At 37.9% G+C, this 115,343-nt stretch carries 109 protein-coding genes, 1 other RNA gene and 1 pseudogene (2 of these 111 cut by a window edge); 34 read left to right on the forward strand and 77 right to left on the reverse strand.

The window, feature by feature from the left end; genetic code table 11:
* Nucleotides 1-101 carry the start of a F0F1 ATP synthase subunit beta gene (gene atpD / locus HNP38_RS04135; RefSeq protein ID WP_184184872.1) on the reverse strand. Its footprint begins 1,408 nt before the window's first position, so the window shows 101 of its 1,509 coding nt (coding positions 1-101); the start codon lies at nt 99-101; its stop codon lies beyond the left edge, outside the window.
* Nucleotides 102-303: 202 nt separating this feature from the next.
* Between atpD and HNP38_RS04140 the strand changes: the two genes are divergently transcribed.
* Complete coding sequence (locus HNP38_RS04140; protein ID WP_184184875.1) at nt 304-1,224, forward strand: bifunctional riboflavin kinase/FAD synthetase; 921 nt, start codon at nt 304-306, stop codon at nt 1,222-1,224.
* 40 nt (nt 1,225-1,264) lie between these two features.
* On the opposite strand, the gene HNP38_RS04145 is transcribed toward HNP38_RS04140, so the two are convergent.
* Together HNP38_RS04145 and HNP38_RS04150 are read right to left on the reverse strand one after the other, a co-directional pair.
* Nucleotides 1,265-5,017, reverse strand: a complete 3,753-nt coding sequence (locus HNP38_RS04145) for a transglutaminase domain-containing protein (protein ID WP_184184878.1) — start codon at nt 5,015-5,017, stop codon at nt 1,265-1,267.
* Nucleotides 5,018-5,031: 14 nt separating this feature from the next.
* Entirely contained in the window at nt 5,032-5,385 is a 354-nt protein-coding gene (locus HNP38_RS04150) for an MmcQ/YjbR family DNA-binding protein (protein WP_184184881.1), read from the reverse strand.
* A gap of 101 nt (nt 5,386-5,486) precedes the next feature.
* Here HNP38_RS04150 and HNP38_RS04155 point away from each other — a divergent pair, with 101 nt between their 5' ends.
* Nucleotides 5,487-6,143, forward strand: coding sequence for an NAD(P)H-binding protein (locus tag HNP38_RS04155; protein ID WP_184184884.1), 657 nt, complete (start codon nt 5,487-5,489; stop codon nt 6,141-6,143).
* A 3-nt stretch (nt 6,144-6,146) separates the two neighbouring features.
* On the opposite strand, the gene HNP38_RS04160 is transcribed toward HNP38_RS04155, so the two are convergent.
* The 12 genes and pseudogenes from HNP38_RS04160 to HNP38_RS04215 all read right to left on the reverse strand — a co-directional run bounded on the left by HNP38_RS04160 (nt 6,147) and on the right by HNP38_RS04215 (nt 16,318).
* Nucleotides 6,147-7,049: an ADP-ribosylglycohydrolase family protein gene (locus HNP38_RS04160; protein WP_184184887.1), complete on the reverse strand. Its 903-nt coding sequence runs from the start codon at nt 7,047-7,049 to the stop codon at nt 6,147-6,149.
* A 74-nt stretch (nt 7,050-7,123) separates the two neighbouring features.
* Nucleotides 7,124-7,699: a glutathione peroxidase gene (locus HNP38_RS04165; protein ID WP_184184890.1), complete on the reverse strand. Its 576-nt coding sequence runs from the start codon at nt 7,697-7,699 to the stop codon at nt 7,124-7,126.
* Between the two features lie 36 nt (nt 7,700-7,735).
* A complete protein-coding gene (locus HNP38_RS04170; protein WP_184184893.1) occupies nt 7,736-8,398 on the reverse strand; it encodes a histidine kinase in 663 nt (220 codons plus the stop codon).
* 184 nt (nt 8,399-8,582) lie between these two features.
* Nucleotides 8,583-9,305: a 3-deoxy-manno-octulosonate cytidylyltransferase gene (gene kdsB, locus HNP38_RS04175; RefSeq protein ID WP_184184896.1), complete on the reverse strand. Its 723-nt coding sequence runs from the start codon at nt 9,303-9,305 to the stop codon at nt 8,583-8,585.
* A gap of 53 nt (nt 9,306-9,358) precedes the next feature.
* Complete coding sequence (locus tag HNP38_RS04180) at nt 9,359-9,961, reverse strand: hypothetical protein (protein WP_184184899.1); 603 nt, start codon at nt 9,959-9,961, stop codon at nt 9,359-9,361.
* 15 nt (nt 9,962-9,976) lie between these two features.
* A pseudogene (locus HNP38_RS18170) lies at nt 9,977-10,327 on the reverse strand (four helix bundle protein).
* Nucleotides 10,328-10,356: 29 nt separating this feature from the next.
* Nucleotides 10,357-11,610: a pyridoxal phosphate-dependent aminotransferase gene (locus HNP38_RS04190; protein ID WP_184184902.1), complete on the reverse strand. Its 1,254-nt coding sequence runs from the start codon at nt 11,608-11,610 to the stop codon at nt 10,357-10,359.
* Between the two features lie 52 nt (nt 11,611-11,662).
* A complete protein-coding gene (locus HNP38_RS04195) occupies nt 11,663-12,019 on the reverse strand; it encodes a four helix bundle protein (RefSeq protein ID WP_184184905.1) in 357 nt (118 codons plus the stop codon).
* A gap of 29 nt (nt 12,020-12,048) precedes the next feature.
* Nucleotides 12,049-13,764 carry a phospho-sugar mutase gene (locus HNP38_RS04200; protein ID WP_184184908.1) on the reverse strand — a complete coding sequence of 572 codons (1,716 nt, stop codon included), beginning with the start codon at nt 13,762-13,764 and terminating at the stop codon, nt 12,049-12,051.
* A gap of 131 nt (nt 13,765-13,895) precedes the next feature.
* On the reverse strand, nt 13,896-14,600 hold the full coding sequence (locus HNP38_RS04205; RefSeq protein WP_184184911.1) for a GIN domain-containing protein: 705 nt from the start codon (nt 14,598-14,600) through the stop codon (nt 13,896-13,898).
* Between the two features lie 170 nt (nt 14,601-14,770).
* Nucleotides 14,771-15,721: a glycosyltransferase family 2 protein gene (locus tag HNP38_RS04210; protein ID WP_184184914.1), complete on the reverse strand. Its 951-nt coding sequence runs from the start codon at nt 15,719-15,721 to the stop codon at nt 14,771-14,773.
* A gap of 15 nt (nt 15,722-15,736) precedes the next feature.
* Complete coding sequence (locus tag HNP38_RS04215) at nt 15,737-16,318, reverse strand: DUF4199 domain-containing protein (protein WP_184184917.1); 582 nt, start codon at nt 16,316-16,318, stop codon at nt 15,737-15,739.
* 256 nt (nt 16,319-16,574) lie between these two features.
* Between HNP38_RS04215 and ffs the strand changes: the two genes are divergently transcribed.
* Nucleotides 16,575-16,672, forward strand: an RNA gene (gene ffs, locus HNP38_RS04220) — signal recognition particle sRNA small type.
* A gap of 15 nt (nt 16,673-16,687) precedes the next feature.
* Here the strand turns inward: ffs and HNP38_RS04225 are convergent.
* The 8 genes from HNP38_RS04225 to gyrA form a co-directional block, all read right to left on the reverse strand.
* Nucleotides 16,688-17,374, reverse strand: a complete 687-nt coding sequence (locus HNP38_RS04225; protein ID WP_184184920.1) for a metal-dependent hydrolase — start codon at nt 17,372-17,374, stop codon at nt 16,688-16,690.
* 290 nt (nt 17,375-17,664) lie between these two features.
* Nucleotides 17,665-18,111 carry an SRPBCC family protein gene (locus HNP38_RS04230; protein WP_184184923.1) on the reverse strand — a complete coding sequence of 149 codons (447 nt, stop codon included), beginning with the start codon at nt 18,109-18,111 and terminating at the stop codon, nt 17,665-17,667.
* Between the two features lie 12 nt (nt 18,112-18,123).
* Entirely contained in the window at nt 18,124-19,053 is a 930-nt protein-coding gene (gene menA, locus HNP38_RS04235) for a 1,4-dihydroxy-2-naphthoate octaprenyltransferase (protein ID WP_184184926.1), read from the reverse strand.
* Nucleotides 19,054-19,059: 6 nt separating this feature from the next.
* Nucleotides 19,060-20,562 carry a PH domain-containing protein gene (locus tag HNP38_RS04240; RefSeq protein ID WP_184184929.1) on the reverse strand — a complete coding sequence of 501 codons (1,503 nt, stop codon included), beginning with the start codon at nt 20,560-20,562 and terminating at the stop codon, nt 19,060-19,062.
* On the reverse strand, nt 20,537-21,082 hold the full coding sequence (locus tag HNP38_RS04245; protein WP_184184932.1) for a PH domain-containing protein: 546 nt from the start codon (nt 21,080-21,082) through the stop codon (nt 20,537-20,539). The genes HNP38_RS04240 and HNP38_RS04245 overlap by 26 nt, the downstream gene beginning before the upstream one ends.
* 45 nt (nt 21,083-21,127) lie before the next feature.
* Nucleotides 21,128-21,964 carry a 1,4-dihydroxy-2-naphthoyl-CoA synthase gene (locus HNP38_RS04250; protein ID WP_184184935.1) on the reverse strand — a complete coding sequence of 279 codons (837 nt, stop codon included), beginning with the start codon at nt 21,962-21,964 and terminating at the stop codon, nt 21,128-21,130.
* Nucleotides 21,965-22,128: 164 nt separating this feature from the next.
* On the reverse strand, nt 22,129-23,160 hold the full coding sequence (locus tag HNP38_RS04255; RefSeq protein WP_184184938.1) for a tetratricopeptide repeat protein: 1,032 nt from the start codon (nt 23,158-23,160) through the stop codon (nt 22,129-22,131).
* 29 nt (nt 23,161-23,189) lie between these two features.
* Nucleotides 23,190-25,772 carry a DNA gyrase subunit A gene (gene gyrA / locus HNP38_RS04260; RefSeq protein ID WP_184184941.1) on the reverse strand — a complete coding sequence of 861 codons (2,583 nt, stop codon included), beginning with the start codon at nt 25,770-25,772 and terminating at the stop codon, nt 23,190-23,192.
* A gap of 148 nt (nt 25,773-25,920) precedes the next feature.
* Here gyrA and HNP38_RS04265 point away from each other — a divergent pair, with 148 nt between their 5' ends.
* Entirely contained in the window at nt 25,921-26,235 is a 315-nt protein-coding gene (locus HNP38_RS04265; RefSeq protein WP_184184944.1) for a DUF4286 family protein, read from the forward strand.
* 186 nt (nt 26,236-26,421) lie between these two features.
* On the opposite strand, the gene HNP38_RS04270 is transcribed toward HNP38_RS04265, so the two are convergent.
* The 5 genes from HNP38_RS04270 to HNP38_RS04290 form a co-directional block, all read right to left on the reverse strand.
* Entirely contained in the window at nt 26,422-26,916 is a 495-nt protein-coding gene (locus HNP38_RS04270) for a GNAT family N-acetyltransferase (protein WP_184184947.1), read from the reverse strand.
* A gap of 4 nt (nt 26,917-26,920) precedes the next feature.
* Nucleotides 26,921-27,433, reverse strand: coding sequence for a DUF421 domain-containing protein (locus HNP38_RS04275; protein ID WP_184184950.1), 513 nt, complete (start codon nt 27,431-27,433; stop codon nt 26,921-26,923).
* 105 nt (nt 27,434-27,538) lie between these two features.
* On the reverse strand, nt 27,539-27,673 hold the full coding sequence (locus HNP38_RS04280; protein ID WP_184184953.1) for a bacteriocin-like protein: 135 nt from the start codon (nt 27,671-27,673) through the stop codon (nt 27,539-27,541).
* A 95-nt stretch (nt 27,674-27,768) separates the two neighbouring features.
* Nucleotides 27,769-30,597 carry an excinuclease ABC subunit UvrA gene (gene uvrA, locus HNP38_RS04285; RefSeq protein WP_184184956.1) on the reverse strand — a complete coding sequence of 943 codons (2,829 nt, stop codon included), beginning with the start codon at nt 30,595-30,597 and terminating at the stop codon, nt 27,769-27,771.
* A 269-nt stretch (nt 30,598-30,866) separates the two neighbouring features.
* Entirely contained in the window at nt 30,867-32,282 is a 1,416-nt protein-coding gene (locus HNP38_RS04290; RefSeq protein ID WP_184184959.1) for an APC family permease, read from the reverse strand.
* Between the two features lie 302 nt (nt 32,283-32,584).
* Here HNP38_RS04290 and HNP38_RS04295 point away from each other — a divergent pair, with 302 nt between their 5' ends.
* The gene (locus HNP38_RS04295) at nt 32,585-33,100 is read left to right on the forward strand and encodes a DUF4920 domain-containing protein (RefSeq protein ID WP_184184962.1); all 516 of its coding nucleotides are present in this window, start codon (nt 32,585-32,587) and stop codon (nt 33,098-33,100) included.
* A 59-nt stretch (nt 33,101-33,159) separates the two neighbouring features.
* Here HNP38_RS04295 and HNP38_RS04300 read toward each other — a convergent pair whose 3' ends face one another.
* Nucleotides 33,160-34,269: a M14 family zinc carboxypeptidase gene (locus HNP38_RS04300; protein ID WP_184184965.1), complete on the reverse strand. Its 1,110-nt coding sequence runs from the start codon at nt 34,267-34,269 to the stop codon at nt 33,160-33,162.
* 834 nt (nt 34,270-35,103) lie between these two features.
* On the opposite strand from HNP38_RS04300, the gene HNP38_RS04305 reads away from it, so the two are divergent.
* Nucleotides 35,104-35,631 carry a helix-turn-helix domain-containing protein gene (locus HNP38_RS04305; protein WP_184184968.1) on the forward strand — a complete coding sequence of 176 codons (528 nt, stop codon included), beginning with the start codon at nt 35,104-35,106 and terminating at the stop codon, nt 35,629-35,631.
* 436 nt (nt 35,632-36,067) lie between these two features.
* Here the strand turns inward: HNP38_RS04305 and HNP38_RS04310 are convergent, their stop codons facing one another.
* The 36 genes from HNP38_RS04310 to atpB all read right to left on the reverse strand — a co-directional run bounded on the left by HNP38_RS04310 (nt 36,068) and on the right by atpB (nt 70,793).
* A complete protein-coding gene (locus HNP38_RS04310) occupies nt 36,068-37,237 on the reverse strand; it encodes a proline dehydrogenase family protein (protein WP_184184971.1) in 1,170 nt (389 codons plus the stop codon).
* A 64-nt stretch (nt 37,238-37,301) separates the two neighbouring features.
* Nucleotides 37,302-38,231 (reverse strand): UbiA family prenyltransferase, encoded by a 930-nt coding sequence (locus HNP38_RS04315; RefSeq protein WP_184184974.1) that lies wholly within the window; start codon nt 38,229-38,231, stop codon nt 37,302-37,304.
* Between the two features lie 11 nt (nt 38,232-38,242).
* A complete protein-coding gene (locus tag HNP38_RS04320; RefSeq protein ID WP_184184977.1) occupies nt 38,243-39,169 on the reverse strand; it encodes a mevalonate kinase in 927 nt (308 codons plus the stop codon).
* A 163-nt stretch (nt 39,170-39,332) separates the two neighbouring features.
* Nucleotides 39,333-41,504, reverse strand: a complete 2,172-nt coding sequence (locus tag HNP38_RS04325) for a T9SS type A sorting domain-containing protein (protein WP_184185010.1) — start codon at nt 41,502-41,504, stop codon at nt 39,333-39,335.
* Nucleotides 41,505-41,687: 183 nt separating this feature from the next.
* Entirely contained in the window at nt 41,688-43,178 is a 1,491-nt protein-coding gene (locus HNP38_RS04330) for an MFS transporter (RefSeq protein WP_184185014.1), read from the reverse strand.
* A gap of 313 nt (nt 43,179-43,491) precedes the next feature.
* Nucleotides 43,492-44,670, reverse strand: a complete 1,179-nt coding sequence (locus HNP38_RS04335; protein ID WP_184185017.1) for an acetyl-CoA C-acyltransferase — start codon at nt 44,668-44,670, stop codon at nt 43,492-43,494.
* 61 nt (nt 44,671-44,731) lie between these two features.
* Nucleotides 44,732-45,142, reverse strand: coding sequence for a hypothetical protein (locus HNP38_RS04340; RefSeq protein ID WP_184185020.1), 411 nt, complete (start codon nt 45,140-45,142; stop codon nt 44,732-44,734).
* Nucleotides 45,139-45,534 (reverse strand): hypothetical protein, encoded by a 396-nt coding sequence (locus HNP38_RS04345; protein WP_184185023.1) that lies wholly within the window; start codon nt 45,532-45,534, stop codon nt 45,139-45,141. Before HNP38_RS04345 ends, HNP38_RS04340 begins: the two co-directional genes overlap by 4 nt.
* Before the next feature lie 75 nt (nt 45,535-45,609).
* Nucleotides 45,610-46,665 carry a hypothetical protein gene (locus tag HNP38_RS04350; RefSeq protein WP_184185026.1) on the reverse strand — a complete coding sequence of 352 codons (1,056 nt, stop codon included), beginning with the start codon at nt 46,663-46,665 and terminating at the stop codon, nt 45,610-45,612.
* A gap of 84 nt (nt 46,666-46,749) precedes the next feature.
* Nucleotides 46,750-47,496 carry a hypothetical protein gene (locus tag HNP38_RS04355; protein ID WP_184185029.1) on the reverse strand — a complete coding sequence of 249 codons (747 nt, stop codon included), beginning with the start codon at nt 47,494-47,496 and terminating at the stop codon, nt 46,750-46,752.
* Nucleotides 47,462-48,016 carry an RNA polymerase sigma factor gene (locus tag HNP38_RS04360; protein WP_184185032.1) on the reverse strand — a complete coding sequence of 185 codons (555 nt, stop codon included), beginning with the start codon at nt 48,014-48,016 and terminating at the stop codon, nt 47,462-47,464. Before HNP38_RS04360 ends, HNP38_RS04355 begins: the two co-directional genes overlap by 35 nt.
* A 115-nt stretch (nt 48,017-48,131) precedes the next feature.
* Nucleotides 48,132-49,391 carry a nucleoside permease gene (locus HNP38_RS04365; protein WP_184185035.1) on the reverse strand — a complete coding sequence of 420 codons (1,260 nt, stop codon included), beginning with the start codon at nt 49,389-49,391 and terminating at the stop codon, nt 48,132-48,134.
* A 23-nt stretch (nt 49,392-49,414) separates the two neighbouring features.
* Nucleotides 49,415-50,014: a bifunctional nuclease family protein gene (locus HNP38_RS04370; protein WP_184185038.1), complete on the reverse strand. Its 600-nt coding sequence runs from the start codon at nt 50,012-50,014 to the stop codon at nt 49,415-49,417.
* A gap of 171 nt (nt 50,015-50,185) precedes the next feature.
* Nucleotides 50,186-51,133 (reverse strand): electron transfer flavoprotein subunit alpha/FixB family protein, encoded by a 948-nt coding sequence (locus HNP38_RS04375; RefSeq protein WP_184185041.1) that lies wholly within the window; start codon nt 51,131-51,133, stop codon nt 50,186-50,188.
* A gap of 43 nt (nt 51,134-51,176) precedes the next feature.
* The gene (locus HNP38_RS04380; RefSeq protein ID WP_184185044.1) at nt 51,177-51,923 is read right to left on the reverse strand and encodes an electron transfer flavoprotein subunit beta/FixA family protein; all 747 of its coding nucleotides are present in this window, start codon (nt 51,921-51,923) and stop codon (nt 51,177-51,179) included.
* A gap of 196 nt (nt 51,924-52,119) precedes the next feature.
* Nucleotides 52,120-52,824 (reverse strand): SDR family oxidoreductase, encoded by a 705-nt coding sequence (locus HNP38_RS04385; protein ID WP_184185047.1) that lies wholly within the window; start codon nt 52,822-52,824, stop codon nt 52,120-52,122.
* A gap of 77 nt (nt 52,825-52,901) precedes the next feature.
* Nucleotides 52,902-53,144, reverse strand: a complete 243-nt coding sequence (locus HNP38_RS04390; protein WP_184185051.1) for a T9SS type A sorting domain-containing protein — start codon at nt 53,142-53,144, stop codon at nt 52,902-52,904.
* Nucleotides 53,141-54,433 (reverse strand): choice-of-anchor J domain-containing protein, encoded by a 1,293-nt coding sequence (locus HNP38_RS04395; RefSeq protein WP_184185054.1) that lies wholly within the window; start codon nt 54,431-54,433, stop codon nt 53,141-53,143. The genes HNP38_RS04390 and HNP38_RS04395 overlap by 4 nt, the downstream gene beginning before the upstream one ends.
* Before the next feature lie 112 nt (nt 54,434-54,545).
* Nucleotides 54,546-55,925, reverse strand: coding sequence for a dipeptidase (locus HNP38_RS04400; RefSeq protein ID WP_184185057.1), 1,380 nt, complete (start codon nt 55,923-55,925; stop codon nt 54,546-54,548).
* Between the two features lie 77 nt (nt 55,926-56,002).
* Complete coding sequence (locus tag HNP38_RS04405; RefSeq protein ID WP_184185060.1) at nt 56,003-56,665, reverse strand: OmpA family protein; 663 nt, start codon at nt 56,663-56,665, stop codon at nt 56,003-56,005.
* A gap of 55 nt (nt 56,666-56,720) precedes the next feature.
* Complete coding sequence (locus HNP38_RS04410) at nt 56,721-57,761, reverse strand: RsmD family RNA methyltransferase (RefSeq protein ID WP_228460932.1); 1,041 nt, start codon at nt 57,759-57,761, stop codon at nt 56,721-56,723.
* Between the two features lie 146 nt (nt 57,762-57,907).
* Nucleotides 57,908-58,204 (reverse strand): GxxExxY protein, encoded by a 297-nt coding sequence (locus tag HNP38_RS04415; protein ID WP_317166700.1) that lies wholly within the window; start codon nt 58,202-58,204, stop codon nt 57,908-57,910.
* Between the two features lie 203 nt (nt 58,205-58,407).
* Nucleotides 58,408-58,848, reverse strand: a complete 441-nt coding sequence (locus HNP38_RS04420; RefSeq protein ID WP_184185067.1) for a DinB family protein — start codon at nt 58,846-58,848, stop codon at nt 58,408-58,410.
* A 1-nt stretch (nt 58,849) separates the two neighbouring features.
* Nucleotides 58,850-60,013 carry a methylmalonyl-CoA mutase family protein gene (locus tag HNP38_RS04425; protein ID WP_184185071.1) on the reverse strand — a complete coding sequence of 388 codons (1,164 nt, stop codon included), beginning with the start codon at nt 60,011-60,013 and terminating at the stop codon, nt 58,850-58,852.
* 92 nt (nt 60,014-60,105) lie between these two features.
* Nucleotides 60,106-60,462 (reverse strand): FtsB family cell division protein, encoded by a 357-nt coding sequence (locus tag HNP38_RS04430; RefSeq protein ID WP_184185074.1) that lies wholly within the window; start codon nt 60,460-60,462, stop codon nt 60,106-60,108.
* A gap of 7 nt (nt 60,463-60,469) precedes the next feature.
* Nucleotides 60,470-61,084, reverse strand: coding sequence for a uridine kinase (udk, locus tag HNP38_RS04435; RefSeq protein WP_184185077.1), 615 nt, complete (start codon nt 61,082-61,084; stop codon nt 60,470-60,472).
* 121 nt (nt 61,085-61,205) lie between these two features.
* Nucleotides 61,206-63,068, reverse strand: coding sequence for a T9SS type A sorting domain-containing protein (locus tag HNP38_RS04440; RefSeq protein WP_184185079.1), 1,863 nt, complete (start codon nt 63,066-63,068; stop codon nt 61,206-61,208).
* A gap of 375 nt (nt 63,069-63,443) precedes the next feature.
* Nucleotides 63,444-63,749 carry an ATP-dependent Clp protease adaptor ClpS gene (locus tag HNP38_RS04445; RefSeq protein WP_184185081.1) on the reverse strand — a complete coding sequence of 102 codons (306 nt, stop codon included), beginning with the start codon at nt 63,747-63,749 and terminating at the stop codon, nt 63,444-63,446.
* 10 nt (nt 63,750-63,759) lie between these two features.
* Nucleotides 63,760-65,118, reverse strand: coding sequence for a hemolysin family protein (locus HNP38_RS04450; protein WP_184185083.1), 1,359 nt, complete (start codon nt 65,116-65,118; stop codon nt 63,760-63,762).
* A 104-nt stretch (nt 65,119-65,222) separates the two neighbouring features.
* On the reverse strand, nt 65,223-66,089 hold the full coding sequence (gene atpG / locus HNP38_RS04455) for an ATP synthase F1 subunit gamma (protein WP_184185085.1): 867 nt from the start codon (nt 66,087-66,089) through the stop codon (nt 65,223-65,225).
* A gap of 85 nt (nt 66,090-66,174) precedes the next feature.
* A complete protein-coding gene (gene atpA / locus HNP38_RS04460; RefSeq protein ID WP_184185088.1) occupies nt 66,175-67,752 on the reverse strand; it encodes a F0F1 ATP synthase subunit alpha in 1,578 nt (525 codons plus the stop codon).
* 29 nt (nt 67,753-67,781) lie between these two features.
* On the reverse strand, nt 67,782-68,255 hold the full coding sequence (locus HNP38_RS04465; protein WP_184185090.1) for a hypothetical protein: 474 nt from the start codon (nt 68,253-68,255) through the stop codon (nt 67,782-67,784).
* A gap of 2 nt (nt 68,256-68,257) precedes the next feature.
* Nucleotides 68,258-68,797: an ATP synthase F1 subunit delta gene (atpH, locus tag HNP38_RS04470; RefSeq protein ID WP_184185092.1), complete on the reverse strand. Its 540-nt coding sequence runs from the start codon at nt 68,795-68,797 to the stop codon at nt 68,258-68,260.
* Between the two features lie 2 nt (nt 68,798-68,799).
* On the reverse strand, nt 68,800-69,294 hold the full coding sequence (locus tag HNP38_RS04475) for a F0F1 ATP synthase subunit B (RefSeq protein WP_184185094.1): 495 nt from the start codon (nt 69,292-69,294) through the stop codon (nt 68,800-68,802).
* 100 nt (nt 69,295-69,394) lie between these two features.
* On the reverse strand, nt 69,395-69,613 hold the full coding sequence (locus tag HNP38_RS04480) for an ATP synthase F0 subunit C (RefSeq protein WP_184185096.1): 219 nt from the start codon (nt 69,611-69,613) through the stop codon (nt 69,395-69,397).
* 37 nt (nt 69,614-69,650) lie between these two features.
* Nucleotides 69,651-70,793, reverse strand: coding sequence for a F0F1 ATP synthase subunit A (gene atpB, locus HNP38_RS04485; protein ID WP_184185098.1), 1,143 nt, complete (start codon nt 70,791-70,793; stop codon nt 69,651-69,653).
* A gap of 457 nt (nt 70,794-71,250) precedes the next feature.
* On the opposite strand from atpB, the gene ffh reads away from it, so the two are divergent.
* Nucleotides 71,251-72,612, forward strand: a complete 1,362-nt coding sequence (ffh, locus tag HNP38_RS04490) for a signal recognition particle protein (protein ID WP_184185100.1) — start codon at nt 71,251-71,253, stop codon at nt 72,610-72,612.
* 229 nt (nt 72,613-72,841) lie between these two features.
* Here ffh and HNP38_RS04495 read toward each other — a convergent pair whose 3' ends face one another.
* From HNP38_RS04495 to HNP38_RS04505, 3 genes are all read right to left on the reverse strand, one after another.
* Complete coding sequence (locus tag HNP38_RS04495) at nt 72,842-73,492, reverse strand: outer membrane beta-barrel protein (RefSeq protein WP_184185102.1); 651 nt, start codon at nt 73,490-73,492, stop codon at nt 72,842-72,844.
* A 399-nt stretch (nt 73,493-73,891) separates the two neighbouring features.
* The gene (locus HNP38_RS04500) at nt 73,892-74,413 is read right to left on the reverse strand and encodes an outer membrane beta-barrel protein (RefSeq protein WP_184185104.1); all 522 of its coding nucleotides are present in this window, start codon (nt 74,411-74,413) and stop codon (nt 73,892-73,894) included.
* A 102-nt stretch (nt 74,414-74,515) separates the two neighbouring features.
* On the reverse strand, nt 74,516-75,475 hold the full coding sequence (locus tag HNP38_RS04505) for a PhoH family protein (RefSeq protein WP_184185106.1): 960 nt from the start codon (nt 75,473-75,475) through the stop codon (nt 74,516-74,518).
* Between the two features lie 123 nt (nt 75,476-75,598).
* On the opposite strand from HNP38_RS04505, the gene HNP38_RS04510 reads away from it, so the two are divergent.
* From HNP38_RS04510 to HNP38_RS04540, 7 genes are all read left to right on the forward strand, one after another.
* Nucleotides 75,599-76,426 (forward strand): S-adenosyl-l-methionine hydroxide adenosyltransferase family protein, encoded by an 828-nt coding sequence (locus tag HNP38_RS04510; RefSeq protein WP_184185109.1) that lies wholly within the window; start codon nt 75,599-75,601, stop codon nt 76,424-76,426.
* A gap of 62 nt (nt 76,427-76,488) precedes the next feature.
* Entirely contained in the window at nt 76,489-77,814 is a 1,326-nt protein-coding gene (locus HNP38_RS04515) for a dihydrolipoamide acetyltransferase family protein (RefSeq protein ID WP_184185113.1), read from the forward strand.
* 708 nt (nt 77,815-78,522) lie between these two features.
* Nucleotides 78,523-79,878, forward strand: a complete 1,356-nt coding sequence (locus HNP38_RS04520) for a chloride channel protein (RefSeq protein WP_184185116.1) — start codon at nt 78,523-78,525, stop codon at nt 79,876-79,878.
* Nucleotides 79,879-80,086: 208 nt separating this feature from the next.
* Nucleotides 80,087-80,428, forward strand: a complete 342-nt coding sequence (gene rpsF / locus HNP38_RS04525) for a 30S ribosomal protein S6 (protein ID WP_184185119.1) — start codon at nt 80,087-80,089, stop codon at nt 80,426-80,428.
* Nucleotides 80,429-80,457: 29 nt separating this feature from the next.
* Nucleotides 80,458-80,760: a 30S ribosomal protein S18 gene (gene rpsR, locus HNP38_RS04530; RefSeq protein WP_002979091.1), complete on the forward strand. Its 303-nt coding sequence runs from the start codon at nt 80,458-80,460 to the stop codon at nt 80,758-80,760.
* A gap of 172 nt (nt 80,761-80,932) precedes the next feature.
* Nucleotides 80,933-81,433 carry a 50S ribosomal protein L9 gene (rplI, locus tag HNP38_RS04535; protein WP_184185121.1) on the forward strand — a complete coding sequence of 167 codons (501 nt, stop codon included), beginning with the start codon at nt 80,933-80,935 and terminating at the stop codon, nt 81,431-81,433.
* A gap of 146 nt (nt 81,434-81,579) precedes the next feature.
* Nucleotides 81,580-82,941, forward strand: a complete 1,362-nt coding sequence (locus HNP38_RS04540; RefSeq protein ID WP_184185124.1) for an aldehyde dehydrogenase — start codon at nt 81,580-81,582, stop codon at nt 82,939-82,941.
* Nucleotides 82,942-82,977: 36 nt separating this feature from the next.
* Here the strand turns inward: HNP38_RS04540 and HNP38_RS04545 are convergent, their stop codons facing one another.
* The gene (locus HNP38_RS04545; protein ID WP_184185127.1) at nt 82,978-83,547 is read right to left on the reverse strand and encodes a thioredoxin family protein; all 570 of its coding nucleotides are present in this window, start codon (nt 83,545-83,547) and stop codon (nt 82,978-82,980) included.
* A 79-nt stretch (nt 83,548-83,626) separates the two neighbouring features.
* Between HNP38_RS04545 and HNP38_RS04550 the strand changes: the two genes are divergently transcribed.
* Genes HNP38_RS04550 through HNP38_RS04570 form a run of 5 tightly spaced genes read left to right on the forward strand, consistent with a single transcriptional unit; the run spans nt 83,627 to nt 87,777 of the window.
* Nucleotides 83,627-84,511, forward strand: coding sequence for a lysophospholipid acyltransferase family protein (locus HNP38_RS04550; protein WP_184185130.1), 885 nt, complete (start codon nt 83,627-83,629; stop codon nt 84,509-84,511).
* A gap of 5 nt (nt 84,512-84,516) precedes the next feature.
* Complete coding sequence (locus HNP38_RS04555; protein WP_184185133.1) at nt 84,517-85,488, forward strand: glycosyltransferase family 2 protein; 972 nt, start codon at nt 84,517-84,519, stop codon at nt 85,486-85,488.
* A 28-nt stretch (nt 85,489-85,516) separates the two neighbouring features.
* A complete protein-coding gene (locus HNP38_RS04560) occupies nt 85,517-86,383 on the forward strand; it encodes an alpha/beta hydrolase (RefSeq protein WP_184185136.1) in 867 nt (288 codons plus the stop codon).
* A gap of 52 nt (nt 86,384-86,435) precedes the next feature.
* Nucleotides 86,436-87,227, forward strand: coding sequence for an alpha/beta hydrolase (locus tag HNP38_RS04565; protein WP_184185139.1), 792 nt, complete (start codon nt 86,436-86,438; stop codon nt 87,225-87,227).
* A complete protein-coding gene (locus tag HNP38_RS04570; RefSeq protein WP_194299327.1) occupies nt 87,220-87,777 on the forward strand; it encodes a 3'-5' exonuclease in 558 nt (185 codons plus the stop codon). Before HNP38_RS04565 ends, HNP38_RS04570 begins: the two co-directional genes overlap by 8 nt.
* Nucleotides 87,778-87,883: 106 nt before the next feature.
* Here the strand turns inward: HNP38_RS04570 and apaG are convergent, their stop codons facing one another.
* From apaG to HNP38_RS04590, 4 genes are all read right to left on the reverse strand, one after another.
* Nucleotides 87,884-88,273, reverse strand: coding sequence for a Co2+/Mg2+ efflux protein ApaG (gene apaG, locus HNP38_RS04575; protein WP_184185142.1), 390 nt, complete (start codon nt 88,271-88,273; stop codon nt 87,884-87,886).
* 81 nt (nt 88,274-88,354) lie between these two features.
* Nucleotides 88,355-89,614, reverse strand: coding sequence for a 2-oxoglutarate dehydrogenase complex dihydrolipoyllysine-residue succinyltransferase (odhB, locus tag HNP38_RS04580; RefSeq protein ID WP_184185146.1), 1,260 nt, complete (start codon nt 89,612-89,614; stop codon nt 88,355-88,357).
* Nucleotides 89,615-89,659: 45 nt separating this feature from the next.
* Nucleotides 89,660-92,476, reverse strand: coding sequence for a 2-oxoglutarate dehydrogenase E1 component (locus HNP38_RS04585; RefSeq protein ID WP_184185149.1), 2,817 nt, complete (start codon nt 92,474-92,476; stop codon nt 89,660-89,662).
* Nucleotides 92,477-92,700: 224 nt separating this feature from the next.
* Nucleotides 92,701-93,741 carry an SRPBCC domain-containing protein gene (locus tag HNP38_RS04590; RefSeq protein ID WP_184185152.1) on the reverse strand — a complete coding sequence of 347 codons (1,041 nt, stop codon included), beginning with the start codon at nt 93,739-93,741 and terminating at the stop codon, nt 92,701-92,703.
* Between the two features lie 229 nt (nt 93,742-93,970).
* Here HNP38_RS04590 and HNP38_RS04595 point away from each other — a divergent pair, with 229 nt between their 5' ends.
* Both HNP38_RS04595 and HNP38_RS04600 read left to right on the forward strand, forming a co-directional pair.
* Nucleotides 93,971-94,330 (forward strand): hypothetical protein, encoded by a 360-nt coding sequence (locus HNP38_RS04595; RefSeq protein WP_184185155.1) that lies wholly within the window; start codon nt 93,971-93,973, stop codon nt 94,328-94,330.
* Between the two features lie 20 nt (nt 94,331-94,350).
* Nucleotides 94,351-95,148 (forward strand): GLPGLI family protein, encoded by a 798-nt coding sequence (locus HNP38_RS04600; RefSeq protein ID WP_184185157.1) that lies wholly within the window; start codon nt 94,351-94,353, stop codon nt 95,146-95,148.
* A gap of 89 nt (nt 95,149-95,237) precedes the next feature.
* Here the strand turns inward: HNP38_RS04600 and HNP38_RS04605 are convergent, their stop codons facing one another.
* The 3 genes from HNP38_RS04605 to glgB are packed head-to-tail and all read right to left on the reverse strand — an operon-like array spanning nt 95,238 to nt 99,878.
* Entirely contained in the window at nt 95,238-96,506 is a 1,269-nt protein-coding gene (locus HNP38_RS04605; protein ID WP_184185159.1) for a glucose-1-phosphate adenylyltransferase, read from the reverse strand.
* Between the two features lie 14 nt (nt 96,507-96,520).
* Nucleotides 96,521-97,927, reverse strand: coding sequence for a glycogen synthase (locus HNP38_RS04610; protein WP_184185161.1), 1,407 nt, complete (start codon nt 97,925-97,927; stop codon nt 96,521-96,523).
* Between the two features lies 1 nt (nt 97,928).
* Complete coding sequence (glgB, locus tag HNP38_RS04615) at nt 97,929-99,878, reverse strand: 1,4-alpha-glucan branching protein GlgB (protein ID WP_184185163.1); 1,950 nt, start codon at nt 99,876-99,878, stop codon at nt 97,929-97,931.
* A 211-nt stretch (nt 99,879-100,089) separates the two neighbouring features.
* Between glgB and HNP38_RS04620 the strand changes: the two genes are divergently transcribed.
* The 9 genes from HNP38_RS04620 to HNP38_RS04660 all read left to right on the forward strand — a co-directional run bounded on the left by HNP38_RS04620 (nt 100,090) and on the right by HNP38_RS04660 (nt 109,762).
* On the forward strand, nt 100,090-101,211 hold the full coding sequence (locus tag HNP38_RS04620; protein WP_184187574.1) for an alpha/beta hydrolase: 1,122 nt from the start codon (nt 100,090-100,092) through the stop codon (nt 101,209-101,211).
* A 5-nt stretch (nt 101,212-101,216) separates the two neighbouring features.
* Entirely contained in the window at nt 101,217-102,632 is a 1,416-nt protein-coding gene (locus tag HNP38_RS04625) for a leucyl aminopeptidase family protein (RefSeq protein ID WP_184185165.1), read from the forward strand.
* 141 nt (nt 102,633-102,773) lie between these two features.
* A complete protein-coding gene (locus tag HNP38_RS04630) occupies nt 102,774-103,985 on the forward strand; it encodes an acetyl-CoA carboxylase biotin carboxylase subunit family protein (protein WP_184185167.1) in 1,212 nt (403 codons plus the stop codon).
* A gap of 104 nt (nt 103,986-104,089) precedes the next feature.
* Nucleotides 104,090-104,803: an alpha/beta hydrolase-fold protein gene (locus HNP38_RS04635; RefSeq protein WP_184185170.1), complete on the forward strand. Its 714-nt coding sequence runs from the start codon at nt 104,090-104,092 to the stop codon at nt 104,801-104,803.
* Between the two features lie 58 nt (nt 104,804-104,861).
* Nucleotides 104,862-105,815, forward strand: coding sequence for a RimK family alpha-L-glutamate ligase (locus HNP38_RS04640; RefSeq protein ID WP_184185173.1), 954 nt, complete (start codon nt 104,862-104,864; stop codon nt 105,813-105,815).
* A 25-nt stretch (nt 105,816-105,840) separates the two neighbouring features.
* Nucleotides 105,841-106,959: a carboxylate-amine ligase gene (locus HNP38_RS04645; protein ID WP_184185176.1), complete on the forward strand. Its 1,119-nt coding sequence runs from the start codon at nt 105,841-105,843 to the stop codon at nt 106,957-106,959.
* A 36-nt stretch (nt 106,960-106,995) separates the two neighbouring features.
* A complete protein-coding gene (locus HNP38_RS04650) occupies nt 106,996-107,829 on the forward strand; it encodes a type 1 glutamine amidotransferase (protein WP_184185179.1) in 834 nt (277 codons plus the stop codon).
* 117 nt (nt 107,830-107,946) lie between these two features.
* The gene (locus HNP38_RS04655; protein WP_184185182.1) at nt 107,947-109,131 is read left to right on the forward strand and encodes a hypothetical protein; all 1,185 of its coding nucleotides are present in this window, start codon (nt 107,947-107,949) and stop codon (nt 109,129-109,131) included.
* A gap of 172 nt (nt 109,132-109,303) precedes the next feature.
* The gene (locus HNP38_RS04660) at nt 109,304-109,762 is read left to right on the forward strand and encodes a hypothetical protein (RefSeq protein WP_184185185.1); all 459 of its coding nucleotides are present in this window, start codon (nt 109,304-109,306) and stop codon (nt 109,760-109,762) included.
* A 52-nt stretch (nt 109,763-109,814) separates the two neighbouring features.
* Here HNP38_RS04660 and cphA read toward each other — a convergent pair whose 3' ends face one another.
* Entirely contained in the window at nt 109,815-112,442 is a 2,628-nt protein-coding gene (cphA, locus tag HNP38_RS04665) for a cyanophycin synthetase (protein WP_184185188.1), read from the reverse strand.
* 204 nt (nt 112,443-112,646) lie between these two features.
* Between cphA and HNP38_RS04670 the strand changes: the two genes are divergently transcribed.
* From HNP38_RS04670 to HNP38_RS04685, 4 genes are all read left to right on the forward strand, one after another.
* Nucleotides 112,647-113,534, forward strand: a complete 888-nt coding sequence (locus tag HNP38_RS04670; RefSeq protein WP_184187577.1) for a cyanophycinase — start codon at nt 112,647-112,649, stop codon at nt 113,532-113,534.
* Nucleotides 113,535-113,542: 8 nt separating this feature from the next.
* A complete protein-coding gene (locus tag HNP38_RS04675) occupies nt 113,543-114,259 on the forward strand; it encodes a YoaK family protein (protein ID WP_184185191.1) in 717 nt (238 codons plus the stop codon).
* Nucleotides 114,259-115,101, forward strand: a complete 843-nt coding sequence (locus HNP38_RS04680; protein ID WP_184185194.1) for an isoaspartyl peptidase/L-asparaginase — start codon at nt 114,259-114,261, stop codon at nt 115,099-115,101. The genes HNP38_RS04675 and HNP38_RS04680 overlap by 1 nt, the downstream gene beginning before the upstream one ends.
* A gap of 101 nt (nt 115,102-115,202) precedes the next feature.
* Nucleotides 115,203-115,343, forward strand: the 5' portion of a protein-coding gene (locus HNP38_RS04685) for a YtxH domain-containing protein (RefSeq protein WP_184185197.1). Its footprint extends 96 nt past the window's final position; 141 of the gene's 237 nt are visible here — the first part of the coding sequence; its start codon is at nt 115,203-115,205; its stop codon lies off the right edge, out of view.

The following is a 115,343-nucleotide window of genomic DNA, read 5'->3' on the forward strand; positions in this document are numbered from 1 at the left end:
AACGCGTCATAAATGTTTGGAAGTGCTTCCACTTCTGTAAAGACTACGTCGATTACCGGACCAATAATTTGAGAAATTTTTCCTTTAATTTGGTTTGCCATTGCTAAATTTTTTCTTGGTGCAAATATAATGAAACTTCACAAACCCACAATTGATAAAAAAAAGATTTTTGTCATGCTTTTTATTAATTTACCAATGTACCGATTTAGCAATATAACAATGCTATCAGTTAAAAATATTGGTAAATTGTCATATTGATACATTGTTACATTATCTCTATATTTGCAGTCAAATTTTTCCGTTTTGAAAGTTTTCAAGAATTTTAACGATTATTCCTCTCAAAAACCATTGGCCCTGTCCCTTGGAATGTTTGACGGAGTACATCTGGGGCATAAATGTATTATTGATGAATTGATAAAGATAGGCACAGAAAATAATCTAGAGACTGCCATTCTTACTTTCTGGCCACATCCGAGATTTGTTTTTAATCCCAATGAAGACCTGAAACTTCTGAATACCCTGGATGAAAAAACCTTACTGATGGAAAAATACGGCATCAGTAACTTATTTCTGAAAGAATTTGATGAAGAGTTCAGAAATCTTACCGGTGAAGAGTTTGTACGTCAGGTCCTTATTGATAAACTGAATGTGAAATACCTGATCATAGGATACGATCATTCTTTCGGAAAAAACAAAAGCGGAAATTTTGAACTTCTTCAAAGACTGTCAAAAGAACTGGATTTTGAGGTAGAACAAATGGAAGCCATCAATATTCATGAAAATAATATAAGCTCTACGAAGATCAGGAATGCTCTTTTAGCAGGAAATATTAAGGAGGCCAACGAAATGCTGGGCTACTCCTACTCTGTTTCCGGAAAAGTGATGCACGGAAAAAAAATAGGAAGAACCATCGGGTACCCTACGGCCAATATCGGAACAGATCCTGTTAAGCTTTTACCCAAAAAAGGGGCTTATGTTGTGGAAGTTTATGTAAAAAATCAGCAATATAAAGGGATGATGAGCATCGGGACCAATCCGACCGTCAATGGAGAATCTCTTACTGTTGAAGTCTATATCCTAAATTTCAATGATGATATTTACGATGAGAAAATTACCGTCAAGTTCAGGGATTTCCTTCATGAAGAGATCAAATTTGAAAGCCTTGAAAAACTGATCGAAAGGCTGGATGAAGATAAAAGACTTACTGAGGAATTCAATTTTTAGAAATAAAAAATGCTTACAGGTTTGTAAGCATTTTTCTTTGTTATTTATATCCTAAAATCTGATTTTCAGAATTGATGGCTTCTTCAACAAATTTTTTGAATTCGGGATACTGTTCTTTTTTGATGTTATCCCAAGGGGTATCTGCCTTTCTTGTTACCTTCAGCCTGTTATTCTGCTGAAGCTCATAGCTGATCGAATATTTTAAATTATTGTAAGATAACGACTTATTCTCAGGGATCTCAATGAATTTCATTCCTTCGGGAATATTCAGGTATACTTCTTCAAAATATTCATTTTGCTTTTCATATTTTGTGTACTGGATATCCGTATTCCTGTTTTCCGTGGCAATGATCTCTTTCGTGAAGGGTTTGGTCACAAATGGGATTTTCATAATTTTCAGGCTTCCCACGGACTGCGGCTTATCATTGATATTAAACTGGAGCTCATAAGCCAGAGGTTTTGCCGTCAGATCTTTTCCTTCAAGCAGTTTCACAGATTTTACATTGATCACTTTATCCAGCACGGAGCCATACTGCTCCTCCATTTCTTTCTTCCGGTACTCATCTGTCTGCTCTTCCTGGAAGAAATCATTAAAATAGCTTTTGGTCTCCCCCATCACATATTGCCTGGTCAGGAAATTATGGTTGTCACCATTCACATTTACTTCACTGATCGTTTTGTAAACCGTTTTGGTATTATTATCCATGGAAATATCAATCAGGCCTGCATTTCCGTTTGTTTTGTCCGTATTGATCACAAGGCCTTTCGCTTTATAATTAAGCTTAACTGCAGAATTAAAAGGCAGATATTTGTCTGTCATTTCCAGAAACGTATCCTTTCCGTTCAGGTTTACCTTTACGATGCAGTGATTAAAGCTTAAATTAGGCAATAAAAGCTGCTGTGGTGAATTATTATTGGTCTGAACCAAAACCAGATTCGATTTCAGCCCTGCCTGGTTCCCTAAAATGACAAACAGTGTCGAAAGGTCCTTACAGTCTCCCAGTTTGGTTACCAGTGTTTTGGACGGTTTTTGCGGGATATAACCGCTCTGACGGAAATCTACATAGCTATAGGTTACATTTTTTTCAATATAGTTATAGATTTTCTCCGCTTTTTCGGTGTCGCCCATTCCTGAAACACCATTAGGGAATATGTCTTTGAAAGCTTTATCCACTACTTTATCCGATACAAGGCTTTTTCTCGTTAAATCGGCGTACCAGTTTGAGATATCCTGCCATGTTTTGATAGAGTTGGCCGTAACAGAGATGGTGGCATCGTAATAGCTGGGGCCATAATATTCATCAAGGTTTAGTTCTGCGAGGTCATTCAATTTCCAGGTCTGGAAAAGCTTGTTCCCTACTTTCTTCTTTGCGGAAGGAAATTCCCTGTTATTATTTTTCACCTGATAGTTCAGGCTTTCAGGGGTTATTATGGTAAATATGGACTCTATAACTGGATATTCTGAATTGAAGTAGGAACTGAGGTTAAAGTCCTTATAAAACCTGCCACTGCTTCTTTCCAGATTTTCTTTTTGGATAAGCACTACATCTCCAATGGCCAGATTGGTAAATACAATCTGATTGTCGGATTTTTCCCCGGGAACTATGCTTCCGTTAGGTTTTATGATCTCCGATTTAAGGACATGGTCATAATAGTTGATGTAATATTCCTTCATTTCCTCGATCCCTTTATCGGAAGTGATCTCATAAGCATAGGTGCTTCTTTTCTTGATACCTCCTTCAGGATATACATTGGCAATATATTCATCCAAAAGGACGGTGACTCCTTTTTTACCTTTCAAACCTTTGTTTCTTCTTTCCGCAACAAGTTTGTGAAGATCTTTTATGGCAATCTGATCGATCTCGTCCTCTGTCTGGTCCAGATCTTTTACAAGCTTATGCATCGCTTCATTTTCCGCATTGTGGGAAAGGGACTGCTTGGCCAGTTTTACGGCCTCACTTTTATTGTTTTGCAAGGCCAGCATCTCGGCTTTTAAGGCCATTAAAGAATAAGAGTATGGAAAGTTGGCCAGAGCTTCGTCAAGCTGTTCTTTGATTTCCGGGTTTTTCGGGTCTTCCTGAAGAAGGGAGATGTATTTTGCTCTCAGCATATTGACGGATGGATACAAACCTATGTATTTTTTAAGGAGTTTTTTCTGATCCTCTACTCTGTTGGCGTTTTCATAATAGTCAAACAAAGAGGACATGATATCCAGGTTGTTTTTACTTGTAAGAAAGTCTTCCAGCTTTTTAATAATTCCGCTTTGGTCGTTTTTCTCCGCATCTTCAAGATAACTTAATAAAACAAAGAACTTATCATTGTTTGCAAAAGTAGTCTTTACACTACTTATATGTGTTTTCATTTTTTCCAGATCATGATTCCTGGCGGATATTACAATATCAAAAAGCTCGGCCATAGATGCAGCTTTTGTTTTGCTAAGGATGTTCTTATATTTTTCAAGCTCCTGAATGCTCATATTTTTTACGAGATCATCATCTGCCATTTTCATCACCGGAACCACATAATATTCGGGATCATTCACTTCTATATTCTTAAGAACCTCCGATACTTTTTCTTTATCCTCAACATTTGTATAATAACGGGATAATAAGGTTTGAACCAACGAAGATTTAGGATATTTATGAACAAATACATCTATTTTTTCTTTTGCTTTCTCATACTGCTGGTTATTGAGGTACCCCAATGTCAGAAGGTAATCATATACGAAATCACCCGGATGCTGTGCTATTTTTTCTTTTAGGCCTTTTTCGAATTTTAATTCCAGTTCTTTGGGTTGCAGCTGTGCGAGGGTACTTTTCTGGTAATCCTTGTAAGTATCAAAATATTTCAGGTCTGTAATTCTCTGATAATTGGTATCGTAAGGAACAACCATGAAGCCCGCCAGTTTTGCAGCCTGGGAATCATTTTTCAGAAGCAGCCTGTTCATTCCCTTTGGCAGTACTACTTCCACAAGGTGAGATCCTGTAGAAGTATACCCGTCTTTGGTACTTGAAAGAATTTCGACATCATTTAAAAACACTTTAATTTCATGATTGGCATCTACTTCGAGCCATATTTTTCTTTCCGTTGGATTTTCTATAAAGGTCTGTGCATAGATGATTCCTCTTCCGTATTCCAGCTCATTAAGGAAAAAGCTAAAGCCATCATTTTCCTTATACTTTCTGTTGTACCATCCTACATTTCCAAAGCTGTTGGCATTGAACAGTTTATCGTTCTTAGCATAGGTTTCGGGTTCATACTCATTATCCAGCCCGCTGCCGTTCAGGTTTTCAAATACGCCGGCATACTGCCACTTATCTATTTTACCAAGCCTTGAGATAGCATCTGCGGAGCCTGTAAAATTATTTCTTATGTTATCAAAATGGGCTTTAAGCTCAATGACCGCATTCAGGTTGTTAAACGTTTTACTGGCATATAAAGCATCTATTTTCTTGTAGGTATAATCATCAACTCCTTCTTCATCAATATCCCCGATCATGAATTTCTCACGGACCGCAGGATAAAGGTAAGCTTCATCATTGGTAACGCTGACAAAGTTTTTTACAAAAGTTTCATCAAAAATAATCTCACCCATTTCCTGATCTATAACAGCATCCAAGAACAGCGATTCAAAGTTCTTTAATTTTTGGTCTTTTAATGTTTTATCATAAAAGTTTCTCGCTTCCGTCCTTTTGTTATTTAATAAAAGTTCCCATGCAGCAGCATGTTCTTTTGTCTGCGCCCATGCTCCTACAGATAAAAAATAGATTGCGGAAATCAATATTTTCTTCATATTTAATTGTGTTTTTATGAATTAATAATTTCGTTTTGAATTTTCTTCGTTAATGATTTAAACACCAGATCATAGGAATGATCGATCAGCTGTAAGACAAGCTCTCTTTTCAGGCCGTCTACCAATACTGAGTTCCAGTGCGTTTTATTCATATGAAAAGCTCCCGTGATCTGGGGATATCTTTCCCTGAGCTCGGCACTCCATTCCGGATCTGTTTTTACATTGATGGACAATGGTTGCTTTTCTAAGGGTAACAATAAAAACATCTTGGTACCCACCTTCATCACAAGGGTTTCATTGTCAAAAGGAAATGTTTCGGTAACGCCTTTTTTGGCAAGACAATAATCCAGAATATCATTGGTGTCCATGCTTGTTAATTAGTTTTGAAATTGAATGACCAATATTATTAAATTTTTGTAAATTTAAAAGAGAAATTATCGAATTATTTAATCCAAAACCTAAGTTTATTATGAAAGCCTTGGTAATCGGCGCAACAGGTGCCACAGGAAAAGATCTGGTCAATCAGTTACTCAACGATAAAGATTTTGAGGAAGTGGATGTTTTTGTAAGAAAACCTCTGGATATTCAGAATGAAAAACTGAAAACCCATGTCATCAATTTTGAGAATCCGGAAAACTGGAAGGATCTTGTGAAAGGCGATGTTGCCTTTTCCTGTCTGGGAACCACACTAAAAAGTGCGGGAAGCAAGGAAGCACAACGAAAAGTAGATTTCGACTATCAGTATGAGTTTGCCAAAGCAGCCAAAGAAAATAATGTGGATGATTATATCCTTGTCTCTGCTTATGGAGCCAATCCGAAATCCAAAATTTTTTATTCCCGGATGAAGGGTGAGCTGGAAGAAGCCGTAAAGGAGCTGCATTTCAATAAGATCACCATTTTCAAACCTGGCATGCTGGAAAGAAAAGATTCTGAACGAACAGGGGAAGTTCTGGGCAGCAGGATCATAAAATTTGCCAATACACTGGGACTTTTGGAAAGCCAGAAACCTCTTCCTACGGATGTTCTGGCTAAGGCCATGATCAATTCCTCTAAAATAAAAAGCTACGGCTATTCTAGTATCAAGCTGGGAAATATTTTCTGTTTTGCGGAAAAGTGTAATGAGTAAATATTAGATACATCTTTTTGTTGTATCAATGATTTGTTTCATCCAGGAGTATTCTTCCAGATTTTTAAGTTTTATAAGCAGCTCATGAGGTATCTTTTTTAAACCGATTAATGTTCCGGCAATTTGCCCGGCTATAGAAGCGTTGGTATCCGTATCACCACCTGAGTTTATTATTTCCTGAAACATTTTTTCTATTCCCAGATCAATAATTCGAGTAGAACAATAAATAGCAAAAGGAACAGAATTTACAACATATCCATTGTTTCCCAGCTTTGCTATATCTGCAATAGCTGTTGTTGAATGATATCTGCTAATATCAATTAATCTGTCCCTTACACTGGTATCAGGAATTTCGGGAATAATGATATCAAAAAGATTATTATTACCATCCCATTTGCCGTTTAAAACTGCTTTTATTGACAAATATACCGCCAAAGCGCCGGCAAAAGCTTCATCATTTCTATGGGTAATTTTACATGCATCAAAGATATTTTCTCTGGTTATTCCCGGAAAAAAAGCAAATGGAGCTATTCTCATAGCGGGACCGTTACCTGCCGCAAATTCCCCTGCCCTCCCTGTCTGGGTCCAGTGAAAACCGGCATCATTATCTAAAATAGCTTTAAGCGTAGCTGCTCCAACTCCAATTAGTTTATGATTTCTATAATACTCGCTGAATTTTTTCAGAAGCTTTTGAGGGTCAAAACTTTCTGCAGATAAAATTTCACAAGTTGCGAGTGTTAGCTGAGTATCATCTGTGATCTGCCATTTTCGTAATTTGGTTTTCTTTTTACCCCAGTAGTATATTTGTGAATCATCAGTTGATACTTCATTTTCATAACTGCTTCCCCAAGCATCTCCAATAGCCCCGCCAATTATACAAGCTTCAAATTTATCATCATTCTTCATCCATAGAAAGCTATATTAAAAATGCTTAAAAAGATTCTCTATTTACAGGCATAGAATTTTCAACCCTGCAACATTTATTTCAAATACTTAGTAATAGCCTCATCCGTTGGGTTTGTAGTGCTTACAAAAGAGTCTATAAGCTTTCCGTTTTCATCGATCAAAAATTTCGTAAAATTCCAAAGGACAGTCGAGTTTTTTACTCCGTTTAGTTCTTTTTCTGTCAGATATTTAAAGATTGGAGCCGTATCATCCCCTTTTACGGAAACTTTTGCTGCCATAGGGAATGTCACGCCATAATTCTTTTGACAGAATGCACCGATCTCCGAATTAGTTCCCGGTTCCTGCCCTCCGAAATTATTAGCAGGAAAACCGACGATCACCAGTTTATCTTTGTGGTCTTCATACAGTTTTTCAAGATCCGCATATTGTGGCGTAAATCCACATTCGGAGGCTGTATTGACAATGAGGATCTTTTTTCCTTTAAAATCGGCAAAATTAATTTCCTTACCATCAAGGCTTTCTACCTTGAAATCATATATTGTTTTTCCCATAAGTTCGTTGGTTTTAGCTTTGGATATTTCACTTTTCTGATTGGTGCAATTCTGCAGGAAGGCTACAAAAGAAAGCAGTACTAAGAAGATCTTTTTCATTCGTATAATTTTAGTTGGCAGTGTTGCCGTATTCATTTAAAACTTGAAAATATTGGCAGGAAATGCTTTATTGATGTCTATTTTATTGATCAGCATTACATAGTCTCCGTCTTTTTTAAGGCTGATGGATTCTATTCTGAAAGGCATTGCCAAATTTCCCACTTTTTTATAATCGGAATAATTCAGTGTTTCGTCTTTTTTTATTTCCCTTAAAAGCATGTAAGTTTTTGTATCAAAGTAGTAGATATTCTTATTCACATTTTTTGTAAGCTCCACCTTGTGGCAGTAAATACTTCCTATTTTTTCTTTTCCTAAGTATTTTGCTTCGAAACCTTTATTCTCCCAGTCTATAAAATCGTTATCAAAATTTTCCGGCACATATTCCTTGTATTCCTGGAGTTTATTAGCAGCATAGTTCATGGCATATCCTTTATTACCATCATATCCTTCAATGGCAGTTTCTTTGTTATTGATGGTAATTACTGTTTTGGTAAGATTGGGGCGCTGCTGATAAATTTTAATGGCATATTCATCTTTGATACCCAGAATTACCTTTCCCTGAAGCAGTACTGAATTCAAAAGCTTCCAATTCGTTAATCCCCCGGATAATTCAATGTTTTTATCTATAATCTCCTTTGCTGTCTGGGCAAAAGTAAATTGTGAAAATATCAGGACGAAAACAAAAAATAATTTCTTCATTAATTCAATTTATAATTCAAATATAAGGCTTTTGTGGGAAGGCGAAAAGGTGAATTTGCAAAATCGTAAAGTGGTGAAATCGCAAAACTGCTAAATTGCTAAATTGTTAAATTGTTTATGGAATTAAAGCTTTTTTGCAACTTTACGATTTTACGGTTTTGCGGTTCAACAGTTTTACCTTTATTTAAATTAGCTTTCTCGCTTTTTCCAGATCTTCAGGGGTATCTATTCCTACTCCAATGAAATTGGTCTCTATCATTCTGATCTTCATTCCATATTCCAGATAGCGGATGCATTCGATCTTTTCGGATATTTCCAGCGGTTTCATTTCCAGTTTTGAGAACTGTAATAAGGCGTGCTTTCTGAAAGCATATACCCCGATATGCTTAAAATAGCTTACATTATAAGAAGCTTCCCTATGATAAGGAATAACAGAACGGCTGAAATACAATGCAAAACCATTATTATCTGTAATAACCTTTACATTATTAGGATTTTCAATCTCTTCTTTTTCCATAAGCTCTATTTTTAAAGAAGCCAGAGAGATCTCCTGATGATGGTCTTCTTTAAAGACTTCTATGAGTTGCTTCAACGGTTCGGTCTTAAGGAAAGGCTCATCCCCCTGAACATTGATCACAATGTCACATTCTATATTCTGAACCGCTTCCGCAATACGGTCACTTCCCGTTTCATGCTGTCCTGTCATTACGGCTTTTCCGCCATTTTTAACGATCTCATCAAAGATAATTTCAGAGTCCGTGGCCACAAAAACTTCATCGAACAGATCTGTTTCCACAACATTCTGATAAGTAGTGGTAATGACGGTTTTTTCTCCTAATACCTGCATCAGCTTTCCCGGAAACCGGCTTGCTTCGTAACGGGCGGGGATCACAGCTATAATCTTCATTTTAATTATGAGTTATAAGTTATTAATTATGAGTTATGCTTTTTATGGTGTATTTAACCTATATAATTTGCCAGAAAAATAACTCCGTATATCCATGAAACATACAGAAACGAATAAAAAAGACCGAATCCTATGCTTTTTAACAAATTTCCTTTACACTGTCTTGAATTTTTAAACACCAAACGTAAGGCACGGAAGAATATCCAATAGAGCATTGCCGCCAGAAATAAAACCGCAACCCAAAATATAAATCCTAAAAAATACAAGGCAAAAGCAATAATAATGGCAGCCAGAAACCAAAGTATAATGGCTACTATAACTCCAAGACATCCTTCATCACCACCTCCTACATCCGGAAGGTCAAAATCTCCTCCCTCAAACGATGGCATCTTGTCCGGATATGCTTTCTTTATTCTTTCCTTATGGAAAATACTTCCCACATTATCTTTTAATTTCAGTCCATAATACAATCCAAAACTGATAAACAGGAAAAATGCACCCGCTATAATTGAGGTTGACAAAATTGAATTCTGAAATAAAGAACGGTGAGAATCTTTTCCGGAAAGCCAGACACTTACAATAACCAGGACAATGATCACTAATGTTGAGTAACATACAATTTTGGTTTCGAGAAAAGATTTCCTAGGGAAGTTCATATCAAAAGTTATAAGTTATTTATTATGAGTTTTACTTTTTGTTGTAATTATTATACTTCGGATTATTTTCAAAATTTCCAATGCTGGATTTTTTAATCTCTCAAATTCTTCTTTAGAAATATAATCTGTTGCAAATAAAAGCTCAAGCCAATAAATTGTTTCATCACATTCTTTTTGAGAAATAGAGAGTTTATGAATAAAATCCATTCTACTTTTGAGCATTTAAAGCTTCTCTAACATTTGCTCCCGAACGTAATAATTGTTTGGATAAAGTAAATTCTCTTTTTTCAGCAGTGAATTTTTTATGAAAATTCACAATATCTACTGCAAACTCGAAACTCTTTTTCCCACAACGCTTTCACTCATAACTCATAATAAATAACTTATAACTCTACTCATTTTAACTTATTTAATGCATTCTCCAGTTTCGGCATCATCACTTCAATTTCATGGATGTCTAATCCTCCTACCGAAGCCCGGAACCAGGGATCAGACTTCTCTTCCCCGAAGGCTGAAAACGGAACCAATGCCACACCCGCTTCATTGATCAGGTAAAATACCAGATCGGAAGAATTCCCGATCACCGTTCCGTCCGGTTTTGTTTTTCCGATATAATCCAGTTTGATGGTAAGGTAAAGAGCTCCCATCGGCTGAATGCTTTCTACGGCCAGTCCTTTTCCTTTCAAATCCTGAATTCCATTATGAAGGACTTTTAAACTGGCTTCAAGCTTTGCTTTAAAATCGTCTACGAAAGTAGTCACATTTTCAGAATCTTCGTAGAACTTTGCTGTAGCTTCCTGCTCTGGTTTTGGTGCCCAAGCTCCCACATGGGTAAGAAGGGCTTTCATTTTATCAATGATATGAGCCGGACCAAATCCCCATCCTACGCGCACTCCTGTTGCTGCAAGGCATTTAGAGATCCCATCAATGTAGATGGTATATTCTTTCATTTCCGGGAACAAAGAAACAGGATCGAAATGCTGTGCCCCGAAAGTAAGGTTAGAATAGATCTGGTCATACATCAGGTACAACGGCTTCTCGTTCTCTCCTCTTTTCTTGTTTTCTGCCAGGATCAGCTCGCAAATTTCAGAAAGCTGTTCTTTGGTAAACATGGTCCCTGTAGGGTTTAATGGTGAACAAAGTGCCAACAAAACAGCACCGCTCAAATGTGGTTTCAGATCATCTGCTGTTGGAAGGAAATTATTTTCAGGGGTTGTTTTTACCTCCACTTCTTTAGCGGACGTAAGATAAGCATAATGGTCGTTATTCCATGATGGAATAGGATATACGACTTTGTCCCCTTCATCCACGATTGTTTTGTATACCGCATAGATCAAGGGCCTTGATCCTGCCGTGATCAGGATATCATTCGGGTCATAATCAAGGTTCCATCTGTTTTTTAAATCCCTGGAAACTTCTTTTCTTAAAGATAAAAGTCCATTGGCAGGCGGATAATTGGTGAGATTATTCTGATAGGCTTTCTGAATCTCTTCCTTCAGCTTTGTCGGTATCGGGTAGATATTGGAATTCAGATCGCCAATAGTAAGATTGGCTATTTCTGCTCCTTTTGCCTTTAACTCATTTACTTCATTACCAATTTTTACAATTTCAGAACCGATCAGGTTCGCCGCTAATTTTGAAACTTTCACTTTATTTTTATTATTACGTTATTTATTATTGTTATAAGTTATTAATTATGAGTTATGAGTTTTTGCTTTTTGTAGTAATTATTATGCTTCTTATCATTTTTAAAATTTCCAATGCCGGATTTTTTAAACTATTAAACTCATCTTGTGAAATATAATCTGTGGCGAATAAAAGTTCGAGCCAATAGATCGTTTCATCACTTTCTTTCTGAGAAATAGAGAGTTTATGGATAAAATCCATTCTGCTTTGAGCATTCAATGCTTCTCTAACATTAGCTCCAACAGATGTTCCTGAACGTAAAATTTGCTTAGACAATATGAACTCTTTCTTTTCCAAACTAAACTTCTTGTAAAAATTTACAATACTTATGGCAAATTCAAAGCTCTTCTTCGCAATAATACTTTCACTCATAATTCATCACTCAAAACTTATAACTTATCTTATACTAATTGCAGATCTCTTTTCACTTCTTCTATTTTTTCTTCCAGCGTTATCAGTTTTTCTTTGAAATCCGCTTCTGAAGTGATGGAATCTTTTACTGAGATATAAAATTTAATTTTAGGTTCTGTTCCTGAAGGTCTTACACAAACTTTAGTCCCGTCTTGTGTGTAATAGATCAACACGTTGGATTTTGGGATGTCGTTCATTACCTTTTTTTCATTCTGGGAAACAACAAAGTTAGTCTGCTCCTTGAAATCTTTTACTTCTTCTACTAATGATCCTGCCAATTGTTTAGGCGGGTTTTCACGGAAGTTCTTCATCATATTCTGGATTTCTTCGGCGCCGTCTCTTCCTTTTCTCACCAGATTTACCAGCCCTTCATAGTACATGCCTGTTTCCTGATAGATCTCGATCATGTACTGGTACATGGTTTTACCATTGGCTTTACACCATGCGGCTATTTCGCATGCCAGAACAATACTTCCACAAGAGTCTTTGTCCCGAACGAAATCTCCGGTCATAAACCCAAAGCTTTCTTCACCACCGCAGACAAATTTTTCTCTTCCCTCCGCTTCACGGATCATCTTACCGATCCATTTGAACCCTGTAAGCCCCACTTTACAATCTACTCCAAATTTCTGGGCTATATCAAAGAAAATATCTGAAGTTACGATCGTAGAGCCTATGAACTCTTTTCCAGTGATCCTTTCCTGCTTTCTCCATTCATTCAAAATATAATAGGTAAGGATGGTATTGGTCTGGTTACCGTTCAGCAACTGCATTTCCCCGTCAAGGTTTCTTACGGCAATTCCTAATCGGTCACCATCCGGGTCTGTTCCGATAACGATATCAGCATTCGTAATTCTTGCCAAATCCATTGCCATTTCCAAAGCAGCAGGTTCTTCAGGGTTTGGAGAATCCACCGTCGGGAAATTCCCGCTTGGGATCATTTGTTCCCTTACTAAATCTATTTTTTTGAAGCCTGCCTTTTCCAATGCTTTCGGAACGGTAGTATAGGTTGTTCCGTGGATCGAAGTGAAAACAATATTCAAATTTTCTTTTCCTACATTCTGATATGTAGAATGTTCGATACAGGCATCAATATAAACATCATCCTGCTCTTCGCCTATCCACTCGATCAGGTCATCATTTCCATCGAATTTAATTTCTTCAAATTTTACGGAATATACTTCATTGATAATGGCTTCATCATGTGGAGGAACAATTTGTGCCCCGTCATTCCAGTACACTTTATAACCATTATATTCAGGCGGATTGTGAGACGCCGTCAATACGATTCCGCCGTTACAGTTTTTATCACGAACCGTAAAAGACAATTCGGGAGTGGGTCTGTGATCTTTAAAAAGCAGGACTTTAATCCCGTTGGCCGTTAAAACGTCAGCAACCAGTTTTCCGAATTCCTTAGAGTTATTACGCACGTCATATGCAATAGCCACCTTGATCTCTTCATTGGGAAACTGCTTCAGCATATAGTTCGCAAGTCCCTGTGTAGCCTGTCCTAACGTATATTTATTTAAACGATTGGTCCCAACACCCATAATGCCCCGCATCCCTCCTGTTCCAAACTCCAGCTCTCTGTAAAAAGAGTCTTCCAGGTCCGGAGAATTACTGTCGATCAAAAGCTGAACAGCTTCTCTTGTTTCCTGATCGAATGTATCACTTAACCAAAGTTTTGCTTTTTCTAATGTTGTCATATTTGTATTTTGTCCGTTTTTTAGTTTGCTATATTTAATTTTTGTCATTTTAAGGAATGAAAAATCTCTTACTATTATTTAATTAGATTCTTTACTGCACTTCGTTCCGTTCTGAATGACAAAAGAGAATATTAATTCAGTTTTTTATTCTCAACCTTCGTCGTCTTATCAATTTTAAATGCACGGATCGGGTCGTTATAATACAAAAATTTTGCAGTATTCTGAACATGCCCTTTCAGGGAATCCTTGACATTGACTTCTGCATAATTCCCGTTTTTTGAATCAATATCCAGATTTCCTATTTTCCAATAAGGCGCAATTAAACTCGCCGTATCAGAAATCTTTATCACGGCATCTTTGGTTCTTCCCAGAAAATTAGCCCTGCTTCTGTTCAGCATTTCCACTTCTGCTCTTCTCGTATTCACTGAACCCATAAATGTAGCATTATTTTTCAAATTCAGCCTAAAATTATCGGTTTTTATTTCACTGGAAATATTCATTTCTGCGGAATCTGAAATACTTATTTTTTCCGGGCTGTATCTGGAATAAATGGTAATATTATAAAAATCAACACCTTTTGTTTCCCTAAGCTCGGTAATGAACAAACCTTCGTCTTTTACTTCAATATGAAGGTTATCATAAATATTGGGATACGTTTCCACATTGACCATACTTTTATTTCCCCGAACAAGAAACGTTCTGAATTTTCCTTTCAGAAAGATATTTTTAAAATTTTCCACAGGAATTTCCTTGCTTTCAATGGTTCCTTTCGGAGCTATCTTTCCACAGGAAACAACAAGGATAAGTATGAATAAAAGGCTGATATATTTTTTCATGCTGTTTTAAAAGATTTCATTGAAATTGGAGAATGACTAAGTATAGTTAATTAGTTTTTATATTGAGTATGAAAACACTTTCAAATTAAACTAAAAGAGTGGTTAAGTCTTAACTTGTATAAACTTCAAGAAACAGTAAAAGAGGTTTCAATCTTTATTTATTATTATTTTTAGATCACTTCATCAATATTATAATTCTTATGCTCTCTATGGGTCCTGATGATCATTTCCCCTAAAAACCCAGCTACAAAAAGTAAAGTTCCCAGGATCATCATAGTCAGGGCAATAAAAAACCAGGGATTATTTGTAATAAGATGTCCGTAAATTCCTCTGGAAACATCAATCAGCTTTGAAATTCCCAGCCAAAGTGCAGAAAGGAAACCGACAATAAACATCAGGGTTCCCACAGCACCAAAGAAATGCATCGGTCTCCCTCCAAACCGGCTTACAAACCAAAGGGTAATCAGATCCAGAAACCCACGGACAAATCGTTCTGTTCCGAATTTTGAAGTTCCGTAGGGTCTTGCCTGATGCTGCACTTCTTTTTCCGTAATTCTTCTGAATCCTGCATTAGCAGCCAATACGGGAATATAGCGATGCATATCTCCATATACGTCTATAGATTTCACCACCTGCTTCTTATAAGCTTTCAGCCCGCAGTTGAAATCATGAAGATGGACCCCGGATACTTTTCTCGCAGCCGCATTGAAGAGCTTAGACGGAATATTTTTGGTCATTACATTATCAAAGCGTTTCTTTTTCCAGCCGGAAACAATATCATAATTATCCTCGATCACCATGTTATACAATTCCGGGATCTCTTCCGGAAAGTCCTGAAGATCGGCATCCATAGTAATCACCACCTCTCCGTTAACTCTTTCAAAAGCCGCATGCAAAGCCTGTGATTTTCCGTAGTTTCTGGAAAATTTAATAGCATGGATCTGAGGGTGCTGTATTTTAAGGTTCTCAATGATACTCCATGACAAATCCGTACTCCCGTCATCTACAAACCAGATCTCATAAGACAGATTATTGGTTTTACAAACGTTATCAATCCTTGAAAAAAGCTCTTCCAAGGAGGCCTTTTCATTAAGTAACGGAATAACTATAGATAAATTCATTTAAAATATTGTAAATTATTGCTGACTGGTTCTTGTTCTGAAAAATGCTCCGAAAAACAGTGACAAAACTACATAAAATATAAGAATTGCTGCAAAATATCCGGAAAAATGACTTACCGTAAGCATATCTTTTCCTTTAACTGCTTCGGGAGTGAAACTCTGAAGCCTTTCTTTATATTTCTGGTCTAATTCATCAATATCTTTCTGATGTTTCAAGATCTTTCTGGCCGAAGTATATTCCTTATTCAGCTCTGTTTTTTGTCTTTGTACATATTGATAATTCAGTAGCCTTTTGGCATCCGTATCTACGAAGTTCAAAAATGCATAGATGCTGAAAATGGAAAGAATACCACCCATAAACATGGGTAGAAATGCTCTTTTAAAAGCTGCCCTGAAAGTGACAACCCTGTTGCTGTTCCAATAGGATTTTACTGACCAGAACGCTGCACCGGCATAGAGAACAGGCAAGAGGAACGCATTGATCTTGAGCGATGTATCAAAATAATTGATTCCTGAATAGAAGTAATACACTATGAAAAAAATGATCATAGTGGCTATAAAAAGTATAATTCCTAGTGTTGATGGACTTTTCGTCATAATTTTATCATTTAATAATGTAACAGTTTATCAATATAGCTGTGCAACAATTATTTATATGCTAATATATTTTATATAATTATTTGACCCTACTAAACTGTTTTATTATTGTTACATTATTACATTGCTATATTGTTATATTTTTTTAAAAATTTATTTCTCTAAATTTCAATCTTTTATCTGTGGTCATGTGTTTTCCAGACTATTTTTTCTTTAATTCTGTTTTCTCATTCATAATAATTTGCTATCTTTGCACCGGCAAGTCCTACACAACCAGCTCCTGAGAATCCTCCAGGGTGGGAACGCAGCAAAGGTAATTGGTCGTAGCGGTGTGATGTAGATAGCTTGCCATTTTTTATTTCCTTTAGTTTAAAATTCAAACTCCTCTCCCAGTTTCGGTAAAACAAGTTCTACATTTTTATCACTGAAATGCTGTAATGCACTTTCATGATTGATTTTTATTGGCGGGAAGGTATCAAAATGACATCCGATCACCTTTGGTGTTTTCAATAACTCAGCTGCTGCAAAAGCTGCTTTTCTCGGGCACATGGTATAATGGCTGCCAATAGGTAGAATGGACAGATCTATATGTCCGAATAATCTCGGGAACAGTTCCATATCTGCCATTACACCGGTATCTCCTGCCAGATAGATGTTTTTACCTTCAGGAAGCCTGAAAATATATCCTACAGGCACGCCTCCGTAGCTTCCGTCCGGAAATGAGCTTGTATGATGGGCCGGAACCATGGAAATTTTAAGATCATCAATTTTTGCGGATCCTCCTAAGTTCACATCGTCCGTATTCTTGGCATTTTTAAAATAACCGCAAATCTCAGGAACCGCAATGATGGTTGCTTCCGGATGATGCTGCAAGACTTCTTCCACATCGGCAATATGATCTCCGTGTGCATGGGTCAACAGGATATAATCTATCTTTTGAGCGGCGATATCAAAACCCGACTGGGCTTTCTGATAGTTGTAAAAAGGGTCGCTCAAAATGGTTTTGTCTTTATAAGTAAACAAAAAACAGTTTTGTCCCAGATATTGTATTTTCATTTTTTAATTTTTTATTAACAATAGTAAAAGTAATACTGAATATATGCAGCCTGCAGTATTTATAAAGAGGAAAGATCTATTATATTTTTTTCCTTTAAATAATGTAAATAAAGCAGGTATAATAAATAGGTTACAAATAATAAAAAAAGGTAATATTAAATATCCAAATCCCATCGCTCCTCCGTCTGTCATAAGGATTTTTGATGTACCATACAGAAAATAAGGGCTTAAAATCAATACCAATATTGATAATATTATATTAATTCTTTTTATGGTCCGGATATTCACCTTTATTTCTGCGGGAATTTATCTTCAATCAGGTTGAGTCTGATCCTGTGTTCCAGATAAGCCTTGCAACCATCTAAAACCGTTGTAAAACCTCCAGTGTTATCATTAATAATTTTTGCCAGATCTTCTCCGGTTTGGATAAATCCGTAGCTTGTAATAACAACAAGAGTTCCTTTTTCCATCTGTTTGAATTCATAATCTACATTGGTTACAGGATCTCCCCATATTGTTCTGATCAGCTGGTCTGAGATAATCTCCTCTACTTTTACATCAGATTTCACGCCATACATTTCCCATTCCCATGTAACCGTTTTGCCTTCTTCCAATCTTCCGGTAGATTTTGTAAACCAAAAATTAGTAGTAATTTCAGGATTGATGAATGCTTCAAAGACCTCTTCAACCGGTCTTCTGATCAGCATCTGAGCTTCAACATATACAGTAGAACTCATAATAATAGTATTTTAATTAAAATAATTAAGACCGAAAGCCGTAAGAACCGCCATCATCAATGTCATGATGCCCACCTGCTTCAGGAAAGGATCAAGTTCTTTCGGTTCTTTTACAGACATTATTTTTCTTCTTAGTTTCATCAGAGGAAGCAACAAAATCATGACAATGAAAACATAGTAGTTCTGCATCTGTATAAAACCGTTTACTCCTAAAAATATAAGGATCAGGATCAGGGGAAGCTGAAGCAGGATCATTTCATAGATCATGGCATTTCTGAAGCCTAATCTTAAAGCTAAGCTGTTCTTTCCGGATAACCTGTCGCTTTCAATATCCCTCATATTGTTAAGGTTAAGGACCGCCATGCTCATCATCCCGATGGCCGTGCCCGGAAGCAAAACGTCCCAGCTGAAAGTTTTTGTAAACAGAAAATAGCTTCCGCAAACGGAAACCAATCCGAAAAATATGAATACAAAAAGATCTCCCAATCCCATATATCCATAAGGTTTTTTACCCACGGTATAACCGATCGCAGCCAAAATGCTTGCTATTCCCAGCCCTATAAAAATATAAAACTCATTCATATGCTCCGGAATAAAAGCAACATACAACAGAGCAACCGTAGCAGCCAGAGATAATATGGAAAAAAGGATCACCGCATTCTTCATCTGCTTTGCCGTGATCTTTCCTGAGGCTACAGCCCTGGATTCCGCTTCGTTAATCCTTTTGGCATCAGTTCCTTTCACCCCGTCACCATAATCATTGGCATAGTTTGATAAAACCTGATACAGCAGGGTCACCAGAAGAGCCAGTGCAAATATTTTCCAGTCCCAGGTTCCGCCTTCACCATACAGTCTCCATTTTGCAATGAAGGCTCCCATGATAATCCCGCTTAGAGACAGCGGTAATGTTCTCAGCCTTGCGGCTTTTATCCATTCTGACATTATTATTTATTTTGAATGATTTTTAGACTTTTCTATTGTATAGATCATATAATTGAAAAGTCTCTTTGCTTTTAAAAAATCTACTGCAGAAAAGCTAAATCTGCCTGCAGACGTATATAAGATAATACTTCCTATGTTCGCTTTTCTTTGCCAAAAATACTGAGAAATTTTCACAGTCTGAAGTTTTTCTATTTCAAAAGTACGGTAATGGATGTCCCAAAATCCGGATCTCAGCCTGATAAATCTGTCACTGTAATATAACCTGAGATTAAGGAAAGAAACCACTAAGAAGAGCTCCACAATAATGAAATAGGCTAAAACTATCAGCCAATAATCCATCAGCAGGTTCTTATTAAAAATACAAATTAAAACCAGCGGAAAAATAATCCATTTCATGTTATTCACGACAAGCCATCTGAAATTGGGTTTAAGAGCATGTTTAAACTCTGGTTCCTGTTTCCAGATCGAAAAAATTAATTTTTCTTTTTCGCTTTGATGGATACCCGGAACAGAGGAAACATTTTTCTCATCTTCCCCTTTACCCATTTGAAGGAATCTGATGAACGAAACATTCAGTTTTCTCTGGATCCAGTTTTGGGTTTCTGTAATTACCTGCACTTTAGTTTTGGTAACTATAGCATTCTTTGTATTGAATAAACCGTATTCTAATGATAAACGCTGATCATTCTCAGCGATCCTGAAGTTATAATAGCGGATCAATGTACGTATCACATTGATGAGAACACCCAGAATGACCACAAAAAAGATCAGCCCAGCAATAACGGGAACCGAGAACGTCATGAGCTGTGAAGTAAGCTCTTCATAATTGAGCCTGGTTTCAAAATCAGCTTTATCCAGCAGGTCATTGACCTGAAAGATCCCGTAAATACCTAAACTTATTAAGGCAAAGAAACTCTGGACATAGTTTGCTGTGAATCCGTATTTTAATAAACTGAGGGTTGAGATCCTGATGCTTTGCGGAGCTGTTTTTTCTTCAACAGGTTCGTTCGTATTTTCTATCTTCAGATCATTTTCTGAAAGAAGGTATTTTTTCAGATCCACGGCATTCTGACGGGAAAGCGCAGAAACAGAAACTTCTTTCTCTGAACTTCCCGGTGTATCGATCTCCAGTTTATAGATATTAAATATGCGGTGGATAAACGGTTGGGAAATATTAACTTCCTGGATCTTATCTTTTTTGATCTTTATGGTTGATTTATTGATAATGCCTTTATGGATCACAAATTCCTCATTTTCCGGATCTATATAATATTTGAAATTATAATACTGTAAAACCGCTGAAACAATTAAAAGAATTAAAACCGCAATTATAAAAAGAACAATGAATACCGGGCTTATATCCTTTTTTTTGAAAAAAAATATGAAGATCAGCGCCCAGGAATTCTTGATCACCTGCCCTATGGAATACAAAAAAAGCAGTACAATCCCCGTCCTCGATTGTCTCTGAGGCTGGAAAAAAGAGTTATGCTCCTGTTCCATCTTCTGCATATTCAGCTTTGATATTTTTCAGGATCAGATCATTAATTCCTTCTGCAGTTTCTTCCGGCAAACCGTTAACGGATATATCACCGGCGTCGGTTCCTGCTGTGTATACGGAAATGGATTTCAGTTTCAGTATTTTTGAAAACCAACCCTGTTCTACTTTAACGTGCTGTATCCTGTTAAAAGGTACAATGATCAATGTTCTTTTCAGCCAGCCGTGCTGGTAAACGAGGTCATTTTCCCGAACTGCATATTTTCTGTACTTAAAGCCTATAGCCGCACTCAGGAATAAAAAGGCAATCAATAATACAACGACTGTAAATACCATTCCTATCTGAAGTGATGAAAAATCTTCGCGAAAGAAAAGATAAGCCGCTAAAAATCCTGAAAGCAAAAACAGTGAAAATAAAATAGTATTCAGGATGATTATTTTAAAATACTGCGGAGAAACCGGAGTGAGTTCCAAATCCTCAAAATTTGGAATTTCAAGATCAAAAAGCTGCTTATTTTCAAATTTTTGTTCCATTAACTGATCAGAAACCCAGTTTTTGAGTTTCCCGGTTGTATTGGTTTATGATATCCACTGATTTTCTCCAAAGTTTGGCTTTCTTTTTTCCAGGAATGCATTTCTTCCTTCTTTTGCCTCTTCGGTCATATACGCTAAACGGGTGGCTTCTCCTGCAAAAACCTGCTGCCCTACCATTCCGTCATCTGTAAGGTTCATAGCGAATTTCAGCATCCTGATAGAGGTAGGGGATTTTGCCAGTATTTCCTGTGCCCATTCGTAAGCCGTATCTTCCAGTTCATCGTGAGGGATCACTGCATTCACCATTCCCATATCGAATGCTTCCTGGGCGGAATAATTTCTTCCTAAAAAGAAGATCTCACGGGCTTTTTTCTGGCCCACCATTTTCGCTAAATAAGCAGAACCGTAGCCACCGTCAAAGCTTGTAACATCCGCATCGGTCTGTTTGAAAATAGCATGTTCCTTACTCGCTAAAGTAAGGTCGCAAACCACATGAAGTGAATGCCCACCGCCTACTGCCCAACCCGGAACTACTGCAATCACAGCTTTCGGCATGAAACGGATGAGACGCTGAACTTCTAAGATATTTAACCGGTGCCTTCCGTCTTCACCTACATATCCCTGATGCCCCCTCGCTTTCTGATCGCCGCCACTGCAAAATGCCCAGCCTCCGTCTTTAGGGCTCGGCCCTTCTCCCGAAAGCAATACAACCCCTATTGAAGGATCTTCTGAAGCATCATAAAAGGCATCATATAATTCCGAAGTCGTTTTGGGCCTGAAAGCATTACGGATCTCCGGTCTGTTGAAAGCAATCCTTGCTACTCCGTTACATTTTTTATAGGTAATATCCTCGTATTCTTTGGCGGTTTTCCACTCGATCATTTTGTAAAAATTTTTCTCAAATATACGGAATTACAGAGAATTTTAACATTCAAATTTGATGATAATCACCCGAAAAATATTAAAATAAACTATATTCTGCCCAGAGTAAAAAACAAAAAACCGGAACAATATCTGTTCCGGTTCCGGTTATTCTTTAAAAGAAATTATTGTTTAGGCTGTTGTGCCTGAAGTTCAGCTTCTTTAGCTTTCATTTCAGCCATTTTTGGCTGATTTTTAGTTATTCCGTAGATGTTTTTTAGTGTGGTAACCGCTTCTAAATTGGTCGGATTGGTCTGATACCATTTTTCAGCATAGGGTAAAGCCTTATCGAATCTTGCTTTTCTGGCTTCGATAAGTTCCGTTGCTTTATCTGGATCCGATTTTCTTACTGCATTGATATCGTTGACTGCTTTTTCATCATCTCCGATAACTGTCAACACCAGGTTCTGATGTGCATTGGACATAGCCGGCTGAAGCTCAAGTGCTTTTTTGAATGAAGTTTCTGCATCCGCTACCGTGGCCGGATTTTTAGACTGTAATACTCCCAGGTTATACCAATTGGTAGCATCGTTAGGATTTTTAGCCAGCTGCTCTTTCAGGTTGACCATGAATTTATCGGTATCTCCGGCCTGATAAAGAGCGGTTCCCTGAAATTCTTTTAACTTGGTGCTATTAGGGAATTTTGCCAATCCTTTTTCAATAATAGCTAAGGCTTCATTATTTTTCTTTGCATTCAAAAGCAGTGTAGCCTGTGTTTCATACAGGTCGGCTTCTACGCTTTTAGTCTGCTCTGTTTTAAAATCAGTATAATCTTTGCTGGTTTTTTTAAGGATCTCCCAGGTATTCTTGTCATAAGTTGAAACCTGACCGTTTTTATCTTTGGCAGTATAAGTAGTCTGAACTCCTGTATACCCGGAATTGATCAAATCTGTATATATTTTAATAGCTTCATCCACATTATTAGCCAATGCATAGCTAACTCCTGCATAATACATATATAATTTGTCTTCCTGACCATTCGTCTTTAATAAGTTATATACTTCTAAAAACTTGGGAGCAGCAGCAGCATAGTTTTTTACATTATACGCATCCATAGCTGCTTTATTAGCACTCTGAAGCTTTGCGTTAATATCTTCCTTTTGCCCAAAAGCAAAGGCAGACGCCACAATAGCCATACCTAAAATTAGCTTTCTCATAATCACTATTTTATATTAATTGTACAAATTTATTCTTCAGAATCAGCATTCTCATTTCCTTCAGCCGGGTTTTCATTTTCGGCCTGAGGTGTTGCGTTGCTTTCCTGATTATCAGCTGCATCTGCCCCTTCTTCAATTTCTTCAGAATCATCTTCTACATCTTTATCCATCGCTACTTTTGCAATGGCTGCAATTTCATCATTTTTCTTAAGGTTGATCATTCTTACCCCTTGCGTATTTCTTCCCATCACCCTCATTTCATCCATTCCCATTCTGATGGCCACTCCTGATTTATTGATGATCATTAACCCGTCTTCATCCGTCACATTCTGAATGGCGATCAGGTTTCCTGTTTTATCAGTAATATTAAGGGTAATTACTCCTTTTCCTCCCCTGTTGGTGATTCTGTAATCCTCTACTGCAGTTCTCTTTCCATATCCCTTCTCAGAAACCACAAGTACCGTTTCATTTTCTACATCATTCACAACAATCATACCAATAACCTCATCATTGTCTTCAAGCGTGATACCACGCACCCCGATGGAGCTTCTTCCTACTTCTCTTACTTTTTCTTCAGGGAAACGGATACATTTACCGTTTTTAGTAGCGATCATGATCTGAGAGTTTCCGTTAGTCAGGTAAGCACTTAATAACTGGTCGTTATCTCTGATCTCAATGGCATTAACCCCATTCACTCTTGGTCTTGAATAAGCTTCAAGCGAAGTTTTCTTGATTGTTCCGTTCTTGGTAACCATTACCACACTCATCTGATTTACATATTCAGAATCTTTAAGGTTGTTGGTTCTGATGTACGCTTTGATCTTATCATCCGGCTCTATATTGATAAGGTTCTGAACCGCTCTTCCTTTTGCCGTTTTGGAACCTTCCGGAATTTCGAATACCCTCAGCCAGTAACATCTTCCTTTTTCGGTAAAGAACAGCATATACTGATGGTTGGTTGCAGAAACGATATATTCAAGGAAATCTTCATCCCTTGTCGTCGCAGCCCTGTTTCCTACACCGCCCCTGCTTTGGATCTTATATTCGGAAAGTGATGTTCTCTTGATGTATCCTGCGTGAGAAATGGTAAGAACCACGGATTCATTCGGAATGATATCTTCAATTGACATTTCTCCGCCTGAATAATCGATCTCGGTTCTTCTTTCGTCACCGTATTTTTCTTTAATTTCAATTAATTCTTCCTTGATGATCTGGAATCTTCTGCCTTCGTTGGCAAGGATGTCTTCCAAATTCTTAATCTCCTTCATAATGGCTTCGTACTCGTCACGGATCTTGTCAAGCTCCATTCCTGTTAAACGAGCCAAACGAAGATCCAGGATCGCCTGAGCTTGAATTTCGGAGAGGTCAAATGCTTCGATCAGGCCTTCTTTAGCTGCCTGAGGATTTGCACTGTGACGGATGATGGAAATGGCTTTATCTAAAGCATCCTGAGTACCGATCACTTTCATGAAGCCTTCAAGGATGTGGGCCCTTTCTTTAGCTTTTTTCAGCTCATATTCAGTTCTTCTTACGATCACAACATGCCTGTGCTCAACAAAGTGATGGATAATATCCTTCAGATTCAGCTGTTCCGGCCTTCCGTTGACCAATGCAATATTATTGACACTAAAAGAGGTTTGAAGCGCTGTATATTTGTATAAAAGGTTCAGGACTACATTCGGGATCGCATCATTTTTCAATTCATATACAACACGCAGACCTTTTCTGTCTGACTCATCCCTTATTTCATATATTCCCGGAATTTTTTCATCTTTAACCAGTTCTGCTGTTCTGGCGATCATCTCTGCCTTATTAACCTGATAAGGAATTTCAGTAACGATAATGGCATTTCTGTTTCCTATTTCTTCAAAGCTGACTTTGGCACGAAGAATAACTCTTCCTCTACCGGTATGGAAAGCATCCCTTACCCCGTCATAGCCATAAATGATGCCTCCTGTAGGGAAATCGGGAGCAATAATGTGCTGCATCAGCTCATCGATGGTAATTTCCTTGTTATCAATATAGGCACAGATAGCGTCTATAGATTCTGATAAGTTATGCGGGGCCATATTGGTCGCCATCCCTACCGCAATACCGGAAGTTCCGTTCACCAAAAGGTTTGGAACTTTAGTAGGCATTACCGTAGGTTCAGTTAAACTATCATCAAAGTTATTCTGAAAATCTACCGTTTCTTTATCCAGGTCTGAAAGGATCTCATCGGAGATCTTTTTTAATCTTGCTTCGGTATAACGCATTGCCGCAGGGGGGTCACCATCCATAGATCCAAAGTTCCCCTGGCCGTCAACCTGAGGATAACGTAAGCTCCATTCCTGGGCCATTCTCACCATTGCATCATATACAGAGGAGTCACCGTGCGGATGATATTTACCTAAAACATCCCCAACAATTCTCGCAGATTTTAAATATTTTCTATTGGAAAAAACCCCTAAGCCATACATACCATAAAGCACTCTTCTATGAACGGGTTTCAAGCCATCTCTTACATCCGGTAATGCTCTGGAAACAATAACGGACATCGAATAATCGATATAAGATGACTTCATTTCATCAACAATGTTGATAGGAATCAGTCTTTCTCCTTCTTTTTGCATAAACAAATTTTATTATAATGATAGTCAGACCCTTAGATGAGTGTCTGAGAATTATTTGTTACCCTTTTTTAATAACGGGCTAATTTACGAAAAATTTGCCGATTTTTGCCCTAGAATTTATCCACAAAATCTTAAAAATTCATAAAATATGAGCGTATTAAGTATAACTTTCCATTGTCCGAAAAATAATATTGAGGAATGGGAAAATTATATGGACGAGTCACTGATCTTAATGACTGAAAATCTTATGGATGTAAATAAATATATCCTTTCTGAAGTACACAGTGATTATATTGAGGAGGGAAAGAATTACAACCTTCTTTTGCTGTTTGATAATGATGATCTTCGGAATGATTTTATTCAAAGTGAACTGGTAAATATCACGGAAAGAATTGAGAAAAAGTTCGGACAGGATATTATGATTTTCAACACGTTTTTAAATCCAAAGAAATCTAGGTTTTAAACGATAAAGGATAAAAGCCCTGATGTTGATCGGGGCTTTTGGGTTATTAATTTTTGATCTTTGAGCCTGTTTTTTTTGAACTATTAAAGAACCATAAGATGTTATTAAGTATTATAGTCTAATATAGGTCGTTTATTGAACTTTGTTTTAATATTTTTTACGACTATAAATCCTAGTTTATACTTATTAATAAACCTTTTCGCTTCTTCTTTCCAGCATGACCACATCTTTCCATTCACCATTCAGTTTTCCTAATTTCTGACGGGTGCCTACGATCCGGAAACCGTTTTTCTGATGGAATTTGACTGATGCCTGATTTTCCGGGAATATATTGGACTGTAAGGTCCAGAATCCGTGATCTTCACTATCTAAAATCATCTTTCTGAGTAATACTGATCCCAAACCCAATCCCTGATATTTATCGTCAAAATAAATGCTGACTTCTGCAACGCCTTTAAAACACTGTCTCTTACTTACGGGTTTCAACCCGCACCAGCCTACGACTTCATCGTTTTCATTTTCCAATACCCATCGGCAGTCATTAAAAAATTCCATACCCCAGGCTTCCGCGTTGGGAACTTCTGTCTCGAAAGTCGCCATTCCTCCATCGATACCCATCCGGAAAATTTCCAAAACCCGGGGAATATCTCCCGGAAGCATTTCTCTTAATTCGTAATTCATTGTGCTAGTGATATTTTCTTTTATTTTTTCGCTTTATCCTTGTATAATGTGTCTGCTTATCGTTCTCATCCTGTGATATAACGCTGATATTTCCGTCAACTTCCAGAATAGAGAGTTTCACATGTTTTATTGTCTCTACTCCATGTTCTCTTATGGCTTCTTTCAGCTCATCCTCGGTAATTTTCACTTTGCTCAGGGCTTTTTCATCAACTATACCGTCTTTAACCAAAATTACAGGATCATCCTCAAGAAATTTTTCAAAAGAATGGTTGGAGAACATCAGCCTTTTGACAATAAAATTAGCGGCAAACAATACTAATGCAGCAATAAGACCGCCCTGCAAAGAGGTATCCTGCCCCACCATAGCGTTCTGTACGGCATTGGAAATAAGCAGCAGCAAGACCACGTCTCCGGCATTAAGCTGGGAAAGCTGGTTTTTACCAAATAAACGGATAGCTATTACCATAAAAAGGTAAACGCAAAGGGAGCGGACCACTACATCAAGAATAGGATTCACAATAGTTTATTTATACTCAAATGTATAAATTTTTACGTTTTGCGGAATGTAAATTTTAAGATTTTAATGAAATAAAAAAACCGCTTAAAAAGCGGCTTTAATTTTTTAAGGACATTGAGCAATCGGAACTTCGCTGCATACTACAGCATTCATCCATTCGCAGTAAACACAGTACTTTTTAGGAGCACCGCCACTTACTTTTTTCAATTCTTCTTTTGAAAGTTTTTTCAGATTTTTCATATCGTTTTACTTTTGCTGGTTCAATTTAAAACGAAATATCTAATACTTTATTACAGCTTAAGGTTTAAAACTTTCAGCATTTTCAGATTCAAACATTAAAGTTCTCTCTTTAAAAACTTCCCTGTAAGACTCTTTTTAGATTTTATAATCTCTTCCGGGGTTCCCTGTGCTACGATCTGTCCGCCATGCTTCCCGCCTTCAGGACCAACATCTATAATGTGGTCCGCCATTTTGATGACATCCATATTATGCTCAATAATGATGAATGAATTCCCAAGATCTACCAATTGATTGATCGCATCCATCAGGATCTTTACATCTTCAAAATGAAGCCCGGTTGTAGGCTCATCCAGGATGTACAATGTATTTCCCGTCTGTCTCTTGGCTAGTTCCGTGGCCAGTTTTATACGTTGTGCTTCACCACCGGAAAGTGTGGTAGACTGTTGTCCCAAGGTGATGTACCCTAGACCTACATCATGCAGGGTTTTCACTCTGGCATAGATCTTCGGGATCGGCTGGAAGAATTCCACGGCTTCATCGATCGTCATGTCCAGTACATCGGAAATGGATTTTCCTTTATAACGGACTTCCAGGGTTTCTCTATTGAAACGCTTTCCGTTGCAGGTTTCGCAATGAACATATACATCCGGCAGGAAGTTCATTTCAATGACCTTCAAGCCTCCGCCCTGGCAGGTTTCGCATCTTCCGCCTTTCACATTGAAAGAGAATCTTCCTGGCTTATATCCACGGATCTTACTTTCCGGCAATTCTGAAAAAAGGTTTCTGATATCCGTAAACATTCCTGTGTAGGTTGCAGGATTTGAACGCGGGGTCCTTCCGATCGGGGTCTGGTCTACATCTACAATTTTATCAATATTCTCAAGCCCTTCGATCTTTTTATAGGGTAAGGGCTCCTGAACTGCCCTGTAAAAATGCTTGTTAAGGATTGGGTAGAGGGTTCCATTAATGAGTGAAGATTTTCCGCTTCCCGAGATACCGGTAACCACCACCAGTTTTCCTAATGGAATATCAAGGTTTACACTCTTAAGATTATTTCCGGTAGCTCCTTTCAGCAATATGCTTTTACCATTTCCGGCTCTTCTTTCTGACGGAACCTCTATTTTTCTTTTTCCGTTAATGTATTGCGCCGTAATGGTATCGGCTTTCAGCAGATCTTTGGGTTTTCCCTGCCAGAGGATCTCTCCACCAAATTTACCGGCTCTTGGACCAATATCCAGCACCTCATCAGCTTCCAGGATCATATCTTTGTCATGCTCTACTACTAAAACGGAATTTCCAATGTCTCTGAGATTTTTCAGTGAATTGATCAATCGCTCATTATCTCTCTGATGCAACCCGATGCTGGGTTCATCCAGAATATACAGCACATTTACCAGCTGGGAGCCAATCTGTGTTGCGAGACGGATCCTCTGGGATTCTCCTCCTGAAAGTGTTTTTGAGCTTCTGCTCAGACTCAGGTAGTCCAGCCCCACATCCAATAAGAATTGCAGGCGGGTTTCGATCTCTTTTAAAATCTCGTGGGCAATGATCTTATTTTTTTCGGAAAATTTATCTTTAACCTCTTTCAGCCAATCCTGTAAATCAGCCAGACTCAAGGCATTGACCTCAGCAATATTTTTTCCATCGATCTTAAAACTCAGGCTTGACTGCTGAAGACGCGTTCCGCCACATTCAGGGCAGGCTTCTTCTGTTGTAAAGTGCCTTTCCAAAAGGATCGCTTCATAGGTTTCCCTCTCATCGATAATCTCCTCCATGAAAGGAATCAATCCATCGAAACTAACCTTTATTTTCTTGGTAATCCCGGCATATTTAAGATCTTTATTGAATTCTTTATGACAGCCGTTATACATATAATCCAATGCTTCCTCAGGAACCTCTTTTAAAGGAGTGGCCAAGCCCAAACCGAAAATTTCAAGGATACTTTTGATCTGCGACAAGATCCATTTGTTGGATTTAATATCTTCCAGAGGAAGTAGACCACCCTGATTAATGGATAGTTTAGGATTATCGATAAAATAATCTGTATTGATCTTTTTGATGGTTCCCAGTCCTTTACAGTTCGGGCAACTTCCTTTCGGAGAGTTGAAGGAGAAAGTATTGGGTTCGGGCAAAGCTAATGAATGGCCGGTTTCCGCATCCATCAGGTTTTTTGAAAAATATTCGATATCCGTGCCTCCCAGTCTCTGGATCCCGATGATCCCTTCTCCCATTTCCATAGCTGTTCTCAGGGATTTTTCCATTCTGTTTTCGGAAGCACTTTCCCCTATGATCCAGCGGTCGATCACAATATCAATATCGTGGGTTTTATATCGGTCAAGCTTTAAGTCATATTCAATATCCTGCAGCTCACCATCAATTCTTGCCTGTCCATACCCTTTTTTTGCCATTTGTACGAAAAGCTCATGATAGTGCCCTTTTCTTGCTCTCACAACCGGAGCCAACAGCATTATTTTTTCTCCTTTATAATTTTCTTTAATGGTCTCGAGGATCTGCTCTTCGGTATAGCTTACCAGCTTTTTTCCCGTGGATAATGAATAGGCATCGGATACCCTTGCATATAAAAGACGAAGAAAGTCATATAATTCGGTAACGGTCCCTACTGTAGAACGAGGGTTTTTATTCGTGGTTTTCTGTTCAATGGCAATTACGGGAGAAAGTCCTTCTATCTTATCTACATCCGGACGCTCTAATCCTCCCAGGAACTGACGGGCATACGCGGAAAAAGTTTCAATATACCGGCGCTGGCCTTCTGCAAAAATGGTATCGAAAGCCAGTGAAGATTTCCCGCTCCCGGAAAGCCCTGTGATCACCACCAATTCATTGCGTGGGATTTTAACATTAATGTTTTTAAGATTATGCTCGCGTGCGCCGTAAACCTCTATATATTCCGTTGATTTGCTCATAATGTAGAGTGATTCTGCCTGAAAATCACGATGGGCAAAATTACGGAATTTTATGGAATTTTATTCACCACTAATGTTACAAAAGTTTTTGTTTTTAAATTAATAAAAAACTACTTTTCTAAGTGAGATACTTCGACTTCGCTCAGCATGGCAAACAGGATGTTTAATGAAATTATAATAGCAATTATAAGAGTTAATAATGTCTGAGAATAAGGAATTCCGGCTTTCAAACAAGTTTGAAAGCCGGAATTCTAAACTGTAACTAATTGTTATTCATTAACTTTTTTATTTCTATTGATAAAGTAATACACCGGAAGCCCCAATAAAACCATTAAAAATCCGGGCCATGTGTACTGCTGCTTATAGATGAGAAGCAGAATGCAGAACCCTGCACCTATCAATAAATAAATGATGGGAGTAATCGGATATAGCCATGTTTTATAAGGCCTTTCCAGATCAGGTTTTTTAAATCTTAGGTAGATCACTCCGAACACGGTGATCATATAGAATAACACGATCACAAAAGAAATCATATCCAGAAGGTTTCCATACTGTCCGCTTAAGCACAAAACAGAAGCCCAGATTCCCTGCATCCATAATGCATTGGCCGGAACATCATTTTTATTATTATCTACAGCTGACTTAAAAAACAAACCGTCTTTAGCCATTGTCTGAAAAACCCTGGCTCCAGCCAAGATCAGTCCGTTGTTACATCCGAAAGTGGATACCATCACCAATATAGCAATAATAATGGTTCCCGCACTCCCGAATATATTCTGTGAAGCCGCCACCGCCACCCTGTCATTCGCAGCAAATGCAATGGAATCCCTGTCTAAGGCATTCAGGTAAATATAATTTACGGCAATATATAAAATCATTACGGCAGTTGTCCCGTAAATCATTGATTTCACTACATTCTTCTTTGGGTTTTCAATCTCACCTGAAACGAAAGTCACACTTTCCCATGCTACGGAACTGAAAACCGAACCCACCATTGCCGCTGCAATCCCACCGAGTAATGTCATACCTCCAATAGGCTCCCATCCTTCTTTAAGGAAATTTCCGTCTATATCTTTTTTAAGATTGTTAAAAGAATCAGATCCTAAACTGAAATTTTCTGATAAATGGGAAACATCCACTAAAATAAAGCCTACTGCTATCAGCCCCAATAAAGCCAATACTTTAGATCCTGTGAAAATATTCTGTAATAATTTCCCGCTTTCCACCCCTCTTGTATTGATATAGGTCAGCAGAAGAATAATGGCAATAGCTAATATCTGTATCCAGGTGATCTTAAATTCTCCACTCTGAAAAATAGGAGCCGCATCGTTAAGGGCAGGAACGAGATAGGCTGTAAATTTCCCGAAGGCCATAGCCACAGCAGCAATTGTACCTGTCTGGATCACAGTGAACAATCCCCATCCATAAAGAAAGCCCATTTTTTTGCCAAAAATTTCGGTAAGATAAGTGTATTGTCCTCCCGCTTTAGGAAATAGGGCCGAAAGCTCACCGTAACTTATTGCAGCTGCTACGGTCATGATCCCGGTAATGACCCAAACAATGATCATCCAGTATCCGGAACCCAGATTTCTCATCATATCGGCACTTACTATAAATATTCCGCTACCGATCATAGAGCCCATTACAAGCATAATGGCGTCCCAAAGTTTTAGTTTTTTCTGCATAGTGATGTATAGGGGTCAAATATAAACAAATATGCATTTGGTTTTTAACTTTGTTTGTATTTTGGTACTTAATATGACTTTTCTCAAAAAATTAACTCAAAAGTTTTTAATCAGGCTTTAAAAGTCATTAAAAGGTCCATATACAAGGCCATTTCGACTTAGCTCGTTTTTCCTAAAGTTTTTTATCCACCTTAAGTATCCGGAAAGCTTTTGTGGCTTTTGTAGTGGAAAATAAAACAAGTTCAGGGTTATACAGGTTTTGGATTCAATTTTTATTAGTATTTTTGGAAAAAATATTAAAAATGAAATTCAAGGCTATATTATTTGCAGTTGCAGTAAGTGTTTCTTCTCTGGCATTTGCGCAGGAAACTTCACAGAAAAAATTTGCTCCGCCAGCCGGGAATGCACTTGTAGGAGATGCATACGGAGCCGGTGTTAACACCCAGTCCGAATCTAAAGCTATTACCGTTAAAAAACTGGCTAAAAAATTAAAAAAAGACAATAAAAAAGCTGAAGGTGTTGCCATTAAAGGTAAAGTAACGGATGTTTGTGAGAAAAAAGGATGCTGGCTAACCATCCAGACTGAAGATGATTCTCAGTTCTTTGTAAAAATGAAAGATTATGCTTTCTTCGTTCCAACAGCTTTAAAAGGTAAAAATGTAGTACTGGAAGGAAGTGCGGAAAGGAAAGTAATTTCTGTGGATGAGCAGAAGCATTATGCCGAAGATGCTAAAAAGCCACAATCTGAGATAGATGCAATTACAAAACCGAAAGAAGAGATCAGATTTATGGCCAACGGCATTAAAGTAGTCAACTAATTCGTTTTACTGAAACAAATTATAAAACAAAAGCGGAACAATTAAATTGTTCCGCTTTTTTAATCTTCTATTTTAAAATCGGCAACAGCATCCAGTTTCGGATATTTAGTTGCTGAAACAAATTTTTTGCCTGTGCAGTCTACTTCCAGCCAGCCTTTCCGTTTTTTCACATCTCCTACTTCCATTACAAACGGTATAAAGGATATTTCATCTTTTCCCTCTTCCATGACCTCTCTATACTGTACAGCCACATCCAGAATGCATTCATGCTCCGTATTCAGCTTCACATTCCTGTAGACCACATCATAATGAGTTTCCTGGTTTTCCGGAATTTTGAGATAAGTTTCCCAGCCGGTAGTACCGGAATTCAGGTCACTCATCGCGCTCAAGGCATCATATAATGCGATGGTGTAATATTTTCTGGTTTGCTTCCTCGTGTAATCATCCACAAAATGCCCGCCTTCAAATAAAATGGTAGGCATTCCGCTCTTTATAAAATTGTCTCCGGTAGATGTCGGATAGAATTCATCAGAATATCTTCCAATCTGGTTAGGGATCAGGTGTTTTAAATGATCATAGACACGGGCAATGACCGCCATGCATTTTTTCCTGTTCTCCGTAACCGTACGTTCCACATTTTCTGAAGGGGCCAGAAAAGACAATGTGGCCGGATGAACACCATCTGTAGTAAAGATGGTTCTCTGCTCATGAAGATTCAGGGCATAATCATATTTTTTAGAAGAGGCCATTGCTTTAAGGAATTTGATCTCTGTGCTGGCTTCATTATGAAAATCCCTGTTCAGGTCAATATCTGCTGCATTCAGCCTTGTCCATCGTTCCGAACCATCCGGATTTAACATAAAAATAAAATCCAGAGAGATCTTACTGAAAAGCTCTTCCTTCATTTGAGGTTGTTTATCCAAACTAATCAGCAGATCAAGCATGGCGTGGGTAGCATTGGATTCATTACCATGCATCTGTGACCAGGCCAGAACATGAATGCTTCCTGTACCAACACTTAATTTGTAAATAGGCTTATCCAAATATGATCTTCCAATCTCCTGAATGTAATCGCTGAGATTCGTCTGTAGGTAGAAAAATAATTTTTCAGGGGAAATATAGCGATTAGGAAAATCGGGATTCGGGAAATAGATCTGTTCAAAATTCATTTGTGAAATGGTTTACAGGAGTCAAATTTAACCATTTTTATGCTGAAAAAGAAATTAACATTTGTAACATTATTAAACAATGTAAATTGCCAGTTTGTCTGTGGATAAAATTGTGGATTGTGAATAATTTAATATATTTAATTTAATTAATTTAAAATCAATAAATTATGTTATTTATTTAAAATAGTTTTTGAACTTTACTTTAAGTGGTAGAAATCCTATTTATACTGAATTGAGCGTAATTTCGTTAAACAAGAATAATGTGGAAAAGCGCATTGTTTTCCTTTAATATACAAGTGTAAACAGGTTTAAATTCCAGGTTTATTACAGTTTTTATCTGGCAAATTCAGGTTGAAATAAATGATATAACTTTCCCGACTATGACTTTGGAAATGCTGCAACTAATGCAAGCTAAAACGAGCTATAATAAAGGATCAAAAGCTCTGTTAGCTATTACCCTTTACTTCTCATTTATATATTATAGGTATAAGATCAGGCATTTAACCTGTCTCCCACTCTAGACAGTAATTATGTACTATAATTTATCTGTATAAGCTATAAACAGGATATTTATGAAAAATATTTCACTTTAAATATAACATTATATCTTCTACCTCATTTGTTACTTTAAGTACTTTAACAGAAAGGCGATAACAAGATAAAATTCCCATTGTAAGTATATAACTGACATAATTTAAAATGTAAACTACTGTATATTAATACATTACTTTAATTTACTTTTGTATATTAAGATATTTTACATTTGTTTACTTTTGTGTCTTGCATTTGTAAACTTTATTTTTACATTTGTAAAGTAATTTTAAACCTTATTTTATGAGTTTAAATGAGAGAATTTCAAAAGTGATCGAGTATTCAAATCTCACTTCTTCTGAGTTTGCAGATGAAATAGATGTACAACGTTCTTCTATTTCCCACATAACCTCCGGGAGAAACAAACCTTCCCTGGAGTTCATCATCAAGATAAAATCCCGCTTTCCTGAGATTTTATGGGACTGGCTAGTTACCGGCGAAGGCGAAATGCTGAAATCTGACCTTCCTGAAAAATACGAAACCGAGATTTCTGAAGACAAAATAAAGCCCACACCTCTGCCGGATCTGTTCTCTTTAATTGATGATGATAATTTCGGAGTGACAGAAAGTGAGGACAGAACCCAAAAAGAAAGCCCGCGAGAATTCAATATTCCTTACCCAAGTACAAATGAAGAAAAAATAAGCGATTCTCAGCGATTAGAAAAACATAATGAAGAATTTGTCAGCCAAGTCATTGGAAATCAATATCATAAAATCAAAAGGATTGTTCTGTTCTTTGAAAACGGAAAATTTGAAAGTTATGAGCCTTAAAAAAACCTGATCAAAAAAAATGACCAGGTAAAAATATTTGAAGAAGAAAGCTAAAGCAGATTGCTTTATTTTTGTATATCATATTCCTTTTCTGTAAATCTTCCTTTTGAAATGAAGCAATCAAAAATTCATAAAGAATATAGAGATATAGCCAGGCCTGGAATTTATTTATTATTCAGGAAATTTACTATCAGGAATCAATAGTCAGAAGTAAAGGTTATTTCATAGATATCAGTTTTATTAATCAAATATATTAAATATAATTAAATCAACAATAAAAACATTAAAGTTTTATATTATTATTAACATATTAAATAATTATAATATTTTTTATCAATTAAACATTTAATTAATATTATAAGCTTTTTCCTAATATAATAAAAAGAAAAAAGCTTCACAAAATGTAAAGCTTTCATATCTGTTTTTCAAGATCATTCTATCGATTTTTCCTTCTTTCCAATTCTTTTTTGATAAGGCCTAGTTCCCGCCCTGTCTGTCCTGCAACGGAAGTATTTTCCCGGGCTCTTCTGGTAAGGTATGGCACCACATCCTTCACGGGGCCGTAAGGGAGGTATTTGGCCGCATTATAGCCTTTATCTGACAAATAGAAGGTAATATTATCACTCATCCCATAAAGCTGCCCGAAATGGATGTGAGGATTGTTATTTTCAAGAGATCGGGCCTTCATTTTATCCATTACCAGTTCCGAAGAGATCTCATTATGGGTCCCGAAGAAAGCGGAAACTTTATCCAAATGCTCCATTACGAAATCGATTCCTGCATTATAATTTTTATCGGAAGCTTCTTTGGTAGGCTGGATCGGATCCGGATATCCTTTTTCCTCCGCTCTGGCTCTTTCTTTTTCCATATAGGCGCCCCGAACGATCTTGTAACCGATGAAATAATTCTTTTCCCTGGCTCTCTGCAGATGTTCATTCATATATTCCAGCCTTCCGGTTCTGTACATCTGGATCGTATTCCAAACAATGGGTTTTTCCTGATTGTATTTCTCCATCATCTCTTCACAAAGATGGTCTGCCGCATCCTGCATCCAGGTTTCCTCTGCGTCTACCATCACTTTTTTATCATGCTCATGGCAAAGTTTGCACACCTCATCAAATCTTTTTACCACTCTTATCCATTCTTCCTTCTGGCTTGAGGTAAGCTCCGCATTTTTCCCGACAGCTTCATAGAGATCTATTCTGCCAAAAGCCGTAGGTTTGAAAACAATAAAGGGAATAGCAGGATTTCCCACCGAAAATTTAACAATATCTTTGATCTCATTGCAAACGGCATCGAAGGTTTCTTCATCTTCTTTTCCTTCTATGGAATAATCAAAAATACTTCCCACACCTCTATTGAAAAGCTGCTTCACCACTTTCATGCTTTCTTCGCGGGTCTCACCGCCGCAAAACTGCTCAAATAAGGTATTTTTCACAATCCCGGTAACAAAAGGGAAATTGTTGTGAACCGTAAAATTAAGGACTGAAGTACCAAGGCTGGTAAGCGCAGGCTGTTCGATCATTTTGAACATCCAGTACGCTTTTCTGAGTTGTGCATCAGACTTGTCTGCAAATGCAACTTTAGTATCGTTAAAAATGGGCATTCCTTTTTATTAAATTTAGTTCTGCAAAGGTAATAATAACCGCAGTCTTTTAAAAGAATATTTTCTATATTTTGCTCTCTATCCCGTTCAAAAGCATGGCAATTATTCCTATAAAAACCCATAATCGGAGGATATTAAGAGTCGCAGACTTGCTTCTTCTGGAATAGTCCAAAAACAGGTAAATACAAAGAATGATGATGAATAATCCGCCTGCAAAATAATACCCCATAAACCCTGAAACACCGGTTCTGGCAATGATCTTCATAGAAACAGCCATTGTAATGATCAGGAGGGAGATCATGATTATTTTGGTGATATTGGTCTTAAAGTAATTGGGGATCGTAGTGTACCCGAATGTTTTGTCTACACTCTTTGTAAGGGTGTCCTTGGTGATATCTATGGATAAAAGGATCAGAAAGAGAAATATGGCCATTAAAAAGACCTTCATGGAAAAAGTCTCGTAATATACCATCATTCCAAAAAAAGGATATAAGGTGAGGCTTACAAAGGTGAGGTTATTGATGATTAAAATCCGGCTTAACTTGTGGCTGTAAAACCACATGAAAAACTGGTAAATCACAAAGAAAACAAATACCCTGTGCGAGATCATCCATGCCACTCCCAAAGAAATAATGCTTAATCCCAGATAGGCATACAGGAAATATTTTTGCTGAATAAAGCTCTGGATCCTTGTCCTGAAAGGCTTCATAATATGATCTTTCTCAAAATCATAGAACTGATTGATGATCCCTCCCGCCAGAATACTTAAAACGGTACAGAAAATAATACCGTGTACTTTAAAATCAAAGACAAAGTTCCTTAGGCTTTCTTCCTGATTAAAAAGAAAAAAAGTAGAAACATAGAGGGCAAACGTAAGCAGGGCCGCTACAAAGACCCTGGCTCCCAAAAGAAACCCCACCAATTGTGAGAATCTGTAAAATAAAGATTTAGAAGCCGTATTTTTAGGTTGGAAAGTTTCTTTTTCAGAATTCATTCCCATTTCGTTTAAAATCTGTAGATCACTTCCTTATGGAATCCATCCAGCATTTTTTCGGCTTTCTCATAGTCTTTGGTAAAGCCCAGAATATACCCTCCGCCACCGCTTCCGCAGAGTTTCAGATAGTAAGCATTGGAATCCAGCCCTTTTTTCCAGACATTAAAAATGCTTTCCGGGATCATGGGACGAAAATGTTCATAAGCCCAGTTTGAAAGCTTTTTAAGATTTCTGAAGAACGGATTCATGTCTTTTTTAAGGAAAGCCTCGATACAGGCATTGTTATAACGGATAAACTCTTCCTTAAGTGTTTTACGGAACCCTTCTGTCTTCATTTTTTCAAAGAAGATCTGAACCATAGGCCCTGTTTCACCGGTCATTCCCGAGTCGATAAGGAAAATGGCTCCTTTTCCTTCTTCACTTTCAGGAATGGCTACTTTATCCACACTTTCTTTATTTTCTATAAGAATCGGAAGATTCATATAGCAGATAAGAGGATCAATTCCCGAGCTTCTGCCATGAAAATAGCTTTCCATCAGCCCGAAAACCTTTTTAAGGTTCTTCAGCTGGTCTTTTGAAATATTTTCGGGATTATATTTTGTAATTGAATATCGTTCAAAAATAGCGGCTACCAATGCTCCTGAGCTACCTACGCCATAGCCCTGAGGGATATTGCTGTCAAAGAACAGCCCTTCAGAAATCTCGTACTGAAATTTCTGAACATCCAGCTCAAATCCTTTCGGAAGTTCCAGATCCAGCAGGTAATCTGCATATTTCGTTAAATGGGTATTGGATTTTTTTTCAAATTCCGAATCCAGTGATGAGAATTTGAGGGCACCTTTATAAAAACTGTAAGGTAGTGTCAAACCTTGGGAATCTTCAATGATTCCGTATTCTCCAAATAAAAGAATTTTTGCGTAAAATAAAGGGTTTGTCATCTATATATACAAATCTTTTTGCAAAGTTAAAATTATTTCGCTGAATATAAGCAAATTTTAAGCCGAATTGTCTTATTTGTGCCCAGCTTATTAAATTAAACTTAATCCAAGAAAATACTCCTAAATAAAAAAGCCTGAAATCATCAGGCTTTCTATGTGAATATTATTGCTTAATCAGCTTCTTGTTTACAATTTGCTTTTCTGTCTCCACTGATACTATATAGTTTCCTTTCAGTAGTGAGGAAACATTTACTTCCTGCTTATTTCCTTTCACTGATGATGCTGAAATTACCAGTCGGCCAGATTCATCAAATATTTTATAGGATTTCAGGTTTTCTTTGGAAGATATCACTACCACATTTTTGGCAGGGTTCGGATAGATATTGATTATACTGTTTTTCACATCAACATCATCTACCCCTAAAACAGCACATGAAAAAGTTGCATTCCAACCTGCTGCACTGATGGCCTCATCGGATATAAACCGCACTGTGATGGCTCCTGAAGGATGTGTAGAGGTAAAAGGCCCCGGTACAGTATCCCCTGTTAATCCAATCCCGTTTGCAAACAAAGGCGAAGATGTAGAAGGACCGTCATAAACGAACATATAATCATAATCCAATTCTAAATCAAATTGCGTAAATGTCATGGTAAGGGAACCATTAGCCGGATAGAATGTCTTCACTATCGTCTGGTTATCGGAATAGTTGAATAGGGAACCTCCCGTATCTGTAAACTGCTGCGCTCCGCTACACCATTCTGCATCTGTCAGGAACAGCTGAGTTCTCTGATAAGCCCCTGATCCGGAACAATCTGTTCCTACATGCACTACGTAATACGTCGCTGGTTGAAGGTTAGTAAAATTAAGAGTCTGGCTGTTTGTATTTCCGCTACTTACCGTAGAGCCATCCAGCATTTTGGTAAGCTTATATTTCCAGGATGTGGATGCCGCATCCGTGAAGGCAGCATTGGCGGTACTTTGTGTAATACCACTCACACTTAATCCTGTAACGGTGGTGCCACATGACTCCGTGCAGTTGGTACCAAGACACGGCTTGGATTCTACCGTATTTCTGATCAGGGCAGCCGGCTGAGGGCCGAATCCGTTAGCAAAGCTGATTCCTACTCCGGAAATCAAATGGCAATAACTCATAATGGTTCCTTTTGTAGAAGTAGACGGGATCGGGCCACTACATCCTTCATTAGCGCCTGCCTGTGGGCCGCAACCGTCAATAGCAGTATTATTTCCGTTCCAGGCACATGCATGGGTATGAGGAGATCCTAAACCATGCCCCATTTCATGGGTCATTGCCTGGATAGTCCAGGAATAAACCGGAACATCACTATACGTCTGTGAAATCCCCGAATAGGCATATCTGTTAGCTGTACAAAGTGAATTCAGATAAGCTACACTTGTTGTTGCAGGAGCGTTAACCAAATGCGCCAGATCTCCGTTAAAAGAAGTTCTGTTATTTCTAAAGTTACCTAGGTTAGTACTTGGATTTCCGGTATATGGGTCTACAGTCGTCCAGATATAGATCTCGCTTAATGCCGTTTTAACATTATCATTGTTATACAATGTAGCGATATTATTGTGAACGGCTGTCAGCCAGTTGGCAGTGGTTGTGGTATTTGAACCATTATTCTGATAAGGTTTGAAACAGATCTCATAATATACCCTGACACAGTTTTCCGTTAATGCTTTTTTACTTACAGCCGGGTCAAAAGATATTTTTTGAGACTGGTTTTCTGCCAGCTCGTCTACTTCACAAACAAAAGGATTTAAGCCTGTCAGTTTCGAGTCGGAATAGCTTACAAAATCTTCAGAGTTCTTTACTTTTCCCAAAACTACATTTCCAAGCTCCATTGTAGAAACAACCCCTACCACATCATTATCAAAGAAGCTGAATGCAACAACTGAGCTGTTGTCCCCTTTTACGATACCCTGATAATATACTCCGGGGGTGTATTGTACGATCTCTCCTTTATTGGTTGTTACTTTAAAGTCATTGGTGAAGATCTGATTTTTATATAGCTCAACCGTGATCTGCTTATCTCCCTGAAAAGGAAATGATACTTCAATAAATTCAGGTTTATCTTTGATCAGTCTTTTTAATTCGGCAGACTTTATATTGATCACTGTAATATCCGTGGCTGCCCTTTTATACTCAACAATTTTATCTGAAGCTTTATTGACTTCAAATACATCATATTTCGTGAAGTTTTTATTCTGGTCATGGTACTCAGAAACCTTTTGAGCCACCGGACGCAGTTTCTGCCCAAAGCTAAAAACAAAGCATTGCAAAATGCAAAGGAACAGAATTTTCTTAATCATTTTTCAAATTATTACGATTTGCAAATAAACAAAAAAAATCAAAATCCGGTGACAGGTTTTCACAAACTTCTGCTAAAATTTATTCCAACAGGAATAATAAAGGCTAATTAATTAAACTTCTGATCAGCTTTATCCCTTAAAATATTAAAAATAAAAAAGACGTTAAAAATAACGTCTTCTGTTTTATAAAGTATCTCTATCTTTCAGCATATTGATCTTAACAAACCGAACAAGGATGAGCCCGGCCCCAAAGAACAGCGTCATGGAGAGTGCCGCAATACGCATATTATTAAAATGTTCGATAAGGGTAGCAAAAATGAATGTACCGATAATGATGGCGATTTTTTCCAGTACATCATAAAAACTGAAGAATGTGGTATTTTCCATAGAGTCTTCCGGAAGTAATTTTGAATAAGTAGATCTGGACATTGCCTGAAGGCCTCCCATTACTAATCCTACAACCGCCGCAACGCCATAGAACTGGTATTCTACCGTCGGGTTTTCCTTATTCAGGAAGTAAGCCCAAATACATGCAATGATCCATAAAAACACGGCAATAGAGATCACATTCTTATTCCCTATTTTTTTGGATAGCCTTGAAAATATCACGGCTCCAATGATAGCTTCGATCTGGATGATCAAAAGCGTAGCTATCAGTTTATCCTGAGCCAGGTTGATCTCACTTTTACCAAATAAGGTGGCCATAAGGAAGATCGTCTGCATCCCTACACTGTAGAAGAAAAAGCTTGACAGGAAGAATTTCAGGTTTTTGTCTTTAAACAGCTCATTTCCTACCTTGAAGAGTTCATGGAAGCTTTCTTTGGCAATATCTTTATAGAAGCTTAAATTATCTTTCAGAACTTCAAAGAAACCACCCTGCTCCTCATGTTTTTTAAAGATATTCTTATAGTTGAGCAGTACCAGATCTTTCGGAAGCTTATCCTTAACGTCCCCAAACTGAGGAAGATGCTTGAAGGTATACTGGGAAAAACCAAACCACCATGCTCCTGTAAACAGGAAACTGATCCTTGTAAACAGCAATTGTTGCTCCGGCCCTTTGGCAAAAACCTGAATCAGCAACAAACAGATCACTACCAAAACTACAGAACCGATATACCCATACACATATCCTCTCGCTGAAAGTGCATCCTGCTTATCACGGGTCGCAATATCCGGCAAAAATGAATTGTAGAAAACCAGACTTCCCCAAAAGCCTATACTGGCCGTAATGCTGAAAAGCAGCCCTAAAAACACATTATGCATTCCTGTGAACATTGCCAGCCCCATACATGAGGTAGCTCCCAAATAGCAGAAAAACTGCAGGAAAGATTTTTTATTTCCGATGGTATCCGCCAGGGAAGATAAGAATGGAGAAAGCAATACTACAACAAAGAATGAAATGGTTAAGGAATATCCATATACGGCATCCGGCTGGTACTCTTTTCCGAAGATCTTGATCATGTGCCTTACCGGCACATCGATCCACTGCTTGGTTTCCTCTACATACTCCTTTTTTTCGTACGCTGTGGTAAGTATAGAGTAATAAATCGGGAAAATGGTAGAAGTGATCACCAGAGAGTATACGGAATTTGCCCAGTCATATACAGCCCAGGCCTTCATAATCTTTGGATTATTCTTTATATTTTGAGGCTGTTGATTCTCAATTTCAGACATTTCAAATAAATATTAGTAGCACAAAAATAAAAAAACCATTAAGATAATGCTGAAAAAAACATTAATTCTTAATGGCTTTGATTATTTATCTTTTTAAAAAGCCCTTACTGATTTAAAAATTCTTTAAACTTTGGATTCGTAAGTAGTTTATATCCAAACAATATAGCTCCTATAATTTGAAAGAAGGAACCAATCATAAGAATTAAATTTCCACTAAAAATATGTAAAATTTTAAATAATGCTCCTAAAACACTTAATACAAATCCTAATAAGAAAATCAATAATATATGTTTGACCCTCACGTAAAGCTATTTTATAAGTTTTCGATCACAATTGCAGATGCACCACCGCCGCCATTACAGATAGCTGCAGCACCATATTTTGCATTGTTTTGCTTTAAAACATTGATCAAAGTAACAATAATTCTGGATCCTGAACTTCCAAGCGGATGTCCTAATGCCACGGCACCTCCATTCACATTTACTTTGGAAGCATCTAATCCTAAAATTTTGTTATTGGCCAAACCTACGACAGAGAATGCTTCGTTAAACTCAAAAAAGTCGATATCCGTAAGCGCCAGACCTGCTTTTTTAAGAGCAATAGGTAAAGCTTTTGCCGGTGCTGTCGTGAAGTTTTCAGGTTCCTGAGCGGCGTCAGCATAAGATACGATCCTAGCCAGAGGCTTAAGCCCTAATTCTTCCATTTTTTCCTTTGAAACAAGGATCAGGGCAGAAGCTCCGTCATTTAAAGTAGACGCATTGGCTGCCGTTACTGTTCCTTCTTCTTTTTTGAATACGGTAGGAAGTGTAGCTATTCTGTCGAAATTTACCGCTTTGTATTCTTCATCTTCAGCAAAGATCACCGGATCTCCTTTTCTCTGAGGAATTTCCACAGGCACCACCTCATCTTTGAATTTTCCTTCGCTCCATGCATTGGCTGATCTTTTATATGATTCAACAGCAAAATTATCCTGATCTTCTCTTGAAATGCCGTAATCTGTTGCACATTTTTCTGCACAAACTCCCATATGCACTTTATTGTAAACATCAGTAAGCCCGTCAAGAACCATTCCGTCCTGCATTTTAATGTCACCTAATTTAGTGGCTACTCTTGCATTATAATAATGAGGTACCATCGACATATTTTCCATACCTCCGGCAACAATTACGTCCGCATCTCCTGCTTTGATAGACTGTGCAGCCATCATTACGGCCTTCATTCCCGAAGCACATACCTTATTGATGGTTGTAGAAGGAGTTTCGATAGAAAGTCCTGCTCCAAGTGCCGCCTGTCTGGCAGGTGCCTGTCCTTCTCCCGCCTGCAATACATTTCCCATATAGATCTCCTGAACGTTCTTAGGGTCAAGGCCAATCTTGTCTAATGCTCCTTTTACGGCAACAGATCCTAGCTTTGTTGCAGGAACAGTAGATAAACTTCCCATAAAACTTCCCATTGGGGTTCTTACTGCGGAGACGATGAATACTTCTTTCATGTGTATATATTTAATTTTTTTAGTCATTTAAACCTTGCGGTTTTACTTTTATATTAATTTATTATTTTACTTTAACCAATACCAGTTCAAATTGTTTTTTATCTATTTTAGACTGAATTTTCAGAGCATTTTTTTCTGTTTCTGTAATGGTGTTATTAAAAACATCCCCTATCTGAATAGGAGTAGATTTCACCGTTTTTTCCATTACGATTGCTTTATAGTTGCAGTCATCTACAAACACAAGAGTGGATTTTATAAAGTTTTTACCGCCATTAAAATATTCGGTCTGAACATTATCTTTGACCGTCATATACCATATTTCTTCGGGATAGCCATTACGCAGGAATTTTCCCTCTTTTATATTTTTACATTGAACGGTTTTATCGGGCGATTTGAAAGGAGTACTTTGAGCTTTGGCTTGGGAAATACCCAAAAACAAAAGTACTGCCGGAATTACTTTTAAACAATTCATATCTGTGTTGCTGTTTTATTATTTTTAGTGATAATCATTAAAAAAGCTCCAAAGAACTCTATGACCCAGCCCCATCTGAGCTTTACCACGCCGGCAAAGGCTTCTCTCCAGGATTTGAATGGCAGAAAATTGAAATATTCTAGAGATTGAAATTTAATAGCTATTAAAGTAAAGATGAATAAAAGGATCAAAAGAACCCCAAATGTTCTTACGATCTTCATACTGCCATTTACAATTCCGAACAATGCACAGGCAGAAAGAAACCAGCATGCAATAGCCAGATAGTGGTCTATTTTCCAGTAGTTCCAGTTTCCGATAATCGGAACATGAACCAATGGCAGAAAGCTTCCCACAACTACCAATAGCAATCCTAATAACTGAATATTTTTCATATTTCTAAAGTGCCAAAATACAAAAAAAAACACACTCTGAAAAGTGTGTTCCAAATAAACATATTTATCTGTTAATCAAAATGTTAAATTAAAAAGCTCTACTCCTATCTGTAAACCGTTTTTGTTATTCATTATGGCATCATCATTAAAAATTGGAGTCAGGTCTTTTTTTACAAACAGGCTGATCCCGCCATAGCCTATACTGAATTTAGTTCCGAACAGAAACGGATTCATTCCGTTTTCTACCTTCTGCTTAAAAATATTATTATTCGTTACTTCGTCCGAATACCTGTATTTTATCCTGCCTCCAATTCTTACTCCTCCATATACTCCGATCCCAACCCTAAGCTGTGTTTTGGTATCATCTATAAATTTCTCCCCGTCATAGTCTACGTATTTAGGATTAAGCACCCACTGCAAATCCAATGGAATCTCAATATATTCTGCTTTTAGCTGTGAATATTTAAGGCTGTTAGGAGTAAATGGCACCTGAAACAGCTTTCCGTTTCCCTGAGCGAAAACAGCTGATTTTTTTACATCATATCCGTCTGCCCTCAGCCCTAGTCCGTAGTTTAAAAACACAGGGCTGGAATAGTTTCCGACCTGCATTTCAAACCTGAACTGATAGGAAATAGACCCTGACTGCCCGAAACGCATTTCTTCAGGCTTATTGAAGAAGTCAAACGGTGCTGAATTGTTTGTAAGATTCAGAAAACCAATACTGATGAGGAATCCGGAGTTGTTCAAAAGCCTTTTCATATCGCTTTTTTTCTCTTCAGCACTTTTTCCCAGAACAGATTTTTTTACTCTTTCACGGGTTATTTCTTCAAAGCTTTCTTTTTCAGCATCTACTTTTTCATTAATGAGTCCTTCATACCTTGACGCGATCTGGCTGCTAAGGTTCAGTTTTTCCGTTCCGGAGATCTTCCCGTCCTTAAAGCTTTTATCAATGCTGTCCAGCTCAGCGTTCATTTTTGTTTTTTCAGAAGATACAATGCTGTCTATTTTTGTTGCATAGTTATTGATCTTAACCTTCAGGGTCTCACCAGCACGGTTATCGTTTTCCTTCTGTGAAAAGGCCATTACTGAAAAAGTCAGCATAATGGCAGAGAATAGGGTTTTATTTTTCATTTTTTATTATTTTTTAATTATTATCCTGGCTGTTCAACTGATTTTCAGTTGAATAATTATGATTGATTCTTAGTGAATTTTTATTTATTGATCGTTGTTAGAGTGCACAGTGATCCCTAAAGTCACCACTTGTGAGAAATGAGGTTTTAATTTATTTAAATCTATTCTTACATAAGATCCTTTTTTCCGGCTCTCGGGGCTTTTTTCATATTCTCTTCCGGCAAGCAGATCGGATGCTTTTATATATTTTGCCGGTTTCTTTTCAGGAATGTTTGGAGAAACGGCCAGTTTATCGTTATCCTCAATGATCTTTTCTTCCTGTTTTACCATATCCGGGGTTTTTACCTGATCGTCAGAGGCAATCTGAATAATATTATCAGTTTTATGATTTCTTTGTGTTTCCGTTTTATGATGACTTCGTTCATACTGATCATTATAGACCTGTATACGACTTTCTTTTTTATTGTTTATATGGCTGCTTCTTGTTTCCGTATGTACTGCCAGATCAGAAGTAGTACCCGTATTTTCATTAGTTTTCTTTTGAGGAAGAATATCCGGGTCCTTTTCTGTTTTTTCCGGTTTCTGAGGAAGTCCGGTTTTGGTTATTGTCTTTTCAACATTGTCTGTATTGAATGTAAAATAAAGGATAGCACTTGTTGAAACCAATAGCAATAGTACCGCAGCATATTTCCACCATTGAAAAGATGTTTTAGGGCTTATATCCGGCATTTCTCCGGCTTCCTGCTCTATCCTGTCCCAAAGATCGGCAGAAGGCTTTATTTCATGCCTTTCATACTCAGACTTTAATTGTTTCAATATTTCTTTTTTCATTTTTTTTTTCTTTTAAAAAATCTGCAAGCCATTTTTTAGCTTTGCTTAGCTGGCTTTTGCTGGTTCCTTCTGAAATATTTAATATTTCGGCAATCTCCTGATGCTTCTTTTCTTCAAAAACATACAGGTTGAAGATCAGTCTGTATCCTACCGGCATCTGAGAAAATATCTCTTCCAGATTAATCTCTTTCAAAGGTTCTTCAAAATCTTCGTCAGAATAATCATCTGCAATTTCTATGTCAACATAGAGAAGGTTTTTACTCTTCCGTATACAATTGATGGAGTCATTGACTACAATCTTCCTCAGCCAAAACGGAAAGCTCTTCCAGTCCCTGCATTCTTCAATCTTCGTAAAGCATTTCATAAATGCTCCCAGCAGCACATCTTCAGCATCATGAAGGTTATTCGTATAAGAATTCGCAATGGCGAGCATCTTGCCCGAAAACATTTCGTAGAGAGCCTTTTGAGCTCTACGGTCCTGCTTTTTAGCCAGTATAAAATTCTTTTCTAAATTCTCCATGTATCAGTTTCTATCTATAAGACAGCGAAATTTTGAAATAGTTGCCTGTAGAATAAAAAAAATTGCACTTTTTTTTAAAATGCAATTTAATATTTTAATAATCAATAAGATAAAATTAATGTTTTACCTCCGCTATCTCCTTAGGATCATGTTTGTGCCTAAAGAATAGACCGAACAATATGGCAATGATTAAAGCGTAAGCAGCAAAATACAGCCAGATCTCATGCCACATCTTATCTCCGTTAGGTAAGGTAAAATAATTCTGAATTACCCATCCACTTACAAGGCTTCCCATCATGGCTCCAAAACCGTTCGTCATCATCATGAATAATCCCTGTGCGGAAGAACGTATCTTAAAATCGGTATTGGTCTCTACAAACAGAGAACCTGAGATATTAAAGAAGTCAAATGCCATTCCGTACACTATACAGGAAAGGATGATGAGAACAAGGCCAAAACCTTCCGGAACCCCATAGGCAAAGAATCCGAATCTTAGAACCCAGGCAAACATAGAGATCAGCATCACTTTTTTAATCCCGAATTTTCTCAGGAAGAAAGGAATTGCCAGTATGAATAAAGTTTCGGAGACCTGGGAGATAGACATGATCAATGTGGATCGTTTCACGACCAGGCTGTCCGCATATTCAGGCATTTTACCAAAATCTGAAAGGAAGGCATCCCCGTACATATTGGTCAATTGTAAAGCGGCTCCCAAAAACATGGAAAACACGAAGAACATCGCCATTTTTCCGTTCCCGAAAAGGGATAATGAATTCAATCCTAATTTTTCCAATGTGGTGGCATTTTTAGGAATGGCATTCTGTGGCGGGCATTTTGGCAGCGTAAAGGCATAGATCCCTAAAAGAATAGCGAAAAGCGCTGCAATATAAAACTGGTTGGCGGAATCTTTATTATCCGTAAGATTGGTGATCCACATGGCCACAATAAACCCTATGGTCCCCCAAACCCTGATCGGCGGGAAAACCTTTACCACATCATAATTGTTATTTTTAAGAACGTAATAAGCAATTGAATTGGACAAGGAAATGGTAGGCATATAAAAGAACATCGCAATAAGCATCACCCAGAAAAACTGATCGGGATCAGATACCTGAGGAAGAAAAAACAATGTTATACCATATAAAATGTGAAGGATACCGTATAATCTTTCGGCATTCATCCAACGATCGGCAATGATTCCCGTGAGTGCGGGCATAATAATGGATGAAATACCTAATGTAGAAAATACAGCCCCGAATTCTGCACCACCCCATTGTTTAGTACCAAACCAATACACTCCAATGGTGATCAGCCATGCTCCCCAGACAAAGAACTGAAGAAAGCTGAGGATGGTAAGTCGTAATTTTAAATTCATAATTTGTTATAAATAATATCTTCTTAATCGATTTTCTTTTTTCGCCTTTTGATCTCTTCCTGAATTTCCAGAGCCGTATCATAATCTTCTTCTTTTACGGCTTCTTCCAGTAATTTTTGAAGCTCTTCCATAGATAGCGACCTCAGGCTGTCCTCTGTATGTACCGTTTCTGAAAATGCCTGCTCTTCTTTGGATACATCTTCGAGTTCCAGAAGGATTCCTGCCTCATTCAGTACCTGCTGCGTCGTGAAAATAGGTGCATCAAATCTTACTGCCATTGCTACGGCATCGGAAGTCCTGGCATCCAGAATGAGTTCTTCATCATTAGCTTTATTCTTGAAATTGATATTGGAAAAGAAAACTCCGTCTACAATCTGATAGATGATCACCGAAACCAGTTCGTAATGGGCAGAAACTATAAATTTTGTGAATAAATCATGAGTAAGAGGGCGGGGCGGGTGAATATCTTTCTCCAAGCCAAGAGAAATGGATTGTGCTTCAAAATTTCCTATAACAACAGGTAATTTTATATGTGATTCTTCATGTTCCAATAATAGTGCGTATGCCCCAGATTGGGTCTGGCTGTATGATATTCCGCGAATAACTAACTGTTTATAATCCATAACTACAAATATAAATTAATTTTTTATTGTAGGTTTTACTTTTTGCACAAAAATAAAAGCCCGGAAAGGGCTTTTATATATGAATTGTGAATTAATTGCATTGTCAATTTTGCTTCGCAAGTGAATTTTAAAATTGACAAGCAAAACGAATTGACTCCTGCCAATTCACTTTTATCCTTTTATTGCTTTGATCTTTTCAGTTAATGCAGGAATAATCTGGAATGCATCTCCTACTACTCCGTAATCCGCTGATTTGAAGAATGGTGCTTCCGCATCATTGTTGATCACTACAATCGTTTTAGAAGAGTTAACTCCGGCAAGGTGCTGAATAGCTCCTGAAATCCCTACAGCAACGTAAAGATTCGGGGAAATTGCTTTTCCTGTCTGCCCTACGTGCTCTGTATGAGGCCTCCATCCGATATCTGAAACAGGCTTGGAACAAGCAGTAGCTGCTCCGAGAACATTAGCCAGCTCTTCGATCATTCCCCAGTTCTCAGGGCCTTTCATCCCTCTTCCTGCAGATACTACCACTTCAGCTTCCTTAAGGTCCAGTTTTCCGGAACTCTGCTCGTGAGAGATCACTTTTGTATCTTCATTGGCTACGGAAAGATTTTTCACTTCTTCTGAACCTGCTACTGCATTTTCTTTCACACCGAATGCGTTCTGGGATACGGTAACGATCACCCCGCTGCCTTCTGCTTTTGCATGCATGAAACCTTTTCCTGAGAAAGCTTTTCTTTTCACCTGGAAGGGTGAAAGGCTTTCAGGAGCAGCCAAAGCATTGGTGATTAAAGAATAGTTCTTCATTACTGCCAGCATGGGAGCAATTGAAGAAGCATCAGTAGTATGCGGGAAAACGATAATATTTCCGCCTGCAACTTCACTTACAGCCTGGGCAAATGCTTTTGCCGAGAAATTTTTAAGACCTTCGTCTTTGATATTGATTACATTGGATGCTCCATATTTGTATAATACATCTGAAGAATCCGTAGGGTTTACAGAGATTGCTGTCACTGTATCTCCAGCCTGGTCTGCAACAGCTTTAGCATAGGAAACTGCTTCAAAAGCCGCTTTTTTGTAAACTCCGTTTATATTTTCTGCGTATACGAATACTGCCATTTTAAAATTAATTTAAAGATTAAAAAATTTAATGATTAAAAGATTAGATTACTTTAGCTTCTTCGTGAAGTAATCTTACCAATTCATCCAGATTGTCCGGAGATACAATTTTCACGGCTGCTCTCGGCGGTACGCTGTCATAAGAAACTCCCTGAACTTTCACTTCAGAAGATGCAGGCTCCACAACCTGCAAAGGCTTTGTTCTTGCAGACATGATCCCTCTCATGTTTGGAATAATAAGGTCTTTTTCATCCACCAATCCTTTCTGGCCTGCAAATACTGCCGGCAGCTTTACGGAAATGGTTTCTTTACCTCCTTCAATTTCTCTTACAGCCGTAGCTTCACTTCCGTTTACTTCCAAACCTACGGATGCATTTACGAAAGGCTTATTCAATAACTGGGCAACCATCCCCGGAACTGAACCTCCGTTGTAATCGATAGATTCTTTCCCACATAGAATAAGATCGTAGCCTCCGTTCTGAGCAACAGCAGCAATTTCTTTTGCTGTAGAATAACTGTCTTTAGGATCAAGGTTTACTCTTACTGCGTCATTGGCACCTATCGCCAATGCTTTTCTGATCACCGGTTCTGTAGCCGCATCCCCTACATTGATCACTGTTACTGAAGCTCCCTGAGATTCCTGAAGTTTAACTGCTTTTGTTAACGCAAATTCATCTAAGGGGTTGATCACCCATTGGATTCCGTTTTTGTCGAAAGCAGATTTATCTGCTGTAAAGTTAATTTTAGAAGTAGTATCCGGAACACTACTGATACAAACTAATATTTTCATATGTTGTTTTAATTTTTTTTGATTTGCATATGCCACCTTAAGGTTTCATGTGTACTTTATTTATTTTTTTAGGTCATAAAACCGTGTGGTTTTATACGGAGATTTTATTCTATTAATTTTTGTAAATATAAATAAAAAATATATTATGCATGCATAATACTTATTAATTTATTATTCAATACATTAGAAGTGGTTACTACGCTGGTTTTGTTGCTCTAAACTCGATCTTGCTGGGCAAAACCCTCGGATTCATTTTTAAAATATCCAGCACCAGATTCCCCATATCTTCCGGCTGTATCTTCCAGCTGTCTTTTTCTGACGGTATATTTCCATTGAAGTTAGTTGCTACTGAACCCGGCATAATAACTGTTGTCTTGATATTATATTTTCTAAGATCTATCATTGCAGCCTGTGTGAAACCCACCACCCCGAACTTCGAGGCGTTATACCCTGTTCCGTTTTCGAAGAAATTGGCACCGGCCAGGCTTGAGATCGTGATATAGTATCCTGCCGTTTTTTTCAATTCTTCTACTGAAGCTTTTAAAGTATAAAAAGCACCGGTAAGATTGGTTTCTATCATCTCATTCCACTCATCGGCAGAAAGCTCGTCTACGGGCTTGAAAATCCCTAACCCCGCATTGGCAATAACAAAATCCAGTTGTCCAAATTTCTCAAGGATACTCTGTACAGCTTTTTGTTCACTTTCAAGATTTTTTACATCAGAGACCACTCCTAAAACCTTATCGGAATATTGCTGCAATTCTTTTTCAGCTTTCAGGACATCGTCATATTTTCTCCCCGAAAATGCCACCGAGATCCCGTTTTCGAGCAGAATCTTCGCAACCCCGAAACCTATTCCTTTGGTTCCGCCCGTTATATAGGCCACTTTATTTTCCAGCATAACATTAATTTTGGTTCCCTAAAATAAAAAAAACGCTCCAATTGGAGCGTTTATATATGCTAAGATTTATCAGTTAATTATCTTTTCATTAATTTTTCAGATACTTTACCTTTGTTGGTCTCAATATTCACAATATAACTTCCCGGAGCCAGGTTTCTTACATCTAATTTATCTCCATCTAAGTTTGCCTGAACTTTTCTTCCTGCCACATCGAAGATCTCAACTTTAATTATTTTAGACTCTGTTTTAATGGTTACAAAGTCTCTGGCAGGGTTAGGGTAAAGAGAAGTTTCTTTTTGCTTAGCTTCAGCATCATTCACCCCAAGGAATCCATTAACATTGAATGAATCAAGCCCCAGAGATACAGAAGCTGCCTGTAGTGGTGAAAAGTGAAATAAGTTCCGTCAGAAGTTGGAGTGAAAGTAGCAGTATACTGTGTCCACGCCGCGTTGGCTACTGTGGATGATGTCCATACAGTATTGGTTTGTGCTGCTGCTGTCGCTGCGTTACCTGTTGTTAATTTAATACTCTGAGCTGTAGTAGTAGATCCGAAATTTCTCAAATAGAAGGTAATAGTATAACTTTTACCGGTTGTCAGATTAAATGGTTTGGAGAATAGCCATCTGTTGGTTGCTGCAGTATTACTATTATTTGAAAAAACCATCTGAGCGCCTGCTTGTGGATTACCAGCTCCTGCATTAGTAGACCAAGCTCCGGACCAACCGTCGTTCTGATAAAATCCACTTGCGGTATTATCAAACCCATAAGTATAGGTTCCAACCCCCAATTCCTGAGCTGTGAAAAATCTATACGGGCCTATCCAGCCTCCGTTAGTTGTCCCATTTTTACTTCTCACATAATACTCATACATCGTATTCTCTGTTAAACTTCCAATACTTGCCGTATTAGTTGCTGCACCGCTCACACTTCCCATTGCACTGGGCACATGTCCCGTTGAGCCCCAAGAATAATCATAGCCTGTTACACCGGTAGCTGCAGTCCAGTTAAGGGATACACCTGTTTTGGTTATATTAGATGTAGTAATTAATCTTCCGGGTTGAGGGGATGTACCATTGACAATATACACATTATCAATAGCACCTAAGAATTTATCATTAGAGAAGTTTTGAAATGCAAGATAGATGGTTTGTCCTGCATAGGCACTAAGATCTATACTTTTATTCTGCCAGGCAGTGTCCTCATTATTAACAGTCAGTAAGGTGGTTGTGAAATTAGCAACGGCATTACCGGTAGTAGAGATCAAAACCCTGTAAGATTCTTTATAAGTGGCATCATATGATCTTGCATGCCAGTACAGGGTATTAGTTCCTGCCGGTAATGCAATGGACGGAGTGACCATCCAGTCATTTGAAGTACCTGCCGGACTGTACCAAGATGTACTCATGGCTACATTATTTCCAAATTCTTCAGCCGTTGCTACCCATGCCGCATTCACAAAGTTTACCTGAGTGGCAGGCGTGAGCCCATCCACATTGTACAAGGTCCAATTGGTTATCGGGCCATAGTTCGTTTCAAATCCTGAACTGAATACCTGTCCATACCCGATCAGGGAAGAAGACAATAGTAAAGTAGATAGAAATTTCTTCATGATATTATTTTTTTAGTTGATAGTAAATATAAAAAATTTATTATAATTCGGAAAAATATTCTCATAAAAAATAAAAAATCCTTAAGATATTTCTCTTAAGGATTAATATTTTCTATTTTGAATAGTTCTCAAAAAACAGCGGGATGCTTTCAATTCCCTTATAGAAGTTGAATAATCCGTAATGTTCATTAGGTGAATGGATTGCGTCAGAATCCAGCCCAAAGCCCATTAAAACGGATTTGGCCCCCAATACTTTTTCAAACATTGCCGTGATCGGAATACTTCCGCCGCTTCTGTATGGAAGAACCTCTTTCCCGAATGCAGTCTCCATTGCTTTTTTTGCCGCCAAAAACTCTTTGGTATTGCTTGGCAGCACATAAGGCATCCCTCCGTGATGCGGAGTTACCTTTACTCTTACATTATCCGGAGCTATTTTTTCAAAGTATCTTGTAAATTTCTCTGTAATTTCTTCAGGGGTCTGATAAGGAACCAGACGCATTGAAATTTTAGCGAAAGCTTTTGAAGGGATAACCGTTTTAGCCCCTTCTCCCGTATAACCGCCCCAAATCCCGTTGCAATCCAAAGTAGGACGAATAGAGGTTCTTTCTAGCGTTGTATAGCCTTTCTCACCTTCTACTCCATTTAATCCAATAGATCTTTTGAATTCTTCAGGATTGTCTTTCAGCTTGTTCATTTCCGCTCTTTCTTCTGCAGGAATAATTTCCACATTATCATAAAACCCGTCAATGGTAATATGTCCGTCATCATCGATCATTTTTGCGATCATTCTTGAAAGAACATGAATGGGATTGGGAACAGCCCCTCCGTAAAGACCTGAGTGCAAGTCCCTGTTCGGACCTTCCACTTCTACTTCCACATAGCTTAAGCCTCTTAAGCCTGTAGTCACTGTAGGCTGCTCATTACTGTAAATATGGGTATCAGAGATCAGGATACAGTCGCAGGCCAGCTTTTCTTTATTTTCATTCACGAAGCCTCCCAAACTCACGGAACCTACTTCTTCTTCTCCTTCTAAAATAAATTTAACATTACAAGGAAGTGTATTAGTCTTCATCATTGCTTCAAATGCTTTTACATGCATAAAGAACTGCCCTTTATCATCTGCAGAACCCCTTGCAAAAATAGCACCTTCAGGATGTAGCTCTGTTTTTTCGATATAGGGCTCAAAGGGAGGTTTTTTCCACAGATCCAGTGGGTCAGGCGGCTGGACATCATAGTGCCCATAAACCAAGACTGTCGGCAGGTTTTTATCTAAGATCTTTTCCCCGAAAACAATAGGATACCCTTTGGTCTGGCAAACCTCAACATTGTCTGCACCTGCATTTTTAAGGTGTTCTGCACATACTTCCGCACATTTCAGAACTTCATCTTTGTAGGCCGGATCAGCAGAAATGGAAGCTATTCTCAGTAACTCAAATAATTCATCCACGAAACGCTGTTTGTTTTCGTTAATGTAATTTAATGTCTCTTGCATTGTAAATATTTATTTCGTTAAAAATAAAAAAAATGCCCTGCTCACGCAAGACATTCATATTTCTTTGTATGGTTATTTTATTTTGTGAATCTTACAGCCATTTTTCTGTCAGAAGCTCTTTCTGCATCAGAGGCTTTGGCATCCACGGTAGCAAACTTGCTTCCATATCCTTCCGCAGATACGATCTGCCCCCCGGCGCCTGCTTTAGTAAGTTCAGCTTTGATAAAATTAGCTCTGTCCAGGGATAATTTTACATTTTTAGCTTCATCTCCTGTTTTATCGGTATATCCCCCTATCTTAATTTTCACATCAGGATATGCTTTTAATATTTTAGCCAGATTATCGAGCTGTTCATGAGAACCTGCTTCCAACTGATTGGCAGAGCCTGTTTTGAAGTTTACATTATCAAAATTGTACCAGACATCTTTCAAACCTTCCTCTGTAGCTGTTGCATAGCTTCCTGATTTCAGATATTTGATCATACTATCCTCCATTCCGTTTGCAAAACCTTTCAAAGCAGTACCGTTCAAATCAATAGAAACCTGAGGCTTTTTTTCAGCATGCTCAGAACCGTGACCTTCGGAAGCCGAACCATGGCCGTGGCCACTGGATCTTACGTCATCAGAGTATCGCTCTACTCCTTCTTCCAGTTTCAGGGTTCCTTTATTACCTCCGGCTTGTATTTTTTTACAGCTTACTGCCAGGGATGCAACGGCTAAACATATAATTAACTTTCTCATGCTTAAATTTTTGAATGCCCAAAAGTAAGAAATCTTGTATGTTTCGGCAACATTTTTATACTGATTTTAAAATAATTTTCCCTTTTTTGGACTGTGTAAAAATAAGATAATTTTCTCCGCCGTCTTTCAGGCTGTATTTCTTTTTAATTTCTTCAGGTTTTAACGGGTGATTTTTGGAAATAATATTAAACTGGTCTTTCTTTTTAATATTCTTACTCTCAACTACTTCCATTTCTATTATTCTGCCCGGAAAATTGTCTGCTCTATCACTGGAAGTATAAAGATGGGTATTAGGATGAAGTTTTTTTAACCTGAATTTTTCCGAAATCAGATTGAAAATACCGGATTTCAGTATTGAATGGTTAGGAATATAGATCAATCTTTCCGGCTCTGAGTATTCTGCCCGGGCATTTTCTTCTTCTCCAAACTGAAATGTGAAAGTATCTTCCCCGCTTTCCAGGTTCACACAATTGCAGACAATGGTATGATCAGCCGTATTCGAAAGAAATATTACCACTTCTTTCACATCATTTTTTACAGCAACAATATCTATCCTGAAAATGCCGGGTAAAACCGAGACCAGATATTTCAGGTCGATCAATGGTGATAACTTGATGACCACCTGATCTGAAATTGAAAGCAGCTTTTCCCGAATTTCAAGAATATCAGGGGATAAGTCTTCCAAAAGAAATACTTTATTCTTATGCTCATCTCTTCTTGCCGGATCTAAATAAATTACATCAAAATACTCCTTATTCTGATCGAGAAAATCTTCCAGCTTCTCATTGATGAAACTGGCTTTTTTTTCCAAAACTTCCCAGTTATGTTTTACTATTTCCAAAAGTGCAGAATTTTGTTCTACCAAGGTAGTTTTCTCAAAATTCCGGGAAAGGTAATAGGCATCGATCCCGAAACCACTGGTAAGATCAACGAAGTTTTTCCCTTTTAAAATTCCGGATTTATAGATGGCCGTCTGTTCTGATGATGACTGTTCCAGATTAAGCTGTGGAGGGAAAATGATCCCTTCTTTCATCAGGAACGGGAATTTTTTCTGTGCAACCTGCTTTCCTTTGATCTGCTGTACAATCTCAGACATTGAAATTTCCGGAAAGGGAGATTTTTTCAATAGCAATGCATGTAAATCTGTTTTAAGATTTGCATGGATGAATTCCTGAATTTCTTGATTTATAATTGTTTTAACCACAGATTTGCACAGATGTTTATGCTATAATACTTTAATTATTAATCTAAATTTCCGTTTATCTTTCGGAAGATACTTTTATCAATATAATCGGTATTGAAATTAACCAGAATTCCTAATTTTAAATCTGTTAACTTCAGATAAGTCAATAATTGCTGATGATGAATATTATTTATTTCTGTAACAGCTTTTATTTCAATAATGACCTTATCTTCAACGATGATATCTGCTATAAAACCGGATTCAATACAAGTATCTTTATATTTAATATTCATGGGAACTTGGGTTTTAACTTTCAATCCGTTATTCTGAAGTTCATAAACCAAAACTTTTTTCATAAACTTTTTCCAGCAAACCGGGACCAAGCTCATTATATGCAGAAAATATAGATTTTCTGATATAAAAACTGATTTCATTTTCTTTCATCTTAAATATATGTTTTTGTGTTTTTGTAAAATTCACAGGCGTGTATGCATAATCATCTGTGCAAATCTGTGTAATCTGTGGTTATGGAATATAATATTCTCACCAAAGAATAAGGTTATCTCTTATAAAAAATATAATCCGTCAATAAAGGTTCTATTCCGTTTTGTTTTAACAGGGAATTGATCTGCCCGCGATGATAAGTAGAATGATTGACTGCCTGAAACAGCATTTCGAAAATACTGTTCTCAAATTTAGAACCCTTTGAATTCTGATATTCTATTCTTTTGTCTAAATCATAGTTTTCAACAATAGCCACACTTTTCAGATAGTTCTGATGATTGATTTGCTCCAGATCTTCAAAAGGACTGAGCTGCCACACTTCAAAGGAAGTTTCCCCAAGTATCCTTGAGTTCCATATCTGCTGGGCATTGAGCGTATGATTGATCAGACTGATCGTTTTCTCGTCTACTTTTGAAAGGTTTTCAGAGATGAGCTTTATCATTTGCTGATTGAAATGATCGGTATACTGAAACAGATCGATCAGTTTCTCTTTCATTTTATTCGAACATTTCAGCCCAGCGAACGGCTTTTATTTCTTTTTCGTCATAAAGATCTTCTATTGATCTTTTTATATCCTGCTTCGGATAAAGATTGACCCCGATCAGCTTTATTTTTCCTTCTTCTACCCATTTCTGCTCCTCTATGGCATGGTTATAGATCTTTTTCTGGATCACGCCCTGTTTAAGCAGTTCCAGATATCCTCCCGCTTCTTCAATCTCAATAAAGAAAGTCCAGGATTTCTCTGTAATCTGCCGGGTAATATCTTCAATATAGTAACTCCCGTTGGAAGCATCTTCAAATACATTGATAATGCTTTCATAAGCCAGAACGATCTGCTGCTTGAAAGATATTTCTTCTGAATTTTCTGTACTTTTCCCGATAAGGTAATTATTGCTGAAAACAGCATCTGCCCCACCAATCATAGCGGAAGCCAGCTCTAATGTAGAGCGTATGAGGTTATTCTCATTATCTGCAACGGCCTTATTCCTTAATGATGTTTCTGCAAAGATATAGGGTACTTCATCCAGGCCATATTCTTTCGAAAGCTGGTTGAAAATGAGCTTAAATGCTCTCAGTTTGGCCATTTCAAAGAAATAGTTTCCTCCTACGGCTATCCTGAAGATGATTTTATTTAAAATTTCCTCTCCATAGGCTTCCACAAGCTCTTTGGCTTTAGCCAAGGCAATTCCCAACTGCTGGTAAATGGCTGCGCCTGCATTCTGATGAAGGGAGATATCAACACAAATGTTTTTTTTGAAAGATTTTGCCAACAGCTCTTTGGTCAACTGATCATTAATGATCCCTTTTTTCTCATCAAAGACGTCGATCAATGAAAAGTACTGATCTGTTTCTTCCGGGCTGATATGTTCCGCTAAATCTTTATTATTGATGAAAATAGTTTTCTGCTCAAGGCTTTCCACATTCTGATCCAAAAGGAATGCAAAAACATCACCTTCAAGGCTTTCATGATATTTAGCAACCAGATGGGTGTTTTCTTCTACTTTAGGGAGGTTAGAAAGCGGTTTCTGTACGGAACTGTAGAAAGGACTGACATCAATTCCTTCTAAATTATCCTTTTTCAGAATGGCATCAATATCTTCTGTTTTAAGCTGTTTTTTTACCAGGTTTTCCCAATCCGGAAGTGTATCTGTATTTGACATCAGTTGAAGTTATAAGTTATGAGTTTTAAGTTATGAGGTGTGAATACTGCAACTAATGATTGACTGTTCACCTATTGACAATCTATGATAAGTTACTTTTTGGCAACATTGGTACTGTCTACCACCAAAATGAAGATTTCCTCATTTGGTTTTTTCATAAAATAATTTTCTCTTGCGTATTTTTCTTTTTCCGATTTATTGTTCATCAGCTTTTTATAAAACGCATCATTTTTTTCGTATTCGGTTTTATAATACTGAAGCTGCTCTTCATATTTATTGATCTCATCGTTCAGTTCATTGATCACCAGAAACGATGTTTTATCAAAGAAGATCATCCAGACCAGAAACAGGCATATGGTAATGAAGTATTTATTCAAAACGTATTTCTGGATCAGCTTAAGCGTATCGGATTTTGGCTGGATGTCTTTTATTAATTTTTTTTCTGCCATTTTGGTTTTAATGCTTTTTCAACGAGTTCTTAATAACAGTAGTTAAAAAATCAATTGCCACAGAATTTTGCCTCATATTGGGAATAATGAGATCGGCATCATTTTTTGACGGCTCAATAAATTCCTGATGCATCGGCTTAAGGGTGGTCTGATAGCGGTGTAAAACTTCGCTCAGGTCTCTGCCTCTTTCCTGCGTGTCTCTTCTGATCCTTCTGATCAGCCTTTCGTCTGAATCTGCATGAACAAAAACCTTCAGGTCAAATTCTTTTAACAGATCTTTATTGGTAAGCACCAGAATTCCTTCTACTACCAATACATTTTTAGGTTCTACAGTAACGTGGTCTCCGGTTCTGGAATGGGTAACAAAACTGTAAATCGGCTGCTCAATGGATTCATTGTTTTTCAGCGCTTTTACATGTTTTAATAATAACTCAAAATCTATGGACTTCGGGTGATCATAGTTCAACGCCTCTCTTTCAGCCAAGGTAAGATTATGGTTATCGTGATAATAATTATCCTGTGAAAGGATGTTCATTCCTTCAATATCAAGTTGCTGAAGAATCTTTTCAACAACCGTAGTTTTGCCGGATCCCGTGCCCCCTGCAATTCCTATTACAAGCATTCTATATAGTTTTTACAAATATACTATTTTAGTTGAATGCAAGTAAAATAATGAATACGGAATTTACGGAACAAAAAAAATCCGGCGCAGAGCACCGGATCTTATTATAATATTAAGTTTTTTACTTTTTGACAAATTTGCTTGAAACGTTGATTCCTTTTAGAGTCAGAACATAATCTCCTGTCGGAAGATTAGAAACATCGATAGTATTTTTACCTTTTCCAATGGTAGTTTCCAACACTTTTCTTCCTTCCATATTGTAAATTTCGGCTTTTTCTTCTCCGCTTATTTTCATGGAAACATTGATCACATCTGAAGCCGGATTCGGATAAATGGCAATAACTTCTTTTTCCGAGGCTTCCGTAACACTCAGCTGGCAGTTGTAAGCCGGAAGTATATATCCTGAATTCGTAAATTCCTGTGTCATGGTCGTAATATCACTACAGCTGAACCCGAACTGTCCCAGCATATCAATAGCGGCCTGTCTTACTGCAATAGCTGCATTCTGCTGATTGGTGCCTGAATTCGTTAAGGCCAATCCTTCCAAAAATGCCCTGTCGGTCTTTTCTTTGCCGATACTGTTATATATCCTCATCAAAGCCGATGCCCAGATCTGCCCGTCTGTATGAATAGAACCTGTTAATCCTCCCGGATATGTTGCCGTATAATTGGTAACTCTCCCGGCCCAGAACGGGTTGTGTCCATCCCAGTTAAACATCCAGTGGTATTGGGCATTAGCTGATGTCCATTGATTTAAGCTTCTGCTGTAAGACTGTGCCCAGTAATCCCCGCTTCCTTCACCCAGACCATTCACCTGTGAGGCACTTCCACCGGTAATCCAGTCATGGATACCGTGGCCCAGCTCATGCAGTACTACATCTGCATCTTCAGCATCATCCACTCCACCTTCTCCAAAAACAAGAACTTCACTGTTAGGATCATAATGAGAATTATCTGCTCCACCTTCCCCATGAGGGTCGAAGAATACAACTCCGCCATTTAATGATGGCCTACAAAAGATCCCAAGGGTGACATTGATATAACGAAGGCTGTTGTCGATATGCCAATAGGCATTTACCGCTTCAAAAGCCTGGGCATTCCTGTTGAACAAAAACTGATTGGTCGCCTGTGTAAAAAGTCCTGTGGAAGGCGATTCCAGTTCTTTAATTTCTGCGTAAGTCCCTTTAAGCTTATACACGCCTCCCGTAAGATCTACCTCCGGAATGGTCACTAAGGTTCTTGCCGCGTCTAAGCTTGCATTGGTAGCATCACTGTTATCCACATACTGTCCTGCATAGGTTGAGAGCGTTTTGGATAAAGGATCCGGATTAAAAATATATCCGCTTCCCGTTACAAATGCTTTCTTTGCTTTTGTCTTCGCTTCTTTTTTATTATTTTTTCTGGGCAGATCTACAGGATCTTTTTTGCTGTGATGACGAAATGCAATGTCTTTCACACTGATGACATTTCCTGTCTGCGCATCTACAATGGTTTCCCAGCTTCCAGGATTATCATGTGAGCTTGTTAATACCCTGTACACCAGTTTTGTGTCTCCGGCATCGGTAACATACACCAATAATGTATTTTCTTCATGCGTTATCCTTCCTTTTGTTTTGGAAGCTATATGAGCTTTTTTAAGGGCTTCGGACGCAGGAAAAGCTGGTGATGTATTGATATCCTGAGCATTCTTTTTTAAGCTCTCGGTTCCTGTATATGTAATTCTGCCTTCTTTATTGAAATGGATTACAATTTCCGACTGGAATACCGGAACGTCCTTGATCATATGCTGGAAACGAAGTGTTTCTCCTGCATTTCCCTTTCTTACGAAGTTTAATTTCAGCTGGCTGAAGTTCTGAATTCCCAGGTTTCTGGAATTTTCAGTGATCCATCTTTTTGCAGGAGCCTCAAGGGAAGATTCCTGTGCGATAAGACCTGAACATGATAACACACATCCAAGAATTAAGGAGTTAATTTTTAATTTCATATAATGTCTTCAATATTACCAAGCTAATATAAAAAAGATTATTCGAATAGCACAATATTTTGAAATTATTAAAAGAAATGTTGAATCTGGTTAAATTTGTCAAAAAAATAAACCACAAAAGTCACAAGAGCTATTGTAAACACTTAAGTTTAATAAAAAGCTCTTTATAAAGTATATTTAAGGGCGCATAAATTTTTGAAAATCTTTGATTTTTCTTATTTGATGAACTTTTTAAGGCCTTATTTGCAGGCTCATATAAAAACTTTTGCTTCTTTTATCGTTAAAAATAAAAGCTAAGCAGGCTTATTATTAAAAATTTAAAAGGTATACAAAATCACAATAAAAAAACTCTAACTATTGTTAGAGCATTATTTATTATACGATTTCACTGGTAAGTTCTCTTGAGAGCAACTTTTCGTGCATGGGTTTCAGCACTTCCATTGAACCGGTCTTTACCGTACATTTGCCTTTGTAATGGACTAAAATGGTACATTGCTCTGCCTGCTCCAGAGTATGCTTACAAATTTCGATCAGGCAATCGATCACATAATCGAAAGTATGAATATCGTCGTTATGCAGGACCAGCTTGTAAACTTCATCCGTATCATCCAAAACAAGAACTTCTTCTTCATACTGACGTTTTGGATCTTCGTAATCTTTTATGCTGTTATAAAAAGTCATTTTCATCTATTTAAACCTCTCCTATTTTATCTGCCAGATCATTCATGATACTGGGTTCCTGATAAACCAGCTCCACAAGTTCCACACTCTTATTATTCATTTTCAGGATCTTAAAATGGTAGTTTTCCAGATCAAACTCCTGGTTTTCTTCTGGGATATCTTCCAGCTCATGGAGGATAAAGCCAGCTAAGGTGTTATACTCACTTTCCTCTGAAAGAGGCAGTTTTTTCGGCAGAAACTCATTGATTTCGTCCAACGGCTGTGTAGCTTTCACCCAATAAGTATTCTCTCCCATTTTATCTACCAGTTTATCTTCTTCATCTTCTTCATCCTGGATCTCTCCTACCAATTCTTCCAAAATATCTTCCAGGGTAATAATACCTTCCGTACCTCCAAACTCATCAATTACAATAGCAAGGTGCTGTTTTTTCTGCTGGAATATCTTCAACAGGTCAGAGATCTTTTTACTTCCCACTACAAAGAAGGCTTCCCGCATCAGTTCTTTCAGGTCATCATGATTAAGCTCTCCCTTTCTTTTAACAAACTCTCTTATAATCTCTTTGGTATAGAATACCCCGATCACATTATCTATAGAGTTCAGGTAAACAGGAATCCTTGAGTATCCGCTTTCCATGATCTTATTAATGATCTCATTAATATCTTCCTCAATATCGATGGAAGTAATATTCTGTCTGGGTACCATGATCTGTTTTGCGGAATGGTCAGTAAAATCAAACGCATTTTTAATGATCTCGTAATTCTCTTCTTCAATTTCACCGCTGTCTGCACTCTGCTTTACCAAAAGCTGCAATTCTTCGGTTGAATGGATCTCCTGCTCGGATGCAGGGTGTATTTTAACAAGTCTCAGAAAAGCATTTGACATGGAATTCATCAACCAGATAAAGGGTTTAAAGACTGTATAGAAAGCTCTCAAGGGAACCGCAGTTGCCATTGTTGTAGCTTCAGATTTCCTGATCGCAATGGATTTAGGAATAAGTTCTCCAAAAACAATGTGCATAACGGTAATCAGGATGAAGCTTATAATCAATGAAACAGAAGTAATGGTAGCTTCACTAAGGTCTAAATTCACATAATGAAAGATATTCCCTACAATATGATGCAGTGCGCTCTCTCCTACCCAACCTAAAGCAAGGGAAGCCAATGTAATTCCTAATTGGGTTGCAGACAAGTATTCATCAAGGTGCTTGATGATATGCTCTGCCTGCTTTGCCATAGAGTCACCCTCTGCGGCCTTTAATTGGATTTGTGAATAACGAACTTTAACGATTGAAAATTCTGCGGCTACGAAAAAGCCATTAAGTAATACAAGAAACAAGGCTAGCAAAAGCCTGACTATGTCCGAGTCCATTTAAAAAATTATAAATTTATGGTACAAAGATATATAAAATAAAAATAACAAAAAAAGCATCGAATGCCTCGATGCTTTTAATATTTTGTTAATAAAGTAATCCTTTATGAATTTTTCAAAGCTTCCGCTCCGGAAACGATCTCCAGGATCTCGTTGGTAATAGCGGCCTGTCTTGCTTTGTTATAGAAGATCACCAGTTCGTTCTTCAAAGCCTGGGCATTATCGGTTGCCTTATGCATTGCTGTCATTCTCGCGCCGTGCTCAGAGGCTACTGAATCCAGGATCGCTTTAAAAACCTGGGTTTTGATGGATTTTGGAATAAGGTTATCCAAAATTTCACTTCTGTTAGGTTCAAAAATATAATCTGTTTCCACTTGTGGCTCCGCAACAGTTTCAGGCATTGAGATCGGAAGAAGTTTTTCTGTATTGACTTCCTGTGTTGCTGCATTAACGAATTTATTGTAGATCAGATAAACTTCATCAAATTTTCCTTCTCTGAAGCTGCTCATTACACCTTCGGTAACATTAGAAACCACATCGAAATTCAGATTATCATACACAGAACTTGAATTCCCATACACGGTACGGCTTCTTCTTACAGCATCATAAACCTTTTTACCAATGGTAAGGACTTCAACTTCATATTGAGAGTTATTCTGAAACTGACTGTTAAGCTCTTTTACAATAGAGGAGTTAAAAGCTCCTGCCAAACCTCTGTTAGAAGTAATAGCAATAAAAAGGACTCTCTTAACGGTTCTTTTCTGAGCATAGATAGAAACCTGGTCAGGATCTGAACTGGAATTTACATTCTGGATAATTTCCTGTAGCTTTTCAGAATAAGGCCTTAACATCACAATGGCATCCTGTGCTTTTTTCAGTTTCGCAGCGGAAACCATTTTCATAGCACTGGTAATTTGCATCGTAGATGAAATTGAACTGATTCTTCCTCGTATTTCTTTTAAGTTTGCCATATTGGGTTAGTTGTTGGTTGTCGGTTGTTGGTTGCTAGTTTTAGAAATTTCTGTCAACTATCAACCAAAAACCATCAACTAATTTTTAGTTATATTTAGAAGCCAGATCGTTAGCTGCCTGCTTAAGAACACCTGTGATCTCATCATCAATTTTTCCTGCTTTAATTGCAGCCATTGTATCAGGGTGCTTAGATCTCAGGAATTCTACGTATTCTTTCTGGAATTCTTTTACTTTACTGATCGGAACGTTTCTCAATAAGTTCTCTGTACCTGCATATATCATTGCCACCTGGCTATCCACAGGAAGTGGAGAGTTCACCGGCTGCTTAAGGATCTCTACGTTTCTTTCTCCTTTAGAGATTACCGCTAAAGTAGAAGCATCCAGGTCAGAACCGAATTTAGCAAACGCTTCCAATTCTTTATATTGAGCCTGGTCCAATTTAAGTGTACCAGAAACTTTTTTCATTGATTTGATCTGAGCGTTACCTCCTACCCTTGATACGGAGATTCCCACGTTGATCGCCGGACGAACCCCTGAGTTGAACAGGTCAGACTCTAAGAAGATCTGCCCGTCTGTAATAGAGATTACGTTGGTTGGGATATACGCAGAAACGTCACCCGCCTGAGTTTCAATGATTGGAAGTGCTGTTAATGAGCCACCTCCTTTTACAATTGGTCTCAGAGACTCCGGTAAGTCATTCATCTGCTTAGCAATCTCGTCATCAGCGATCACTTTTGCGGCTCTTTCCAACAATCTTGAGTGAAGATAGAAAACGTCCCCAGGATAAGCTTCACGTCCCGGTGGTCTTCTCAATAACAGAGAAAGCTCACGGTAAGCAACTGCCTGCTTGGATAGATCATCATAAACAATCAGGGCCGGTCTACCAGTATCTCTGAAGAACTCACCGATAGATGCACCTGCCATTGCAGAATATACCTGCATTGGAACGGGATCTGAAGCATTAGCCGCAACGATTACAGTATAAGCTAAAGCTCCCTTATCTGAAAGGGTTTTAACGATCTGAGCAACCGTAGATGCTTTCTGACCGATCGCTACATATATACAATATACAGGTTGCCCTGCATCATAAAATTCTTTTTGGTTAATGATCGTATCGATCGCAACAGTAGTTTTACCAGTCTGTCTGTCACCAATGATAAGCTCTCTTTGTCCTCTTCCTACAGGGATCATAGAGTCGATCGCCACGATACCTGACTGTAAAGGTTCATTTACGGGCTGTCTGTAGATAACTCCCGGAGCTTTTCTTTCCAATGGCATTTCATATAAATCTCCGGTAATAGGACCTTTACCATCGATAGGGTTACCAAGGGTATCCACTACTCTTCCCAACATTCCTTCTCCTACTTTGATAGAAGAGATTCTGTTTGTTCTTCTTACGGTATCTCCTTCTTTTACCATTTTACTTTCCCCCAAAAGAGCAACACCCACGTTGTCTTCTTCAAGGTTAAGTACAATACCTTCTACATCACTGGAAAATTTCACCAACTCACCGTATTGTACGTTTTCTAACCCGTAAACACGGGCAATACCATCACCGATGGTTAAAACTGTACCTACTTCCTCAACATTGGATTGAGTATCGAAGTTGGCCAATTGCTGTTTTAAGATCGCAGATACTTCTGCCGGATTTATTTCTGCCATTGTATGGTTGTTTTTCTTTTTTAAATAATTTAATTTCCAATTCTAATATTTACGCCGTTTCTGGGTCTGGTATCAGCCGGTGTATTATTAATAATTACCGTTGTCTCAGTATCTTCAAAGTTCTTGTTGTACCTGTCCTTGAAAGTTTTGATATTGGATAGGTTAACCTGACAATTTTTAGGATCTAAAACTCCTTCTTCAATCATATTATTGATGAATCCTTTTCTAAAGTTCATTGCAGTAGCTTGAGCGGTTATGATATCATCGAAACCGTTGAACTGAATTTTAAAATAGGTTTCTCCTCGTTTATTCTCTGCAACATCTATATAGAAAAGTTTGTCGCCATTCAAAGAATAGAATGTATTGAAGGATGTTAACTCTCTTGAAGTGTACTTCATACATTTATTTTTATCTATGAACACATGGTCATCTTTAAGCCTGATATCCTGAGAGGACATAAAGCCAAATACAGCCAGAGAACAAACAAGCAGTACTTTTTTCATCTTTAGTTTAATTGGAAGTCTTTTTTAACCTGGTTAAGTTTCGTCTTAACAGAGGCATCAATCTGCTGATCGCCTACTCTTAAGATATACCCCCCTAAAATATTAGGATTAATTTCTTTTTTAAGATCAAAATTTGAATTAAGATTAACAAGATGGGTAGATCTTAAAATCTGCTCAATATTTGCATCGGAAATTTCTGTTGCCGTAGTCAGGGTAATTCTTTTTATCCCGTTGATATCCTCTACTTTATTGATATATTCCTGAGCAATATTTTTCAGCTGGCTTTCCCGCCCCTGTCTGATCACTAATCTGATCAGGTTTTGAGAAGAAACTGATAAACCTTTAAAAATCTCATTGGCTACTTCTATTTTCTTTTTAGCATCAATGTAAGGGGTAAGGAAAAATTTGTTCAAATCTTTGGATTCGGACATTAGTTTCACTACATCTTTCATTTCAGAAAATACAGTAGCTGTTTGTCCGGATTCTGTTGTAAAATCCAGTAAACCCTGTGCGTATCTTTTAGCTACTTTAGACGTAAGCATTCTTAGTTAAGGTTAGATTTGTTTAGATAATTTTGAACTAATTCGTTTTGAGCTTCACTGTTATCCAGTTTTTGCTTTAAGATAGATTCTGCAATATTTACAGATAAAGTACCGATCTGAGTTTTGATATCTGCCATAGCAGCATTTTTCTCAGCTTCGATAGTCTGTTTAGCTGCAGCGATCATTTTATCTCCTTCAGTTTTAGCAGCATCTTTAGCTTCACCTACAATTCTGTCTTTAATTTCTCTTGCTTCTTTAAGGATAGCATCTCTTTCTATTTTAGCTTCACGAATGATTCTTTCGTTGTCAGCTTTAAGATCTTCCATTTCTTTTTTAGCAAGTTTAGCCTGATTCAATGCATCAACAATAGATGTTTCTCTTTCGTTAACTGCATTCACAATCGGTTTCCATGCAAATTTTGCTAAAAGAAACAATAGGATAACAAAAGTAAGGGTCATCCAAAACAAAAGTCCAATTCCAGGTTCAATAATTCCCATATCTGTAAATTCTTTTTTTAATGTTATATTATGGATCGTTTTTAAAAATTCTTAGCAGCAGCCAACCGCTTAACTGCTAAGAATAGCTTTTTGAGGATAATTACTTGATGAAAGCACCAAAGATGATCGCAATAAGACCAGCACCTTCAATAAGACCAGCAGCAATAAGCATTGCTCCCTGGATCTTACCAGCTTGTTCCGGTTGTCTGGCGATAGCATCCATAGCATGACCACCGATTTTACCAATACCAAGACCTACTCCTAATACTGCTAAACCGATTCCTACGTAAATTAATCCTGCTCCAGTTGTTGTATCCATAATAAAATAAATATTTAGTTAAAAATTATTTTCAAAATTAAGCTCCCGCTTTTTCATGCGCATGGTCATCATGATGATGTTCGTGCTCGTGTTCTGCCACTGCAATACCAATAAATAATGCTGACAATACGGTAAAGATATATGCCTGTAACGCTGCTACCAATAATTCCAGTACTGAAACAAATAACGCCAATGGTACAGATGCAAATCCTAAGAAAGGAGTTTTAAATATAAAGATCAAAGATATAATTGCCAGGATCATGATGTGCCCTGCCGTTACGTTGGCAAAAAGTCGCATCATCAATGCAAAAGGCTTTGTAAAGATCCCGATGATCTCGATCGGAACCATAATCGGGTATAATAAGATCGGAACCGGCGGCATAAAGATGTGCTTCCAGTAGTCTTTATTGGCACTGAACAAAGTAATCAATAAAGTGATGATCGCCAATACGGCAGTAATTGCAATATTTCCTGTAAGGTTGGCTCCTCCCGGGAAGAAAGGGATTAACCCGAAAAGGTTATTGAACCAGATAAAGAAGAAAGCCGTTAAAAGATAAGGCATATACCTCTTGTATTTTACAGATCCGATATTCGGGATAGCTACTTCATCTCTGATAAATACGATAACAGGCTCCATTACTTTCCCGATTCCTTTCGGAAGCTGGGATTTTTTATACCCTCTCGCCATCCCGATGAAAACAATCATCATAAAGATTACTGAAAGGAACATTGAAGCTGCATTCTTGGTAATTGAGAAATCAAAAAACACTTCGTTTGCTTTTTGTTTCCCGTTTATGATAGAGAATAATGTTGCTTTTTCAACTCCTTTGGTAGAAACCACTTGTCCGTGTTCTAACGTATATCCGTCATGCTCATGACCGTGGGCAATACTGTTTGACAGGAATGTATGCCAGCCTGCATTATCCTTAATAATTATGGGCAAAGGGAGAGAAACATGATGCTCTTCACCATTATCATCTTTAGTAGTCCATAAATGCCATTCATTGGAATCACCAATGTGTTCCATGATCATTTTGGTAGCATTGAAGTCTTTTTCATCTTCCTTATGCTCTACTTTTTCAGCTGACTTTTCACCTTCAGATCCATGCTGTGCAGCAGCAAAACTGCTAATGAACACAAATAAAAATGCGAAAAATAATGAAGAAATCTTTCTGTTCATATCTCTTTTTTAATCGTGTGCAAATATATCGATTTTATTAAACTTTACCAATATTAAAAATTGATTTTTATCATCAAAAAAATCAGGATCTGTTAATGAGTTTTATTATAGGTAAATATATAAGGAAAGATGCTATAATAAAGCAGATCACAATAAATAGAAAACCTTCCTTTGTTCTGTCAATTATTGCCAATGATATAATAAGCCATATAATATCCTTAGAAATATTGATGGCAAGGAATTTCATCCCCGCATCAGGCTTACCATACAAAAATCGTCTGAATAGTATGTACACTATTATGTTGAGCAACACTATTAAAAATACCACAATAAGGCCATCTGAAAAATCCATACTGCAAAAATAAAACTATAATTGATTAAACTAAACAAATCTCGGCTATTCTATATGATATATATTATTAAAAATCCTTATTTTTGCAAACTATAATTTATAAATATGTTTAATAGTTTACAGGATAAATTAGACAAAGCACTTCATAATATTTCCGGACGCGGGAAAATTACAGAAATCAATGTTGCAGAAACCGTAAAGGAGATCCGCAGGGCGCTGGTGGATGCCGACGTTAACTATAAAGTAGCAAAAGACCTTACAAAAAGGGTTCAGGATAAGGCTTTAGGGCAAAATGTTCTTACTTCTCTTACCCCGGGGCAATTGATGACAAAAATTGTTCATGATGAGCTCGTAGACTTAATGGGAGGTTCCCAAGAGGGGATCAACCTTTCAGGGAAACCGACTGTAATTCTTATTGCAGGTCTTCAGGGGTCAGGTAAAACCACATTTTCCGGTAAACTTGCCAATTATTTAAAAACTAAAAGAACTAAGAAACCTCTGTTGGTTGCCTGTGACGTTTACCGTCCGGCTGCTATTGACCAGCTTAAAGTATTAGGCGGCCAGATCGGGGTTCCTGTTTATACTGAAGAAGGAGCAACCAATCCTTCCACTATTGCAGACAATGCAATCAAGTTTGCAAAAGAGAACAACCATGATGTTGTGATCGTCGATACTGCTGGACGTCTTGCGATAGATGAGCAGATGATGAACGAGATCAAATCAGTCCATTATTTCATCAAGCCTCAGGAAACCTTGTTTGTAGTAGACTCTATGACCGGACAGGATGCCGTAAATACGGCAAAGGCATTCAATGATGCTTTAAATTTTGATGGTGTTGTTCTTACAAAATTGGATGGTGATACCAGAGGGGGTGCTGCCTTAACGATCCGTTCCGTAGTGGAAAAACCGATCAAATTCATTTCCACGGGTGAAAAAATGGAAGCTTTAGACCTTTTCTACCCGGAAAGGATGGCAGACAGGATCTTGGGAATGGGAGACGTTGTTTCCTTAGTGGAAAGAGCCCAGGAGCAGTTTGATGAGGAAGAAGCCAAAAAACTTCATAAAAAAATCGCTAAAAATGAATTTGGCTTTGATGATTTCTTAAAACAGATCAACCAGATCAAAAAGATGGGTAATATGAAAGACCTGATGGGTATGATCCCGGGGGTAGGAAAAGCCATCAAGGATGTGGAAATAAGTGATGATGCATTTAAGCATATTGAAGCGATTATCCATTCTATGACCCCTGATGAAAGAAGAAAACCATCTATTATCAATACCCAGAGAAAACAAAGAATTGCTAAAGGGGCAGGAAGAAAAATTGAAGATGTCAACCAATTGATGAAACAGTTTGACCAGATGGGTAAAATGATGAAGATGATGCAGGGGCCTCAGGGAAAACAGATGATGCAGATGATGAGCAAAATGCCGAATATGCCTGGTATGGGCGGAATGTTTGGAAAATAAATGATCTACTAAAAATATAAAAGCTCCGGTTCTTCGAACCGGAGCTTTTATATTTTTATAATACCATTAAAATAAACCTGTTTCAATTTCTATATAATATTTCCGAATCTAAACTGTGTTGAGATGCTTTCAGCATGACAAAGCAGATGCTTATAATAAGCTTCCGTTTTAAATAAGAAAGCCCTGAGAAATTAATCTCAGGACTTTATCTTCTGTATATGTTCGTTTATTATTTTGCAAAAACATATTTAACACCAATAGTTACCGCTGATAAATTCAAACCGAACTTGTAGTTATTTACACTTTTAGCTCCGTCAACATCTAACTTGGAAGTGTTGTATCCGAATTCACCGATAGTAGCCTCGATAGTCCAGTTTTTGTTTAAGAAATAATCTAAACCTGGCTTAACGTTTACTCCGATAGAAGTATAGTTTGCCTCGTCAGAGCTGGATACTGTTGTAGTGTTACCTCCTACTGTTGTAGTTGCAGTAGCCTCTTCTTTATATTTACCAAACTCCATTGGAACTTCTAATTGTCCGAAGAAATATAATTTATCTCCTAAAGTCCAGTATTTTCTTACGAACGGGCTTGCAACAAATGCAGACTGGGTAACTTCAGATTTAGCAACCGTCATTGCACTCGTAGAAGTTAAAGTTACTTTATCATTTGCATATCCTACACCTGCACCAACAGCTAAGTTAGGAGCTACAAAGAAACCTACGGTAGGAACTACTCTGAAGCTTTCTGCTTTAGAATTGTTATTGTTGTTTTCTTCCTGGGAATACCCTACTTGTCCGGAAACATAAACAGTTCCTTTAGCGATCTGAGCATTTGATAAACCGAAAAGTGCAACTGCACCTGCTAATAATAGTTTTTTCATTTTAAAAAATTTTAATACTTTCTGGGGCAAATTTACACTGGCCTTATTACATATTAAAATTTGTTAATGTGATTAATATCATTAATAATTTCTAGTAATTTTCAATAATAATATGCATCATATACATGCTTTTGATTTATTTACAATTTTTTGAATAAAAAAACTCCAACTTTTCAATCGGAGTTTAATATATGTAATTTTTCAATACATCTTAATTTTATTAAAAAAAATCATTCTGATGATCATAACATCTGCCATCCTACCGATAGAGCCCCCAATATTCAAAATTGTTTTTTGGGTCCTATATGATATATAACTTAAATCACTGCTGCCCAACCTCTGATAAAAAACAAAAGCCGCTTAAATAAGCGGCTCTGATACTTTAATATAAAAATTCAATTAAAATTTATAAGCATATCCAATGTTTACAGAACTAAGTGTACCATCTTTGCTGATTCCTTTATATCCTGCATATACATTATGCTTTTCTGCAAATGTATAACCTACTTTAGGCTGATAATAGAATCCTCCTCCATCAGCATCACCTGTTAAGAAAGCATATCCTAAATCTGCACCTAAGTTAAATCCACCGTCAAAGCTATACTGAGCTGTAGCAGCAACCGGAATAGCACCTACATTGAATTTATAAGACTGTGCAGGGATAGTGATAGGTCCCATAGTAATTGCAGGCGTACTATATTCTTTCCCAAAATAGTGAGAATATCCTGTTGTAGCTCCTAATTCAAAGTTATCAGCTATTTCCCAAGTATATGCCACGTCTAACCCGGCATTGAAAGAATAAGCATCACCAGCATCACCAATAGGTAAACCAGCATGAGCTCCTAATTTAAAATGACTTTCCTGTGCATTAACATTTGCTCCTAATAGAGCCAAAGCTCCAATCAATAATAGTTTTTTCATGATTAATTTTAATTATTCTCGGCAAATCTAAATACTTTTTACCAAATTAACAAATTTTAATAAAAGTAAGATGTGTAAATTTATAAATTTAACATCATAAAATCAATCATTTCTCACTCTCTTTTCCTCATCATTATAAGCAAGAATGATCTTTTTAACCACAGGATGCCTTACCACATCTTCCTCAGTAAGATGCACAAAACCAATCTCTTTTACATCTTTCAATATCCTCATAGCCTCTTTTAATCCGGATTGCTGCTTAGGCGGCAGATCTACCTGGCTCGGATCACCGGTGATGATAAACTTGGCATTCATCCCCATTCGGGTAAGGAACATTTTCATCTGAGAATGAGTGGTATTCTGAGCTTCATCAAGAATAACAAATGCCTCATCCAGGGTTCTCCCTCTCATGAAAGCAAGAGGTGCCACTTCAATTACCTTTTTTTCCATAAAGCCTTCAAGCTTCTCATGAGGAATCATATCCCGGAGTGCATCATATAAAGGCTGTAAATACGGATCCAGCTTTTCCTTAAGGTCTCCCGGTAAAAATCCCAGGCTCTCCCCTGCTTCCACAGCCGGCCTGGTCAGGATGATCCTTTTAACTTCCTTATCTCTTAAAGCTCTTGCTGCCAACGCTACACTGGTATATGTTTTCCCGGTTCCCGCAGGCCCAATGGCAAAAACCATGTCCTTTTTCTCGGTTTCCTTTACCAGTTTTTTAAGATTAGTAGTTTTGGCTTTAATGACCTTTCCATTGACTCCTTTTACAATAATATCCTGGTCAAAGACCAATTGCTTTTCATTCTCATCCTTTATGTTGAGAATATTTTCCACATCCTTTAGTTCAATAGAATTATTTTTGGAAATAAAGCTTACAATATCATCCAGCTTTTGTTTCAGGATATCCAGAGCCTCCTGATTTCCCATTGCAAAAATATAATGATCCCTGCCTGTAATCTTAAGAGTCGGAAAACTTGATTTTATTAAATTAAAATATTGATTGTTTACCCCATAGAAGCTTTTTGCATCAATTCCTTCTAAATCATATGTTATTTCAAACATGCAAATATTTTTTATTCAGATTTTAAAATTAAAGTTTTTTTTCAAATTTATCTTAAATTGTTATCCACAATCTTCCGGGCTTTCTTTTATTTTTAAATAAATTTGCATCACTATTATTCTGGAATGTCAATTATTACCCTTACTTCAGATTTTGGAAGTTTAGACTATAGAGTTTCTGCCGTGAAGGGCAGGATCTTATCTCTGAATCCGGAAGTCAGTATTATAGATATTACGCACGATATTCAGGCATACAACCTTATACAGACCTCATATATCGTCAGAAATGCTTACAGGTATTTTCCTAAAGGGACCATTCATATCCTGTCCGTCGACAGTTTTTTTCATAAATCCAGAAAGAATATTCTGTACAAAGCAGATGGCTCCTACTTTCTGGCAGCAGATAACGGATTACTGAGTCTTATTTTCTTCGATATCAAGCCAGAAGCTATTTATGAAGTTACCCTGAATAACAGGTTCGATGATGTGGTCAATTTTACATCAGCAGATGTTTTTGTGCCTGCTGCGGTACATTTGGCCAACGGTGGACTTCCGGAAGTGATCGGAAGAAAGATCAAATCGGCAAAGCAGCTTTTATTCCCCAAACCTGTTTATAATGAATCTGAGGGAATGATCATAGGAGAAGTAATGTATATTGATAATTTCGGAAATATAATCTCAAATATCAGTAAAGATTTTTTTGAGACCGTCGCCAAAGGATTTGAAAACTTTACAATAAAATTCAGGAATTTAAGTCTTTCCCGGATATTTTCAAGCCACACTGAAGTCGTTTCAGACTGGGAGCGGGAAACCGAATTTCACGGGCAGTCCGCTGCAATTTTCAATGACAGCCATCTTTTGGAACTTACCATTTATAAAGGAAGTAAAAAAAACGGGGCCAAGACTTTATTCGGACTGAATGTCGGCGAGAATATTTATATCGAATTTTCTTAAATTATACTTTTCATAAAAAAACCGATTTTTTTTATATATTTGTCAAAATCTAAAAAATAAAAATGGCAGAGTACAAATTATTGCTTCCTTCCATGGGAGAAGGTGTTATGGAAGCTACAATTATCACTTGGTTATTCAATGAAGGTGATACGGTAAAGGAAGATGATTCCGTGGTAGAAATTGCAACAGATAAGGTTGATTCAGATGTTCCGACACCGGTTTCGGGGAAAATTGTGAAAATCCTGAAACAGAAGGACGAAGTTGCAAAAGTCGGGGAAGCCATTGCTATTTTAGAAATTGAAGGAGAAGGCGGCAATACCACTTCAGAAGAGGTTAAAACTGAAACTCCGGCTGCAGCTCCTGATACCGAAACGTTAAAAGCCATTGAAGAGCCCTTACAAACAGCGGCTTCTAACGTTGAATTCTCAGGAGAACTTTACTTATCTCCGCTTGTAAAATCTATCGCCCAGCAGGAAAATATTTCAGAATCCGAACTTAAGACCATCAAAGGAAGCGGTTTGGAAGGAAGAATTACCAAAGAAGATATTTTATCATATGTTGCCAACAGAGGAAGCCAGCCTCAGGCAGCCCCACAACAAGCTGCTCCGGTACAGGCGGCGGTTTCTGCTCCACAGCCTGTTACGGCATCAGCTCCGGCTCCTACAGTTCCGGTTGCAGCAGGTGATGAGATCATCCCAATGGACAGAATGAGAAAGATCATTGCTGAAAACATGGTAAAGGCAAAACAGATTGCTCCGCACGTTACTTCATTCATTGAGACGGATGTAACCAATGTTGTAAAATGGAGAAACAAGCATAAAGATCTTTTCGAAAAGCGTGAAGGTGAAAAGCTTACATTCATGCCGATCTTCGTAAAAGCTGTTGTAAAAGCCATCCAGGATTATCCTCTGATTAATGTTTCCGTAAACGGTGAAAACATTATCAAAAAGAAAAATATCAACATTGGTATGGCAACTGCCCTTCCTGACGGAAACCTGATCGTTCCGGTCATCAAGAATGCAGACCAGCTATCCCTTTCAGGTTTGGCAAAGGCCATCAATGACCTGGCCTACAGAGCAAGAAATAAAAAATTAAGGCCTGAAGATACTCAGGGGGCAACATATACCATCTCTAATGTCGGAAGTTTTGGAAATTTAATGGGTACCCCTATTATTCCTCAACCTCAGGTAGCTATTTTAGCGATCGGAGCTATTGTTAAAAAACCTGCTGTTTTAGAGACTAAGGATGGGGATGTTATTGCGATCCGTCAGTTGATGTTCATGTCACATTCTTATGATCACAGGGTGGTAGACGGTTCTTTAGGGGGTATGTTCCTAAAGCATGTTCATGATTACCTGCAGAACTGGGATATGAATACGGAAATATAAATAATCTAACAATAGTTGTCATGCTGAGCTTGTTGAAGCATCTCAAATAATATAAAAACCTTCGGATTTTCCGGAGGTTTTTTTGTTACTCTTTATCAAAAAAACAAAGTTTGTTATTTCTCAGGAATCTAAGCCAGGTTTGTAGAGATTCTTACAGCATCACAAACAAGGATCCTAATTATTCTGTATAATCCAAATGAGTAGAGGTATCCATCAACATAAAGTTTGTCATTCCGAAGGAATCTAAACTAAGTTCGTAGAGATGATTACAGCATGACAAACATTATCTTAATTATTCTTTATAATCCAAATGAATAGAAGTATCCATCAACACAAAGTTTGTCATTCCAAAAAATCTAAATTAAGTTCGTAAAGATGCTTACAGCATGACAAACATTATCCTAATTATTTTTTATAATCCAAATGAAAGAGGTATCCATCAACATAAAGCTTGTCATTCCGAAGGAATCTAAACTAAGTTCGTAGAGATGCTTACAGCATGACAAACAAGGATCCTAACTATTCATATTAGAGGTATCCATCAACATAAAGTTTGTCATTCCGAAGGAATCTAAACTAAGTTCGTAGAGATGCTTACAGCATGACAAACAGGATATTAATTATTCTAATACATATAATATCAGAACTATTAAGCATCATTCATATCTGAAATTTTTATTTTAATAAATAATATTCTAAATTTGAAATATGCTCAAAATTCTGACTTACATCCGAAAAGGTCTCAAAAAATCTTTTGACAACATCCGAAATGAACGTCTGAAACAAACCCTCCTTCAGGCAATACCCTTTTGGATAGGTTCTGTAATAACAGGTTTTTTTGCTGTGATGTATGCCAAAATATTTGCTTGGGGAGAAAGTCTCCTGAATTTTATACTCAACTGGCATGACTGGATGATCTTCATCATTGCTCCCATTGGTTTTGTCATTTCATGGTGGCTGGTTAAGGAATTTGCCCCTAATGCAAAAGGGAGCGGAATTCCACAGGTAATGGCTGCGGTAGAACTTGCCAATCCGAAAGAGCATAAGCACATCAGAAGCTTTTTAAGCCTTAAGATCATTGTTTTTAAAATCATTTCATCCGTTGTCCTGGTTATTGGCGGAGGTGCTGTGGGGCGTGAAGGTCCTACGATACAGATCTCAGGATCCGTTTTCCGGAAGGTGAATGAATATCTTCCTGAGTGGTGGCCTAAAATATCAAAGAAAAACATGATCATGACCGGAGCAGCGGCGGGGCTGGCAGCAGCTTTCAATACTCCGCTCGGAGGGATCGTATTTGCAGTTGAAGAACTTTCGAAAACGCACATCAATTATTTTAAAACAGCCCTCTTCACTGCAGTCATCATTGCCGGCTTAACGGCTCAGACCCTGGCCGGTTCTTATTTATACCTTGGATATCCTAAAACCAACGATGTTTCGTTAATGGTAATGTTTCCTATTATGCTTGTAGCCGGAACTGCAGGGATCCTGGCAAGCCAGCTTTCGGTAATGATGCTTAAAATGAGCACTTGGAAAAAGAAAAAACTGAAGACCGACAGAGCAAATGTAGCATTCCTTGTTTTCAGTGCCCTTATCATTGCTTCTATTGCTTATTTTATCAACAGAGAAATTCTGGGTTCCGGGAAAGAGATCATGGAACGGGTGCTTTTCACGTCTGACAAGCACGAAGATTGGTATGTACCCATTTTAAGGATGTTAGGACCTGCATTATCATTTACTTCAGGGGGAGCCGGTGGAATCTTTGCTCCAGCCCTTACTGCCGGGGCAAGTATCGGGTCTGTGATCTCCGGTGCTATCAATTTATCCCCTAATGAAACCAATGTAGTTATTTTAGCAGGTATGGTTGCTTTTCTTACCGGTATTACAAGAGCACCTTTTACTTCTGCCATCATTGTCCTTGAAATGACCGACAGGCATTCATTGATATTTCACTTAATGCTGGCGGGAATGGTTTCTTCCATCGTTTCCATTCTGGTAAGCCGTCATTCACTGTATGATATGATCAAAGTGAATTTTCTGGAAGAAGTGAGGGGTAAAGGAAGTTAAAAGTTATGAATTATGAGTTATAAGTTATAAGTCATTGTTGAATGGAGTGCAGAAGCTTATCATCAATATAATTCATAATTCATAATTCATAATTCATAACTCAATTCCAATAATTGATTTCCGGAAATATTTCACCACTCTCATTGCGTATTGTAAATAAAATTCTTACCTTTGCACCTCGAAATAATTAACAAATTTATTTAACATTATGAACAATTACGAAACTGTTTTCATTTTAACTCCCGTTCTATCTGATGCTCAGGTGGAGGAAGCAGTGAACAAGTATGTAGATCTTTTAAAAGAAAAGAACTGCGAAATCGTTGCTAAAGAAAACTGGGGATTAAAAAAATTAGCTTATCCGATCCAATTGAAAAAGAACGGATTCTACACTTTAATCGAGTTTAAAGGTGAAGGTACTGTAGTTGCTGATCTGGAATTAGCATTCAAACGTGACGAGAGAGTGATCCGTTACCTGACTACAAAACTTGACAAACACGCTGTTGAGTATGCTGTAACCAGAAGAACTAAAGTAAAAGCAGCTAAAGCTTAATTATTAACCCAATTTAAAAAAGACAAGACATGGCAATAGATGAAATGGCTAAACAAGCCTCAGCTGGAGGAGAATCAGAAGTAAAATTCCTTACTCCGCTTGATATCAATACAAAATCTGAAAAGAAATACTGTAGATTCAAAAAATACGGAATCAAGCATGTAGATTATAAAGATGCCGATTTCTTATTACAATTCGTGAACGAACAGGGTAAAATTTTACCAAGAAGATACACAGGAACTTCTTTAAAATACCAAAGAAAAGTTTCTGCAGCAATCAAAAGAGCAAGACACCTTGCTTTACTACCATACGTAGCAGACTTATTAAAATAAGATAAAAGAAACAAGAAGAAAGAGAAAAGATCCCGGTCTTTTTCTCTTTTTTTAAGTTGCTGAATAAATTAAAATTAATTCTAACTTGATTTTAGATTTCAGATTTCAGACACAAGACTTTAAGTCTGACATCTACTATCTGGCATCTAACATCTAAAAAAGGACAACAACAATGGAAATTATCCTAAAAAAAGACGTAGAAAACTTAGGACTTGAGTTTGATACAGTAAATGTAAAACCTGGTTATGCCAGAAACTTCTTAATTCCTCAGGGATATGCACTTTTAGCTACTCCTAAAAACAAAGCGGCTTTAGAAGCTACTTTAGAGACAAGAAAAGAAGAAGAAGCTAAATTGATCTCTGCTGCAAACTCTGTAGTAGATCAATTGAAGAAAACTTCTATCACAATTCCTGCAAAAGTAGGTACAGGTGATAAATTATTCGGTTCTATCAACAATGCTGACCTTGCTGAAGCTCTAGGAAAAGCAGGTGTATCTGTAGATAAAAAATACATCAAAATCCCAGGAAACACAATCAAGAGAACAGGTAAATTCTCTGCTCTTGTAAGACTTCACAGAAATGTTGAATACAACTACGAATTCGATGTTGTATCTGATGCTCCTGTTGAAGCTGCTCCGGCTAAAAAAGAGGAAGCTAAAACTGAAGAAGCTTAATATCCAAAAGAGAAAACAAATTCTCATACATACAAAACCACTTCGTTTGAAGTGGTTTTTTGTTTTCAATGCCCTTCAATGGTAAGCTTATTGCTGCTGGTAAAATATCACATAGATTCATCTGCTTACTCAATTAAACTTTGAATATGGAAATTCAGGAAATCTTATCCGAACAAAAAATGTTTTTCAGGACACAAAAAACCGGGAATATCAGATTCCGGAAAATGTATCTTGAAAAGCTGAAAGATCTTATCATACAAAATGAAAACGTATTGTATGAAGCTATTGACAGGGATTTCGGCAAGTCTGAATTTGATACTGCAACTACTGAGATCTCTTTTATTCTAAAGGATATTAGCTATTATTTAAAGAATTTAAATATCCTCACCAGTCCTAAAAAAGTTCGTACCAATTTAGCCAATCAGATCGGGAAAAGCAGGATCTGTACAGATCCGCTGGGATGCGTACTTGTCATCGGAGCCTGGAATTATCCTTATCAGCTCTCCCTCTCCCCTGTTATTGCCGCACTGGCTGCCGGAAACTGCTGTATTTTGAAACCAAGCGAAATTGCTGCCCATACTTCAAAAGCAATGGCAAAAATTATCAATGACAATTTCCCTCCTGAATATGTATATGTTTATGAAGGGGGTATCGAAGAAACCACAGAACTTCTGAAACTGAGATTTGATAAAATATTCTTTACCGGAAGTACAAAAGTGGGAAAAATAGTCTACAAAGCCGCTGCTGAACATCTTACGCCCGTAACATTGGAATTAGGCGGTAAATCACCGGTTATAGTAACCAAAAATGCCAGTCTGGAAATTGCCGCCAAAAGGATCGTATGGGGAAAATTCCTGAATGCAGGCCAGACGTGTGTAGCTCCGGATTATTTACTGATTGAAGAGACTGTACAGGAACAGTTCCTGGAACTTCTAAGAAATTATATCAAAGAATTCAGGTATGAGCCGGGCTCCGGGCATTATACACGGATCATCAACCTAAAAAATTTTCAACGGCTTATTCAACTTATTGATAAGGAAAAGATCTATTATGGAGGAAACTATAATGAGGAAAAACTTTATATAGAACCGACTATTTTAAGCAATGTGGATCGGGAAGATGATGTAATGCAGGAGGAAATCTTCGGGCCTATCCTTCCGGCAATCTCTTTTGACAATTTTAATACCGCTCTCAACTCGGTACTGGAAATGGAAAAACCGCTTTCTGCTTATTTATTCAGCAACAGTCAGGAAGAAAAAGACGCTTTCACTCAAAAGCTGTCTTTCGGCGGAGGATGCATCAATGATGTTGTTATGCATCTGGGGAACGAAAATCTTCCGTTTGGGGGAGTGGGAAATTCAGGGATCGGGAGCTATCACGGAAAATATGGGTTTGAGACTTTCTCTCATCAGAAAGCAGTTCTTGAAAGGGCTACATGGGGTGAACCCAATATAAAATACCCACCCTATTCTGAGCAAAAATTAAAGTGGATCAAAAGGCTTCTGTAAAAACAAAAAACCGGGAGTCTTCCCGGTTTGATTTATTTATGAAGTCGGACTCCAGCTGCTAAAGAACTCTTTTACTTTATCCAGACTATATCCTTTCCCTTCTTCCAGCACATCACTCTGCTGAATATGGATCATTTTACCATTTTGATCTAAAATAATGAATACGGGATACCCATATTTCTCTCCCGGATTATTATATTTCATGAAAATACTTTCATTCTTATTTTCAGGGGAATAATTGAGATGATAATATAGATAATTCTTGTCTACAATTTCTTTCAGTTCAGGAGTGTTCTGTACAAAATCGTTAAAGCGCAGGCACCAGATACACCAGTTACCACCTGCCTGGATCATAATGTTTTTACCCTCCTTTTTAGCCTGTGCTACCAAGGCTGCTATATCTTTCTGCGCATCAGCTTTTGGATTATAAGGTTTAGGCAACTTGGCTTTCTCCTCCGCTGTCCTTTTCTTTGCTTCAAGCTCAGCATGATCCGGCTTTACCAGAAGGGCTTTATCTCCGGAATTCCTTTCAGGAGTATTTTTAATTTCCTGAGAGTAAGCAACTGTGCTTAGTGCCAGAAAAGCAATCAGTGATAATTTTTTCATACTTTAAATATAAAAAATAATATTTAACCCGAAGCAAAAATAGAACCATAATTTTATTATCCTTAAATTTGCATGTTTTATGAACTTCCTGATCAAAATACTGTATTTAATTTCTAAACTTCCGCTTAAAGTATTATATATTTTTTCGGATATTATTTTCTTTCTGAACTATTATTTTGTCGGGTACAGGAAGAAAGTAATTACACAGAATATAAAGAATTCATTCCCGGATAAACCGGATGAAGAGATCAGAAAGATCAGAAAAAAATTCTACCGCAATTTCTCCGATTATCTTGTAGAAACCGTGAAATCGTTCAGTATTTCAGAAACGGAATCCCGCGTGAGGATGCAGCATATCAACCAAGACGTGTTTCACGAGGCTAAAAAAGAAGGCAAAAACATTATTCTGCTTGCCGGGCATGTTTTCAACTGGGAATGGATCAATGCATTTGCAAAGATCATTCCTCAGGAGCATTGCCACCCGGTTTACAGAAAGGTGAACAGTGATTTCTGGGAAAACCAGATGAAAAAAGTGCGGAATAAATTCGGAAACGAAGCGTTGGAGGCCAACGAGGTGATCATGAATATTTTCAGGGCTAAAAATGACGGAAATTCTGCCTATATGTTTGTGGCTGATCAAAGCCCGCATATTTCACACGTAAGCTACGGATTAGAGTTTCTTAATCAGAAAACCCCTGTTTTTATAGGATATGATAAACTGGCAACAAGAATGGATCTTATTTTTATTTATTGTGAGATGAAAAAGGTAAAACGTGGTTTTTACCAGGTCAATTATCACAGGATCTATCCTGACGGAGAAAAATTTACGGAACATGAAGTCGTGAAAAAATTCCATAAATTGCTGGAAAACACCCTGCATAAACGCCCCGATAATTACCTTTGGTCCCACAGAAAATGGAAATACCAGGATGCCATCAAAAATTTTGATTCCGAAAAAATATAGGTCAAATGTCTGAAAAACTAGCTGTAGTAATATTAAACTGGAATGGTAAAAGCTGGCTTGAAAAATTTCTTCCGAGCGTTATCCGCTTTTCCGGGAAAGCTGACATCTATATAATTGATAATCTTTCTACTGACGATTCCATTGCTTATCTGGAAATGCAGTTCCCTGCTGTGAAAATCATCAGAAATGATAAAAACTACGGTTTTGCAGGCGGCTATAATGAAGGATTAAAGAAAGTAAAGGCTGAATACTACTGCCTGCTCAATTCCGATGTTGAAGTGACGGAAAACTGGATCGAACCTGTTTTGGAATTGTTTGAAAAAAATCCTCAGATCTCAGCAATACAGCCCAAAATTTTATCATTCCATAATAAGGAGCAATTTGAATTTGCAGGAGCAGGGGGCGGATTAATAGATAATCTGGGATATCCTTACTGTAGAGGACGTGTTTTTGATGATCTGGAAGAAGATAAGGGACAGTATGATGATGAAGCAGAGATATTCTGGGCTTCCGGATGCTGCTTTTTTATCCGTTCAAAAGATTTTTGGGACCATAAGGGATTTGATGAAAGGTTTTTTGCCCATCAGGAGGAAATCGACCTTTGCTGGAGGCTTATCAATTCAGGAAGGAAAATATATTACACGGGAAAATCCAAGATCTATCATGTAGGAGGCGGCACGCTGAACAAACAGAGCGCTCAGAAGACTTATTTGAACATCAGGAACAATCTTTCGATGATGGTGAAGAATTTACCTTTTCCAAAGTTGGTCTGGCTGATATTTTTCAGGCTTTGCCTGGATGGTGTCGCAGGGATCTATTTTGGATTAAAAAACGGCTTTCCGCACCTTTGGGCGGTTGTGAGGGCGCATTTCGGGTTTTATGCCCAGCTTCCGGGAACTTTAAAGCTTCGTGGAAAAAATCAAATTAAAAATTACTATCAGTCCAAATATTTGATTTTCAAACATTTTTTAGGATAATTTTTTTTACCTTTATTTCATAACAATTATGAAATTAGATTTTTACACAGTTCTCATCGTTTTTTGCGTTATAACCCTGATTTTAGGGTTAATTATTTATTTTTTTCAGCAAAAATTTTTCTTTCATCCAGAAAAACTGCCGAAGGATTTCAAATTTGCCTACGATAACCTTCATGCAGAAGAATTAACGGCAGAAACCGAACCCGGTGTTTTCATCAGTTATCTTCACTTCAAAACCGAACATCCGAAAGGAATTGTTTTTTATCTGAAAGGCAATACCAAAAGTATCAAAGGATGGGGAAAATTTGCGATAGACTTCACCCGTCTTCAGTATGATGTGATCATGCTGGATTATCGGGGTTTCGGGAAAAGCACCGGAAAAAGGACCTCAGAAGGGCTGAAACACGATATCCGTTTTATTTACAATCTTGTGAAACAGCAGGTGCCGGAAGACCGGCTCGTTGTTTACGGAAGAAGTCTTGGAACACCTTTTGCCGCTATGCTAGCAGCAAAAAACAATCCGAGGCTGTTGATCCTTAATGCGCCTATTTACAGTTTAGAGCGGTCGATCAACCGGTATCTTCCCTGGTTACCGGCCAAATATTTTATGCGCTTTAATCTTCCGACCTACAAATATCTCAGAGGCGTAAAATGTCCTATCAAAATTATACATGGAAGTGATGACAAGCTTGTTCCTGTGAAAACAGCCATTGAACTCTCCGAAATTCAGCCCGAAAATACACGGCTTTATATCATTCTGAAAGCCGGACATATCAATGTACATACATTCAAGGAATACCACCGCGTTTTGGATGAAGTTTTTGAAGATATTGAAGAGCCGGAAAAGGAGATCAATTTCCAGAATACCAGTATGAATATTAACCACAGATCTTAAAAAAAGGAATGTCCATTTCTATAAAAATTCAAACAATATCATTCCCTATTATATGACAAAATGGGTTCATTTTTTGCAGGAGAAGCTGATATTTCTTCCGGTAAAGCTACCGGAGGATTATGCTTATGATTTTCCGAAAAAATTTAAGGAATATTTCTTCGAAACACCCAATAGCGGGGTTATCAATGCCTTACATTTTAAGGTTAAAAACCCCAAAGGTGTCATACTTTTTTTTCATGGTAATGCAGATAATCTGGTAAGATGGGGCGCTATTGCTTCTAATTTCACCGATTATGATCACGACGTTCTGGTGATGGATTACCGCCATTACGGGAAAAGCAAAGGGGAAAGATCCGAAAATAACCTATATGCGGATGCGCAATTCTGCTATGATTTTGTAAAGAAAAAATATGGCGAAGAAAACATTATTGTCTATGGGGTAAGCCTGGGTGGTGCTTTTGCCATAAAAATGGCTGCAGAAAATGAACCAAAACTATTGATCGTAGAAGCCACTTTCTATAATCTGAAAGATATGGTAAACCGTTGGATCCCCAAAAATACGACTGAAAAAATAACCACGAAGATGACCTATGATTTCAGGTCTGATGAGCATATTATTAAGGTCAATTGTCCTGTTTATCATTTTCATGGAGATAAAGACCTCGTTGTTCCCATAAAATCCGGCAAAAAGCTTTTTAATGAACTGGAAGAAAAAAGGCCTGAAGTCCCTAAAAAGTTTATAGAAATTAAGAAAGGAAGCCATAATGATCTTTCCAATTTCGAGCAGTATCACCATGAAATGAAAGAAATTTTTTCAATTATCCATCCCCAAAGGAATGATTGATTTCTGCGCCATAGATTTTGAAACGGCTACATTCGAAAGGCATTCCGCGTGTGAGCTCGGTATATGTATAGTTCAAAATTCTCAAATTGTGGAAACCAAAACATGGCTGATCAAACCTCCAAGCTTTCCTTATTTCAGCCAGCATAATATTGACATTCACGGGATCACTCCTCAAGATGTAAAGGACGCTCCCACTTTTGATGAGATCTGGTACGAGGTGGAAGAAATGATGTACGGAACTTTAATGATCGCCCATAATGCAAGCTTTGATGCCGGGGTTTTAAGAAGCTGCCTCAATTATTATGGAATGTTCACTCCCAAACTGAATTATTTATGCAGCATCCAGCTGGCCAAAAAGTCGTGGAATTACCTTCCCCGCTATGGACTGAAACATCTGGCTGAATATCACCGGATCGAATTTAAGCATCACAGAGCCGGAGATGATGCTGAGGCTTGTGCAAGAATTTCTTTGCTGGCTTTTGAGAAACTGTTCCTCACCAATAATGAAGAGATTACTGATTATATGAAATTGAAGATCAAAAAGCTTTAGTTTTTGCTCGCAGATATAGCAAATTACACGGATGATTGCGTATAATTCCAGATTGTGTTAATTCTATAGTTATATAAAGCTAACGAATAATAATCAGCTGGCTTGTTTAGTTGCTTAATACTTCAGACAGCAGGTTAAATTTTGGAATATCAATCTCGAAATTTTCCTGGGTCTTCATATTTTTAACGAGGTATTTTCCGCTCATATTTCCTACTCCCGAACGTAACATCACATTGGAGAAATAAGCAAAATTATCTCCGGCAGGAATTTCAGGGGTTAAGCCAATTACACCATCTCCCATAATTTCCGTGTACCCGAAACCTACATCAAAAATCAGCCATTTTCTTTTCAATATTTTTATAGGGAAATCTCCTTCATTTTCTATCGTGATATTGTACTTGAAAACATAACGGTTTTCAGACGGGTAACTATTCTTGCTATCATATTCAGGAACCACTGAAACTTTGATATTGGAAGTTATTTTTGAGAACATCATTTTAGTATTTCTTAAATATATACAAAAATCTCGCCTTTTTTAAAGCGAGATTGTAAAGTTATATTATTAATTCATTAAAAATTATAATTCTAATGCTTTTCTTTCGTCACCACCCATTAATATTTCAACAGGGTTGTCGATACCTTCTTTTACCGCTACCAGGAATCCTACAGATTCTCTTCCGTCGATAATTCTATGGTCATAAGACATGGCTACGTACATCATTGGGCGAATTACCACCTGCCCGTCAATAGCCACAGGTCTCTGAATGATGTTGTGCATTCCCAAAATAGCAGATTGAGGAGGGTTAATAATCGGTGTAGACAGCATGGAACCAAATACACCACCATTGGTCACTGTAAATGTACCTCCTGTCATTTCATCAACGGTAATCTTACCATCTCTTACTCTGTCAGCAAGATTTTTAATATTGGCCTCAACCGCTCTGAATGTCATATTTTCAGCGTTTCTCAATACAGGTACCATTAATCCTTTAGGCCCTGAAACTGCAATTGAAATATCGCAGAAATCATAGTTTATTTTGAAATCCCCGTCAATAGATGCATTTACGTCCGGATACATCTGTAACGCTCTTGTAACCGCTTTTGTAAAGAAAGACATGAACCCAAGACCTACTCCGTGCTTTTGAGCAAATTCATCTTTATACTGCTTTCTGATCCTGAAGATCTCAGACATATCAACTTCGTTGAAAGTAGTCAGCATGGCTGTTTCATTCTTTACAGAAACCAATCTTGCAGCCAATTTTCTTCTAAGAACAGAAAGTTTAGTGGTAGTGGTAGATCTGGATCCTGTTGCAGATAATGAGTTTCCTCCCAATGCTGGAACAGCTGTTAATTCAGCATCAGTTTTAGTGATCCTTCCGTCTCTTCCGCTTCCTAAAACCTGCCCGGCATCGATCCCTTTTTCGTCAAGGATCTTTTTAGCAGCAGGTGACGGAGCTCCGGTTGCATAAGTTTGTGCAGCAGCAGCCGGTTGGGCCACAGGCTTTGGAGCTTCCTGTTTAGCAGGTTCAGCCGCTTTCGGGGCCTCTTCCTGTTTTGGAGCTTCAGCAGCAGGAGCAGCCGCACCTTCCGGTTTAGCAGCATCCATATCAATTAAACAAACTACCTGGCCTACCTGTACCACATCTCCTTCTTCAGCCTTTAAAGTAATAACACCACTTTGTTCAGCAGGCAATTCAAGAGTTGCTTTGTCTGAGTCTACCTCAGCGATCGGTTGATCTTTTTCTACATAATCACCATCTTTTACAAGCCAAGTTGCAATTTCAACTTCTGTAATTGATTCGCCCGGTGAAGGAACTTTCATTTCTAAAACTGACATATTATTGAGTATTTTTTATTTTTTAATTGATTATTATTTTTCTGATTAGGCTGTAACCGGTCTTTTGGCAGGAGCATCGTTTCTGTCGAACACTTTGTTGATCACCGCATTCTGGTTTTTCTCAAACATTTTATGGCTTCCCGGAGCCGGAGCACCACTTGGTACCGGAGCAATCACCTGAATTCCCGTCTCCCTGAAGTTTCTCAGGATATAAGACCACGCCCCCATATTTTCCGGTTCTTCCTGGGCCCAAACCAATTCTTTTCTGTTTTCGTATTTATTAAGGATTGCCTCGATAGCATCTGCCTGAAGCGGATATAATTGCTCAAATCTTACTAAAGCAATATTCTCGGCATTTAATTCTTCTTTCTTCGATAAGAGCTCAAAGTATAGTTTACCTGAACAAAGAACTACTTTCTCTACTTTTTTAGGATCTGCTGTTGGATCATCCAGGATCGGCTGGAACGAACCGTTGGCAAAGTCTTCCAATGGAGAAACCACTTTCGGGTGTCTTAACAAAGATTTCGGACTCATTACGATCAATGGTTTTCTGAAGTTCCATTTCAACTGCCTTCTTAACAGGTGGAAGTAGTTAGCCGGTGACGTAATATTGGCTACTACCATATTTTCGTTGGCACAAAGGGTAAGGAATCTTTCCAGTCTTGCAGAAGAGTGTTCTGCTCCCTGCCCTTCCGAACCATGAGGCAATAGCATCACCAATCCGTCCTGGATCTTCCACTTTTCTTCCGCTGCAGCTAAATACTGGTCAACAATGATCTGTGCTCCGTTTACGAAATCCCCAAACTGAGCCTCCCAAATTGTCAATGTATTTGGTGAAGCCATTGCATATCCGTAATCAAATCCCAGAACCCCATATTCTGAAAGGTGGGAATTGTACACATCGAATCTGTTCTCGGAAACATGTCTTAACGGGATATATTCTTCTTCAGTATCTTCAGTTTTTACTACAGCGTGTCTGTGAGAGAATGTTCCTCTTTCCACATCTTCCCCGGAAATTCTGATGTTGTGCCCCTCTGTAAGCAATGTTGCATAAGCTAACCATTCTCCTAAAGCCCAGTCTAATGAGTTTCCTTCAATCGCTTTGATACGGTTTTCAAAAAGTCTTGTGATCTTATTAATGAATTTTTTATCAGCCGGAAGTGTTGACATTCTAACAGCCAGCTCTTTCAGCTTAGCCTGATCATATTTTGTATCAACCGGCAGCTGAACTGCACCTCTCTTTCCAATCGGATAATTGGTCCAATATTCAGCCATGAACACATCCATTGCATTTTTCTCAATCTCTTTGGAGGCGTCAAAGTCTTTATCCAGAAGAGCTTTGAAATCGGTTTCCATTTTCTTAAGAACATCGTTGGAAACTACACTGTCCTGAAGTAATTTATCTTTATAGATCTCTCTTGGGTTAGGATGCTTTGAAATTGTTTTGTATAAATTAGGCTGCGTGAATCTTGGTTCATCTCCTTCATTATGTCCATATTTTCTGTATCCCAACAGGTCAATGTAAACATCTTTTCCGAATTTAGCCCTGAAATCAGCTGCAAAATGAATAGCATGTACCACTGCTTCCGCATCATCTGCATTCACATGCATTACCGGAGACTCCGTCACTTTCGCAATGTCTGTACAGTATGTTGAGGATCTTGCATCGGTATAATTGGTCGTAAATGAAACCTGGTTGTTCACAACGATATGAACGGTTCCACCTGTTTTATAGCCTTCAAGGGTCATCATCTGGGCTACTTCATACGCAATACCCTGTCCTGCAATAGCACCGTCACCGTGGATTATAATTGGTAAGATCTTAGAGAAATCCCCTTTATATTTATCATCTACTTTGGCACGACAGATCCCTTCTACAAGGGCAGCTACTGTCTCCAGGTGAGACGGGTTCGGAGTAAGGTTAATGGATACTTCTTCTCCTGAAGCTGTCTGGATCTTCTTGGATGAACCTAAGTGGTATTTAACATCACCGGAGAATACATCTTCTTCGAATTCTTTTCCTTCAAATTCGGAGAAAATCTGCTTGTAGGACTTCCCAAAGATATTAGACAGCACATTCAGTCTTCCTCTGTGTGCCATCCCTAAAACCACTTCATTCACCCCTAATTGGGAAGATCTTGTGATCAGCTGATCCAAAGCAGGGATCAAGGACTCCCCTCCTTCTAACGAGAATCTCTTCTGCCCTACGAATTTGGTATGTAGATAATTTTCAAATGCTACGGCCTGGTTTAATTTTAATAAGATCTCAGTTTTTTCATTCGCGGAAAGGTTCGGATGGTTTTCATTAACCTGCAACCATTTTTTGATGAAATCTTTCTCTTCCACATTGTTGATATGCATATACTCTACCCCTATCGAATCGCAGTAGATGTTTTCGAGGTGTGCAATGAGATCCTTCAATGTGGCGGGTTCCTTCATTCCTGTTTCTACCGCACAGTTGAATTTTGTATTCAGGTCTTCTTGAGACAATCCAAAATTCTCGATGTCCAAAGTAGGGGTATAATGCCTTCTTTCTCTTACCGGGTTTGTTTGTGTAAACAGGTGCCCTCTGGTTCTGTAAGCCTCGATAAGGTTTACGACTTTGAATTCTTTTTTGATGTGCTCAGGAACTTCACCGTTGGAAACTGCCTGAGATATTTGCTGTGTTGCAGGAGCCGCACCGGCCGAAGCCTGGATATACTGAATATTATTGTCATCACCATAGTTCTCTAAAGCAAAATCGAAGCCCTGAAAGAAGGCTTTCCATGATGGTTCTAAAGAATCCGGGAATTTTAAGTACTGTTGGTATAAATCCTCAATTAACTGAGAATGAGCTGCGTTTAGGAATGAAAATCTGTCCATTATTACAGTTTATCTGTTATTAAAATTTGTTTGTAAAATTAATCTTCAAATTTAATAAAAAAAACCGACTTGGAACAGTATTGAAGTATTAAAGTTTTAGAGTTTGAGGGTTTTAGAATATCAGAAAATTAAATGAGAACAACAGAAGATCGATCGGATTTTCTGCCTTCGGGTGTTTTCGCTTAAAAATGAAAACAAACCGGCTCTAAATGATTGTCAATAATTTATTTATAAACAGATAATGAAAGTTTCATATTCACATCCTGCTCTTCCATCGGCCGTTCAATAAAGGTTTGGCGAACATCGCCATAACGCATTTCATCTTTTTTGGCTTTCTGGATCAGCTGCTGGATGGCTTTTACTCTTCCGGCATATGTTCCTTTATAGTACATAATGTAATTCTGAGTCGGATTTATCGTCCTGAAACTGAAATTATTATCTGTAACTCCTATTTTTTTAGACAATGGAATTCCGAGAAAATAGGACACCTCTTTGTCTTTATAGTTATCGGCATCGGTGAGCAGTACAGGATACCCGAATTCGTCATCTTTTTTGCCCAGATCCATCGTTACAAAGTTGTACACTTTATTGTAATTCATCACGATATTCTTGTACAGGGCATCCTTCTTGTTGGAAGCACTTACATTGATCCCCAAAAGCAATTTATCTTCTTCATTTTCCACCATCAGGCTGTCATATTTTATGGAAGCCATCTGGTTGTCTTTTTCCACTTTATTTCCTAAAACATTTTTCAGGTTGACCATACTTTTATCGATATTGTCTGCAAAACGGTCTTCCGTCCAGAAGTTTTTCACTCTTTTTAAAACCGAAAGTTTAGGCGTATGAACATACCATATGATCTTTGTTTTTGTGGCTGAAAGTGGTTTGAATTTTACATCTACAAGAGTAGGATTCTCATTTTTATTTTCAAAGAGCTGGTATCTCAGAGTTTTGTTCAGGTTTTCATAGCGAATGAACATCTCCCCATCCATATCATTTTTCTGATCCATATAGCTGATCGCACTTCCCTTTCCTTCATAAGGGGTATAATAATCAATATCAATGGATTGGGAACTGGTAAAGAAATTGTTCCATCGGGTAAAGTTCTGAAGATTGTTGAATTGAGAAAACACTTTATCTACAGGATAATCTACCTCTTTTTCGATCTGGAAATTCTTGCTCTCATCCACAAAATAATACATGGAAAGCGCATAAGCCCCCATCAGAACCAAAATAATTACCGCTATGATCTTAATAAAACGCATCGCACAAAAGTAATACAAATAAAAAAAGTGACCAATATGTTGGCCATTATAGTTGTATGTTAAAATTGCTTAAAGTTTCTTCAAAGTTTTAACAATAAAAGGCACAAAAGTTTTAAATAAATATTGGTAATTATAAATATAATTTTATACAAATTAATATAATAAAAATTATTCATGATCTATTGAATTAATGTATATATTCACACTTTAATTTAAAAAAAATCATATCATGAAAAAAGTTTTAGTAATTGCAACTTTAGGAGTTGCCGGATTAATTAGTGCGAAAAATTCTGAAGCCAAATTAAATTCTCTTGACCTTTCCAATTTAAGTGTTGTGAAAATTGAAAAAAGCACAAAAAATTTGGGGGAATTGAAATGGCATTATCTTTACCAGTCTACCTGTGGTTGGACGTTTAATATGACTTCTGATATTGCAATACAAAACATGACCGATGAGCAATACGAGAATTACATAGATGAAGTGATAACCATGAATAACCAAATTTGTAAACTTCATGGAGAAAAGCCTGTTAATAATTTTACATTTATCAAAATGATGAATACTTCTGGGGTAAAAGAAAGAGTTTAAATAATACGTAAATTAGCTCAATGAAAAAAATATTGATTCTTATCTCTGTTGTTTTATATACAGTGTTGTTTTCTCAAAAACAGAATGATGTATCTGATCTTAAAGTACGTTATTATATGATTATGGTATCTGATTCCGCTTTATTGAGAAATGAAAATGAAGCTTCTGTTTTCAGTTACTCGCTACTATGTAATGCAGATAGATCTATTTATGCAGATGAAACCGCTAAGACTTTTTATAATTACCTCCGTAGTAATAGAGGTAATTATGGGCAACTTCCTATCAACAGTTATCCGAAATCTAAAAGCAGCACCTATAAAGAGGGTGATAAAGTAATTGTTACACTTCCGATAGGAAGGAAAGATTTATACAGGTATGAAGAACCAGACCTAAAATGGGAGCTTATAAAAGATAAACAAAAAACCATTCTCACTTATTCATGTAATTTAGCTAAAGCAACCTCAGATACAGGAAAAGTATATTATGCTTGGTACAGCCCATCAATACCCATCCCTGAAGGACCTTTTAGATTTAAAGGATTAAATGGTTTAATTTTAGAAGTTTATAACGAAGAAAAAACAATAAAGATAAATGCTGTTGAAATTGCAAAAGTGAAGGAATTAATTGAGCCTCTTAAATATGCTTCGGTATATGATGTGAGTAAATCCCAATTTTTGAAAAAAAGGAAAGAATATGTTATAGATCCTAATACGAGTAATCACGAATCTAAATACAAAGCAATAGGGCCAGATGGAAAGGAAATAAAAATAGAAAAACAAGAATCAATTAAAGTAAAGGAAAATAACCTTTTAGATTAAAATAAATCCCCTTCTTGCGTTGGGGATTTTTGTTTATTCTTTGTCGTCTTCAATAACTCCCTACTTCCAGCTTCCCTACTCTTTAGCTATCACCCGATATGTGTACCCGGAGGAACCACAGCTCCTTTTTTCACTACCACAATTCCGTCCTGCACAGAATGGGTTCCAAAGTCACCATCCGGCAGGTGCTTCCCGCCAATGATCCTTACATTGTCTCCGATATAGCAGTTTTTATCCAGAATGGCCTTTTCTATGTAACAGTATTTCCCGATTCCCATATTGGGACGGCCTTTTCTGTCGTTCATTACAATTTCTGTAGTTTTCTGGTAAAAATCAGCGCCCATTACATAGGAATTTACAATGGTGCTGCCTTTATCGATCCTTGTCCTATTTCCGATCACTGAATTTTCAATCTTATCCGCCATAATGATGCATCCGTCCCCAAAAACGGCTTTGCTTACATAAGACCCGTTGATCTTAGACGGCGGAAGCATCCTTGCCCTGGTATAAACCGGTGAAGAAGAGAATAAATTGAACTGCGGAAAATCCTGGCACAGGTCTAAATTGGCCTCATAGAAAGATTCTATGGTTCCTATATCTGTCCAGTATCCTTCAAACTGATAGCTTAGGGTGGTGTACTTTCCTATTGAGCTTGGAATGATATCCTTCCCGAAATCGTCTCCGGCCCCTTCTTCAAACATCTTTTTAAGGATATTCCTGGTGAAGATGTAGATTCCCATTGAGGCTAAATACTCTTTTCCTTTATGCTTATTTTCTTCGGAAACTTCGGATTTCAGGTCACCCAGCATATCAAAACCCGGTTTTTCAACGAAAGACGTGATGTTACCATCATCATCGGATTTCAATATTCCAAAACCTGTGGCATCTTTTGCGTTTACGGGGATGGTAGCAATAGTAACGTCTCCCCCTTTTTCAATATGAAAATCCAGCATTTGCCTGAAATCCATCTGATAGAGCTGATCTCCCGAAAGAATCAGAATATACTCATAATCATATTTGTCAAGATGCTTCATAGACTGGCGGACAGCATCTGCCGTCCCCTGATACCAGCTGTCGTTCTCTACATTCTGTTCAGCAGCTAAAATATCTACAAATCCTTTGCTGAAGATATCAAAATGGTAAGAATTCTTAATATGTGAATTTAAAGATGCTGAATTAAACTGTGTAAGAACCAGGATCTTATTTAATCCTGAATTTAAACAATTTGAAATCGGTATATCCACCAACCTGTATTTTCCGGCAATGGGAACGGCTGGCTTCGACCTTGAATAGGTTAACGGAAAAAGCCTGGTTCCTCTACCTCCTCCCAAAACAATGGAAATAACATTGTGCTTCATAAGTATGTTGCGTTTTATTTATTGTATAAATCTATATATTTTTCGGCAGATTTCTCCCATGCAAAATCAAACTGCATATTGGCGCGGATAAGATTTTCCATGACATCTTTCTGATTATACAGACCGATCCCCCTATTGATAGCATGGATAATGTCATCTACTCCCGGATAGGTAAAATTCAACCCGGCCCCGCCTGTAGAAACATCTTCCACCGTATCTCTCAATCCACCCGTATACCGTACCACCGGAACAGTCCCATACCTCATTGAGTACATCTGGTTAAGACCACAGGGTTCCACTCTTGAAGGCATTAATAAAAAATCTGCCGAAGCATATATTTTATGCGAAAGATGTTCTTTATATCCTAAGTCCAAAGCAAAGTTGCTATAAGTATAGTTATATTCTTTCAGCTTATTCTCTATATAGGTATTTCCGGAGCCCAGGATCATGATATTTAAGGCTCCATAACTCTGCTTGATGCTTCTCCAGACCATTTCCGGCAACAGGTCGGCACCTTTTTCCGTAGCAAATCTTCCGATAAAGGCAAACAAAGGAAGGTCAGGCCTCAGACCGTATTCTTTGCAGAGCTTCTCCTTATTTTTCTTTTTTTGCTTAACCGCATTTTTGATGTTAAAATTAAAATCCAGCATAGGATCGGTTTCAGGGTTCCATACTTCCGCATCAATACCGTTGATGATCCCGTAAGCTTTTCCGAATTCCTGCCGCACCAGGCTTTCCAGTCCACGGAAGGCTATATAAAGCTCTTCCAGATACCCTTCCGAAACGGTAGTAAAAGCATCAGAACATTTGATCATAGATGCCAGCGGATTGATGAATCCGTTCCAATCCAGAAGCCCCCATTTCCATGCATCAAAAGAAGGCATATAATGGGCCATATTCCAGCTCATCATTCCCTGATACTCTCCATTGTGGATAGTTCCGATCGTTTTTACCCCTTTCAGGAAACTAAATTCCGGGCAATTTTCGATCATAAAGGGCACTAATCCCGTATGATAATCATGGCAATGCAGAATGTCCGGACGGATCTGCATCGCACTCAGCCAATGCAGAACTCCGTGCTGAAAAGCCAGGAACTGAAAGCTTTCGTCCTGATACCCGTAAGGATTATCCCTGTCTAAAAGCCCCGGAATTTTAACCATATACAGTTCAAAGCCCAATATATCGGCTTTTTCTTTCATCACCTGAACCTGAAGCATATTGGATCCCTGATGAATAAATCCATCAAAAACGATGTCAAACTCATGATCATAAAAGAAAGCCTTATTGTACCACGGCATTACCACCTTGGCCTCTACTCCTTCTATTTTATTCTGATATTTAGGCAGCGATCCTACAACATCCGCCAGGCCGCCTACTTTTGCCACCGGATAACATTCCGTACTGAGATGATAAACAATCATTTTATCTTTTGTGTAATTTAATCCTTTGTAATTTATATTTCTTGTCTTTTTTCTGTTTTAAAATAATCCCGGCAAGAGGCGGCAGTTTCAGGGTGATCGATTTTGAATGCCCCATCCATTGCCCGTATTCTTCCTTAAGGATCTCAGGTTTTATTCCGCTTCCTTTATACCGTTCATCATCGGAACTGAAAAAAACTTCCCAATGGGAGGCTGCATTCACTCCTATTTTATAGTCCAGCACACGTGGTGTTAAATTTAACACTACCATAAAGGCATCATCCTTTTTTTTACCCTTCCTTAAATATACGTAAATTGAATTATTTTCATCATTGGCCTCCACCCACTCAAAACCGTCCGGATTATACTGATTTTCATAAAAGGCAGGCTCATACCTGTAGATATGGTTAAGATCCTTTACAAGCGTCTGCACGCCTTTATGAACCGGATACTGTAATAAATGCCAGTCTAAACTCCGGGTAAAGTTCCACTCGTTAGTCTGCCCAAATTCATCTCCCATAAACAGAAGCTTGGCCCCCGGATGGGTGTACATGTACACATATAATGCCCGAAGATTGGCAAATTTCTGCCATTCATCTCCCACCATTTTATAGATCAGGCTTGCTTTTCCATGAACCACCTCATCATGAGATAAAGGCATCATGTAATTTTCATTATACATATACATGGAGGCAAAGGTGAGTTTATGATGATGGTATTTCCTGTGAATAGGATCTTCCTTGAAATAATCCAGGGTATCATGCATCCACCCCATCATCCATTTCATACCGAAGCCTACCCCGCCTTCATGAATCGGCTTTGTCAGCTTAGGAAAATCCGAACTTTCTTCTGCTATTGTAATAATGTTATTTCCAAATTCTTTATAAACAGCTGTATTGAATTCCTGCAAAAAAGCTTTGGCTTCGAGGTTTACGTTTCCGCCATAAATGTTAGGTTCCCATTCCCCTTCATTCCTCGAATAATCCAGATGCAACATGGAAGTGACCGCATCTACGCGAAGGCCATCCGCATGGTAGCGCTCCAGCCAGAACATGGCGTTTGAAATAAGGAAAGATTTCACTTCATTTCTTCCGTAATTGAAAATATGGGATTTCCAGTCCGGATGAAAGCCTTTTCTGGGGTCTTCATGTTCATACAGAAAAGAGCCGTCAAAACGATGCAATCCGTTAGCATCTCCTGGAAAATGGGACGGAACCCAGTCTAAAATAACTCCGATATCATTTTTATGAAGCTCATTAATAAGGTGCATCAGATCCTGCGGTGAACCGAAACGTGAGGTTGCCGCATAAAATCCCGTGATCTGGTATCCCCAGCTCGGGTCATACGGATATTCCATCACCGGCATGAATTCCACATGAGTAAAACCCATTTCTTTGATATAAGGGACTATTTTTTTAGCAACATCCCTGTAATTCAGGAATGTTTCAGGGGCATCCCCCTCCCTTACCCATGAACCTAAATGCAGCTCATATACGGAAACAGGAGCATCCAGACTGTTTTTTTTCCAGCGGTTTTGAAGCCACTCCCGGTCTTCCCACTCGTACCATGTCGTAGAAACCAAAGAAGCGGCCTGTATGTTCTGTTCCCAGCTTAAGGCATAAGGATCACTTTTCTCCAAAATTTCTCCGTAAGCGGTTTCAATAGCATATTTGTATAAAGTTCCCCATGTAAGACCTGCAATAAAGCCTTCCCAGATTCCTGATTCGTCCCATCTGGGATATAGAATATGATCTTTATGATTCCAGTTATTGAAATTCCCTATTACAGAAACTTTTTTTGCATGAGGCGCCCAAACTGAGAAATAAACTCCATGAATCCCATCTTTCTCCACAGAATGTGCCCCGAACTTTTCAAACAGTTTATAATGCCTGCCTTCTTTAAAAAGGTAAACATCATGATCTGTAAAAAGTGTATAGGTTTTAACTGAAATCATCAGGATTGGACTTAATATTATATTTTCATGAAACTACAAAAAATATTGGCAACACGCATTAATTATTATTGAAATAATTATTATGTTAATTCCTTTTCTTTGCCAGTTTACCAAATATATAATTTTTTCATTCATAGTTTTTATGATTTTAAATAATCCACATAAAAAGATTTTTTATAAATTTAGCGTTTAATTTTTTTAAACACGCATGATGAGGTTCGACCTTTATACAGAAGAAAATGACGACAGGCCTGTGTATATCACGGGAAATTTCAACAACTGGAATCCTAAAGACAGCAACTTTCAACTTAAACAATCAGATACCGGCAGCTATTCTATTGAAATTGATGACAGCCTTCTATCTCCCAATATAGATTATAAATTTACCAAAGGGGGCTGGGAAAATGTGGAACTGGACAAATACGGGAACATTACTCCCAATCGGAAAACCGAAAAATCAAAAGGCAGGGTTTCTGATAGTGTGGAAAAATGGAGGCTCAACTGGGGACCTTTTAAAAAGGAGTATTTTCCCCTTGCAGAAATTATTTCGGAAGAATTTTATATTCCCCAGCTTGACCGTTACCGGAAAGTATGGGCGCTTCTGCCTTATGATTATTATGTTTCCAATAAAGCTTATCCCGTTTTGTATCTTCAGGATGCACAGAACCTGTTCAATGAAGGAAGCGGCTATGGGAACTGGGAGATCGATAAAAAGCTCTCCATCCTTGCAGAATACGACCGTGGAGATGTGATCATTATTGCCATTGAGCACGGAAGTGAGGAAAGGATCAAAGAATACATTTTCGATAATGACAATGTGGCCAACGGCTCTGAAGGGAAGAAATACATCCGCTTTATTACAGATACCCTGAAACCGTTCATAGATGAAAATTACAGAACCAAAAAAGACAGGGACAACACCGGCATCGGAGGCAGTTCTTTAGGAGCTTTGATCAGCATTTACAGTGGATTCCTTTATCCGGAAGTCTACTCTAAATTATTGATCTTCTCCCCTTCTCTTTGGGTAGAACCGAATAATAACTTCCCTATGATGAATTTCCGGGCACCCTTCAAAATGAAAATATATTTATACGGCGGCGGGCAGGAAGGCTCCAAGATGGTCAAAAGAATTCACCTTTTCGAAGATTATTTGAAAAGATGGGAGAAAAAAAATCTTTTTGATTTTGAATTTAAAACGAATATTAACCCGGAAGGTACACATAGTGAATTCTACTGGTCTCAGGAATTCCCGAGAGCAATCGAATGGCTCTTCTACGACAATAAAGAAAACCCTGTTGAGGTAAAACCACAACAGAAAAGTATCAAAAATTAATATCTATGAAACTAATCAACAAAAAAAATAAAAAATATACTCAAATCTTCCATTTATTCACAGAAGAAGAATGGACTAAAGCAAATAAAAAATTCAATAAAAATATCTCCACTTTTTTTACCGGAAAGAAGCACGAAGTTTTCATCAATACCGATGAAGATGGGATTACTTACTTTATCGGTCTTGGAAAATCTACGCTGGAGAATTTTGAAATCCAACAAGTAGCCAATAAGTTTTCACAAACCCAGAAAAAAGGTTTACAGGCCGCTCCCACTTTGGTTCTTGCCGATTTCCTCAATGAAAAACAATTCGAGGAGTTTGTAAAAGGGCTTCTGATCGGGACATACAACTACCCTTTCGAAAAAAACCATCCCTTCTGGAATACTAAATTTGAAATTCACTTTGAAAGCCTGAGCCAGAAAAAACTGGACCAGGTCATTCTGAGAGCTGAAGCCATAAGTAACGGACAAATTGCCTGCCAGGAATGGCTGAATAAACCTGCCAATCTTAAAAAACCTGATATTTTCAATACCTATCTTAAAGCTCTTGCCAAAAAGCATCACCTAAAATATACCGTTTTCAACCGGAAAAAATGCGAAGAGCTTGGCCTGGGCGCCTATCTTTCCGTCAATCAGGGAAGCGCTTACGATGCTGCTTTCACTATCCTGGAATATAAAACAGACGTTAAAAAAGCCAAAACTTTCGGATTAGTCGGAAAATGCGTATTGTTTGATACCGGAGGAGTTTCATTGAAAAATCCGGACAATATGCATTATATGAAATCCGACATGGGAGGCGCTACAGCCGTTTTGGGAGCTTTGATCTGTGCTTCAGAAATGAAGCTTCCCGTTAATATTATTGCTGTTTTACCGATCACAGACAATGCTATTTCGGAAAATGCCTTTCTTCCAAGTGATGTGATTACTGCTTATAACGGAAAAACCATAGAAGTACTGAATACTGATGCGGAAGGAAGAATGATTTTAGCCGATGGCCTTTCCTATCTCGCCAAAAATTACAAAACGGACCTTATTATTGATCTTGCCACTTTAACGGGCAGTTCGGTAAGAATGTTCGGGGATACCTGCGGGGCTTTATTTTCAAATAATGAAGAATTGAAAAATCTTTTGATCAAAACCGGAGATAAAACCAATCAGAGATTATGGAATCTTCCGCTGTGGGATGTATGGAAAGATGATATTCAGTCTGATGTGGCCGATCTTAAGAATATTTCCATGAAACCAATAGGTGATTGTATCATTGCCGCCAAATTCCTGGAGCAATTCATTGAAAACCATCCTAAATGGGCACATTTAGATATAGCAGGAGTTGCTTTTGGAAACACAAATTATGCCAAAGAAAAAGCAGCTACCGGTTTCGGGGTACAATTATTAACGGATTTAATCGAAAATTATCACTAAAAATTAGTTTATTACAAAAATTCTCTGTATAATTGATATATAAATTTTCAAAAGCTCATCATATTTCAAATTTTAGCATTAAAAATTTAATAAAAATTTGATTTTATTTTTGAAAATTCATCAAAATTTAAAAAACATTGTATGGAGGAGAAAACAATAGTATGTATTTCGTGCTATTACAAGGGCTATGATTTCATGAATGAAATGAAGAAGCTCGGTAATAAGATTATTTTAGTAACATCCGAAAATCTTAAAGAAAAAGACTGGCCTTGGCATGCCATTGATGAGGTATTCTACATGCCCGAGGTAAAGCCGTCTGTCTGGAATATGGATCATCTGGTACAAGGATTTTCCCACCTGATGCAGACCAGAAAAGTAGATGCCGTGATCGCGCTGGATGATTACGATGTAGAAAAAGCAGCCCTTATCCGGGAAACATTCCGTATTCCGGGAATGGGACAGACTACGCATCGTTATTTCAGGGATAAACTGGCGATGAGACAGAAGGCTAAAGATTCCGGGATCAGTGTACCGGAATTCACTGCGGTTTTCAACAATGATGAAGTTAACGAGTTTACTGATAACGTTCCTGCTCCTTGGGTTTTAAAACCGCGTTCAGAAGCATCTGCATCTGGAATTAAAAAACTGACTTCCAAAGAACAGCTTTGGGAAGCTTTGGATACGCTTGGAGAAGAACGGCATATGTTCTTATTGGAAAGTTTTAAACCGGGCGATGTTTATCATGTGGACAGCTTAACATTCAATAAAGACATTGTCTTCACATCCGCTTCAAAATATCTGGCACCACCTATGCAGGTTTCTCATGAAGGGGGTGTTTTCAGAAGCAAAACTTTAGGGAGATATTCTGATGAATTCAAGTCCCTGGAGCAGGTAAATGCAAAAGTTATTTCCAGCTTCGGATTGATGAATGGAGCAACGCATACGGAATTCATCCGCGGTAAAGATGACGGAAAGTGGTATTTCCTGGAAACTTCTTCAAGAGTCGGAGGAGCCCATATCCCGGATCTGGTAGAAGCTTCCAGCAACATTAATATCTGGAGAGAATGGGCAAAAATTGAAGACGCACTTTTAAGGGGTAAGAACTACGAGGTTTCTAAACCTACAGGATATTATTCGGGGCTCATCGTAGCTTTGATCAAAGACAAAGAACCCGATTATAATGAATTTAAATGCGAAGAGGTTGTAAAATTTCTCCCGATAGATTATCATGTGGGAATTGTTTACAAATCCAACGATTCTGCCATTGTACAGGAAAGATTGGATTATGCTGCTGAAAAAATTCACTCGGAACTACTTAATATCCTTCCTCCTAAAGACAGACCAACGAGTTAAGAGTTAAGAGTTAAGAGTTAAGAGTTAAGAGTTAGCAAAATTATTTATTATTCATGACTCAAAATATCAATCATCATTAATCAATTATCATTTATAAATAAAATATGCCTCAAATAGAACATACAGACTATTATTCACATATATTAGGAACAAGCCTTAAAGTAGAAGTAACCGGACATTACGGATATCCTATCATTATGTTTCCGACTTCTCAGGGACAATACACACAAAACCATGATTTCCACCTTAATGGAAGTATTAATTGGTTTATAGAACAGGGAAAAGTTAAACTATATAATGTTCAGACCATTGACGGCTGGAGCTTTTACGATGAAAAGATCTCCCCGCAGCAAAGGATAAAAAATTATGAACTCTATGTAAGATTTCTGATCGAAGAATTTGTCCCTTACATTCAGAAGCTTCATCAGACCCATCGCGTTGCTGTTGCAGGAGCCAGTTTTGGAGGGTACCATGCTGCCAACTTCGCATTCAGGTTTCCGGATGTGGTTTCGCATTTATTCTGCCTGTCCGGGGCTTTCAGCATCCGGAATTTTATGGACGGCTATTCCGATGAGCTGGTTTATTTTAACTGCCCTCGGGAATTTGTAAGAAATGATGAAGCCTGGAAATACAAACATATGCATATTGTTTTAAGTACCTCAGATCAGGATATATGCAAGGATAAAAACCTGGAAATGGCAGGGATCTTAAAATCAAAAGGAATTGATTTCTGGTATGATGAAAGAAAATGGATCAATCATGATTGGCCACTATGGAGAATGGTTTTCCCAACATTTATAGGATCCTTCTTCTCCTAAACTTTTAAAACTGAAATAATATCTAAACATTAAATACAACATTAAAAAACAAAAAATTATGGCAAAAAAAGTGGGAATTCTATTCGGAATGGAAGATACATTTCCTTGGGCATTTATTGACAAGGTAAATGAATTAGGCGGCGGAGAAGTTATAGCAGAACCTGTAAGTATCGACAAACTGGAACAAGGCGCTGACTATGGCTATGCAGTAATTATCGACAGAATTTCGCAAGATGTTCCTTTTTACAGAGCTTACCTTAAAAATGCAGCAGTTAACGGAACTTATGTGATCAATAACCCGTTCTGGTGGAGTGCTGATGAGAAATTCTTCAATAATGCACTGATGTCTAAACTGGGAATTCCACTTCCAAAAACAGTTTTGTTACCATCACATGAAAGACCTACCAATACTTCGGAAACTTCATTCAGAAACCTGAAATTTCCTCATGACTGGGATTATATATTCAATTATATAGGCTTTCCTGCTTATATGAAACCTCACGACGGCGGTGGATGGAGAAACGTGTACAGAGTGGAGAACGCTGAAGATATGTGGAATAAATTAGGTGAAACGGAACAGCTTGTCATGATGGTTCAGGAAGAGATCGTTTTCCAGGATTATTACAGAGTGTACTGCTTAGGTAAAAAATATGTGCATATTATGCCTTATGAGCCAAGAAATCCACATCACCTGAGATATGCTACGACTCACCAAACGCAGGGTGAAGATCTGGAAAAATTATTAAAGACCATTCATGATTACACGATCAAAATGAATGAGGCTTTAGGATATGATTTCAATACGGTGGAATTTGCAGTAAGAGACGGTATTCCTTATGCGATCGATTTCTGTAACCCTGCACCGGATGCAGACAAGAATTCGGTAGGAGAAGAAAACTTTGCCTGGATTGTGGAACATTCTGCAAAATTGGCTATTGAAAAAGCTAAAGAATATGTTCCGGGAAAACCAAATATCTCTTGGGGAACTTTTGTAAAAGATTCAGCAAAATAAATTAAGAAAATAAAACACAAAAAAAATGCATCAATTTACTATCGGAATCGAAGAAGAATATCAAATTATTGATGTTGAGAGCAGGGATCTTGTCTCTCATGTTTCGAAAATCATTGAAGGCGGAAAAGCGGTTTTAAGTGAAAATTTAAAACACGAAATGCATGAATCCATGATCGAGATGGAAACCGGCATTTGTCAGAATATACAGGAAGCCAAAGCAGAGCTTACCAATTTAAGAAGACACCTTATCAACACAGCCCACGAACAGGGACTTCGCGTTTCAGGAGGGGGTACACACCCGTTTTCAAATTGGGAACATAATACGATCACCAACGGAGAACGTTATATCAAGATCGTGGATGATATGGGTGATGTAGCACGGGGAAATCTTATTTTCGGACTTCACGTTCATATCGGGATTCCGAATCGTGAGGAAGGCGTAAGGATTCAAAATGTAATGCGTTATTTTCTGCCTCACGTATATGCCCTTTCCACGAATTCTCCTTTTTGGATCGGAAGAAACACCGGGTTTAAGTCTTACAGACAGGAAATTTTTGTAAAATTCCCGAGAACAGGAATACCAAGCTACTTTAATTCCCTTGCCGAGTTTGACAGCTATGTGGATCTTCTGGTAAAAACAGGAACGATAGATAATGCCAAAAAGATCTGGTGGGATCTTCGTGTACACCCGTTCTACCCTACCATTGAATTCAGGATCTGTGACATGCCGCTAAGAATTGACGAAACGGTTTGTTTGGCAGCTATTATGCAGAGCCTTGTAGCCAAGATATATAAACTTCATCAGCAGAATTTAAGTTTCAGAAGCTATAGAAGGCTCTTGCTTAACGAAAATAAATGGAGGGCTTCCAAAAGCGGAATCGAAGCTCACCTGATCGATTTCGGGAAAGAAGAATCCGTGCCTTATCCTGACCTTTTAAAAGAACTCCTTGAATTTATTGATGATGTAGTGGATGAGCTGGGATGCAGAAAAGAAGTGGAATATGCCTGGACAATCCTTGAAAACGGAACCGGAGCTGACCGACAGCTTAAAGTATTCAATGAAACAGGGGATCTTGCCAAGGTTGTAGACTATATGATCTCAGAAACTGAGTTTGGCATAACACATGGCGAAACGGCTTCATAATTTTTTTGGTAACTTTGCAGGAAATTAGAAGTAAGTATGAAAGATATTAGAATCGCTTTGTTGGATATGAACAACAATCATGTCAATCAGGGTTTCCGAAACATTAAAGAAATTTCTGAAGCGTTCCAGCTAAGTTCTGATGAGAATGTAACCATTAAAACGTTCGATGTAAGGCATAAAAATGAAATTCCGAATATTGAGGATTTTGATATTTTTATTTCTTCGGGAGGTCCCGGAACGCCGCACAGGGAAGGTTTTGAATGGGAAGATAAATTTGCGAATTTTCTGGATACGGTTTTCGAACACAATAAATACAACGAGGATAAAAAGTATCTGTTCCTAATATGCCACTCATTCCAGTTGGCGAGTATTCATTGGGATCTGGGTAATATATGCAAAAGAAAATCTTATTCTTTCGGAGTAATGCCGGTTCATAAAACAGAAGAAGGCGAACAGGAGTTTTTATTCAGAAACCTTCCGGATCCTTTTTATGCTGTGGATTCAAGAGCGTACCAGTTTATTGAACCCAACTATGAGCGTTTTGAAGAATTGGGAATGAAGATCGTGGCGATCGAAAAATTCCGTCCGCACATCAATTTAGAGAGGGCGGTAATGGCTATTCGTTTTTCTGATGAGATCTTTGGAACACAGTTCCATCCTGAGGCCAACCCTGCAGGCATGGTCGAAAACCTGAAGGATGAAAAGAACAAGGAAGCCATGATAGAAAATTTCGGAATGGAAAAGTATCTTGAAACCTTAGACAGAATGGATGATGAAGATAAGATTATCCTTACCCAGGCTCAGATACTTCCAAGATTTTTACAGTTTGCCAAAAAGAACATTTTAAAAGGGTTTGCTGTAATGGCTTAGAAGCTTAGCTTAATAAAATAGGTACTTCATGAACTACGAAGCATCTAAAAAATAAACTATTTAAATACAGAAATCGAGCAAATTTGCTCGATTTTTTAAAATCACAAAGAAAAAATTATGATACCAAAATACCGGAAACAATTTAACCAGGAATTCACTTACGAAAAATACGATCAGTTTAAACAGATACTGAAGCAAAAAAGCGGCTTAGAGCCTGCTTTCAGAATTTCTGAAAGCCCGATCTTCCTTACAAAAGAATTTGAAGGCAAACTTATTGATGCCTGTGAGAGCATTATAGACCAGATCAAATCCTTACCTCCTGAAACACTGGATAAGTCCATCCCTGAAAACTGTAAAGTTCCCAATGATACGAAACAGCCTCATTTCCTTACGATAGATTTTGGTATCTGCAAAAATGAAAAAGGTGAAATAGAACCGCAGCTTATAGAACTGCAGGCTTTCCCGTCTCTGTATGCCTTCCAGCAGGTGTATGAAGATACATTCTGCGAATTGTATCCTTTCCTCAATGAGATCAGGAATAAAATGCCTTACGAGGAATTAAGAAACTACCTGAAAGAGGTAATCGTTGGGGATGAGGATCCTGAAAATGTCATTCTTTTAGAAATTTTCCCGGAGAGGCAGAAAACAGGCATTGATTTTGCGCTTACCGAAAGGTTATTAGGAATTAAAACGGTCTGCCTGACCAAAGTAAAAAAACAGGGAAACAAACTCTACTATGAGAATGACGGAAAACTTATAGAGATTAAAAGGATCTATAACCGTGTGATCTTTGATGAGCTGGACAGGATCCCGGATCTTACCACTGAATTTGATTTCCGTGATGATATTGATATAAAATGGATCACCCATCCGAACTGGTTCTTTAAGGTTTCAAAATTCCTTTTACCATTATTGCAACATCAGTTTATTCCAAAAAGCTATTTCCTGCATGAGTTCCCGGAAAATGAAAACCTTGAGAATTTTGTTTTAAAACCCTTATTCTCCTTTGCAGGAAGCGGAGTTAACCTGAACCCGACAAAGGAGGTTACAGACGCCATTGAAGATAAAGAAAACTACATTTTACAGAGAAAAGTAACCTATGAACCAATTCTTGAGGATATCAACGGTGAATTTTCAAAAGCAGAAATCCGTTTGTTATATATCTGGAAAGAAAATGACGAAAGACCTGTTCTTCTTGAAAATCTTGGAAGAATGACCAAAGCAGCTATGGTGAATGTAGATTTCAATAAGAAAGATGCTATCTGGATCGGAGGTTCCAATGCCTTTTTTGGTGAAGAATAAAATCTGATTTATATAATTTAGATGCTTCGACTTTGCTCAGCATGACACAGAATAATTGATAAAAGATAATTGATGAACGATAAATCACTTCTCATCTAAAATTTAAAATCTATAATTTATAATTTCCCTGTCATGCTGAGCAAAGTCGAAGCATCTAAAAAACTAAGATAATATGGAAGAACAATCAGCATTTGAAGAGTTTGATGTAAAAACCGGTCCCATACGGAGAAGAAGCCTGCTCCCGTTATGGATCAAGATATTTTTATGGATATTTTTGATCATGGGAAGCATTGCTGTTTTGATCTTCCTGTGCGGGCTTTTTATGGACGATGTAGAATTATCAATTTATGGCATTGAGGCTAATCATCCTTATACAATCTCCGGACTTATCGTTAGTATTTTAATGATCTGCAAAGGCATTGTGGCTTACGGACTCTGGTTTGAACAGGATTGGGCCCCAAAAGCAGCAATCATTGACGCTGTTGCAGGTATTATTATATGCTCGGCTATGATGATGATTATTCCTTTCATCTCCGATGCGATTAAGTTTAGCATCAGGCTGGAATTGATTCCTTTGATTTTCTATCTGATAGATATGCGGAAAATAGAAAAAAAATGGAATAGAGTCTAAAAAAATAAAACCTCCGAAAATTCGGAGGTTTTTTTATGATGCAATATTGCGTTTAAATCTTATTGTCTTCCTGCAACTCTCTTGTCTGGTATTCCTGCACAAGATCGATCGCATTAGAGATCACATCGCTTAAGGCCGTGATAAAAGTGCCTTCTTCCGCCATGCTCATCGCATGCTTTAAGGCCTCGATCTCTTTTGGAATAATTTCATAGCTCACATCTCTTCCCGAAGACTGTATTCCCTCAATGATCAGCCCGTTGATCTCTTCTTCCGTTCTTCCGCGAAGATGTTTTTCGTTTCTGATGATGATATTATCGAACATCCTTCCGGCGATCTTTCCGCAAAGTTTGATATCTTCATCCCTTCTGTCTCCAACTCCTGAAATAATACCAATCTTCTTAGTAGCTTCTATATTTTTGAGGAAATCTTCAATGGCTTCATATCCCGCAGGGTTATGGGCAAAATCGATGAGTACCTTGAAATTTTTGAATTTGAAAATATTCAGTCTTCCCGGGGTAAGCTGGGCACTTGGAATGAATGTCCTCAATGAATTGGAAATATCTTCAATGCCAAAACCATAAAGATAAGACGCCAGACTGGCTGCCAGAACATTCTGGATCATAAATTTGGCTTTTCCTTCCATAGTGATCGGGAAATCCTTTGCCTTTCCTATTCTGATCTTCCAGTCTCCTTTTTTAATGGTTACAAAACCTTCTTCATATACACAGGTAATTTTCCCTTCCTTTGCAAATTTCCTGATGTGAGGATTATTCTCATCCATACTGAAAATGGCCACATTACTGTCCAGTTCATTCAGGATTTTCATAGAATATTCATCATCTGCGTTCATCACACTCCATCCGTTTTTCTTTACGCTGTCCAGAACCACTCTTTTTACTTTTGCAAGGTCTTTCAGGTTATGAATGTCATTCAGTCCCAAGTGATCTTCCTTGATATTCGTCAGAACACCGATATCACATTGTGAAAATCCTAATCCGGCACGCAAAATCCCTCCCCTTGCAGTTTCCAGAACAGCAAATTCCACGGTAGGGTCTTTTAAGATAAATTCTGCAGAAAGCGGGCCTGTGGTATCCCCTTTGGAAAGCATTGTATTTTGTATATAGATCCCGTCTGAAGTAGTAAAGCCCACTCTATAGCCATTACTTTTAACGATATGGGAAATCAATCTTGTTGTCGTTGTTTTACCGTTAGTTCCGGTAACCGCAATGATTGGAATGGTATAAGGTTTTCCCGGCGGATACAACATATCCACCACCGGAGCGGCAACGTTTCTTGGCAGTCCTTCACTTGGGGCCAGGTGCATCCTGAAACCCGGTGCTGCATTCACTTCAATAATGGCTCCTCCGCTTTCTTTCAAAGGCTGGGTAAGATTTTCCGCCATAATATCGATTCCGCAGACATCAAGCCCGATGATCTTGGATATTCTTTCTGCCATCGTTACATTCTCGGGATGCACCATATCGGTCACGTCAATAGAAGTTCCGCCTGTAGAAAGATTTGCCGTCGATTTTAAATAAACCACCTCTCCTTTTTGAGGAACGGTTTCAAGAGTATATTGTAATTTTTCAAGAAGTTCCAGGGTATCTTTATCCACTTCGATCTCCGTTAAGACATTTTCATGGCCATATCCCCTTCTCGGGTCCTTATTTTCTTTTTCTATCAGCTTTTCAAGATTCAGTTCACCGTCTCCCACAACGTGAGCAGGAACTCTCCTTGCCGCTGCAACCATTTTATTATTGATCACCAACACCCTGAAATCATATCCGGTAATATATTTTTCAACAATTACTTTTCTGGAATATTTCTGGGCATGCTGCAGGCCAATTTTGGCAGCTTCCCAATCATTTACATTGATCGAAGAACCTTTCCCATGATTTCCGTCCAAAGGTTTCAAAACGATGGGGTATCCTATCTTCCGGATTACTCTCTCCAAATCTTCTTCATCCACGATCAGATCTCCTAACGGAACAGGAATAGCAGCATCATGCAGCATTCTTTTCGTAAGCTCTTTATTACAGGCAATATCAACGGCAATAGAACTTGTTTTCCCGGTAATGGTAGCCTGAAACCTTTGTTGGTTTACCCCATACCCCAGCTGTACTAAAGAATTGGTCCCTAACCTTATCCACGGAATCCTCCTGGAAACAGCTTCTTCCACAATACTTCCCGTTGAAGGGCCTAAACGTACCCTTTCCCTGATCTCTTTCAGTTTCTGGATACAGGCATTCAGATCGTAATCTTTTCCTTCAACCAAAGCTTCCGCAATTTTTACAGCCTGTTCGGCAGCATAAATACCTGCATTTTCTTCCAGATAATTGAATACTACATTGTAAACTCCGGGACTTTTAGTCTCCCGGGTTCTTCCGAATCCCACATCCATTCCCGCCAGGGTCTGGATCTCTAAAGCAACATGCTCAATAACATGTCCCATCCAGGTTCCAGTTTCTACCCTGTGGAAGAAACCTCCTTCCACTCCTTCGGAGCATCTGTGTGTGATTAAGGATGGCATCAGTTTTTCTATCCGTTCCCGGAAACCTTCGATTTTATTGGTAGGGAAATCTTCCATTTCTTCAAGATCAAGCCTCATCTGTATCAGCTTTTTCCTTCTTATACTCCAAATATTAGGTCCGCGTAAAGCCTGTATCTTTTCGATTTTCATAGTCAATTTGCATTTTTCCTGATTAATAATACTCTCTTCTAAAATCAAATATAATACAAAAGCGTAAAAAAAACTATAACCTGCTTAAAGATTTCCTAAAAAAGAAATAAATATGATCAATAATTCCAAAACACCCTGAAATTCAGTTAAAATATTGTTGAAATATAGTTAACATTTAATTTTTTTTTAAATTTGCATACTATGATGAAACCTGTTGGAAAATTAATTATTATCGGAGGTGCTGTAAACAAAGGAAGCTTTACGGAAACCGATTTTGACCAGAATATAGAAAAAAACCTTAACTTCTTTGAAAGAGGTATCTTAAGAAAGATTATCAATGAGTCTAAAAACAAAGAAAATTCGGTCATAGAGGTTATTACTACCGCCTCACAAATCCCTCAAATAGTAGGTACGGAATATAAAAAAGCATTCGAGTTTCTGGGTGCCAAAAATGTAAATATTCTTGATATCCATAACCGTGAAGAAGCCAATTCTGATGCTATGGTCGCAAGAGCCAGTGCCGCCGATGTGGTCATGTTCACCGGCGGGGATCAGCTGAGACTGACGTCTATCCTTGGCGGGACGAGATTTCATGATACCATTTTACTGAAATACCAGGAGGAGGACTTTATTTATTCCGGGACTTCTGCCGGCGCTGCTGCTGCTTCTGAAAACATGATCTATCAGGGAAGCAGTTCTGAGGCTCTGCTCAAGGGAGAGATCAAAACGACACAGGGCTTAGGCCTTATTGACAACGTTATTATTGATACTCATTTCGTGCAAAGAGGAAGGATCGGACGTCTTTTCCAGGCAGTGGTTAATAATCCAAGGACATTAGGAATTGGTTTGGGAGAAGATACCGGGCTTTTCATTCATAATGATGTGATGACTGCTATTGGTTCCGGGCTTGTCATTATTGTAGACGGAAGATTTATTAAAGACACCAATCTTACCAATATCAATCTGGGTGAGCCTATCTCCATTGATAATTTAACAGTGCACGTAATGTCAATGAATGATCATTATGATCTGGCAACCCGGGCACTGACGATCGAAAACTCCCAGTTCAATCCCGTACCTCAGGACCGGTAAGCTAAATCATGTTCAGGCATAAAGGGAAAACCCGGACTTATTACCATAACCTGCATATAGCCTGCTTATTATCTTTTGTAGCCGGAATCGTAAATGTAGCCGGGTATTTGTCTGTGCAAACCCTTACCACTAATGTAACAGGGCATTTTGCCTTTTTTATTGATGAAATATTTAGTCTTAGATTCTGGAAGGGTTCTATTTATTTTTTCTATATCCTGTTTTTCTTTATGGGGTCATTTATTTCTAATTTTATCACAGAAATAATTTCCAGAAAAAACAGTCAGTATATATATGTAATCCCTACTTTAATGGAAAGCATTATTTTATTATCTACCGGAATATGGGGAAGCTATTTTATAAAATACAATCCTGTACTGCTGTCTTTTCTATTATTATTTGCTATGGGCATGCAGAATTCACTGGTAACTACAATATCTAATGCCAGTGTGAGAACTACTCATTTAACAGGGCTGTTTACTGATTTGGGCATTGAGCTTTCGCAACTCTTTTTTTATAAAGAAGAGAAAAGAAAAAGACTCCTTTCATCCATTAGGCTTAGAGTTTCTATTATTAGTTTTTTCTTTTTAGGGGGTATTACCGGCGGAGTCCTTTATGGTTCTATTGCTTTGGCAATCCTTATTCTGGCCGGTATAATATTATTATTGGGATTAATATACGATTATATAAAAATTGGTTATCTTGTGTACAAAAAACATCATCATTAATGAAATTAATAATACACGGTGGTTTCTTTTCAGAAAGCGATCAGAGTAATGAAGTAAAAACGGCCAAACAAAATTCTTTAAAAAAAATAGCTCAGCAGGCTTTTGAATATCTCAGATCCCATTCTGCATTGGATACGGCAGCCTATGCTGTTTCTCTTTTGGAAGACGATAAGCTTTATAATGCCGGGATCGGCTCGCAGATCCAGAGTGACGGAATTATCCGGATGAGTGCATCCCTTATGGATGGTGAAACACAAAAACTGAGCGGGGTTATCAATATTCAGGATGTAAAGAACCCGATTTTTGTGGCTAAAGAATTAATGAAGGAAGATGACCGGGTTTTAGGAGGAAGCGGGGCCAAAAACTATGCTTCTGGACACGGTTTTGAAGATTTCTCGACAGAAATTCCCCAAAGAAGAAAAGAATATGAAGCCAAACTTAGTAATGGCGGAAAAGGTACGGTAGGCTGTGTTGCCCTCGATGGAGATGGAAAGCTGGCTGTAGCTACCTCTACAGGAGGAAAAGGGTTTGAAATTCCGGGAAGGATCTCAGATTCTGCCACTGTGGCCGGGAATTATGCTAATTCTCTCTGCGCGGTAAGTTGTACGGGCGTTGGAGAGGATATTGTAAGCAATGCTACCGCTTCAAAGATTGTAACCCGAGTAACTGATGGAATGAACCTGAAAGATGCTTTTGACAAAACTTTTGATGAACTGAAAGCCATTGACGGGTTTGCCGGTGCCATTGCCATAGACAAAGAGGGTAATATCTATCATAAAGACTCCTATCCCACGATGGTTTTTGCTAGTTTTGACGGAGACAACTTTGAGGTCTTCCAATAATTTTAACATTATTTTATAATTCTTATTTATTTTTTTGGCACGTATTTTACATATGAATACATAACAAATTTTAATATTATTAATTTTAAAAATTAGAAATCATGGGAAATAAAACAAATGGATTATTGGCTTTATTAGGTTTAGGAGCTTTAGCCTACTGGAAGTATAAAAAATCGACTCCTGAAGAGCAGCAGGCTGTTAAAGATAAGATCAACACAGCTAAGGACAACCTTAATAAGTGG

It is taken from the genome of Chryseobacterium defluvii, from assembly GCF_014204415.1.
Classification (GTDB): Bacteria; Bacteroidota; Bacteroidia; order Flavobacteriales; family Weeksellaceae; genus Chryseobacterium; species Chryseobacterium defluvii_A.

Bases quoted from the DNA above. Each gene is read 5' to 3' on its own strand.
- HNP38_RS04145 (WP_184184878.1), bottom strand. From the start codon at position 5,017: ATGAAGAAAATATTGATTTCCGCAATCTATTTTTTATCTGTAGGAGCA.
- HNP38_RS04150 (WP_184184881.1), bottom strand. From the start codon at position 5,385: ATGGACACCAATGATATTCTGGATTATTGTCTTGCCAAAAAAGGCGTT.
- HNP38_RS04155 (WP_184184884.1), top strand. From the start codon at position 5,487: ATGAAAGCCTTGGTAATCGGCGCAACAGGTGCCACAGGAAAAGATCTG.
- HNP38_RS04160 (WP_184184887.1), bottom strand. From the start codon at position 7,049: ATGAAGAATGATGATAAATTTGAAGCTTGTATAATTGGCGGGGCTATT.
- HNP38_RS04165 (WP_184184890.1), bottom strand. From the start codon at position 7,699: ATGAAAAAGATCTTCTTAGTACTGCTTTCTTTTGTAGCCTTCCTGCAG.
- HNP38_RS04170 (WP_184184893.1), bottom strand. From the start codon at position 8,398: ATGAAGAAATTATTTTTTGTTTTCGTCCTGATATTTTCACAATTTACT.
- kdsB (WP_184184896.1), bottom strand. From the start codon at position 9,305: ATGAAGATTATAGCTGTGATCCCCGCCCGTTACGAAGCAAGCCGGTTT.
- HNP38_RS04180 (WP_184184899.1), bottom strand. From the start codon at position 9,961: ATGAACTTCCCTAGGAAATCTTTTCTCGAAACCAAAATTGTATGTTAC.
- HNP38_RS04195 (WP_184184905.1), bottom strand. From the start codon at position 12,019: ATGAGTGAAAGTATTATTGCGAAGAAGAGCTTTGAATTTGCCATAAGT.
- HNP38_RS04200 (WP_184184908.1), bottom strand. From the start codon at position 13,764: ATGACAACATTAGAAAAAGCAAAACTTTGGTTAAGTGATACATTCGAT.
- HNP38_RS04205 (WP_184184911.1), bottom strand. From the start codon at position 14,600: ATGAAAAAATATATCAGCCTTTTATTCATACTTATCCTTGTTGTTTCC.
- HNP38_RS04210 (WP_184184914.1), bottom strand. From the start codon at position 15,721: ATGAATTTATCTATAGTTATTCCGTTACTTAATGAAAAGGCCTCCTTG.
- HNP38_RS04215 (WP_184184917.1), bottom strand. From the start codon at position 16,318: ATGACGAAAAGTCCATCAACACTAGGAATTATACTTTTTATAGCCACT.
- HNP38_RS04225 (WP_184184920.1), bottom strand. From the start codon at position 17,374: ATGAAAATACAATATCTGGGACAAAACTGTTTTTTGTTTACTTATAAA.
- HNP38_RS04230 (WP_184184923.1), bottom strand. From the start codon at position 18,111: ATGAGTTCTACTGTATATGTTGAAGCTCAGATGCTGATCAGAAGACCG.
- menA (WP_184184926.1), bottom strand. From the start codon at position 19,053: ATGTCAGAATGGATAAAAGCCGCAAGGCTGAGAACATTACCGCTGTCT.
- HNP38_RS04240 (WP_184184929.1), bottom strand. From the start codon at position 20,562: ATGCAGAAGATGGAACAGGAGCATAACTCTTTTTTCCAGCCTCAGAGA.
- HNP38_RS04245 (WP_184184932.1), bottom strand. From the start codon at position 21,082: ATGGAACAAAAATTTGAAAATAAGCAGCTTTTTGATCTTGAAATTCCA.
- HNP38_RS04250 (WP_184184935.1), bottom strand. From the start codon at position 21,964: ATGATCGAGTGGAAAACCGCCAAAGAATACGAGGATATTACCTATAAA.
- HNP38_RS04255 (WP_184184938.1), bottom strand. From the start codon at position 23,160: ATGAGAAAGCTAATTTTAGGTATGGCTATTGTGGCGTCTGCCTTTGCT.
- gyrA (WP_184184941.1), bottom strand. From the start codon at position 25,772: ATGCAAAAAGAAGGAGAAAGACTGATTCCTATCAACATTGTTGATGAA.
- HNP38_RS04265 (WP_184184944.1), top strand. From the start codon at position 25,921: ATGAGCGTATTAAGTATAACTTTCCATTGTCCGAAAAATAATATTGAG.
- HNP38_RS04270 (WP_184184947.1), bottom strand. From the start codon at position 26,916: ATGAATTACGAATTAAGAGAAATGCTTCCGGGAGATATTCCCCGGGTT.
- HNP38_RS04280 (WP_184184953.1), bottom strand. From the start codon at position 27,673: ATGAAAAATCTGAAAAAACTTTCAAAAGAAGAATTGAAAAAAGTAAGT.
- uvrA (WP_184184956.1), bottom strand. From the start codon at position 30,597: ATGAGCAAATCAACGGAATATATAGAGGTTTACGGCGCACGCGAGCAT.
- HNP38_RS04290 (WP_184184959.1), bottom strand. From the start codon at position 32,282: ATGCAGAAAAAACTAAAACTTTGGGACGCCATTATGCTTGTAATGGGC.
- HNP38_RS04295 (WP_184184962.1), top strand. From the start codon at position 32,585: ATGAAATTCAAGGCTATATTATTTGCAGTTGCAGTAAGTGTTTCTTCT.
- HNP38_RS04300 (WP_184184965.1), bottom strand. From the start codon at position 34,269: ATGAATTTTGAACAGATCTATTTCCCGAATCCCGATTTTCCTAATCGC.
- HNP38_RS04305 (WP_184184968.1), top strand. From the start codon at position 35,104: ATGAGTTTAAATGAGAGAATTTCAAAAGTGATCGAGTATTCAAATCTC.
- HNP38_RS04310 (WP_184184971.1), bottom strand. From the start codon at position 37,237: ATGCCCATTTTTAACGATACTAAAGTTGCATTTGCAGACAAGTCTGAT.
- HNP38_RS04315 (WP_184184974.1), bottom strand. From the start codon at position 38,231: ATGAATTCTGAAAAAGAAACTTTCCAACCTAAAAATACGGCTTCTAAA.
- HNP38_RS04320 (WP_184184977.1), bottom strand. From the start codon at position 39,169: ATGACAAACCCTTTATTTTACGCAAAAATTCTTTTATTTGGAGAATAC.
- HNP38_RS04325 (WP_184185010.1), bottom strand. From the start codon at position 41,504: ATGATTAAGAAAATTCTGTTCCTTTGCATTTTGCAATGCTTTGTTTTT.
- HNP38_RS04330 (WP_184185014.1), bottom strand. From the start codon at position 43,178: ATGTCTGAAATTGAGAATCAACAGCCTCAAAATATAAAGAATAATCCA.
- HNP38_RS04335 (WP_184185017.1), bottom strand. From the start codon at position 44,670: ATGAAAGAAGTATTCATCGTCTCCGCAGTAAGAACCCCAATGGGAAGT.
- HNP38_RS04340 (WP_184185020.1), bottom strand. From the start codon at position 45,142: ATGAATTGTTTAAAAGTAATTCCGGCAGTACTTTTGTTTTTGGGTATT.
- HNP38_RS04345 (WP_184185023.1), bottom strand. From the start codon at position 45,534: ATGAAAAATATTCAGTTATTAGGATTGCTATTGGTAGTTGTGGGAAGC.
- HNP38_RS04350 (WP_184185026.1), bottom strand. From the start codon at position 46,665: ATGAAAAATAAAACCCTATTCTCTGCCATTATGCTGACTTTTTCAGTA.
- HNP38_RS04355 (WP_184185029.1), bottom strand. From the start codon at position 47,496: ATGAAAAAAGAAATATTGAAACAATTAAAGTCTGAGTATGAAAGGCAT.
- HNP38_RS04360 (WP_184185032.1), bottom strand. From the start codon at position 48,016: ATGGAGAATTTAGAAAAGAATTTTATACTGGCTAAAAAGCAGGACCGT.
- HNP38_RS04365 (WP_184185035.1), bottom strand. From the start codon at position 49,391: ATGAATTTAAAATTACGACTTACCATCCTCAGCTTTCTTCAGTTCTTT.
- HNP38_RS04370 (WP_184185038.1), bottom strand. From the start codon at position 50,014: ATGGATTATAAACAGTTAGTTATTCGCGGAATATCATACAGCCAGACC.
- HNP38_RS04375 (WP_184185041.1), bottom strand. From the start codon at position 51,133: ATGGCAGTATTCGTATACGCAGAAAATATAAACGGAGTTTACAAAAAA.
- HNP38_RS04380 (WP_184185044.1), bottom strand. From the start codon at position 51,923: ATGAAAATATTAGTTTGTATCAGTAGTGTTCCGGATACTACTTCTAAA.
- HNP38_RS04385 (WP_184185047.1), bottom strand. From the start codon at position 52,824: ATGCTGGAAAATAAAGTGGCCTATATAACGGGCGGAACCAAAGGAATA.
- HNP38_RS04395 (WP_184185054.1), bottom strand. From the start codon at position 54,433: ATGAAGAAATTTCTATCTACTTTACTATTGTCTTCTTCCCTGATCGGG.
- HNP38_RS04400 (WP_184185057.1), bottom strand. From the start codon at position 55,925: ATGCAAGAGACATTAAATTACATTAACGAAAACAAACAGCGTTTCGTG.
- HNP38_RS04405 (WP_184185060.1), bottom strand. From the start codon at position 56,665: ATGAGAAAGTTAATTATATGTTTAGCCGTTGCATCCCTGGCAGTAAGC.
- HNP38_RS04410 (WP_228460932.1), bottom strand. From the start codon at position 57,761: ATGTCTGAGATTGTACAGCAGATCAAAGGAAAGCAGGTTGCACAGAAA.
- HNP38_RS04415 (WP_317166700.1), bottom strand. From the start codon at position 58,204: ATGAAAAAAGTTTTGGTTTATGAACTTCAGAATAACGGATTGAAAGTT.
- HNP38_RS04420 (WP_184185067.1), bottom strand. From the start codon at position 58,848: ATGAAAGAGAAACTGATCGATCTGTTTCAGTATACCGATCATTTCAAT.
- HNP38_RS04425 (WP_184185071.1), bottom strand. From the start codon at position 60,013: ATGTCAAATACAGATACACTTCCGGATTGGGAAAACCTGGTAAAAAAA.
- HNP38_RS04430 (WP_184185074.1), bottom strand. From the start codon at position 60,462: ATGGCAGAAAAAAAATTAATAAAAGACATCCAGCCAAAATCCGATACG.
- udk (WP_184185077.1), bottom strand. From the start codon at position 61,084: ATGCTTGTAATAGGAATTGCAGGGGGCACGGGATCCGGCAAAACTACG.
- HNP38_RS04440 (WP_184185079.1), bottom strand. From the start codon at position 63,068: ATGAAATTAAAAATTAACTCCTTAATTCTTGGATGTGTGTTATCATGT.
- HNP38_RS04445 (WP_184185081.1), bottom strand. From the start codon at position 63,749: ATGACTTTTTATAACAGCATAAAAGATTACGAAGATCCAAAACGTCAG.
- HNP38_RS04450 (WP_184185083.1), bottom strand. From the start codon at position 65,118: ATGGACTCGGACATAGTCAGGCTTTTGCTAGCCTTGTTTCTTGTATTA.
- atpG (WP_184185085.1), bottom strand. From the start codon at position 66,089: ATGGCAAACTTAAAAGAAATACGAGGAAGAATCAGTTCAATTTCATCT.
- atpA (WP_184185088.1), bottom strand. From the start codon at position 67,752: ATGGCAGAAATAAATCCGGCAGAAGTATCTGCGATCTTAAAACAGCAA.
- HNP38_RS04465 (WP_184185090.1), bottom strand. From the start codon at position 68,255: ATGAAAAAAGTACTGCTTGTTTGTTCTCTGGCTGTATTTGGCTTTATG.
- atpH (WP_184185092.1), bottom strand. From the start codon at position 68,797: ATGCTTACGTCTAAAGTAGCTAAAAGATACGCACAGGGTTTACTGGAT.
- HNP38_RS04475 (WP_184185094.1), bottom strand. From the start codon at position 69,294: ATGGGAATTATTGAACCTGGAATTGGACTTTTGTTTTGGATGACCCTT.
- HNP38_RS04480 (WP_184185096.1), bottom strand. From the start codon at position 69,613: ATGGATACAACAACTGGAGCAGGATTAATTTACGTAGGAATCGGTTTA.
- atpB (WP_184185098.1), bottom strand. From the start codon at position 70,793: ATGAACAGAAAGATTTCTTCATTATTTTTCGCATTTTTATTTGTGTTC.
- ffh (WP_184185100.1), top strand. From the start codon at position 71,251: ATGTTTAATAGTTTACAGGATAAATTAGACAAAGCACTTCATAATATT.
- HNP38_RS04495 (WP_184185102.1), bottom strand. From the start codon at position 73,492: ATGAAAAAACTATTATTAGCAGGTGCAGTTGCACTTTTCGGTTTATCA.
- HNP38_RS04500 (WP_184185104.1), bottom strand. From the start codon at position 74,413: ATGAAAAAACTATTATTGATTGGAGCTTTGGCTCTATTAGGAGCAAAT.
- HNP38_RS04505 (WP_184185106.1), bottom strand. From the start codon at position 75,475: ATGTTTGAAATAACATATGATTTAGAAGGAATTGATGCAAAAAGCTTC.
- HNP38_RS04510 (WP_184185109.1), top strand. From the start codon at position 75,599: ATGTCAATTATTACCCTTACTTCAGATTTTGGAAGTTTAGACTATAGA.
- HNP38_RS04515 (WP_184185113.1), top strand. From the start codon at position 76,489: ATGGCAGAGTACAAATTATTGCTTCCTTCCATGGGAGAAGGTGTTATG.
- HNP38_RS04520 (WP_184185116.1), top strand. From the start codon at position 78,523: ATGCTCAAAATTCTGACTTACATCCGAAAAGGTCTCAAAAAATCTTTT.
- rpsF (WP_184185119.1), top strand. From the start codon at position 80,087: ATGAACAATTACGAAACTGTTTTCATTTTAACTCCCGTTCTATCTGAT.
- rpsR (WP_002979091.1), top strand. From the start codon at position 80,458: ATGGCAATAGATGAAATGGCTAAACAAGCCTCAGCTGGAGGAGAATCA.
- rplI (WP_184185121.1), top strand. From the start codon at position 80,933: ATGGAAATTATCCTAAAAAAAGACGTAGAAAACTTAGGACTTGAGTTT.
- HNP38_RS04540 (WP_184185124.1), top strand. From the start codon at position 81,580: ATGGAAATTCAGGAAATCTTATCCGAACAAAAAATGTTTTTCAGGACA.
- HNP38_RS04545 (WP_184185127.1), bottom strand. From the start codon at position 83,547: ATGAAAAAATTATCACTGATTGCTTTTCTGGCACTAAGCACAGTTGCT.
- HNP38_RS04550 (WP_184185130.1), top strand. From the start codon at position 83,627: ATGAACTTCCTGATCAAAATACTGTATTTAATTTCTAAACTTCCGCTT.
- HNP38_RS04555 (WP_184185133.1), top strand. From the start codon at position 84,517: ATGTCTGAAAAACTAGCTGTAGTAATATTAAACTGGAATGGTAAAAGC.
- HNP38_RS04560 (WP_184185136.1), top strand. From the start codon at position 85,517: ATGAAATTAGATTTTTACACAGTTCTCATCGTTTTTTGCGTTATAACC.
- HNP38_RS04565 (WP_184185139.1), top strand. From the start codon at position 86,436: ATGACAAAATGGGTTCATTTTTTGCAGGAGAAGCTGATATTTCTTCCG.
- HNP38_RS04570 (WP_194299327.1), top strand. From the start codon at position 87,220: ATGATTGATTTCTGCGCCATAGATTTTGAAACGGCTACATTCGAAAGG.
- apaG (WP_184185142.1), bottom strand. From the start codon at position 88,273: ATGATGTTCTCAAAAATAACTTCCAATATCAAAGTTTCAGTGGTTCCT.
- odhB (WP_184185146.1), bottom strand. From the start codon at position 89,614: ATGTCAGTTTTAGAAATGAAAGTTCCTTCACCGGGCGAATCAATTACA.
- HNP38_RS04585 (WP_184185149.1), bottom strand. From the start codon at position 92,476: ATGGACAGATTTTCATTCCTAAACGCAGCTCATTCTCAGTTAATTGAG.
- HNP38_RS04590 (WP_184185152.1), bottom strand. From the start codon at position 93,741: ATGCGTTTTATTAAGATCATAGCGGTAATTATTTTGGTTCTGATGGGG.
- HNP38_RS04595 (WP_184185155.1), top strand. From the start codon at position 93,971: ATGAAAAAAGTTTTAGTAATTGCAACTTTAGGAGTTGCCGGATTAATT.
- HNP38_RS04600 (WP_184185157.1), top strand. From the start codon at position 94,351: ATGAAAAAAATATTGATTCTTATCTCTGTTGTTTTATATACAGTGTTG.
- HNP38_RS04605 (WP_184185159.1), bottom strand. From the start codon at position 96,506: ATGAAGCACAATGTTATTTCCATTGTTTTGGGAGGAGGTAGAGGAACC.
- HNP38_RS04610 (WP_184185161.1), bottom strand. From the start codon at position 97,927: ATGATTGTTTATCATCTCAGTACGGAATGTTATCCGGTGGCAAAAGTA.
- glgB (WP_184185163.1), bottom strand. From the start codon at position 99,878: ATGATTTCAGTTAAAACCTATACACTTTTTACAGATCATGATGTTTAC.
- HNP38_RS04620 (WP_184187574.1), top strand. From the start codon at position 100,090: ATGAGGTTCGACCTTTATACAGAAGAAAATGACGACAGGCCTGTGTAT.
- HNP38_RS04625 (WP_184185165.1), top strand. From the start codon at position 101,217: ATGAAACTAATCAACAAAAAAAATAAAAAATATACTCAAATCTTCCAT.
- HNP38_RS04630 (WP_184185167.1), top strand. From the start codon at position 102,774: ATGGAGGAGAAAACAATAGTATGTATTTCGTGCTATTACAAGGGCTAT.
- HNP38_RS04635 (WP_184185170.1), top strand. From the start codon at position 104,090: ATGCCTCAAATAGAACATACAGACTATTATTCACATATATTAGGAACA.
- HNP38_RS04640 (WP_184185173.1), top strand. From the start codon at position 104,862: ATGGCAAAAAAAGTGGGAATTCTATTCGGAATGGAAGATACATTTCCT.
- HNP38_RS04645 (WP_184185176.1), top strand. From the start codon at position 105,841: ATGCATCAATTTACTATCGGAATCGAAGAAGAATATCAAATTATTGAT.
- HNP38_RS04650 (WP_184185179.1), top strand. From the start codon at position 106,996: ATGAAAGATATTAGAATCGCTTTGTTGGATATGAACAACAATCATGTC.
- HNP38_RS04655 (WP_184185182.1), top strand. From the start codon at position 107,947: ATGATACCAAAATACCGGAAACAATTTAACCAGGAATTCACTTACGAA.
- HNP38_RS04660 (WP_184185185.1), top strand. From the start codon at position 109,304: ATGGAAGAACAATCAGCATTTGAAGAGTTTGATGTAAAAACCGGTCCC.
- cphA (WP_184185188.1), bottom strand. From the start codon at position 112,442: ATGAAAATCGAAAAGATACAGGCTTTACGCGGACCTAATATTTGGAGT.
- HNP38_RS04670 (WP_184187577.1), top strand. From the start codon at position 112,647: ATGAAACCTGTTGGAAAATTAATTATTATCGGAGGTGCTGTAAACAAA.
- HNP38_RS04675 (WP_184185191.1), top strand. From the start codon at position 113,543: ATGTTCAGGCATAAAGGGAAAACCCGGACTTATTACCATAACCTGCAT.
- HNP38_RS04680 (WP_184185194.1), top strand. From the start codon at position 114,259: ATGAAATTAATAATACACGGTGGTTTCTTTTCAGAAAGCGATCAGAGT.